The organism is Spongiibacter marinus, assembly GCF_016906995.1.
In the GTDB taxonomy this organism is placed as follows: domain Bacteria; phylum Pseudomonadota; class Gammaproteobacteria; order Pseudomonadales; family Spongiibacteraceae; genus Spongiibacter; species Spongiibacter marinus.
Window position 1 is genome coordinate 1 of the sequence record NZ_JAFBBD010000010.1, and the last position, 112,159, is coordinate 112,159.

Sequence of the window (112,159 nt, forward strand, 5' to 3'; positions counted from 1 at the left end):
CGGTGACTTACGAGAACGTCGTTGTGAGGAAGGCTAAGGAGGAATAAATGAGAGGTGGAGCTAAATGGATACCCCTTATGTATATACAGTATATCCCGTTAAGTCCTTCTTGCCAGTGAAATGGCCCTGTTATTGGTCGCGACCAAACCAGGGTTCAAAATACTCTATAAAAACAATGCATTAATAAAGGGTAGAAAAAGAGCCGGCGTGATAGATGGCCGCCCGATAATATTTATTATGTGGCCGCAGGCCACATAAACAGGCTGTTATGGATTTTCGAATGTTACATGGAGAAATGTATGAACAAAAACGTCGTAAAAATATTTTTTAAATATTTTTCTATTGGGGTGGTTCTGCCGGGATGTCAGTCAGCTACCCAACTTGAAAGTTCGTTTGATGCGAACTATTTGAAAGATAGCGCAGACTTAGTTTTCTATTCGCCAAATTTTTCCGCACAAAACATGCCACCTATAATGGTCGGCTATGCTTATGTGGAAACTTATGAAAAAAGCAATTTTTGCGGTAATGATAAAAAATATATAGGTAAAACCGTTATCACTCGCTCTCAAAAAATGCAAAATTCCAAGATTCCATCAGGTGAAGTGGTGGCTAATGTTGGCTACTATGCTGTAGGAGCTGGAGGTTTAACCGGAAATTTATATTATTCATTCACTGTAACCCCTGGGGCTAATTACAAAATAACTTTGACAGAGGCGCGCCCTTTGGTTACTAGTTTTTCAGTTTCTGTCGAAGAAATAAATCAAATTTCGAACAACTCTAGTAGGCTGAAAGTTGTAACTGGAAAGAAAAATATATGCGAATAAATATCCATAACAAGGGCGCGCAGTTGGCCGCTGAAAAGCGCGGCAGGACAGCCAAAACTCCGCACCTTTTTGTGCAAACGCTCCGCTTATTTTCGCACAAAAAGCCGCTCCATTTTGGCTGCCTCTGGCGCCGGCGTTGGGCGGCACTGGCAGCGAGTTCGGCCAGTTTCGTGTCGGGCAACATTCTCTTCACTGCAGGAGTACGAGCATTGTTACTCTACAATTGCGCCAGAGGATAATTGACGGAAAGCCATGTCGGCACATTTAATTTTAAGTCTTGTAAGTTTGATAGTTTTGGGCGACGGGTGGTCTACCATTGCTGACGGCAAAGTGGCCAACCAAGACATATTGTTTTGGGCGAAGTTTCTGGGTGCCCATCTCGTTTTCATCGGATGCATTTGGTACCAAGCCAACCACACTCGAGAGTGGTGGCGAAACCGGAAAATTTTGCGACCCGGTTCCGCCCCACGCGCGGCGGCGACCATAGACGATGAAATCGCGGCAGCTCCAACTCCGCGAGATGCTAGCGAACACCTGGCCCCAACGAACGGGGACGCGTTGGAGGGTGGAAATGTGCGTGTTTCCAGTTCTGAATGGATCACAGATTCTGAAGATTTGTCATTGACAAAGGAAATTCGATTGCACGACGGAGCGCGTTCGGTCGGCTATCAGTTTCGCTACTCAATAAAGCCGCCATTAGGTTTGGCTTCCGCCGCCCTTGGCCCCGACGCACCGTTGGGGGCGCTAATAACTCACCATTTGGGGATGGTGATCTCGCCACCACTTCCGTTTAGTGAGGGGTACTTAGCCTACAAGTTGACATCTCAAGAAATCGCTGAAAGTGAGTCCGGCACCGTGTCGGTGTCGGAAGCGGCTGATGGATCAACCGTTCTTTGGTGGGAAGATCAAGAGTTGGTGTGGAAGTTCGGAAGTTTCCTAAGTCGATGCGATAACGCTGAGTTCCAAGCTTTCGGGGAAAGTGGTTCAATATTCCACATCCCAATCCTTCGAAATGAGCACTTTGAGGCGTCGCTGGCTCACATCAAGTCGAAGGCCAAAAGCATCGGCCAAGGGGCATAGGAGGGGTGCCGCCCAACAAAGTGTTGCAGCGGACATTTGACCCGCTGCCCACTTTTGCTGTCGCAAAAGCTGGCATCGCCTCAAATGCCGCTGAACACAGGCGTTATGTGCTTTCTCAGTGCGTACAAACAAGCTTGATGATGGAGTAGTCTAAAGAATGCCCCCTAGAATTCTCTATGAAGAAACATTTGACGAAGACAAGGTTCGGTATGCTGAATATACGACGACCGAGAAAGAGGTCATTTGTGAAATATTGCTTCCCAATTCGACGCGTAAGGAGCAGCTTATAGAACTGCTTAAGCAACGCAAAATCTCAAGCCTCATAGTTAAATGGGGAGTGTGCTGGGCCGAGTATATTAGTATTGATGGCTATAATACTCACGACCTCTTGAGTTATGACGATTTTGATGAGAGTTTCTCATACGAAATCGAAGAAGTCGAAAACATGATGGGCAAACTAGTTCCCACGATGTATGGAGGAAACAGACTCCAAAGGCTGAAATTTGACATCAAAAGGGGATTCATTACCGATTTCGAGATCAAGTTTGGTCCAAAACTCCCCAAAGACTATTACGGGAACTATGATTACAGCATGTATCCGGGTGGCTATGGTCCTAGCCAGGCTTTTTATGGGGATGACTAACGGCCGCTGCCGACCGAAAATTCTCTGAAAAGTGCGAAGTTCCCATGTAGAGTCCCTTCGAACCTACTACTTCGGAGATCACATGCCAATTACGTTCAAAATCCTTAGGTCAGCCAATGCAACAAGTGACGAATTTCACCAAGCCTTCCACTGTGCAGTCACTTCTATTGAAAGCATCCTTTTCGACTACGATTTCAATGTGACTGCATATTTACCAGAAATACGCATAAGTCCTGTTTTAGCAGCTGGGCAATCTGTGTCACCAACTGAATTGGCTCGTCTGATCAAAGGTGCCTTTGTCGATGCTGAAGGCATGCTTTACCCTGAGTTTGCCCAGGTTCGAAAAGGCACATAACAAGTAAAGGCACAGGACGTCAAAACCGCCGCTTCGCTCAGGTTTTGCCGCCCGTGCTTTAGGCGTTAAGAGCCAATGGGCTGATGGATATTAAAAGCAAAAACAAAGAAGAAATTTATAGGCATCTAAAAGAAGGCAGGATACTTACAATCCCAATTTCTGAAGACCCGAACCTATCCAATGTTTTAGATTATTACTTGAGCAGTATGGAGTTAAAGTACACGTACAATACTTTTGGCAATATGTTGACGAACCAGTCGGATAGAGAGTGGCTGGCCATCGTAAATCTACCTAATATTTTTCGCCTGTACTTTAAATACCGACATCTTTTGAAAATCGGATACGCATGGCGACAACTTCGATGGATCAAAGTAGAAATTAATGAAGGTGAGTATAGGCTCAGTGCGGTAAAGAGTAAAAACGAGCTTCCGAGGAGCATATGGGGCTCTTAACAAGTAAGTGGTGCGGGACTCCGGTGCTGACGCACCTCCGCCCCACACTTAGGCGTTATGTTTATTGCTTTTCGCTAGGATGGCTATGAGACGACTGAATGAGAGAGAGGAAGTTGCTGTTCCATTGGGTATGCTTTTTGTGCCAATTATCCTAATGCGCACAAGTAATTATCAGGTGGCGGTTTTTGGTGTAGTCCTTTTTTTCGCGATTTATATTTTTTATTCAAAGTACTTTTTCCCAGATACGCGATCTAAGATTGTTGCTCTCTTGGGCGCCGTTACAGTTGGAATTTATGGGCTTGATTCGTGCCGGAATGGAAAGTGTAACGATTACTCTCACGATATATTTGAAGGTATAGTTTGGTCGGATAGTGTTTACATAGCATACCTAGTTACGGTCTCCTTCCTAATCTTTAAAAACTATAGAAAGAATTATCGATAACATGATGATCTTGATAGGTGGAACTAGAAAACATAACAATCACGCGCAGTCAGCCGCTGAAAAGCGCGACGGGACAGCCAAAGCTCCGCACCTTTTTGTGCAATCGCTGCGCTCATTGTTGCACAAAAACCTGCTCCGCTTTGGCTGCCTCTGGCGTGGGCGTTATATGGGAATCGAATGATTGATGCACGCTACAACTGCAAGAGGTATGTTGCTGAATTCTCAGAGCTGTCCGAAGAGCTGCTGGCCAAGTATGATCTTTCATCATTTGATCTTGCCAGTTTTCAAAGTGAATTTGGCGAAAGTGACGCCAGTAATCCAATGTTTGATTGTTATCAGATTAACGTAAGCGCTCAATAAACCCCATCTAAATTTTCTGCTGCGACTTGGCTACGCTCCGGATTTTCCTGACCTGGAGCATCCTATGAGCACTGAACCTACCTCATCCAAAGAGCAATTCTGGCAAACGCACTTCATCGCCTGGGAAGCCAGCGGCCTGTCTCAGATCGAGTATTGCAAACAGCATGACCTCAAGCCGTCGAACTTCGCTTACTGGCGCACACGGGCTAATAAAAAACGCCGGAAGTTCATGCCACTGTCGCCCCCGGTGACAAGCGATCGCTTGGTGCTCGGTTTACCCCATGGCATACGCCTCGAGTTGCCCGCTCACGCGCTGGCCGAGGTGCTGCCAACCGTGCTCCGGGCCTTGCGGGAGTCAGCGTGATGCTTCGCCCATCGCCGAGCGTTCACGTCTATTTGTACCTGGAGCCCGTAGACATGCGCAAGTCCATTGATGGGCTGGCCCTGCTCGTTGAGAGTGAACTGGCGCTCTCCCCGATGTCAGAAGCGCTGTTCGTCTTCTGCAATCGGGGACGAGACAAGATCAAAATGCTGTACTGGGAGCGCAATGGCTTTGTGCTCTGGTACAAGCGCCTTGAGAAGCAGCGTTTCCGCTGGCCACGGGAATCAGCCTTCTTGTATGAGCAGCGTGATGGCCGCGACTTGAATTATCTGCTCGACGGCTTTGATATCTGGGCCCAGCGGCCCCATCAAACCCTGCATTTCGACTCGGTATCCTGAGCTCCCTCCAGTATAATAGGGCGCTATGACAGCGCCTTCTCCACAGTCCCTGCCTGACGATATCGATGCATTGAAGACTCTGCTTCTGAAGAAGGAGCAGCGCATCCACCTGCTTGAAGAACAGATTCGCTTGTTCAAGCAAAAGCGCTTTGGGTCGAGCAGTGAGAAGAGCGACCAGCAGGCTGAGTTATTTAACGAGGCCGAGTTGATCGACATGATGGAGTCGGCGTCGGAAGCCGAAGCGCTTGAGTCGGCAGCGCCAGCTCAGCGAGAAGCGGCTCCCCGTAAAGCCAAGCCCGGCCGCAAGCCGCTTCCGGCAGACCTGCCCCGCATTCGCATTGAACATGACCTGCCCGACGCCGACAAAGTCTGCACCTGTGGTTGTGTGCGTGACTGTATTGGCGAAGACACCAGCGAACAGCTGGACATCATTCCGGCCAAGGTTCAGGTACTGGTGAACGTTCGTAAAAAGTATGCCTGCAAACAGTGCGAAGGCAACGTCAGTACTGCACCACTGCCGCCGCAGCCGATTCCCAAGAGCAAGGCCAGCCCGGGCTTGCTGGCCCACATCGCTGTTGCCAAATACCAGGATGCACTGCCGCTGTACCGGCAGGAGGGTATTCTCGGGCGCAGCGATATCGATCTCCCCCGCCATACCTTAGCGCTGTGGATGGTCAAGGCGGGCCAGTTGGCACAGCCGCTGATCAATCTGTTGCAGGATCACTTGTTAAGCTATCCGGTACTGCGGTGCGATGAAACCACCGTGCAGGTGTTGAAGGAGCCGGGTAAGGAGGCCCAGAGCCACTCCTATATGTGGGTGCGGGTCGGCGGGCCACCCACGCAGCCCATCCGGCTTTACCATTATGCTGACAGTCGCCGGGGAGAGGTGGCCCAGCAGCTGTTGATGGGCTACCAGGGCTATGTGCAGACCGATGACTATGCGGGGTACAACGGGGCCTGCGCCCAAGCGGGTATTACCCAGCTGGGCTGTTGGGCACATGCCCGCCGCAAGTTTGTGGAAGCGCAGAAGGCCGTCGGCAAGCAGAAGAAGGCAGGTAAGGTCGATATGGCGGTGAGCATGATCGCCAAGCTCTACGCGATCGAGAAGCGGGCAGAGACCCTGTCGCCGGAAGCGCGCTACACCCTGCGTCAGCAGGAGAGCGTTCCCCAGCTCCAAGCCATCCGCGTCTGGCTGGACAAAACCCTGCATACTACTCTGCCCAAAGGATTACTGGGCAAGGCTCTGAGCTATCTGGAGAAGAACTGGAGCAAACTGACCGTCTACACGCAGGACGGTCGGCTCGGCATAGACAATAATCCGGCAGAGAACGCGATCCGCCCCTTCGTGGTGGGGCGCAAGAACTGGCTGTTCAGCGCCTCGACCTCGGGCGCCACCGCCAGTGCGAACCTGTACAGTCTGATTGAAACGGCCAAGGCGAATGGCCTGGAACCCTTTGCTTACCTGAAGCGGGTGTTTACTGAATTGCCCCGAGCACAAGGCCTTGAAGACATCGAAGCGTTACTGCCATGGCAGATGCCCACAATGGCTCCCGAGGTAGTGAAGGTGGCCTCATGAAACGGGTGATGAAAATCGACATCGATCATCTCGATATCGACGAACTGATGGCGTTAAACCAGCGTATTGTTGAGCGCCTGAAGATGCTGGAATCGATGCACGCACACCAGTCGATGATGCAGTTCCACCCCGGCGCTCGGGTCAGCTTCAGCTCCCCGCAGGGCGACCGGGTCCTCGCGACCATTATGAAATTCAATCGCAAGACGGTCACCGTGGTGACAGACAGCGGGCAGCGCTGGAATGTCTCACCGCACCTGCTCTCGGCGGTCAAGGATGCCGCGCCGTCGTCCGTGATCGATGGGCGATTAGAAAACGACTGAACGCAACGGTGGGGTTTGTTGAGCGCTTACAGATTAACAAGGAAAACGTTGCCTTTATAAAACGCTATCTAAAGGAAGAGCCAGATTGGGATTTCATCAACAAATCTTACTTCGTCGAAGCAAGTTCCATATAACAAGCGGCTTTTGTGTGCCGCACAAAATGCGTGCGGCAGGGACGGCTACGCTGTCGCTTCGCCGCCTCAAAGCCGGGCGTTATGTGTGGATCGCGCAAAGGAGTAGAGGTGTCAAGGAATAACCTTCGCGTTGTAGTCGCAAGCGATATCAACCCTCGGGACGGTATTGGTGTAGAGATTTACATCGATGAAGACTTGGTACTCGAGATTTTCAGGGACGAGTACCGCATAAGCGATGACCGAAGTGATGTGCAACTTGATAAGGTTGAAGTACTTCTAAGGTCATCATATTGGGCTAAAGAAAGGCCGCGAGAGACCATGGTGGTCTCAATAGAGAATAGCATTTGTTTTTCGCTGCTTCACAAAAATGAACAGGTTGGATTTGCGAGAGTTGTTACTGATTTCGCTTCTGTCGCTTATATCGCTGATTTAATAATTCATCCGGATCATCGTGGTAGGGGCCTTGGGAAATGGATGTTTGGCAAGATCAGCAACGATCCGCGTTGGAACGCGAAGTTTCAATTTCTTGCAACCGATGATGCTCATGGGCTGTATGAGCAGTTTGGGTTTTCTGGCAGTAGCAAGTTAATGAGCACAAAAATATAACAGGCGGTAGTCGTCGCGGCTGTGGTTTCTGAGGGTTGAAGCCCCGCTGTTTGATGGTGTAGGTGGATTCGCATAACATCATCGGCATCGATTTGGGCGCTTGCTCGTTCTACACACTCTATACAGACTTTGGTCCGCTAATCTCATGAAAAGAATTCATCGCTGCGTTGGTACGCCATGCCGCTGACCAGACGCCGTATTCTCGGTCTTGTGCCTGCCGTTGCAGGTGTATCGCTACTGAGCGCATGTGGTGGTGATGCCGGGCACGGCGGATCGTTTATGGTGGATGATGAAACGCTGTTGCCGCCGCTGGGGGCGGGCGATGCGGCGTCGGTATTTCCCTCGTCGGTGGCGAGCGGTGATCCTACGCCCTCGGGCGTTATTCTCTGGACGCGCCTTGAGCAATCGGCAATCGAGCCTGATCAGGATGTGTTTTGGGAAGTGGCCGAGGATGAACGCTTCTTGCGTCGGGTCGCGGCTGGGCGCGTTCCGGTGTCGGTATTATCACCGGAGAGTGATTACGCTCTGAGGTTGGACGTAGATGGGTTATTGCCCGCCAACCGATTCCTTTATTACCGCTTCGCCCACGCTGGCGTGTCCAGTCGCGCGGGGCGGCTGCGAACATTACCCGAATCGGACGATGAGGTTGCGAGCCTTCGTTTGCTTGTGGCGTCTTGTCAGGACTATACCCTCGCGTATTTCCATGCCTTTGGCGAAATGGCGCAGCGAGAGGCTGATTATGTCCTTCACATGGGCGATTTTATTTACGAAAGCGCCATCGTGCCGCTACGGCCCATAAACCTGCCCTCGGGTGGGCAATATGCGAGCTCGCGGGAAGACTTGCTGACGATTTATCGCACGCATCGTAGCGACGCGAATCTGCAAGCGCTGCTGGAAGCGCACACGCTGATCTGCACCTTTGATGACCACGAGTTTGCCAATGATCTGTACTTCGATGGCGAGCGCCCGCGCGGTCCCGATCATCCGCTGGACGGTGATCCGGAGGCCTATGAATGTCATCGTCAACATGACGAAAACCAGGGCCACCATTTAGCCTGTTAGGCCTTTGGCCCACTGTGCAGTAAGTTTATTATTTTTATCCATATCGCTTTTGGCTGTGTAAAAGTATGCCGCTGCGTGAGCCTGCTGCGGATATCAGAGCGATCCGCCTAGCGTTCGGCGTTGTGGCACTTTCTTGAGCGTGGTATACAAAGCGGCAAATTGATGGGGGGACATATGCGCATAGCTTCTTGGAACGTGAACGGTATTCGCGCGGTAATGAAGAAAGAGTTTCTGGAGTCGGTGGCGACGCTGGATGCCGATGTTTTATGCCTGCAGGAAACCAAGGCGCAGGACGACCAAGTGGCCGCGGCGCTGGAAACCCTTGAGGGTTACCACATTTACAGCAACTCGGCGGAGCGCAAGGGCTATTCGGGCGTGGCTATTCTGAGCCGCAAAGCGCCGCTGCGAGTGTTCGCGGATATTGGCATTGATGAGCACGACAAGGAAGGGCGCGTGCTCACTGCTGAGTTTGACGACTTTTACCTGCTTACCGTTTACACCCCCAACTCCGGCAGTGAGCTGGTGCGCTTGCCGTATCGCGAGCGCTGGGATCGTGATTTTCTGGCCTATGTGAACAAGCTCTGTGAAGACAAGCCGGTACTTATGTGTGGCGACTTCAACGTCGCCCACACTGAAATGGATATCGCGCGCCCCAAGCCCAATTACAATAAAAGCGCGGGTTACACCCAAAAGGAGATCGACGGGCTGGACCATATTCTGGCGGCCGATTTTGTTGATACCTATCGCGCCCTGCATCCGGAAACGGTGAAATACAGCTGGTGGAGCTACCGTGCCGGTGCCCGTGGTAAAAATATTGGCTGGCGGATCGACTACTTCCTCGGCAATCGCGACTTTGTCGAGCAGCGAGTGACAGCGGCGGAGATCTGGAATGATATTCACGGCTCTGATCACTGCCCGGTCAGTGTGGATTTGAGCTAGGCGAGGCAAAAGCAGGGCCAGTGATGATACGAGGGCGACAGGGCAATGGCATCTGAGGCGGAAAAAGGCCGTGTGGAAGTCAGCATTTTCTGCCGCTTTGCCGAGGCCGCAGGCCTGGATTACCGCGACGTTGAAAAACAATTGCCGGAGGGCGGCAAGCCGGATATTCGCTGTCGGCTCAATGAACACGTTACCTATTTTGAATTGACCGAGGCCTGCTCGGAAGACCTGGCCAAGGCGGTCGCCGGGGCAGGGCGCGTTGACAGCGAGGCCCTCGCCCGCGTTACCGACTACACCTCTGCGACCTACCTGAAGAAAATTGCCAAGCGCTACCAAGTGAGCGAGCCCGTTGAGCTACTGATCTACAACATTGGCCGCACGCTGCTGCCCGATAAGGTGATTATCGACAATCTGCGCAAGCTCGCGCAGCGTGATAAAGGCCAGTTTCGCCGTGTGTGGTATTTCGGCGACAGTGTTGTTCAGCTCTAGCGTGGTGATGTGAAGGGGGGAGTTGTCATGGAAAAGGCCGGGGCGGCTTGGCGTTGAGGCGACGTAGATGATCTATCCGCTGTCGGGAATATTGCTCGGGCCGGTCTTATTAGCTCAGGGTCGCTATGTGCGCGGCACTACGCCGCGTCTGCCCGAGGCCGCGGGGCCGCGCTCGGGGCAAATGGGCGACAGCGGGCAAGCACTGCGCTTGTTGTTGGTGGGCGACTCTGCGGCGGCGGGGGTTGGCGTTGCCCGCCAGGAAGAGGCCTTGCTGGGCCAGTTGGTCGCCGGTCTCGCGCCGTTGCGGCCGCTACATTGGCGCCTGCTGGCGCGCTCCGGCGATACCTCCGCACAGTTATTGGCACGTTTAGCCCGCGAGCACGCTGACTCCGCCGACGCCGTGGTGATGTCTATTGGGGTGAATGACGTGCTTGCCGCCACTGGGCGGGGCCGGTGGCGTAACAACATTAGCGAGATTATCCGCCTGCTGCGCGAGCGCTTTGCCGCCAAGCATATTTATTTTTCCGCGCTCCCTCCCATGCACGCCTTTCCTGCATTGCCGCAACCTCTGCGTTGGTGGTTGGGCCTGCGCGCCCGGCAATTAAATACCGAGCTGAGACAGCTTGTTGAGCCGCTGGCAGACTGCAGCTACGTTCAGGTGCCATACGCCCTACACCCAGCGGCTATCGCCGAAGACGGTTTTCACCCGGGCGAAGCGGCCTATCGGGAGTGGGCGCGCTATCTTGTTGACGAGGTGGGGTTGGGCCGCGGTCACTGACGCTGAGCTATACCATTACCGAATCATGAGTTGACGCGCTGCCTTGAGTGTTCGTTGGATTGTCTCGTTATTCCTTGAGTTGTAAATGAGTGCCGGCCGCTATTTTCGCGGCTTACGCCCCCCGTTTTCCGCGGCTCTACTATGCTGAATTCAGTCTTTGCATTTGACACTGCACGCTAAGTCTATAAAGTGACATAGCGGTTTGCGCGGCTAGGCGGTTGCGTCAGTCGGAGCGTGGAGGAGGACACCCGTGAATAATAAGATAATGTTAGTCGTTTTTACCCTACTGCTTGCCGCGTGCGGCGGCGGTAGTTCAAGTAGCAGTAACTCGGGTGGCAACCCAGACCCCGGCAATGGCGGTAACCCCGGTGGCCCCGGTACGGTCGATGACCGCGTAAGTCTGCAAGTGCTGTCGAACCGACCTGACCTAGTCTCTGCTGGCGATGTGTTGGTAGAGGTGGTTGCGGAAGATGCAGCCGCCGTCGACGAGCTGGTACTGCTGCGTAACAACACCGATGTGACTCGGCTGCTGCAAGCTGACCCGGACAATCCGCTGCGCTTGTTGGCCCTGGTTGATGGCCTGAGCGTCGGCGAGAACACCCTAAGCACCAATATTGGCAACAGCCTGACGGTGGTAAACCACCCCTCTGGCGGCCCCGTGTTTACCGGCCCGCATATTCAGCCCTGGAAGTGTCAGGACAGCGCTGTGGACGAAAACTGTAACCAGCCTGTTGAGTACCGCTGGTTGTACAAGTCCAGTAACTCCCTGCAGGGCGGCTTGCAGCCTTATGACCTGGACAATCCGCCCGATGATGTGGCGATGACCACCACGGATAACGGTGAAACGGTGCCGTTTATTGTGCGCCAGGAAATTGGTTATCAGGCCCGCGATCAATACACGATATTTACGCTGCAAAAAGTCGGTGAAGACTGGACGCCAATGCAGCCGCAGTCGCAGTGGAACCGCCGCCTGTTGGTGACCCACGGCGGTAACTGTCGCGGCGACCACGACACCAGCTCAGCGCGCACAGACGATTACGCTGGCACCATTCCCGGCAACCCGCTGATCGAGCAGTCTTATATTACTGCGCTGGGGCTGGGTTGGTCGGTGCTGTCCACTGCTCAGCTGAACCTGGGCCACAACTGTAACTTGAGCTATCAGGCCGAGTCGCTGCTGATGGCCAAAGAGCGCTTTATCGAGCAGTACGGCGAGCTGCGCTACACCGTTGGCACAGGCTGTTCAGGCGGCGCGATTACCCAAAACATGATCGCCAATGCCTACCCCGGCCTGTATCAGGGCTTGCTGACCACCTGTACCTACCCGGATGTGATGAGCACCGCGACCCAGTTTGCGGACTACCACATTTTGTTGAAGTACTTCGACTTTAACCTCGATACCACCGAGCCCAGTACGCCGGAAGACCTGATCGCTCATGTGGAAAACATCGTCGGCGCGCAAGTTGCCCGCGATGGCACGCCGTTTACGGTGCTGCAGCAGAATGCCATTTACGGCCACCTTAATGGCATCGTGAATGCCTCGCTAGCCGACTCAGCGCTGTTTGCCGAAGCGGTCGACCCCGCGTCTAACTGCGGGGGAGTGAGTGCCGAGGAGCGCTTTGACCAGGACACCAACCCCGGCGGTGTGCGCTGCGATGTACTAACCTTTATGCAAAATATGATCGGTGAGCGCGAGCGCTTTCCCGCCGAGGACCCCCGCGACCGCTGGAGCCAGATTGAAAAAGACCTGGGTTATGCGTTCTCGGGTTTTCCGCTGGGTAATGAAGGGGTGCAGTACGGCCTAACGGCCTTGCAACAGGGTATTATTTCGCCGGCGCAATTCCTGGCGCTCAACACCAATATTGGCGGTGTTGACCCCAGCCTGAATGTAACCCAGGAGCGTTTAAAGCCGGACTACCCGGCGCTGCCCAATGCTTACCGCACCGGCATTATGAACACCATTGTGAATATGGATACGGTGCCCATCATTAATATGACCGGCCCAGATCCCGGTGCGGCCCACGACAGCGTGCATGGTTACTGGGTGCGCTGGCGTCTGGAGCGGGAGTTCGGCCACCGCGACAACTTTGTGCACTGGGGCGGTCTGACACCGCTGGTTGGCGACCTGAATTATATGAATCAGTCGCTGGTCGCGATGGCCTCCTGGCTGGACGCCATTGAAGCCGACACCAGCGATACGCCACTGGCACAAAAAATTATCGCCAATAAGCCCGACGATGTGCAGGACCAGTGCAATGGCATTCTCGGTGAGATGTGCCCGGAAGAGTTGATGCTGGTATTCGGTACGCCGCGCACGGTGGCCGGCGCCGATAAATATGGCGACCAGGTGCAGTGTGAACTCCGGCCTTTCAGTCGCAACGACGACTACGGTCTGGGGAACGTAATGTGGCAGGAAAGCGATTGGCAGGCGCTTGAGCAAACCTTTGCGACCGGCGTTTGCGACTGGACCAAGCGCCCGCTGGAATGGCAGCGCACGATCACTTGGCTGAAATACCAGGATGCTCAGGGCGATGTGATTACCGGTGGCGAGCAAATGACGCCCGCTGCCTTCCCGGCCGGTTGGGCGAGCCCGGCGTTTGCCAAGACCTGGGAGCCAGGCTGGCAGCAGTAAGCCGACAGTCGTAACAAGGCGGCCTCAGGACGGGCGGGATAGTGAATCATCCCGCCCGTTTCTGTATGGTGTGCGCTCTTTTTGTGACTGCGACTCGCCTCATGCCCGATCACCACTATTCTGAATTGCGCCTCATCAGTGCCGATGGCACGCCACTATTTGCCCGTGAATGGCGTCCGGCAGGGCCTGCCAAGGCCTGGGTAACCCTGAGCCACGGCACCAGCGAACACTCCGGTCGCTACGCCCATGTAGCGAAGGCATTTAACGATGCGGGCCTTGGCCTGGTGATGGCCGACCTGCGCGGCAGTGGCCAGAGCCCCGGAAAACGCGGCCATATCGAGCGGTTCTCGCAGTATTGTGACGATGTTAAGGCCGCGATCCGGCACACCCAGAGTCATCAGCCTGCCGTGCATTTTCTGGGTGGGCACAGCCTGGGCGGCTTGATCGCAGCCTGTATAGCGACTGAAAACCCCGAGGGTATCGATGGCGTATTTTTAAGCTGCGCCGCTTTTCAGTTGGGTTTTGCACCCGCGCCCTGGAAGCTGGCGCTGAGCCGCGTACTTGCCACACTGTGGCCCAGCCTGCCTATTAGTAACGAGATTGATGTCGCCCAGTTGAGCCGCGATGCCAGCGTGGGGGAGAGCCAGCAGCGCGATCCTTATAACCACGGCAAAGTGACCCCCAGTATGTTTTTGGCGTTCATTCATGCCCAGCAGCAGGTGATGCAGAATGCGCCGAACATTGAGTTGCCGATGCTGGTGATGCATGGCGGCGCTGATGCCATCAGTGCCTGCGAGGGCAGCGAGCGGTTCTTCGCCAAATTGCGCAGTGACAATAAGGTGCTAAAGATCTACGACGGCATGTACCACGAGATTTTTAATGAACTGGGCAAAGAGCAAGTGTTTAGCGATGTGCTGGATTGGATGGCCAAAGTCGGCGAGCAATAAGCGCTATCTTGTCCGTGCTTCGCATCCACCGAATGGGAATAACGCGCTATAGTGCTAGCCGTTTTTGCTCAACAGTAAGGAAGAGATATGTTCAGTCATGTAATGGTTGGTGCGAATGATGTTGCTGCATCAAAGCGTTTTTACGATGCGATTCTCGGCGCCCTGGGCTATGAGCCGGGAATGATGGACGAGCGCGGCCGCTGTTTTTATTTCACCGCCAGCGGTGTATTCGCCATTACGCCACCAATTAACGGTGAGCCTGCCTGTCATGGCAATGGCAGCACCATTGGTTTTGCCGCGAGCAGCCCGGAACAAGCCGATGCCTGGCATGCTGCCGGCGTGGCCAATGGCGGAACATCTTGTGAAGATGCGCCGGGTGTGCGCGAGGGGGCAATTGGTAAATTGTACCTCGCTTATCTGCGTGACCCTTCTGGCAATAAGGTGTGTGCGCTACACCGCGTGGAAAGCTAGGTCTGTTAGTCGGCGCTAGGCCAGCCCGAGGCTGGCCAAACTGGCGCTGACCATATTGCGCTTGCTCATATGCATGAGTGAGAGCAGGGCGTTGGCGTCTTCGCGCCCGAGCAGTTTGCGCGTTATCTGGCGCTCGCTAAGGCCAGAGCGGTGCAGGGCTGCCACCTCATCGCGAAAGCCGCGAATATGGTCCAGTTTTTCCTGCAGCACGGCTTTGCCATTGCTCACCACTGCGCGGTGAGAGCAGAGCAGCGTGTCGAAGTCGAGTGATAGCACTTTCTCCAGGCTGTCGATCCACTCGCCCACATTGTCTTCAACGGTCATGTATTTCAGCCGGCTGGAAACATATAAATCGCCTGAAAATAGCCAGCCTTCATTGGGCTCTAGGTAGCACACCAGGTCGGAGGTATGGCCGGGGGTGTGAATGGGAATCAGCCTGTGGCCACTGCTGGTGTCGATATGCGTAGGCAGGGTTGCGGGCTGGCAAGCGGGAACATTCCCAAAGGTCATTCGACGGATCGCCGACAGGCGCATGCCCGCTTTTAGCCTGTCGTGATTATTCGGGTGGCTGTAAAGCGCGGCGCCGTGTTCGCGCTGAAAATAGTCGGCATTGCCGCTGTGGTCTTCGTGGTGGTGGGTCAGCACCACCTGGCGAACGGCAATGTCGGCAAAGTGCCCGCTCAATGCCTCGCGCTCGCGCGACGGCCCGGTATCGATGACGGTGTCGCCCAAACGGTAGACGATGCAACTGGCGGTAAGGTGGTAGCCGCCGCGTCGGTTAACACGGCCCAGGCGTATGCCCTCGATGCCGTTGTGAGAAATGCTGTGTATCAGTGCCATAGGTCTTATCCATTATTTGCGCCTAGCCTATCACTGCATGAGCCATGGGTTAACTTAACGGCTCGTAATGATGTGCGGAGCCGAGCCGGATAAGGGTGAACCCCGGCTTATTTTGCCAGTGCATTCTGGGCTACTATGTCGTCGCCAATAACAATAGAGAAGTTCCTTGAAGGTTTTAATTGTTGATGACCATTTGATGTTTGCCGAGGCCCTAGCGCTGACCCTGCAGGCGAAACTGCCCGGCTGTGAGGTGGGGCAATACGGTTGTGCGCAGGGGCTATTGGGCGATGAGGCGGCGTTGGCCGCTGCCGATTTGTTGATCGTCGATGTGGCCATGCCGGATCTGGATGGACTGTCGCTGTTACGGATTTTGGCGAGTTCGCGGCACACGCTGCGGGTCTTGTTATGCTCTGGCGCCATCGACGAGGACGTGGTGGAAAAATCCCAGCGCCTGTCGGTGGATGGTTTTGTAGACAAGTCTGAGGCCGCTGCCGAATTGGTGACGGCGGTGACGAAGGTTATGGCTGGCGAAGGCTATTTTTCGGAATCCTACCGGCTGTTGGCCAGCCAAACCGCCGCGCCCAGTATTAAGCTCAGCCGCCAACAGGGGGCCATATTGGCCCTGCTTAAGCAGGGGCAAAGTAATAAGGAAATTGCGCGCAGTCTGTCGGTGAGTTTGAACACCGTGAAAACCCATCTGCGGCTGCTGTTTGATAAATTGGATGTGCCCAACCGTACCGCCTGCCTGGAAAAAGCCCGCTCCCTTAAGCTCTTGTAAGCGTATCTGGCGCGCACAGCGAGGCGATACGCTGCAACAGCTTGGGCAGGGCAACGGGTTTGAGTAGCAGGGCATCGGCGTTGAATGTTTGTTCATGCTGCCCGCGGCTATTGCCACTGAGCACGACTTTGGGCACAGGCTGTGGCCATCTCGAAGTTAGTGCAGCAAATACATCGTTGGCGGTGTCGCCATTGGCGAGCTGACCGTCGCTAATCATGACATCAGGGTTCATCTCGTCGGCGCCAGGCAGGTCGGCGAGCGCATCTGCCAGTCTGTTAAAGGCGTAGACATCGGCGCCCCATTCCACCAGCGCCATCGACAATGCGTCGGTGATACGTGGGTCGTCGTCCACAACAATAATGCGCAGCTGGCGCCCAGGCGGTAGAGGAGCCACTTCACTGACCGGCACCGCACTGGGTTTTTCCGCTAGTGGCAGTGCGACGGTGAAGCGGCTGCCTTGGCCGGGAGTGGAGTCCACGCGCAATGTGAGCCCGCACAGTTCGCAGACGCGGCGGACAATGCTCAGGCCCAAGCCCAGCCCATCTTCGGCGTCATTGGATCGACTGGCTAGCTGGGTAAATTCCTTAAAAATACTGTCGTGGCGCATCGGGTCAATGCCGATGCCGGTGTCACTAACGGTGAGTTCGAGCTGTTTTTCTGTGTGGTGGCTACTAAGCCGAACGGTGCCGCGCTCGGTGTATTTAACGGCGTTGCCAAGCAGGTTGCGCAATAGCTGGTCAAATAACAGCGGGTCGGTATTAAGCCAGTATTGGCGCTGCACATCATTGTGTATTGCCAGGCCTTTTTGTTGGGCCTGAGGTAAGCACTCATTGATGAGCTTGGCGAGGTGCTCATCAAGACAGAAGGGCTGGGGTTTGGCAGAGAAGTGCCGGCTTTGCAGGCGGGATAACAGCAGTAACTGCTCCAACAACTCCCCGCCGGAGGCGATGGCAGTGAGGATTTTTTCGCTGAGCTCACGGCTTGGTGTATCGCCCTGCTCGTTAATCAGCGAGGCGTAAAGCGACGCGGCTTGCAGTGGCTGGCGCAGATCGTGACTGACCGCCGCCATAAATTGATTCTTACTGCGATTGGCGCGCTCGGCGTCGCGCCGGGCGATATCGGCCTCGATGCGCAAACGAATATTGTTGAGCTGGGCTTTGTGTATGAACAGGCTGAACGCGGTCAGTGAGCACAAGGTGAGTAAGGGGATGCCTTTGATGAACCAGCTTTGTTCTGCGTGAAAGCGGATTAGATAGAGCGACAGAGAGATAAACAGCGGCGTAATAAAACTAATAAAGATATCGGGGTACACGCCCATGGACACCGAGGGCGTGGAGCTGATCAGGGTAATAACAAGCAGGAAGACTAAAATTTTCTCGGTGCTGGCGCCGTCAAAAAATAGATAGGGCGCAACGCACCAGAGTCCGCTCCACATGAGCGCCATGCCAATATTGATGGCGTGCCACTTCTTGATTTTGCCACTTTCACTGTCGCGGTGGCGTTTGTAGAAGCTGACGACCAGCAGTGAGACGGCGCTGGTTGTTAGCACCAGCGTCGTCCACAACAGCGCATCAGCCCGGCTCATGGCGCCGTTAAACGGCAGCAGCAAGGCCAGGGCTATGGCTGCGGAAACCACAATACGAGACCCCACTTCCGCCATAAACAAATTGTGCCGTTCGCGGGTGATCTGACTTTCCAGCGGGAGGTCGGGTAAGTAGTCGTTAGCAGGTGCTTTCATTGGGGCATCGTTCAGACAGGGTCAGATCATAGTGTCGCAGCCTGTCATTCTGTTGGCTTCGCCCATCAGAGTGAAGTTTTATTTTTATGGCTTTGCTTAAATTTCATCCGACGACAAGTGTTCCTGTTAGGTGACTGAGAGATTTAAGCACGATGAAGAGACCCGTTTTTTTCCAAGCAGCCCTGGCGGGCGCTATGTTCACCCTTGCTGCCTGTGGCGGTGGAAGTGGTGGTGGCAGTACCACCAGTGTGCCGGAGGGCACGCCGGGAAGTGTTGAGCGCCTGCTCTTTCCTGTGAACAGCACGTCAATTCCCAAACAGTTCGACATGTACGCCACTGACGGCAGCGCTGAGGGCACGGGCTTGCTGAAGGACTTCAATGAAGGACAGCCGGCGATACAACAATTTAACGGCCGAAACCCGATACTTTTTGATGATGGAAAGTTCTATTTTAGTGCCCAATCCCCCAACGAGGGGCGTGAGCTGCGGGTCAGTGACGGCACCGAGGCCGGCACATCAGTGCTGGTGGATATCGAAGGCAGTAGCGGTCCGCTGGATTTGCAGTGGATGGATGGCAAGCTGGCGTTCAGCGCGGGTACAACGGGCTTCGCTCGGGAGTTGTTTGTTTACGATCTCGACGCGGAAACGCTGACAGAGATTGATGTGGGTGGCGTGGCCTCAAAAAACATTCAAGGCATGCAAACGGTCGGCAACTCAATCTTTATCCTTGGCCGAGGGGTAACATCAGATAGCCGTAATGTTCCTGCGCTGTATGTGAGCGATGGCAGCCAGGAAGGTACGCAGCTGGTGTTTGTTGAAGGTGAGCCGGTTGGTGGTAGTGTGGCCGTAAAGCAGCCGACCGAATCGCTGGCGGTTCAGCGCGCTGAAGCGCCAGCAAATACGCCCTATGTGCTGGCAGACGGCGATGACTACCCCACGAATATTCAGCCGCATAGCCTGACCAGCTTTGCCGGGCGGCTGTTCTTTTTGGCCAACAATGACCCCAACAACCAAAGCTCGTTGCTACTGTACAGCGTGGCGGAAGACGGCAGTGATGTGCGCCGCGAGCTGGGTGAGGATGTGACCTTCGTTCAGAATTTAACGGTGGTGGGCGATACGCTGTACTTCTATGCTGACCGCAGGATCAATGCCGCTAACTTCACCCGCCATGTCTATGCCTATGACGGCACCACACTGCAGGAGAGTGGTGATTTCCCCGAGGGGCTGTTTGCCTCGAGGTTTTACGCCACCTCGCTGGGCCTGTTCGTTGTGACCACCAACAACGTGTATCGCACTGCGCTTGAAGAAGGGGAGTTTACCTTTACCCCCATGCACCCCGGCGACACTATGACCACCTACACGGGCGTGAAATCACGGACGCAGTTCGGTGAGCTGTTCACCGAAGTTGAGGGCACCATTTACTTCGTGGCTGACACCGTTATTGACGGCACGGAGGTTGGTGAAGAGCTGTGGAAAACCGACGGTAGCGCTGAAGGCACCTCGCTGGTGCTGGAAACTAACGACCTGACCACTGGCGATAATCTGTCTTCAGCGCCACGGCCGCTGTTGGCTCGCTATGCAAACGCGCCCTTAGTAAGCGGCGAGGTGGCCGGCAAGTTGTTTTTCTCAGCCTATGACAACTCGGCGACACCCACCCTGCATGCCTACATGACAGACGGCACAGCCGAGGGCACGGTTAAGCTGCTTGAGCTACCCAACCAAAGTCGCCGGGACCTGTAGCGTAAATTTCGAGTGGCCAGATAGGGATGCGCCACTGGCAGGGACTGCTCTAGGCACGGATGTCGGCAGGGAAGCACATTCACCCAAACACCGCAGGTGGCTCTCCGCCTGCGGTGTTTTTGTTTTATAAAATATTGAGAAGGCCCGTGAGTTTGTCAAAGGGCTTGTAGGGATCGCGTCGCGGCAGCACCCGCAATGGCTATAATAACGCGCAGGCACAATTGATGAATGGAGGCCTTATGAGGCGAGTTCAGCGGGCGCAGTCGCCGTGGTGGCTGTGCGGGCTCTTGTCACTCGGGATGAGCCTGATGTTGGTCTCCCTGATTAAGCCCGTGGCGCTGCGGTGGTGGGCCTGGCTGCTGATGTTTGTTGTGGTGGTGGCAGTGCTGCGGCGCGGTTATGTCACGCGCAGCGAGCTGGAATGGCGGCAAGGCGAGGGCGAACCTGTGCTTGCGGGGCTGCGAATTTTTGACCGCTATAGCGTCGTGCCGCTATCGATTGCGACGGACCAGATTAATGCGGTCTACCTCGTCCACTACGCGTCGCTTTGGCAGTGCCCGCGCGCTCGCGCCGAGGACGAAGCCAACCCCTACCATCGACCGTATCGGCAGATGGGCTATATCGGCCCGGGTTTGGTATTGCAGTACCGCTTGCCTGCAATGGCGGGCGACCCCTCGACGCTGCGCAGTGTGCAATTGCCGATGCCGGAAGCGGCTGATGTTGAGCGGGCGATAAGTCGCGCGCTTAGCCAGCAATAATTGGCTGACCAGCGAGGCCGGTGATAAGTTCGGTGAACAGCAGGCGAGGTGATTCGTCGCTCTGGCCTTTTTGCGCGGCATCCAGGCGGCCGGCGAGTTGCAGCAGGCGAGAAAGTGAGCTGACGCTGTGTTGGCCTAAGCAGCGCTTGTAGAGATTTTTACGCTTGTCCCACACCCGCGCACCGTCGAGTACGCGGTCGATACCATTGCCTTGTTCAATGGCGGCAGCGCAGTTGTAGAGGCTGCGCAGCTCGCGGCTGATGGCGCCGAGCATGGGAATCTCTTCGCTGCCTTCGGCTACAAGGCCGTTGTACATGTTCAGCGCATAGGCGGCGTTACCGGCGAGGGCGGCGTCGATCAATTTGAATACATCGTAGCGGGCGCTGCTTGCCACAGCGGCGGCGACAGTCTCAACACTGACGGCCTGCTCGCCGAGTAAAATTTTTAGCTTTTGAATCTCTTGGTCTGCGGCGAGCAGATTCCCTTCCACTCGGTCGGCGAGCAGCTCGGCGGCCTCGCGGTCAGCACTCATACCATTGTCTTTGAGGCGCTGCTGTATCCAGCCGCCGAGTTGGCGGCGGTCTACCGGCCAAATTTGCATGACGGCGCCAGCTTGGTCGATTGCCTTTACCCATTTGGCATTGAGGCTGCGGCTGTCGAGACGGCCACAGGTGATAAGCAGAATATTGCTGCCGTCGGCGTGTTCTAAGTACTGTTGCAGGGCAGCGGAGCTTTTCTGATCCATGCGCGCGCCGCCGAGACGCAGCTCTATCAGTTTGCGGTCGGCAAATAGCGATAGGGATTGGCCCGCTTCCAGCAAGGCGTTCCAGTCAAAGCCGCGCTCTGCCTCCAGAACGTCGCGTTCGGCGATGCCTTGTTGACGGCAGTGCTGACGGATGGCGTCGGCACATTCCTGCTGAATCAGTAGCTCATCGCCGCTCAGTAGATATACGGGCAGAAGCTGCTTAGTTAACTGGCTGGCAAGTTGCTCAGGGCGCAGTCGCATTGGCGGGGTCCGCTGGTAGCTGTCGCGACCAGTACTCAAGTTGCTGGGCGAGACGGATGCTGAGTTGTTCACGCATTTCGGCGCGTACAATGCTGGATTCCGTTTCCTCACCGACGGGGTTGTTGGCATCGTTTACGACGAGCCGGCGCTGTTCCAATACAACGGGGCCTTTGATCAGCTGGCCCTTGGGGCTGAACAGGCTGAGGCGGGCGCGTTCGAACAGGGCGTATTCGGCATCGCGGGCCTCGCGGTCCAGAGCGATACTGCGCTTGTCGTAGCGCAACAATTGAACTTCGGCGATAAGCTGAGCTTGGCCGCGTTTGCGCGTGGTGCCCACCTGGTTGATTTGCAGTTGCCGGCGCAGGGCCTGCTGTAACTCTTGGCTGTCGCGACTACCACCGACATAAATCGGTTGCAGCGTGCTGGCAATGCCGGTGCTGCCGCGCAGGGCAAAACCGCAAGCGCTTAGCAGCAACGTGGCAGCAATGAGTACGAGCGCATTAATTCGCAACGATATTCACCAGTTTTTTGGGTACGACAATTTCCTTGCGGATCGTCAGGCCGTCGATAAATTTCTGCACATTTTCCTGGGCCTTGGCCATCGCTTTAATGGTCTCAGCATCGGCGTCGGCAGGTACTTCCATTTTAGCGCGCACTTTACCGTTTACCTGAATCACCATTTCGATACTACTGCGAACCAGGGCCGATTCGTCAACGGTTGGCCAGGAGGCGTCAATCACGGCTTCGCTGTGCCCCAGTTGCTGCCACAATTCGTGGCTGATATGCGGCACGATTGGCGACAGCAGGGCAACGGCAGCTTCCAGGGCTTCGCGTTCAACGGCGAGGCACTGATCGGTGTTGCGCTCAAAGCGTGACAGTTCGTTGACCAGCTCCATGACGGCGGCAATGGCGGTATTGAACGTTTGGCGCCGGCCGAAGTCGTCGCTGACTTTGGCAATGGTTTCGTGCGTTTTGCGACGCAGGGCCTGCTGGTCTGCTGTCAGGCTGCCAGTGTCGAGCTTCGGTGCGGCGCCAGCATCCAGATGGTTGGCAACCAGTTTCCACAGGCGACGCAGGAAGCGGTTGGCACCTTCAACTGCGCTGTCAGACCATTCCAGACTTTGCTCTGGGGGGGCGGCAAACATGATAAACAGGCGCACGGTGTCGGCGCCGTATTTTTCGATGAGTGCTTGCGGGTCGACGGTGTTGCCCTTGGACTTGGACATTTTTGCGCCGTCTTTCAACACCATGCCTTGGCAAAGCAGTTGTGTGAACGGCTCGTCGGAGTGCACCAGCCCTTCGTCGCGCATCAGCTTGTGGAAGAAGCGTGCGTACAACAGGTGGAGAATCGCGTGCTCAATACCGCCGATGTACTGGTCGACGGGCAGCCAGTAATTGGCGCGAACGGGGTCGAGCATGCCGTCTTCATAGTCGGGGCAAGTGAAGCGAGCGTAGTACCAGCTGGACTCCATAAAGGTGTCGAAGGTGTCGGTTTCGCGCTCGACGGCCTGGCCGTTCAGCTCATCTTTGCGCCACTCGGGGTCGGCTTTGATGGGCGATTGCACGCCGTCCATTTCCACATCTTCGGGCAGCAGGATGGGGAGTTTGTCCGCGGGCACGGCGATCTCGCCGCCGTCCGGCAGATTGAACACCGGAATGGGGGCGCCCCAGTAGCGCTGACGGGAAACGCCCCAGTCGCGCAGGCGGTAGTTCGTGGTGACGCGACCTTTGCCGAGTGCGGTGAGTTTGTCGGCGATGGCGCTAAAGGCCTCGTCGAAATTCAAGCCGTCAAACTCACCGGAGTTGATGAGCGGGCCTTTCTCAGTGGCCGCTGCTTGGCTGAGGTCGATATCGTCCGCCGCAATCACTTGCTGAATAGGCAGTTGGTATTTCTGCGCAAATTCAAAGTCGCGCTGGTCGTGCGCGGGCACCGCCATGACGGCGCCAGTGCCGTAGTCCATCAACACGTAGTTGGCGATCCACACCGGTACCGGCTCGCCGGTGATGGGGTGGAGAGCGTGGATGCCAGTGGCCATGCCTTTTTTGTCCATGGTGGCCATGTCGGCTTCAGCAACTGAGCTGTGGCGGCATTCGTCGATAAAGGCCGCCAGTTCGGCGTTGTTCTCGGCCAGCGCCAGGCTAATGGGATGCTCGGCAGCCAGGCTGACATAGCTTACGCCCATAAGGGTGTCGGGACGGGTGGTGTAGACCTCAAAGTGGTCGTGGCCGGCGACGGCTTCGCCCAGGTCAAAGCGCATTTGTACGCCCTGAGAGCGGCCAATCCAGTTGCGCTGCATGGTGCGCACCTGCTCTGGCCAGCCGTCCAGCTGGTCGAGGTCGTTCAACAATTGCTCGGCGTATTCGGTGATTTTAATAAACCACTGAGGAATTTCTTTGCGCTCCACCGGGGTGTCACAGCGCCAGCAACCGCCATCGATAACCTGCTCATTGGCCAGTACGGTTTCGTCGTTCGGGCACCAGTTCACCGCGGAGGTTTTTTTGTAGACCATGCCTTTTTCGTAAAGGCGGGTGAAGAACCACTGCTCCCAGCGGTAGTAGTCGGATTTGCAGGTGGCGAATTCGCGCTTCCAGTCGTAGCCGAAGCCCAGCTGCTGCAGTTGGCCGCGCATATAGTCGATATTTTCGACGGTCCATTTTGCCGGCGCGGTGTTGTTTTTCACCGCGGCGTTTTCTGCCGGCAGGCCGAAGGCATCCCAGCCCATTGGCTGCAGAACATTTTTACCCAACATGCGCTGGTAGCGCGAAATAACATCGCCAATGCTGTAGTTGCGAACATGGCCCATATGCAGCTTGCCGCTGGGGTAGGGGAACATGGCCAGGCAGTAGTATTTTTCGCGGCTGTCATCTTCCACGGCAGTGAAGCTACCGTGTTCCTGCCAGTACTGCTGTACGCGAGCTTCAATGTCGCGGGGGGTGTAATGTTGGTCCATTGGCGATGTCGGTCTCTGGGGTTGGCAAGCGCGGGGCTCGGCGATACAAAGCCCAGCATTTTAACAGCTTGTCGCGGCGTCGCCCATGCGAATTCGCAAGCATTTAGCTGCCTTGCTGTGGGCGGCGGCGCAGCGCGGTAAGCGCCAGTGCAAAGCACAGGGCGATAATGGGTGTGGACTGGGCGTAATTAAACGGTGTGCGGCCGCTGCGGGCGTTTACCTCGCCGGTCATCGTGGTGTGAGTGAAAGACGGAATGCGCGTGGTGATATGCCCGCGGTGGTCGACGATGGCGGTGATACCTGTGCTGGTAACGCGGATGAGTTCTCGGCCATTTTCCAGTGCCCGCATCTGCGCCATTTGCATGTGTTGGGCGGGGCCAATCGAGTCGCCAAACCAGGCGTCGTTGCTGATGGTGAATAAGACGTCTGCGTCTCTTGCGCCACGCGCCACGAGGTTGGGATACACGATCTCGTAGCAGATCGATGGCGCAAATTGCCAACCCTTGGCGGAGAGGGGGCGCTGGTCGGCGTCGCCACGACTAAAGCTGGACATGGGCAGGTCAAAAAAGCCGATCAGACCGCGCAGCAGGCTACCGAGCGGAACGTATTCGCCGAAGGGGACCAAACGCTGTTTGTGGTACAGGCCTTCGCCGCCATTGATGACCATTGCCGAGTTGTAGATGTCGTCGCCCTGTTTAGTGGGAACGCCGGTGATCAGCGCGGTGTTCGAGGCGGCAGCGCGCTCGCGAATGTAGTCAAAGAAGGTTTCGGCGTTGCGATACAGGGCGGGAATGGCAGCCTCTGGCCAAATCACCACATCCACCTGGGGCCACAGTTGTTCTGAGGTGACATCGTAGAGTTCGAGGGTGTCCCAGTAATGGCTATAGGCCCACTTCTTTTCTTGAGTGATATTGGACTGCACGGCGCCAATGCGGAGGGGGGGCTGCTGGGTGGCTTGTGTCCATTCAATCGTTTTCAGGGACGCGCCGAGGCCGAACAATGCGATGCAGCCAGCTATTGGCAGCCAGCGACTGGTTCTGTGTTTGGTGGTGAGTAGATGGCTTACCGCTGCGCCGCTGAGGGCCACCACAAAGCTTAAACCGTACACCCCAACAACGGGTGCCCAGCCGGATAGCGGGGTTTCCAACTGGCTGTAGCCAAGGTAGAGCCAGGGAAACCCGGTGAGAAACCAGCCGCGAAACCACTCAAAAATCACCCAGGCGGCGGCAAAGCCCAGCAGCCGGCCGCCCTTGCCGTCGCGCAGCCAGCGGTTGTACACATAGGCGAACAGCCCGGTGACGAGCCCCAAGCCCAGGCAAAACAGGATGGTCATAAGCGCTGAGAGCAGGGCGGAGGTATTGCCGTAGACATACATAGCGACATAGATCCACGACACCCCGGCGAGAAAGCTGGCGCTGCCAAACAGCCAGCCGCGCAAAAAACCTTCCTTTGCTGTGCAGTCATCCAGACACCAGGCCAGTGCCGCCATCGCCACTATGGCGAGTGGCCAGTAATGAAAAGGGGCGAGAGACAGGGTGATAAGTGCGCCGGCTAGCGGCGCAATAATCCGTTTCATGGGCGGTGGGGGCTCCGGGGCGCGATCGGTCGCTGGGTCAGGGGGTAAGTGCCTTGTCGGCGGTACTGGCGATCAGGTATTCGGGGCGCGGCGTTTTGTCCGGGTAGCGCAGGCTCAGTGGCTCGGGAACGCCGCGTTCGTCTATTAGATACACGTGTTTGCGCTGCAGTGAGCGGGCTTCGCGAACGCCGCAGGAGTGGGCGATAACCCCCACTTCATGCATTAGGTTTTTGGCGTAATTGGCCACCCGGGCAGCTTTGTCGGCGGGCACAAGGCCACGCTGTAGCTCCGGGTCATGTGTGGTGATGCCGGTTGGGCAGGTGTTCTTGTTGCACTGCAATGCCTGGATGCAACCCAGGGCAAACATAAAGCCGCGGGCACTGACGATAAAGTCTGCGCCAACGCAAATCGCCCAGGCTGCCTCGGCGGGGTTGATCATTTTGCCCGAGGCGATCACTTTTACCCGCTCGCGCAAGCGGTACTCGTTGAGCTTGTCGACCACCAGCGGCAAGCTGCGGCGCAGAGGGAGGCCGACATAGTCGATCAAACTCTGCGGGGCCGCGCCCGTGCCGCCGTCGGCGCTGTCGACGGTGATGAAGTCGGGGGCAAATTCCAGCCCGCGGCGGTGAATGGCTTCGCCCAGCTCGTCCAGCCACTCGCTGAAGCCCAGCACCATTTTGAAACCCACCGGCTTGCCGGTAACGCGGCGGATGCGCGCCAGGGTGTCGAGCAGGTCGTCGATACTGCGAATATCCGGGTGGCCATTGGGGCTGATGGAATCCTGGCCAACGGGGATGCCCCGAATGGTGGCGACCTCTTCGGTGACTTTGCCGCCGGGCAGAATGCCCCCTTTGCCGGGCTTGGCGCCCTGACTGAGTTTCAGCTCGAACATGCGTACTTGCGGGTGGCTGGCAAGATCGGCAAGGCGTTGGTCGCTGAGTCTGCCCTCGGCATCGCGCACGCCGTATTTAGCGGTGCCTATTTGGCAGACGATGTCGCAGCCCGCTTCCAGGTGATAGGGGGTGAGGCCGCCTTCGCCGGTGTTCATCCAGATTCCGGCTTCGCGCGCGCCGGCGGCCAGGGCCTGCACCGCCGGTTTGGAAATGGCGCCATAGCTCATGCCGGAAATATTGAATATGGCGGCACTGCTAAAAGGTTCGCGGCAATAGCCTTCGCCAATGGTTACGCTGTGGGTGGGTGCGGCGTCTTCACTTAACGTGGGGAACAGGCAGTTCATAAACAGCACTTCGTTGCTGTGGTTCAGTGGTCGCGTAGAACCGAAGGCGACAGTGTTGTCGATATTTTTTGCGGCGCGGTATACCCAGGAGCGTTGGGAGCGATTAAAGGGCAGCTCTTCGCGGTCCATGGCAAAGAAATACTGGCGAAAGAATTCGCCGAGGTGTTCGAAGAAATAGCGAAAGCGACCGATCAGCGGGTAGTTTCGACGAATGGCGTGCTGAGTTTGGGTGACGTCGCGGTAGTAGAGCACGGCGAGGTAGATAAGCCCGGCCCCGATTAAACCCACGATTACCAATGCGCTGTAGCTAATAATGCTGTGGGCAATGGCATTAAGTGACGCAAGTGTGCTGCTGTCTGGCATAAAACTCCCCTCTTGGGCGGCGCTGCCCGGCTATTGTAGACCGTAAGCGCGAGGGGAGTTCAAGTTTTTACGCGTCGTCCTTGGCCAGCTCGCGCATGCGCAGCAAATGAATCTGGCGGTGGTCGGCATTGACCACCTTGAATTCGAAATGCTCCAGCTGGGCCACTTCATTGCGGCTGGGCAGGTGGCCAAAGGACTGCAGTAGCAAGCCACCGATGGTGTCGAATTCGTCGTCGCTTAAATTTGCATTGAAGTAGGTGTTGAACTCTTCAATGGGCGTGAGCGCTTTTACCACGAAGTCGTTATCGGCGATCTTGCGGATCGGCAGGTCGTCTTCTTCGTCGTATTCGTCTTCAATGTCGCCAACGATCTGCTCGAGGATGTCCTCGATCGTAATTAGTCCTGCGGCGCCACCGTATTCGTCGATGACAACGGCCATGTGGTTGCGCTTTTCGCGGAAATCACGCAGCAGCACATTCAGGCGTTTGCTCTCTGGTACCAGGGTGGCGGGACGCAGCACGGTGCGCAGGTCGATGTCGTCGGTGTTGCCGGTTTTCCACAGCAGGGGCAATAGATCCTTGGACAGCAATATGCCCAAGACCTCGTCCAGTGTGTCGCCGATAACGGGGTAGCGGGAGTGGCCGGTTTCCATGATGATCGGCAGCAGTTCGCTGAGGGGTTGCTCGATCTTCAGCACCACCATTTGCGGCCGGGGAATCATGATTTCCCGCGCCTGCATTTCGCTGATATGCATGGCGCCTTCGACGATGCTGGTGGCGTCGTCGTCAATCACTTCATTCTGACGAGCAACGGCTAATACATCGAGCAGGTCTTCGCGGGTTTTGGGTTCAGAGGAAAATGCATGGGCAATTTTTTCGATCCAGGATTTGTCACCCGGATCGCTGCTAGATCGGTCTTCGCTCATGATTTTGTGTGCTGTCCTCGCTGTGGCCTAGTCGCCCGGCGCTTACTGCGCCTCGTAGGGGTTATTGATATTGAGCTGCTTTAACAGCGCAGTCTCAAGAGATTCCATTTCCTCGGCTTCATCATCGTCAATGTGGTCAAAACCGAGTAGGTGGAGTGTACCGTGAATTACCATATGCGCCCAGTGATCGCTTACCGCCTTGCCCTGCTCATGCGCTTCGCGTTCAACCACTTGCCGACAGATAACCAGGTCGCCGAGTAATGGCAGCTCAAGCTCGGGGGGCAGGTCGATGGGAAACGACAACACATTGGTCGGGGCATCTTTGCCGCGGTAGTCGCGATTGAGGGCCTGGCTTTCCTGCTCGTCGACCAGGCGAATGGTCAGCTCCGCCTGATCGCGGCGATTGGTGAGTGCGGCGCTGGCCCAGTCGCGCAGTTGCTGCTCACTGGGCAGTCCCGGCTGCGGGTCGCAGGCCACTTGCAGGTCCACCTCCAGTTCAAGCGGGTTGCTGTCAGCCATTGCTAGCGAGCGGTCTCGTCGTCAAACGCGGCGTAAGCTTCGACAATTTTCTGCACCAGCGGGTGGCGAACCACATCCTTGGCCTGAAAATAGGTGAGGCTGATCCCTTCGACATCGTCGAGAACCTTCATTACATGGGTGAGGCCGCTGGGTGTGCCGCGCGGCAAGTCGATCTGCGTGGCATCGCCAGTGATGACGGCTGTAGAGCCAAAGCCAATACGGGTGAGGAACATTTTCATTTGTTCGCGGGTGGTATTTTGCGCCTCATCCAAAATAATGAAGGAGTCGTTCAGCGTACGGCCGCGCATATAGGCTAAGGGCGCGATCTCAATCACATTGCGCTCGATCAGCTTGGTGACGGTGTCGTTGCCGAGCATCTCGTAGAGTGCATCGTACAGCGGGCGCAAATAGGGATCGATTTTCTGCGCTAGGTCACCGGGCAGGAAGCCGAGCTTTTCGCCGGCCTCTACCGCAGGCCTGACCAGCAGGATGCGTTGTACCTGATGGGATATTAACGCCTCAACCGCGCAGGCAACGGCGAGATAGGTTTTACCGGTACCGGCCGGACCAATGCCGAAATTGACATCGTTGCTCTGAATCGCGCGCACATAGCCCTGCTGATTACCGCCGCGGGGTTTGATACTGCCCTTCTTGGTGCGAATAACGACGGGCTCATTATCTGAGCGGGGCAGCTCTTCCAGGTGTGACTGTTGCATACGAAGGTGAATGGCCTCGGGGTTGAGTGTTGTGCCGGAGACGCTCTCGCGATAAAGGTGTTTGAGCAGTTGCACTGTTTCGTCGACGGCGCGCTCTTCGCCGCTAATCTGAAAGGTATTGGCGCGCGCAGCGATGTGCACCTGAAGGCGTTCTTCGATCAATTTGAGGTGTTCGTCTAAGCGTCCGCACAGTGCCGAAAGGTGCTGGCTGTCGCTGGGTTCGAGAGTGAGAACGCGCTGTGTCGCTTGTGCTGTCAATGGTGCTCCGCGTGTCGCATTGGCGATCAAGTAGTAATGGCTTAACAATACGCCGATTCTTCGCTGACGAGAATCGGCAAAAACCGATGCCTAGTTCAGCAATTCGGCGCGCAGTGAATTCGGCAGTGCCTCGGTGATCACTACGTCGACAAAATCGCCGATCAGGGCGTGATTGGTCGCCGAAAAGTTAACGACGCGATTGTTCTCGGTACGCCCCTGTAACTGGCCTGGATCCTTTTTGGAGACGCCGGTCACCAGAATGCGCTGCCGTGTGCCGACCATCTGCCGGCTGATCTGGTTAGCCTGCTGCAGAATACGGTGCTGCAGACGTTGTAGGCGCTCTTTCTTCACTGCCTCGGGAGTGTCGTCATCCAGTTGGGCGGCAGGTGTGCCGGGGCGGGCGCTGTATATGAAGCTGAAGCTGTGGTCGAAGCCGATGTCGGCGATGAGCTTCATGGTGTCGTTAAAGTCGTCTTCAGTCTCGCCGGGAAAGCCGATAATAAAGTCGGAAGACAGGCTGATATTCGGTCTGATTGCCCGCAGTTTGGCGATTTTGTCGCGGTATTCCTGCTGAACGTGGCCGCGTTTCATGGCCGCGAGAATACGGTCGCTGCCGCTTTGCACGGGCAGGTGGAGGTGGTCCACCAACTCGGGGATGTCGCGGTAGGCCTCAATTAAGGCGTCGCTAAACTCAACCGGGTGCGAGGTGGTATAGCGTATGCGGTCAATGCCGGGCACCTGGGCGACAAAGCCGAGCAACTCCGCGAAATCGACGATCTCGCCTTCGTGGTTTTCGCCGCGGTAGGCGTTGACGTTTTGCCCCAACAAGTTCACTTCGCGCACGCCTTTGGCGGCCAGCTGGGCCACTTCGGCAATCACGTCGTCAAAGGGCCGGCTGACTTCTTCGCCCCGGGTGTAGGGAACGACGCAGAAGGTGCAGTACTTGGAGCAACCTTCCATGATGGAGACAAAGGCACTGGGGCCGTCGACGCTGGGCTCGGGAAGGCTGTCGAATTTTTCGATCTCGGGGAAGGTGACATCCACCACCACTGGGCCGTCGGGTTTGCGCTGGTCGATCATCTCCGGCACCCGGTGCAGGGTTTGCGGCCCAAAAATAACGTCAACGTAGGGCGCGCGCTGGCCAATATCGCCGCCTTCCTGGCTGGCGACGCAGCCGCCAACACCAATCAGCAGGTCGGGGTTTTTGTCTTTCAGTTTTTTCCAGCGGCCAAGTTGGTGGAACACTTTTTCCTGCGCTTTCTCGCGAATGGAGCAGGTATTCAGCAACAAGACGTCGGCTTCTTCGGGATTGTCGGTAGGCTCCAGGTTGTGACTGACGCCCAGCAGATCCTGAATACGCGCGGAGTCGTACTCGTTCATCTGACAGCCGTGGGTTTTGATATACAGTTTTTTGGTTTTCTCAGTCATGGTGTGGCGACAAGCCGATAGAAAATGGGCCGACATTATAGCGGTGTCAACGGCTAAAGCCCAATGAGTTCGGTGCTTTGAGATGACATGTGGTATGATCCGCCGCCGCGCGAGCGGTCGCTTTTGCGCTTGCGAGATCGTTACTGTTTGCTAGAGAACTGTGTGCTTTATGGCTAAGTCCCCAATCTATAAGGTGATTTTTCACAACAACAACCAGGTGTATGAGCTGTATGCCCGCGCGATATACCAGAGCGAGCTGTACGGTTTTATTGAGGTTGAAGAGTTTGTTTTCGGTGATCCAGGGCAAATTGTCGTCAATCCGGGTGAAGAAAAACTGAAAAATGAGTTCAGTGGTGTGACTCGCAGTTACCTGCCGATGCACTCGATTATTCGTGTGGATGAAGTGGAAAAAGAGGGGCCGGGCAAGATTCTGGATGCCGAGGGTGGCAGCAATGTGCGGCATTTCCCCATGGGCGGTCAGCCGATACCTAAGGGGCCCTCGGGCGAGTAGGGCGCACAATTGAAAAAGGGGCCAATCGGCCCCTTTTTTATTGCGCCGATAACGGCCCTAGTTGGCGAGGCGCTGTCTGACCGAGGCCAGTTTTACGCAGTTGACGAACACCTGCATCGCGCGGTCAATTTCCTCCAGCGAGGGTACGCTGGGTGCAATGCGGATATTGCGATCTTCTGGATCCTGGCCATAGGGGAAGGTTGCGCCAGCCGGGGTGAGTTTTACACCGGCGTCGGCTGCCATCGCCACAACTTGTTTTGCCAGGCCCGGCAGGGTATCCACAGAAATAAAATAGCCACCCTGGGGCGCTGTCCAGCTGAGCAGGCCGCTGTCGCCAATGCCTTCGTTCAGGTGCTTGAGTACGCTGTCGAAGCGCGGTTTTAGCACGGCGGCGTGTTGGCGCATGTGGTCAGCCAGGCCGTCGCTGTCTTTAAGCAGGCGGGCATGGCGCAACTGGTTGACTTTATCCGGGCCAATTTGGGTCATGCCTAAGTGGGCTTTAAAGGCTTTGAGGTTGGCGGCAGACATACCGACAAAGGCGACACCTGCGCCAGCGTAGGTGATCTTAGAGGTCGAGCCAAACAAGTACACGCTGTCTTCAGTACCCGCTTTGCGGGCCGCAGCCATCAGGCTGGCCAGTTTGGGCGCGTTGTCGCTCAAACTGTGTACCGCGTAGGCGTTGTCCCAGAAAACGCGGAAATTGTCGCCGGCGAGTGTTGCCAGCTTGGCAATGCGCGCTACCACGTCATCGCTGTAAACAATGCCGGTGGGATTGCTGAAGCGGGGAACGCACCAGATGCCTTTGATGCTGGAATCGGCCTTCACCAAGCTCTCTACTTGGTCCATGTCTGGGCCGTTGTCGTTCATCGCCACCGGGATCATGTCGATGCCCAGGTGTTCGCATACGGAGAAATGACGGTCGTAACCGGGAACCGGGCAAAGAAATTTGACGGTATCGCCGCCTGCTTTCCAGCCTTTGCCGAGGTCGCCAAAGCCCATTTGTGATGCAAACAGTACCGCGAAATACATCAGCGTAAGGCTGCTGTTGCCGCCGATGAGAATCTCGTCTTCGTTGACGTCTAATACCGGCGCGAAGAGGCGCTTACACTCTGCTATGCCATCCAGGCCGCCGTAATTGCGCAGGTCGATGCCGCCGTCGTTGCTCAGGTCATTGCCGAGCACGCCGAGAATAGCGTCGGACAGGCTAAGTTGGTCGCTGCTGGGTTTTCCCCGTGTCAGGTCGAGGCTAAGCCCTGCGGCTTTATGCTGTTCGTACTCTGCGCTGAGAGCGCTTTCCCATTCGCGTAATTGTTCCGTAGATGCTTGGTCGAGTTGCAAGATCGTCACCTTAAAATGCACTAAGCGTTGGCTGGATAGTCGCGCGACACACTGGGTGTATCGAGGCCGCTTAGTATAACTGCTTTAACTAGCCGCAGTAAGGCACAGATCAAGGTCGATCGCTTTGGCCGCTGATTCCCGACATGCCGGAGGCAATGAGTCTGAGTTGGTGGAGCTCGTCAACCAGGGAGCGGGCGCTGTCGTCGTCGAGGTTGATGCGTTTGAGCCCGTCGAGTAGGCGCTGCTCTATATCACCGCCCATGTCTTTGGCTTTACGCAACAGTGCCCAGTCGCGGTGGGGCTTGATGTACCACAAGATGTCATCGACCAGGCCGAGGTTGCGGCGCAGGGCGTCGCTGTTACTGCCGTGGCGGAGCCAGTGGTAAAGCAAAATACTGGTCATCGGGCCGTACAGCAAATTGTCGACACTGGCGGGGAGCGTGGTGCCGTGGGTTTTCTGGTCAATGAGGGCGTGCACCTTGCGGCGCAGCCGAGTAATTCTGCGTTTACCCGCTTCGGCGTGCAGCTTTCGTCGGTCGTTGAGTTTCGCGCTTTGCACTAACTGCTGGCAGCATTGATCCACGGATTCCTGCAGCGCGTTGAAGTCTGCGCTAGACGGCGTTTGCCCGCTGAGTTGTTTGACGATATCGCGGGTGGCGCGTTCGAAATTCTGTTGCAAACTCGGGTCAGCGTGCTGCCATCGTTCGCTGCTTGCGACCAACTGGTGACTGATTTGGCGCGCAGGATGTAGTGGGTTGAGAAATAACTGACGGTCGCGCAGTGCAACACTGCTAACAATGGTTTGCAGGGTGTTCAGCGAAGCCAGGATGCTCGCGGATAGCTGCCGACGATTCACATGGCTGCGCCCGAATATCGCGGCGGCTTCGCGAATAAGCTGTTGGTCGCTGAGGGTGCTGCTGTCACCCTGTGGGCGGCTGCGGCCCCGCAGGCGCTGTAAGCGCAGCTCGTTGAGTGCGCGTTGTTGGGCGCTGAGATTTTGCTGTTTTAGCTGCTGCTCGATATGGGCGATCCAGCCTTCTATGCCTTTGCTTGTTTCTGCGTTGCCGCCATTTAGTTCTGCCAGCAGCTGCTGGTAGAGCAAGGGGGCTTCGCGCAAAATCAGAACATTAAACAGCGACAGGCATTGGCTGAGGTGGGCGGGATCAATCCGCAGTGGCTTGGCCAGGTGTTGGAAGCTGGCCAGCAATGCCATGGGGGAGATGGCGCGGCACAGTCTTGCGCAGGCGTTCTCCAGTTCGTCGTTACCCAGCTGTTGGCTGCGGGCGAGCAGTTGGTCCAGCTTGCTATGCCCGCCCATGGTGTAAGGGCGGGCGGCACGAATATTGTGCTGCAGGTGTCGCGAGAACAGTCGGTAGGCTTCGTCTTGACCGCTGCGGATATGCCGTTGCTGCGTCAGTAGGGCCTGCTGCTCGTCAGGGTGCTTGCTCGTTAATGCGCGGCGGTGAAAATTGTCTTGGAGGCGCTCCAAATAGCGGTACAGATGGTCGTCAAACCACCGGCTGGTCAGCGAGCTCATTGTCGCTATCACTGTATCCGCTTGTTTTGCGTCCATGGGATGGGGCGCGTCCTTTATTGTCAGCGAGCACTGGTATGAGTGCGGCTTTCACATTACTGCAATGTACCATAGATTGAAAAATGGCCACTTGTCACCACGGCTATTTTTTCTCAAAGCATGAACAATGTCTAATAACACTGTGTCGCAGTGCGAGATTTTCGTGTAGGCACGCGGCTGGCTGGGGCTTACGGTTTTTCGGCAAGAAGGACGGCCCGCTTGGGCGCAGGGTGGCCCTCGGCGGTTAGCTGAGGGTTGTCGGGGTCCAAAAATTCCGCCAGGGAGTGAAAGCGCATCCACTCTGTGCGTCGCTGCTCGCCCGTGGTGGTCTGCGCAACATCGACTACCCGGATATTTTTGAACCCGGCTTTACTGAGCCAGCTTTCTAGCGTGGCCGTGCTGGGCAGGAACCAGACGTTGCCCATCTTGCTGTAGCGGCCTTCGGGAACCAGGCATTCGCCGAGCTGGCCGTCGATGATCAGGGTTTCCAGCACGAGCTCTCCACCGCTGACCAGTGCTTCTCGCAATTGTATTAGGTGGTCGAAGGGGGAACGACGATGATACAAAATCCCCATTGAGAATACGGTGTCGAAGGCCGCCAGTTTTTCCGGCAGGGCCTCAATGCCCATCGGCAGCACCGCGACTGATGGGTCTTGCAAATAGTGTTGCAGGGCAAAGTATTGCACGACAAACAGGGGCGTGGGGTCGATGCCGACGACCAGCTCTGCACCGGCGCCGCGCATTCGCCAGCAGTGGTAGCCGCTGCCGCAGCCCACGTCTAAAACGGTTCGTCCGGCGAGGGGGGCAATATGGTCTTTGAGGCGCTCCCACTTCCAGTCGCTGCGCCACTCTGTATCGATATGCACGCCAAAAAGCTCAAAGGGCCCTTTTCGCCAGGGGTGCAAGCCCATCAGGGCCTCGCGCAACTGCTCGCTTTGTTGCGGGGTGATGTCGCCGCGCGCGCCCACGCGCGAGGTGTTCATATCAATGGTGCGTGAGGTGAGCTCGGGGAGTGCGCTCAGTGCTTGCTGCCAGCGGGGCAGGTCACCGTAGCGTTTGGGGTTGAGGCCCGCGTCAATCTGGTCTGGCAGTTGGTTTGCCCAGGCGGCGAGGTTTTCGTTGCCCGCAAGTTTACTGAGGAAGGCCTGGTAGTTCATCCGCGGGTGGCTCATTTTACGGCAACCATCGAGGCAAAATTAAAACACTGGAACCAGACGTCCACACTGGTGAAGCCACAGTTTTTTAGGCGGCTTTGGTGTTGGCTCAGCGTCTCGGGAATAAGAACGTTCTCCAGTGCGCTGCGCTTTTGTGCGACTTCCATTTCGCTATAACCGTTGGCGCGCTTGAAGGCGTGGTGAAGGTCGGTGTTTAGCTCCTGCAGGTGGGGGTCGGCAAAGCGGATCTTCTCTGACAGGATCAATACGCCGCCGGGGCGCATGGCGTCGCTGATGCGCTGACACAAGGCATTGCGCTCAGCCTCAGGGACAAACTGCAGCGTAAAATTGAGTACGACAACCGACGCATTGCGTATCTCTGTTTCCTGAATGGATTCGCAGCGCAGGTGGATGTCGGTATTGGACTGCTGACAGTATTCACGGCAGCGCTCGATCATTGCAGCCGAGTTATCAACACCGATCAGCTGGATATTGCGCCCCTGAGTTTCCCGCGCCATGGCGAGCGAGCTGGCGCCGAGTGAACAGCCGAGATCGTAGCAGTTGCTCTCTGGTTGAGCATAGCGACCGGCCATTACGCCGGTCATGGCAATTATCGTCGCGTAGCCCGGGACCGATCGTTGAATCATATCCGGGAAGACCTCGACAACTTGCTCGTCGAAGGCGAAGCGCTGCAAGGCTTTGTGAGGCCTTGCGTAAATGGTGTCTGATTTGCTCATGGGCGGGCGCTGAATAAAGATGGCGATTTTAGCACAGTGCCGGTGAATTGCTCAGCGCTGCCACGCCTGTTAGTAGCTCCAGCGTGCGCCAAATTCGTAGGAGCTTAGATCAAGCTTGTCGTAGTCCCTTACGCGGAAGGAGAAACCGATATCCGGACGAGGGTGGTACAGCGTTTCGAAGATAAAGGTGGTGTCGTCATCAACCACAACATTGTGTTCCCCGGCTTCCAACGTAAGGCGCCAGCGTGCATTGATATCGTGGCGTACACCCACTTTATATTCCCAGCCGCGTTGATTGGGTCGGCGGCTCTGAGAGTCCATCTCGTGGCGGTCGGCACCGATCAGCACTGAGGTGCTGTTGTTAAGATAGTAGTGAGCGCCAATGCCGTAGGTCCACCAGCCATCTTGAATAACGCCCCGCGGCATATAGGTATCACCATCGTTGTAGCGGGCGTGTACGTGGAAATAGTCAAACGCCTCGGCGCTGGCGAGGAAGGTGAAGTTCTCCTCTTCTTCGTAAGGCCCCCAATCGGTGCTTTGGTAAGCGAAGGCGGCTTCAAGGTAGGAGTAATGGCGGGGCTCAGCCTGAGCAGCCGACGAAAGTAATACAATTGAGCACAGCAGGGTGTACAGGATATGCGGTCGTAGCATGGGGTGTTCCCAGAAGGTCCAATGGATATTGGCTGGGAAGTGTACCAGCTTGCCGAGGCATTGTTAGCCCCGGCAAGTGGTTTTAGCTGTCGTCTGGAAACCGCTTATGGTGGTGTGACGGTCTGATTCACACTGGCAAATGCGCGGGAGATGACGCCTTTAGGCGTGGTGACTTCCACGCTGAACGTTCCTTGCCCGGCTTTGCTGCCCTGTTTAATGCGAAACGCGAATACCGCGGGCCCCTGAGCGTTCGTGGACAACATGGTCTCCTGCGCTGGGCCGCTAATCGTGCCTTGGTCGGTTTCTACCTTGATGGTGGTGCCAGCCGGAGGCACTTGGCCATTGATGTCGGCAATGCTTACCACCACGGTTGCCGTACCGCCGTCTAAGTTAACGCTGGCTGGGCTGAGGTTAACGTTGAAACTTGAGCCGGAGAGAACGATAACAATGCTTTCGCGCAGGGTTACCCGTTCCGAGTTTGTATCGCAGTTGCTGGGGCCTTTGCACAGCAGGCCATTGTACTTGCCATTGGCACCGTCATAGTCGCCTTCGTTGTCCTGGTCGACATAGGGCTCGGTGTTGGCGTCAAACACTCCGTCTTCGTCTTCATCCAAAAAGGCTTCAGGTAAGTCAGTAAAGGTTTCAGCGTCGTCGTATTGGCCGTTGGACGGGTTGGCGTCGACAAAGCTTTCCTCGCCAACCGCGGTTGCCAAAATAGTAACGCGGCCATCAGCGGGGCGTGGCTGCTGAGATGTGAGCTCCACTGAGCAGGCGCCGCCGGTAGTGGTGCAGCTGGGCTGAACAGAAGCACCTTCAGCGCGGAAGGTGATTGCCGTGTCGTCGGGCACGGGGTTGTTAAAGCGGTCAGCGGCGCGGATGGTTAGCGTAGTTGTTGTGCCATCGTAGGCCAGGCCTTCGATATTCAGAATGGAGGCGCTTAGCGAAAAGCTGTTTTGATCCGGGATGCCCGTGGTAACAGCCAGTGCTGATGACTGCGCGGTGCTCTCAATGCTGCCTTGAGTTGCCTTGGCGCTAACGCTAACGGTGGTGGCAATGGTGCCCGCCGTTACCGTTGTAGAGGCAATACCGTTGGCGTCGGTAATATCCTGAGTCGTGCTCAAGCCAATGCCGCCGGTAGTATTGTTTAGGGTGAAGTCGACAGTTTGATTTTGTACCGGCCCGCCACTGGAGTTGGTGACCTTGAATGACACCACCGACTGCTCGGGAATGGCGCCTGAGCCCTTAATGCCGATAATCTGGGGCGAGGCAGAGACGAAGCCGATAGAACCCAGCGGTGCGGGGGTTGCGGTAAGTTGTACCGACGCGGTGTAGGAATTTCCGCCAATACTGGTCTGCGCAGTAATCACGTCGTTGCCGTCACAGCCTCGGCTGGTGTAAGTGGTGGTAATGGTGCCGGTGGTATTGGCGATATTGTTATCGCTGAGCTCTGATAAGCTCGATGCAATACAGGGAGAGCTAAACAGAACGCTCGCTGCCTCTGTCACCAAGTTCCCATTTTGGTCGATAATCGACACGCTAAGCGCCGCGCTTTGGCCCGCTTCCAGGCTGCTGCGGTTAGTGGAGATTGTTCCTGCGCTGAAGCTTCCACCTGATAATGCACCGAAACGGTACTCAGTGGTGCCAGTGGTTTGGCCCGAACCGCCTGTTCCTGATGAGCCGCCACCGGGGGTCAGGCTGGGGCCGCCATCACTGCCGCCTCCGCAAGCTGCTAAGATCGCCGCCGTCGATGCCAGCAGGCTGGCGCGGAACAAGAACTTCATAACCTCTTCCTCTGTTCTTTATTATCGAGTGCTGTTTATAGGTGAAGTATCACTGCTGCACTGCTTAGGTAACTGTATGTCGTTGATTAGCTTATCGCAGTAAGTCCACAACAATAAAAGCATATTAGCTTATTTCCTAGCACGTATGGGAAAGTTGTGAACAGCATAGAGTTTTTGCCATCCCGACCCTATATGGGCTTATACGGTATCAGTGGTGAGCGCGAAATAGAGGGGCTACCCGTATCGGAAGTTGGCGGCTCAGCTTTTAACAAGGTAACAAGCTGGATACACGAAAATAGGCTAAGGCCTGTTTTGCCCCTTCGGGCGGCGTTGCCGTCTGAAATGCCGCGCATTGATTTAATGCAACGCATTTCATCGAACCGGGGCGGCGTTTCTCACCCACCCGGCAGCTTGGGCGCATTTATTGAAGGCGAAAAAAAACCACCGCTTGGGTGGTTTTTTAGAATAATGGTAGCAAGGGGCGGATTCGAACCGCCGACCCCAACATTATGAGTGTTGTGCTCTAACCAACTGAGCTACCTTGCCACTGTTCTCTGTCGAGAAGGCGCGCATTTTCCTGACTTATGCGGGCCTTGTCAAGCGTGAGTGAGGGGGCTTAGACGTTAAACCGGAAATGCACGACGTCGCCGTCCTTGACGATGTAGTCTTTGCCTTCCAGGCGCCACTTGCCAGCGTCTTTGCTGCCCTGTTCGCCTTTGTAGTTGGTGTAGTCGTCGTAGGCGATGACTTCGGCTCGAATAAAGCCTTTTTCGAAGTCGGTGTGAATCTTGCCGGCTGCCTGTGGCGCCGTGGCGCCTACCGGGATGGTCCAGGCGCGGACTTCTTTTACGCCAGCGGTAAAGTAGGTTTGCAGGCCTAGCAGCTCATAGCCAGCGCGGATCACGCGGTCGAGGCCAGCTTCGTCCATGCCGAGCTCTTCGAGGAATTCGCCTTTCTCATCGTCGTCCAGTTCGGCAATTTCTGATTCCAGTTTATTGCAGATGGGAACGACGATAGCGCCTTCTTCTTCAGCAATACGCCGCACGGTGTCGAGGTGGGGGTTGTTTTCAAAGCCGTCCTCGTTGACGTTGGCGATATACATTGTTGGTTTGGTGGTAAGCAGGTGCAGACTGCCCATGCGGGCGCGCTCGGTGTCGCCCAGCTCAAGTGAGCGAAGCGGTTTGCCTTCGTCCAGGTGGCTCTGGAGTTTTTCCAGCAGGTTCTTGGCGGCAATCGCGTCTTTATCGCCACTTTTGGCTGGGCGAACGACTTTCTGTAGTTGCTTCTCAACGGCATCGAGGTCGGCCAGCGCGAGCTCGGTGTTAATCACGTCGATGTCTGCAGCGGGGTCGACCTTGTTGGCCACGTGGATAACATTGTCGTTGTCGAAGCAGCGAACCACGTGGGCAATGGCATCGGTCTCGCGGATATTGGCGAGGAATTTATTGCCCAGGCCCTCACCCTTTGAGGCGCCGGCAACCAGCCCGGCGATATCGACAAATTCCATCGTCGCGGGAAGCACGCGCTCTGGCGAAACAATCTCTGCCAAAACGTTTAGGCGTGGATCGGGAACGCCGACAATGCCGGAGTTGGGCTCAATGGTGCAGAACGGAAAGTTCTCTGCGTCGATGCCAGCTTTGGTCAGGGCGTTGAACAGTGTTGATTTGCCCACATTAGGCAAGCCGACGATACCGCAATTGAAACCCATGATGTTATCCCTGTTTGTAGCTGTGGAGTTGATTCATCGCTTTTGCCCAGTCGCCTTGAATGGCGGGGGCTAAACTGCGTAATGCCTCATCTATGCAGTGATCGATAGCGATTCGCTCATCGGATGAGGGTTTGCCCAGTACGTAGCCGGTCACTTTGTCGGCGCTGCCGGGGTGGCCAATGCCGATACGCAGGCGGTGGAAATTCTTGTTGTTGCCGAGTTTGCTAATCGTGTCACGCAGGCCGTTGTGGCCGCCGTGACCGCCGCCCGATTTAAAGCGTGCGCTGCCAGGAGGCAGGTCGAGTTCATCGTGAGCGATGAGAATTTCTTCGGGGGTGATTTTGAAGAACCCGGCCATGGTGGCGATAGCCTGACCGCTGCGGTTCATAAAGGTGCTGGGGATGAGCAGGCGAATGTCCTGTCCATCGATAAAACAACGGCCGGTGTCGCCAAAAAAGCGAGCTTCGGCCGCAAGTGAGCAGCCCTGTTGTCGGGCCAGTTCAGTAACGAACCAGGCGCCCGCATTGTGACGAGTTGGCTGATATTGCTGGCCGGGGTTGGCCAGCCCAACAATCAGTTTGATCCGGGTCACGTGGGCGCCTGCTCAGAGCGAGATTAAGACTCTTCGCTGCTTTCGTCTTCAGCGCCTTCTGCAGCGTCTTCATCGTCAGAAGCGCCACCGCGAGGAGCCTGCACAACGGCAACAGCTGAGTCGTGATCTTCACCCAGTGCCAGAGCGGTGCTTTCAACACCCGCAGGCAGGGTCAGGTCAGAAATGTGAACGGTCTCGCCCACTTCTTTGTCTTTCATGTCGACTTCGATGAATTCAGGCAGGTCTTTAGGCAGACACTGAACTTCAATTTCAGTCATTGCATGAGTGATCGAGCCACCCTGCATTTTCACGCCGTGGCAGGCTTCTTCGTTGATGAAGTGCAGTGGTACTTGCAGCGTGATTTTGGTGTCCGCGCTTACGCGCAGAAAATCGGCGTGCAGAATCTGCGCCTTGGCAGGGTGACGGTGCAGGTCTTTAATAACCACAGACTCTTTGTTGCCGTCGATGTCCATGGTCAGAACCGAGCTGAAAAATGCCTCGTCTTCCAGGAACCAGAGCAGGTCTTTGTGGGCGATGCTGATCATTTGCGGGGCTTTGTCGCCACCGTAGATGATTGCAGGAACTTCGGCGGCCAAACGACGTAGGCGGCGGCTCGCACCTTTCCCTACATCAGTACGCGCCTTGGCGTTTACAGTAAATTCGCTGGACATAAATGTCTCCTCATAAAAAGCGAAAACCGCCGAACTTGCGACCAGTTCGGCGGTGAAAGTCAGAAAGCGTTATGTTGCGCGGTTTAGCGGAACAGGGCGCTGATTGACTCCTCGTTGCTGACCCGTCGGATTGACTCGGCCAGTAAGTTTGCCAGGGTTAGCTGGCGAATTTTTGGGCAGTTGGCAGCGGCATCTGACAATGGAATTGTGTCAGTAACCACAAGCTCATCTAGCTCAGAGCCGCTGATGTTATCAACGGCGGGCCCGGATAATACAGGATGTGTGCAGTATGCGACAACTTTTGCTGCGCCTTGGGCCTTCAGGGCCGCCGCGGCTTTGCACAGTGTGCCAGCGGTATCGACCATGTCGTCGACCAGTAGGCAGGTTTTGCCTTCCACCTCGCCGATCAGGTGCATTACCTGGGCAACACCGGCTTTGGGGCGGCGCTTGTCAATGATGGCAAGGTCGGCGTCGTTCAGTTGCTTGGCAACCGCGCGTGCGCGCACTACACCGCCGATATCCGGGGAAACGACGATTTGATCGGGATAGTTTTGGCGATTGATATCGTCAAGCAGGATTGGCGAGCCATAGACGTTGTCGACGGGAACGTCGAAGAAGCCCTGAATCTGTTCGGCGTGAAGGTCGACGGTTAGTACGCGATTAATACCAACGCCGCTGAGGATGTCCGCAACGACTTTCGCTGAAATGGGTACGCGCTGTGAGCGTACGCGGCGATCCTGACGGGCATACCCGAAATAGGGCACTACCGCTGTGATGCGTCCGGCTGAGGCGCGACGCATGGCATCTGCCATCACAACCAACTCCATTAGGTTGTCGTTGGTCGGCGCACAAGTCGGCTGCAGGAGGAATACATCTGCACCGCGAACATTTTCATTAATTTCGACAAAGACTTCGCCGTCGCTGAATTTGCTTACCGTCGCATCGCCCAGGGGCAGTCGGAGGTGTTCGGCAACTTTGCGAGCCAAGTCTGGGTTGGCGTTGCCAGTGAAGACCATCATGTTGTGCACGGTCAATGTCCTGTGAGGCTGAAGGTTGATTCGCGGTGTGACGGTTCGAGCTAAAAGTGCAGCGCTTCATATTGCTCACAACTGAAACAGTGCGCCGAAACCGTAAACCATAAACAAGATTCCCGCCATTAAGGCGGGAATCTATAAAATGGCTGGGGTGGTAGGATTGGCTGCGGCCTTATCGGCCTTAGGCTTTCAGCCATCGCGTTGCGATGCCTAAGTGCAAGCACTTATCGAACCTTGGTTCGAACCTACCGGATCAGGCGATGTACGGCCTGTTCCCCTTCAGAGGGCCGACTACTTTCGGCGCTCTAGTAATATGGCTGGGGTGGTAGGATTCGAACCTACGAATGCTGAGATCAAAACCCAGTGCCTTGCCGCTTGGCGACACCCCAGTAAATCGTTACACCGTGGACAACGTTTTGTGCAGTGGCGAAAGATTAACACCCTTCGCAACAAAGCCCGATGTTGATGCAGGCTTTTGTGCCAAAACTGCTTCCGCAGCGCTCTTGCTGTCGAAGCTAGCGAACACACAGGAACCGGTGCCGGTTAACTTCGCTGGAGCAAATTGATCTAGCCAATTCAAGGCTTTATCAACATCCGGATACAGTTTTCGCACCAAATTTTGGCAGCTGTTTCCGGTGGCCCCCTCAAGAAAGGCCGCTATTTTGATGGGAGAGGCATTGCGTGTCAATTGTTCGTGGCAAAAAATTTCTGCAGTGCTCACTTCGCAGTCAGGTCGCAGCACTAAATACCAGTATCCAGGGGTGTCCAACGGGCGTAATTTTTCACCGATGCCCTCAGCCCAGGCGGTGTATCCGTGGATGAATACCGGAACGTCGGCGCCGAGGCTCAGGCCTAACTCAGCCAGCTCGTCCAGGCCCAGGCCCAACTGCCAGATGTGATTGAGCCCCAGTAGGGTGGATGCGGCATCAGAGCTGCCGCCACCAATGCCGCCGCCCATCGGGAGGCGCTTGTCTAAACCGATATTGGCGCCGAGTGGGCGCTGCACATGCTCTCGCAACAGGCGCGCTGCGCGAAGGATCAGGTTGTTGTCGTCACTCACGCCGGCCAGTGGGGTAAGAAAGCGCAGTTCGTCATCGGCGCGCCCTTGCAGGTGAAGGGTGTCGCCGTAGTCCAGAAGTTGGAACAGCGTTTGTAATTCATGATAGCCGTCGTCGCGCTGGCCGGTAATGTGCAGAAATAGATTGATTTTGGCCGGGCAAGGCAGGCTGAGAGTGTTCATTGTGCGCATTCCTGTTTGCCATTGCGCCATGACTTAACGATCAGTTTTAGCCGGGTATCGCCGCGTTGCGCTTCAATCAATTGGGGCAGGGCGTCGGTGTTGTCGTGTTGATAGCGGGCAAATTGAATCTGCCAGTCAAATTGCTCCAGCGAGCTGAGCTGCCCGGTTGCCGAAAGTTGCGCCGCCATTGGCGCGTTGGGCGCGGCGCGCCCACGCAGCCAGTGGCGCAAAGCAGAAACGGGAACGGGCCAGCCGATATCGGCGGCAAGCGCTTCGGCGCTGGCGGCTCGGCGAACGTCGCCTTTATAAGTGAGCTGGGCGCCTGAGGGGTCGCTGATGATTTCGGCGCCGCCGACACCTACCGGGCCGGTCAGGCGTATTTTGGCGTAATGGTCGCCGCATTGTAGCCAGGTGATTTGGCTGCTCTCTTGCTGGCTGCCTTGCCACAGGCCGATTCGGCCTTGCATATGCCAGTGCTGCTCTCCGGGGGTGGCCGGGGGCAGGTTGCTACAGGCTGTGAGCACGGCCGCAGCGACAATACTGATCAGGCGAATGTGTCTATTCATCGAGGAGTTTCAGTCGCTGTAAAGTGTCGTAGATAATGGGGCTGTTCGGTGTGTCTTGCAGGCCTTTCTGCCAAGCCGCGCGGGCGGCATCCTCTCTGCCGAGTAACCAGTAGGCTTCACCGAGGTGGGCGGCAATTTCGTGATCCTGACTTTGGGCAAAGGCGCGCTCAAGGTAGCTGAGTGCGGCCTCGGTCTTACCTTTAAGGAGCAGCACCCAGCCGTAGCTATCTAATATGGCAGGGTCGTCGGGCGATAGCTTGAGCGCGCGTTCGATTAAGCGCTGGGCCTCATCCAGTCGTGCGCTGCGGTTGGCCAGCGTGTAGCCCAGCGCATTGAGGGCCGCGCTATTGTTTGGGTCGCGGTCGATAATGTAGCGCAGGTCCTTTTCCACGGCGGGCAGGTTTCCCAAACGCTCAGAAAATAGTGACCGCGCATAGCGCAATTCGGTGCTGTCCGGCAATGTTTGTAAGCCCTGAGTCAGCAGTGAGAAGCCACGCTCGTCTAAATCGGCTTTGCGCAGAATTTCGGCTTCCAGCAAATAAATAAATTCAGCGTGTTCCGGTAGTGATTCGCGCCAGTCGGCCAGGCGCGACAGGGCCTGCTCGCGGCCTTCTGTCGATAGGCTGATACTGGCTACCCGCCGGCTGGCCTCATTGAATTCGGGTAGGCGGGTCGCCTGCTGGTAGTGCTGCAGGGCGTCGCTCCAGTCGCGCTCTTCTTCGGCGAGGCGGCCAAGTACATAGTGCGCCCGACTGCGTTGCTGCGGATTGGCGCTAAGGCTTTCCAGTTGTTGCTCGGCTTCTTCAGTATTGCTGAGCTCGCGGTTTATCAGCATCAACTCCAGCAAGATATCGTGATCCTGTGGGTATTGCCGGGCCAGTACTTCATAGTGCGCCTTGGCTTGATAGACATCGACTTTAACCAGCTTGCGGCACAGGTCATGGCGCAGGCGCTTATGTCTCGGGTTTTGGTCTACGGCGTATTTGAGTCGTTCTATCGCTTCGTCGTCGCGCCCTAGCTGGCTCAAGGTGCGCGTTTCTATGAGAAGGGCGTGCGGATTGGTCGGCTCCTCATCCAATGCTAGGCGCACAAGTTCTAATGCGTCTTCCTCGCGCTGGCGGTATTGCAGCATAAGTGCCAGGGCAATACGCAGGCTGTTGTCGCTGGGGTGTTGGCCCTGAACAGTTTGCAGGGCCTCAAAAAAGGCATTTTTTTCAGCATCGGGGCGGCCAAGTGCCGTGGCTGCCATTGCTGCGAAATTGGTTTCATCGCCGAGTTCGAGCACGCGGATCATATGGGGGAGGCCGCTGAGCGGGTCGCCCAGGCGGGACAGCGCGCCGGCCAGTATATAGTGGGCCTCGCTGGCGTCGGCGTCGCGTTTTAGCCAGCGCTGCGCGTAAACTGCGGCGACGTTGTGTTGCTCCATATAGTCGGCTAGCCGCGCCGTGCTGGCAATCAGCTCAAGGTCGCCGGTGCGATCCGCCTGTCGGCGATAGTTGCCCAGGGCGGTGTTGAGGTCGTGGTTGCGCAGCGACAATTCGGCGAGCAGCAGGTCGTAAACGCTGTCTTCCGGCAGGGCTCTGAGGGGCGCGCTCTTGTCTTCGGCAGCGACGGCTTTCTCCGGCTGGTGGTCTGCCGGTGTCAGGGCGCAGCCAGAGGCCAAGAGGAATAGGCCAATGAGGGTGTAGTGTAAGCGTTGTGACATTGTTGTCCTGTTGCGATGGCGCCGCGCTGTCGTCGCGGTGTAATGGCTGGAATAATCCTACCTTATTTCTATCGCCAGTTGGGCGACGCGTGCCGTCTATGACCGCTGCGAGCAGGAATGATCACCGGCTGGCAGAGAAATCCCGGCTTGTTTTGGTAATAAAATCCACATTTGAACGCCAACTTGATAGAATCCGCGTCAGTTTTGCGCTCCTGACTCGGCTTCCCAACTGAATGAAATTGCTCCTTGTTGGCATCAATCATAATTCCGCCCCGCTTTCGGTAAGAGAGCGCGTGGCGTTCGTGCCTGAGCAAATTCACTTGGCACTGCAGGACGCCCTGGCCTGTGGCCTGGGTGAGGAGCTTGCCATTCTGTCTACCTGCAATCGCACTGAAATATACGCGTTGGGCGGTCAAGGCGATGCGGTTGACGACGCAAAGATGCTCGACTGGCTGTCGCGTTTTCACCATGTCGAACGCAGCCATTTGGATGACTGCTGCTATATCAGTCGCGATAGTCAGGCGCTTCAACACATGATGGAAGTCGCCGCCGGCCTGGACTCTATGGTCCTGGGCGAGCCGCAAATTCTGGGGCAGATGAAGTCAGCCTATGCGCTGGCAGCAGAGGCCGGTACCGCAGCCTCGGGCATGCATCAGTTGTTTTCACAGGTGTTTGGCGTTGCCAAGCAAGTGCGCACCGACACTGCCATTGGCGAGAACCCGGTGTCGGTAGCCTATGCCGCGGTGTCACTCACTCAGCATGTTTTCAGTAAATTATCCAAGTGTACGGCTTTGCTGATTGGCGCAGGCGAGACGATCGAGCTGGTGGCTCGTCACCTTCGGGAAAAGGGGGTGAAGCGCATCATCATTGCCAACCGCACCCTGGAGCGCGCGCGACAGCTGGGCGAGGAGTTCCAGGCAGAGGCGGTAATGCTGTCTGACATTCCGGCGTACTTGCGCGATGCCGATATCCTCGTGGCATCCACTGCCAGCCAGTTGCCGATTCTTGGTAAAGGCGCCGTTGAGGTGGCTCTGAAGAAGCGCAAACACCGGCCAATGGTGATGGTGGATATTGCGGTTCCCCGGGATATTGAGCCCCAGGTTGCCGAACTTGATGATGTGTATTTGTATACCGTCGACGACCTTCGTGAGATCGTTGACGAAAACAAGCGCGCGCGCGAGTCTGAGGCGCGCAAGGCGGATCAGTTAATTGTTGCGGCCATTGAAGAGTGGCAGGCACGTCTGCGGTCGCGCGGTGCCGTCGCTACCGTCAAAGACTTCCGCGCCAAGGCCGAGGGGCTGCGCGATGCCGAGCTGGAACGCGCGCGCCGGCAGTTGGCCAAGGGTGAGGATGCTGCCGTGGTGCTTGAACAGCTGGCGCGGGGGCTGACGAATAAACTGATTCACAGCCCCACCACGCAGATAAAAGAAGCCGGCGCCAAGGGGCGCAACGATCTGGTCGACTGGGCCCGCGAGCTGCTCCAGCTGCGCGACCAGGACCGTGAAAACTAGCGCGGCACCCTCCGCGACTTTTGCATCACCACGTTTACTTTTCTATATGTAGCCAAGCGAGATTTTATGAAGGCGTCTATTCGCAGCAAACTGGAAAACCTGCTTGATCGGTACGAGGAGATCGGCGCGCTGCTTAGCGATGCCGATATTATCGCCGACCAAAATCGGTTTCGTGGCCTCTCGCAGGAATATGCAGAAATTGAGCCGGTAGTGGCCAGCTATGCGCGGTATCGCCAAGTGTGTGATGACTTGGACGAAGCGCGATTGATGCTAGATGAAGACGATGCCGACATGCGGGCAATGGCCGAGGAAGAAATTGCCGACGGCGAGCAGCAGCTTGAAACGCTCGAAACGGAGCTGCAGACCCTACTGTTGCCGCGCGACCCCAATGACTCCCACAACGTATTTTTAGAGATCCGCGCCGGTACCGGCGGTGACGAGGCGGCGATTTTTGCCGGCGATTTGTTCCGAATGTATTCGCGATTCGCCGAGTCCAAGGGCTGGAAGATTGAAGTGCTCAATGAGCGCCCCGGCGAGCATGGCGGCTACAAGGAAATTATTAGCCGTGTTGCGGGGCAGGATGTCTATGGCCATTTAAAGTTTGAGTCCGGGGCTCACCGGGTTCAACGCGTGCCAGAAACTGAGTCACAGGGCCGTATTCATACCTCGGCCTGTACCGTTGCCGTGATGCCCGAGCCGGAAGCGGCCGAAGAAGTAGAGATCAATAAAGGCGATTTGCGCATCGATACCTTCCGCGCCAGTGGTGCGGGTGGTCAGCACGTCAACAAGACCGATTCCGCCGTGCGTATTACGCATATCCCCAGCGGCATTGTGGTTGAGTGTCAGGATGAGCGCTCCCAGCATAAAAACCGGGCGCGGGCGATGTCGCTGTTGGCGGCCCGTATCAACGATGTGCGCAACAGTGAGCACCAACAAGCGCAGGCGGATCAGCGGCGTAATCTCGTCGGCAGCGGTGATCGCTCGGAGCGTATCCGCACTTACAACTTCCCTCAGGGAAGGGTGACCGACCACCGCATTAACTTAACGCTGTATAAGCTTGATGAATTTATTCAGGGCGACGTCGATCAAATCGTGGGTCCTCTGCGCCAAGAGCATCAGGCAGACTTGCTCGCGGCAATGGCTGAGTAAGGCAATGGTGGCGCCGGGTGCAATGAGTATTGCCAATGCGTTGGCGTGCCAGCACCAGCTTGAGTCAGTGAGTGATACGGCGGGGCTCGATGTCTCGCTGCTCCTTTGCCATGTGCTCGACCGGCCCCGCAGTTACCTCTATACCTGGCCCGAGCGGCTATTAGCGCCAGCGCAGCAGGCGCAGTTTTGCGCGCTTCTTCGGCGCCGCCGTATGGGGGAGCCGGTAGCGCATATCCTGGGGTATCGGGAATTTTGGTCTCTCCCTTTGCAGGTCAATGCGCATACATTGATTCCGCGCCCGGATACGGAGTGTTTGGTCGAGCTGGCGCTGAGTCTTTGCCAGAATAATGAGGCGGGTCGCCTGCTCGACCTTGGAACCGGTACGGGGGCATTGGCCTTGGCGCTGGCCAGTGAGTGGCCTCGCTGGCAGTGTTGGGCGCTGGATCGCTCCCCCGAGGCGGCGGCGCTCGCTGAACAAAACCGCCATGCACTGGGGTTGGATAATGTTCGTGTCGCGGTGTCGGATTGGTTTACGGCATTGGACGCGAACGAGCCGTTTCATCTGATTATTAGCAACCCCCCATATATCGATGCTCAAGATCCTCACCTGGACCAGGGCGATGTGCGATTTGAACCCGCCTCCGCGCTGGTATCGCCCGAGAGTGGCTTGGCTGATCTGCGACACATTGTTGGCTCGTCGATGCCCTATCTGGCTGACAACGGCTATTTGCTGGTGGAGCACGGTTATCAGCAAGCATCAGCGGTGCGGACATTGTTTGTTTCGGCGGGCTTTGTCAGTGTGGAAACGCACCGCGATTACGGCGGCAACGAGCGTATGACCGTGGGGCAAAAGGTGGTGCAGGCCAAGTTATGAAAGAGTTAAGCGATCAGCAATTATTGCGCTATAGCCGGCATATCCTATTGCCAGAAATCGATGTGGCGGGGCAGCAAGCACTTCTCTCCAGCCGCGTATTGCTTGTTGGCGTGGGTGGTCTGGGCTCTCCCGTGGCGATGTACCTGGCCGCTGCAGGTGTGGGCGAGCTGCACCTTGCCGACGGCGATACCGTTGAGCTCAGTAATTTGCAGCGTCAGATTGCGCATACCACCGCTGATGTCGGTCGTCACAAAGTGGCCTCGGCGGCGCAGCGCGTTGCCGAGCTGAACCCGGATGTCTCGGTGCACGAATATGCACAGCGACTCGAGGGTGAAGCGCTCGACGCGGCGGTGAGTTCTGTCGATATTGTTGTGGATGCTTGCGACAATTTGGCGACACGGTTTGCGGTGAACCAGGCCTGCTATCGCGCCGGTGTGCCGCTTGTTTCCGGCGCGGCCATTCGCGCTGAAGGGCAGCTTAGCGTTTATGATTTTCGTCAGGCCGATAGCCCCTGCTATCGCTGCCTGTATCACGAAGGCGGCGATGATTTGCGCTGCGCCGACAGTGGCGTGTTGTCTCCCCTGGTCGGTATGGTGGGCAGCATGCAGGCGATTGAAACAATTAAGTGCCTGCTTGCCTTGCCGGGCACACTTTGCGGCCGCTTGATGATTATCGACGCACTTACCATGGATATTCGCCAGTTGCGGCTTGGGCGTGACCCCGGCTGCCCGGTTTGCAGCGCTGGTCGATAATGGCATAGTGCGTCCATAAACCGGCACGACAACATTAATAACAAAGAGGGATTGCCGATGGTGCACGTATTGCGAGCCTATTATTTTTTTCACGACGGCGTGGTGGCGCTGCTCAAGCGCTTGGCGTTTATCTCACCGCTGATGATGCGTTTGTATCTGGCACCGGTGATGATCGCTGCCGGGCTCAGCAAGGTCTATCATTTGGATGCAACGTCGCAGTGGTTTGAGCACAGCCTGGGGTTGCCTGAGCCAATTCTGATGGCGCAACTGGCGGCATATACCGAGCTGATTGGCGGCTTTTGCCTGCTTTTTGGTTTTGCTTTGCGCTGGGCGTGTATTCCGCTGTTAATTACCATGGCCGTGGCTGCGGTCACCGTGCATTGGCCAAATGGCTGGTTTGCGATCGCGCCCAGTGATCCTTTGAATAGCGCCGCCAAGCCGCTAGCCGATATTGGGCTGCCAGCCGCGCGTGAGAGTTTGGAAAACAGTGTTGAGGTGGGGCGCCGACTCGAGCGTGCGAGCGCCATTCTTCAGGAGCATGGCAACTACCCCTGGCTTACCGCGAAGGGAAATTTTGTCGTCCTGAACAATGGTATCGAATTTGCCGCGACCTACTTCATTATGCTGCTGGCGCTATTGTTTAGCGGCGCTGGGCGCTGGCTGAGTCTGGACTTTTATCTTGACCGGCAGTGTCGGGCGGCGATTGCTCGCTATCACCTGCAGCGAGCGTCACAAAATTTGCAACCCGAACCCGAACCCGAACCCGAACCCGAACCCGAACCCGAACCAGAGCCAGAGCCAGAGCCGAGCGTCTCGACAAAAAATCCATCGCCGGTCGCTGAGGAGTCAATGCCCGACCCGAAGACCCGGGCCCCCGATGCTGACGTCGGTGATCAAGCGGTTCAGGACGTCAGCTCGGACGACCCCAAGCCCTCGCGCTAAGCTGACTTTATTAACCTTAGTGCGGGTGTTTGGTGCTAGAATGGTCGAATATTGCACAGAGTCACAGTAAAAGAAGAGATCATTTTGTTAAGAAAGTTATTTTCATCCTCGCCCGCACCCCAGGCTGCAGAAACCGATAAGCAGGAAAAAGCGGGTTCAGACAGCAAGCCCGGCAATAAAGCGACCGGGCGCTCGCAGCATAAACCACGGCAAAAACGCCCTAAAAAGCCCCAGCCAGAATGGCGTATTGAGCAGTTTGCTGTACCCGAAGCAGAGGGCAAAACGCGCTTTCATGACCTGGGGCTGGATGTTCGCCTCATGCACGGTATTGCCGATGCCGGGTTTCAGTACTGCTCCCCAATCCAAGCCGCTTCGCTGCCACACACGTTGCGCGGCAACGATGTTATCGGTAAGGCGCAAACCGGAACCGGTAAAACCGCGGCGTTTTTGATCACTATTTTTAACGATCTGCTCAACAACCCCGTGGAAGAAGAGCGTTTTGCCGGTGAGCCCCGCGCGCTGGTTATTGCCCCTACCCGCGAATTGGTTGTGCAAATTGGTGAAGATGCCCGCCAGCTGGGTGCCCATTGCGGTTTGAATGTGGTGACGCTGATCGGCGGCATGGACTACCAAAAGCAGCTTGAGCGGCTCAATAGTGATCTCGTCGATATCGTGGTCGCAACGCCGGGCCGGCTGTTGGACTTCTCGGGTCGTCGCGATTTGTATCTGGATCAGGTGGAAGTGCTGGTTATTGATGAAGCCGACCGCATGCTGGATATGGGCTTTATCCCCCAGGTGAAGCGCATTGTGCGTCTGACCCCGAAAAAGACCCACCGACAAACCCTGCTGTTCAGCGCCACATTTACTGAGGATATTATTCGCCTCACTGAGCAGTGGACGGAAGATCCGGTAAAAATTGAAATAGAGCCGGAGTCGGTGGCGACAGATACCGTCGACCAAAAAGTGTATCTCGTTGAGTCACACGACAAGTTCAAATTGCTGCTGAATATTGTTAGGCAAGATGACGTGAACAGCGTCATTATCTTTGCAAATAGGCGTGATGAAACACGTCGCTTACACGAGCGACTGCGCAAAGCGGGGATTCGCTGCGGTATTCTTTCCGGTGAAATCCCTCAGAACAAGCGCTCCAGAACACTGCAACAATTCAAAGACGGTGAGATTAACTGCCTGGTGGCCACCGATGTTGCGGGGCGGGGTATTCACGTGAAGGGTATTAGCCACGTGGTGAATTACACCCTGCCTGAAGAGCCCGACGATTATGTGCACCGTATCGGTCGCACTGGTCGCGCAGGCGCGACGGGAACGTCGATCAGCTTTGCCTGTGAAGACGACGCCTTCCTGCTGCCCGATATCGAAGCAGAGCTTGCCATGAAACTGCCCTGTGAGCAGCCGCCAGCAGAGCTGCTGAAATAAGCGCGCTAGGCGCGCTTATTTCCCCCTTCCTTCAGCCTTTCCACCCACATCAGCGTGCCCCCGCATACCGCGGCGGGCATAATGATTAAGTTTACGATGGGGATCATTGTGCCCAGCATAACCAACGCGCCGAAGCTAAAGCTGGTGCCGCGTTGGCTGGCTACCCGACGACGGGCTTCTGAAAAGCTGAGCCGGTGGTTGTCCATTGGATAGTCGCAATATTCAATGGCCATCATCCAGGCATTCATTGCGAACCAAAGCAGCGGGGCCAGGGGCGAAATAATAAAACTGGCTATTAGGGTGAGGATGGCGAAGCCCGCATAGTAGAGAAGTTTGCGGCATTCACGACCGATACTGCGCGGAAAGCTCGCTAGCGCTTGGGCAATGGTTTCACGGCCTGCCACCTCTTCCCCGCAGAGGTGTTCTTCGAGTTTTTCAGCCAATAGCCCGTTAAAAGGGGCGGCAATAAGATTGGCGATGGTGCTGAAAAAATACATCACAATGGCCAGCAGAAGAATCACGGCGAGGGGCCACAGCAACCACTCCAAAAAGCCCAGCCAGTCGGGTAGCCAGCCAATTAACTGGCCGATCCACTGAGAGAAGCGGGACATGGTTAAATAGCTAAGTGCAGCGAAAATCGCGACGTTGATGAGCAGCGGCAGTAATACAAACAGGCGAATGCCGGGCAGGCGCAACAGCTGAAAACCGCGATGGAGATACTGTGGGCCGCTGAGTAATGCAGGGGGCATAGTGCAAATCCTTGCAATGAAAAAGGCTATGGTAAGCCCGATATCCGAGCTTGCAAAGCATTGCGCCGAGTCGGCACAGTTGCTTATTGCGCTGGGCGCAGACTCCCCGTTAAATGGCAGGGAAGAATAATCAACGGCTGTCAGGAGGAAATTATGAAAGTTTGGGTAATGGTGCTGCTGATGGCACTGCTTGGCGTGGCGCATGCGGCGCAGCCGATCAAGGTAAAAATGCTGGCCAGTTTGTCACCGGGCGATGAAATTGTGGTGAGTAGCACCGCGAATACCTACCGAAAAGGTGATGCGCTGAGTTTAGTCGATGTGATTCCCGGGCCGGAGGTGGTCCACGCGCGCGTTGTTGAGCGTATTGGGACCAGTAAACTCAAAGTGCGTGTTGTGGCGGAGGAAAGCTAATGCGTAAAACAATAGCGATCCTGGCCTTGGCGGTTGCGTGCGGCGCGAATGTCCACGCCGATGAACTCAGTGATGCGGCCATGGCAATGTGTGAAAAAGCCCGCCAGTGCGCGCGTCAGAGCATGGCCGGTGTGGAGCTTAGTGCAGATATGCGCGCGTTGGTCGATCAGCAGTTGATGCAGATGTGCGATAGCATGAAAGAGCCATTTACAGACGCGGCGGCGCGCAGTCACCCTCTGCACGGGCCTGCCGTCGCCTGCTTGCGCTCTATGGCCAAGCAGAGTTGTGAGGCCTTAGATGGCGGCGAAGAAACGGCGGCTTGTAAACGCTATGAGGCGTTGCAGGCAGACTATTAGCCAGCATCACCCTGGGCGTGTTTGATTGTCCCGCAGGCAGCGCATATGCAGCGGCGCTCACCGGGTAGTGCTGCCGCACGTTGCAGTGCGCCTGGGTCAAGTGTTGCCGACATGCACCAGCATTGCTGGGGCGCTTCCCCCTTTGCGATGGCGCATTGATTTTCTCCCTCGCACAGAGGGCATGCCCCGGCGTTTGCGGTATCGGTAGTCATCCCGGGATAATACCTCAGTTCGCTGCGAAGAGGCATGAGGGTGAGGTTGAATAATGAGCGACGACGACAAGCTATTTGCTGAAGAAATGGCGGGGGTAAAACCCCTGCAGAAGCCAGCGCGGGTGGCGCTCAAAAAAGCGGCCGTCGATGCCCCGTCGTTTGCTGCCCGCCGTGAGGCGGCGCAAGCCAAGCCGGGCGTGAAGAATTTTTTGGCCGACAACGATGTGCCGCTGCTAGACCCCTATTATATGGTGGACTTCCGGCGCGAGGGTGTGCAGCACGGTGTCTATCGCAAGCTCAAGCAGGCACGCTATGAGGCGGAAGCACGCCTGGATTTACATAAAATGTCGGTAGCGCGTGCGCGCCAGCAGGTCTTTGAGTTCATTCGCGATGCGATGTCGATGGATTTGCGCAGTTTAATTATCGTGCATGGCCGGGGGAATCACAGCGGTGTCGCTCTGTTGAAGTCACACGTTGCCCATTGGTTGCCGCAAATCGACGATGTACAGGCTTTTTGTAGTGCACAGCCACAGCATGGCGGAGCAGGGGCGGTTTATGTGTTGCTGCGTAAAAGCGAGAGGAAAAAACAGGAAAACCGCGACCGGCTAACGCGCGGTCGCAGTGTTTGATGGCGTTGCGCTGCCGTTACAGGCTGGCGCCGTGCTTCTCCAGCGCCGCAATGTAGTCATCGCTGTTGCGGTGTTCTTTGGCATAGCTTAGTACGCTGCGCTGCGCGCTATCTACCGCGTTGATATTGCCGCCGGCTTCCAAAAACATACCGATGAATAATTCAAAGTCGTCCGCGCGCATGCTCTGGTAGGCTTTGAGTAGGCGGTGAAAGTCTGCATCCACGCCAGCTTTGGCTTCAACGTTGAGAAACTCGCGCACGCGGTCCTCAGTCCACACTTCATCTAATACTTTTTCTTTGTCTTTCTTCATTGTTTATCCCGTTGTGCCTTGCGGCGGTGTTAATCGCTAAGTTTTTTGTTCAAAAGTTGATTGACCATTCCCGGGTTCGCTTGCCCCTTGGAGGCCTTCATTATTTGCCCGACAAAGAAGCCGATAAGCTTTTTGCGCTTGCCGTCGTCGGCGGCGCGGTATTGCTCGACTTGAGCGGGGTTAGCGGCAATAACCTCATCTACCATTGCCTCTAGTGCGCCGGTATCAGACACCTGCTTCAAGCCCTTGGCTTCTATCACCTCGTCGGCACTCTGGCCGTCGCCGTTCCACAGCGCCTCGAATACTTGCTTGGCGATTTTGCCAGAGATGCTGTTGTCGCGTATGCGCACTATCAGGCCGCCGAGCTGCTCTGCGCTGACCGGGCTGTCTTTTAGCGCCTTGCCTTCGCGATTCAGGGCAGCGGACAGTTCACCGTTGACCCAGTTGGCGGCGAGTTTGGCGTCGCCTGCGACCTTGCTGCATGCTTCGAAGAAGTCGGCAATGCTTCGCTCGGCGGTTAGCAGGCTGGCGTCGTAGGTCGACAGACCGTACTCCGTTTCAAAACGCTGGCGTTTGGCGTCTGGCAGCTCCGGCATTTGTTTTTGCAGGCTATCGATCAAGGATTGCTCGATATGAACCGGCAGCAGGTCGGGGCAGGGGAAGTAGCGGTAGTCGTTGGCTTCTTCCTTGCTGCGCATGGAGCGGGTTTCGTTTTTGTCGCTGTCGTAGAGGCGGGTTTCCTGCACGACTTTGCCACCGTCCTCAATCAAGTCGATTTGGCGCTGCGCTTCTACTTTGATGGCGCGCTCGACAAAGCGGAAGGAGTTGATGTTCTTGATCTCTGCGCGGGTGCCATATTCTTCCTCGCCTTTTAGGCGCACTGAAACATTGGCGTCGCAGCGCATTGAGCCCTGCGACATATCGCCGTCGGAGATACCCAGATAAGTAACGATGGAGTGAATCTTGCGCAGGTAAGCAACCGCTTCCTCGGCGCTGCGTAGGTCGGGCTCAGAGACGATTTCTATCAGCGGTGTGCCGGCGCGGTTGAGATCGATGCCAGACATGCCGTGGAAGTCTTCGTGCAGAGATTTTCCTGCATCCTCTTCGAGGTGGGCGTGGTGAACACGGATATTGCGTGTGCTGCCATCTTCCAGGCGAATTTCCACCACCCCGTGGCCGACAATCGGCTTGTCCATCTGGCTGGTTTGATAGCCTTTGGGCAGGTCGGGATAAAAGTAGTTTTTGCGCTCAAATACCGAATCGCGGCAAATATCGGCATCGATGGCTAAACCGAACAAAATCGCGTCGTTAACGGCCTGTTCATTGAGAACGGGCAGGGTGCCGGGCAGGGCCAGATCGACCGCGCAGGCTTGGCTGTTGGGTGTCGCGCCAAAGGCAGTGCTGGCACCGGAAAAAATCTTTGATTTGGTGGTGAGCTGGACGTGAACCTCCAGCCCGATAACAACTTCCCATTGCATCTGGGCTTCTCCTTACGCGCAGTCTGGGGCGGTACGCAGGTGCCAGTCACTGCGCTGTTGATACTGGTGAGCGGCGGCCAGCAGGCGGCCCTCGTCGAAGTCTCGGCCGATCAGCTGCATGCCGGCAGGCAACTCGCCGGCAAAGCCCACGGGCATGGAGAGGGCAGGTAGCCCCGCCAGATTGACGGCAATGGTGTAGATGTCTTCCAGGTACATCGTCACGGGGTCGCTTACTTTTTCACCGATGCCAAAGGCCGGATTCGGTGTTGTCGGGCCGGCGATAATGTCTACCTGCTTAAAGGCGTCGGTGAAATCCTGCTTAATCAGGCGGCGAATCTGCTGTGCCTTGCGATAGTAGGCATCGTAAAAGCCCGCCGACAGGGCGTAGGTGCCCACCAATATGCGCCGTTTTACTTCCTCGCCAAAGCCCTCTTCGCGGCTGCGGGTGTAGAGGTCGTCGAGGTCGGCGGGGTTTTCGCAGCGGTAGCCATAGCGCACACCGTCAAAGCGTGACAAGTTTGTTGACGCTTCGGCCGGTGCAATGACGTAGTAGCACGGTACCGCCAGCTCGGTGTGGGGCAGGCTGATTTCAACCGTCTCCGCCCCCATTTTGCGGTACTCTTCCAGTGCGGCATGCACCGCGTCGCCAATTGCGGGGTCTAGACCAGCGCTGAAATACTCTTTGGGCAGGCCGATCTTCAGGCCGCGCAAATCCTGATCCAAGGCGCCGGCGTAGTCGTCCACGCGAACATCCATGCTGGTGCTGTCGCGCTCGTCGAAGCCCGCCATACTCTGCAGTAGCAGGGCGCAATCCTCGGCGCTGCGCGCCATCGGGCCCGCTTGGTCAAGACTGGAGGCGAAGGCGATCATGCCGTAACGCGACACTCGTCCGTAGGTGGGTTTTAGGCCAGTAAGGCCGCACAGCGCCGCTGGCTGGCGGATGGAACCGCCGGTGTCGGTGCCCGTGGCCGCAGGAGCAAGGCCCGCCGCAATGGCCGCCGCACTGCCGCCCGAGGAGCCGCCGGGGACGCGATCGGTGTTCCAGGGGTTGCGCACAGTGCCGTAATAGCTGGTTTCGTTTGACGAGCCCATGGCGAACTCATCCAGGTTTGTTTTGCCGAGCATAACGGCACCGGCGCTGGCCATGTTGTTTACCACGGTGGCGCTGTAGGGCGCGATGAAATTGTCGAGCATTTTCGACGCGCAGCTGGTGCGCACGCCCTCGGTGCAGAATATGTCCTTGTGGGCGATGGGCAATCCACACAAGGCTCCGGCATTGCCGCGTTGCCTGGCGTTGTCGGCAGCGCGCGCCTGTTCGAGGGCCTGTTCGCGGGTGACGGTAATAAAGCTGTTGATTTGGCCGTCGCGGTCGGCAATGGCGTCGAGGTATTGTTGGGTGATTTCTTCGCTGGAAAAGTCGCCGGCGGCGAGGCCTCGAAGAAGATCGGCAACGGTATGACTGGGCATGGTGTCGAGTACTCTTAAATTAGGGGCTGCGGCTAGGGGCTAGTCAATAACCTTGGGAACAAGGTAGAGGCCGTCTTCGGTGGCGGGAGCGATGCGCTGAAAGTCATCCCGTTGGTCAACTTCGGTGACCACGTCTGCGCGCAGGCGCTGTGTTGCATCGTGGGGGTTGGCCATCGGATCTACGGCGTCAGTATTGACGGCTTGCATGGTGTCGATCATGCCGAGAATGTCGCTGATTCGCTGGCGCAGCTCTTCGCTGCTTTCTTCGCTAATGCGAATTCGAGCCAGCCTTGCCAGTTTGGCGATATCGCCCTGTTCTAAACTCATGGTTCACCCTGTTGGCTTCGTGGCGCGCGTTGCGCTGATAACGCGCGCTTCGCAAGCCGAGTGCGGATGCGGAGCGCGGTTGGGAAAAGCCCGTAAACTTATCATACTTGCGCCTTGCCCTGAATCCCCGGCGTTGATAGAGTGGCAAAGTTTTTAATCTAGGGGTCAGTGCTGCCTTTTGCGCCGCGTTTTCGGCCCTACCAGCCCGATTCTCGGTCTTCGCAGAATCGTATAAGGTGATAATCGCAAATGTTAAAACGTATCCGCGGGATGTTTTCCAATGATCTGTCGATCGATTTGGGAACGGCCAATACTCTCATCTATGTTCGCGGCCAGGGCATCGTGCTTGACGAGCCATCTGTTGTGGCGATCCGTGTGCACAATGGTCAGAAAACGGTCGAGGCTGTCGGGATTGAAGCCAAGCGCATGCTGGGTAGAACACCGGGTAATATCACCGCTATTCGCCCTCTGAAAGACGGTGTTATCGCCGACTTTCAGGTGACGGAAAAGATGCTGCAGCACTTTATTAAACTGGTCCATCAAAACAGCTTTATTCGCCCCAGCCCCCGCGTATTGGTAAGTATTCCCTGTAAGAGTACGCAGGTAGAGCGCCGGGCGATTCGCGAATCGGTACTCAGTGCGGGTGCCCGCGAAGTGCGGTTGATTGAGGAGCCAATGGCCGCCGCGATTGGTGCTGGTTTGCGAGTCGAAGAAGCGTCAGGCTCGATGGTGGTTGATATTGGTGGTGGTACCACTGAAATTGCGATTATCTCTCTGAATGGCGTTGTGTATTCCGACTCGGTGCGTGTTGGTGGTGACCGCTTCGACGAAGCCATTGTCACGCATGTGCGACGCACCTACGGTAGCCTGATCGGCGAAGCGACCGCCGAGCGCATTAAGCAAGAAATTGGTTGTGCCTACCCCGGCAGCGAACTGCGGGAAATTGACGTGCGCGGCCGCAACCTGGCCGAGGGGATTCCCCGTCGCTTCACCCTGAATAGCGATGAAATTCTCGAAGCGTTGCAAGAGCCTCTTCAGGTAATTACCCAGGGCGTGAAGCGCGCTTTGGAGCAATCTCCGCCAGAACTGGCTGCCGATATCGCGGAAACCGGCATCGTACTGACGGGCGGTGGCGCCTTGCTGACGGGTATCGATCAGCTGATTGCCGATGAAAGTGCGTTGCCGGTAATTATCGCTGAGGACCCATTGTCGTGTGTTGCGCGTGGCGGTGGTAAGGCACTGGAAATGGTTGATCGTCACCACCTGGATATATTGTCTGCTGAATAAGCATGCTCTTGTGGCGTTGCGCCACAGGCGTGCTCGTGTAACCGTGCGTTCAGCAGAGGGAGGGCGCGGCAATTAAACCGGTATTCTCCAAGCCGCCCTCATCGGGCGGTCGACTTGTCTTTTTGGGCGGCCTCGCGCTTGCCCTGATCCTTCTGGGTGCCCGCCTGGAGTCTATGGCCCCCCTTCGCACCCAGCTTTCTGTTGTTGCCGCGCCGTTTTACTGGCTGGCCGACGTGCCCTCTCGCTTGAGTGCTCAGTTTAGCGGCGTGTTTAGTAGCCGCAGCGACCTGCTTGAAGAAAACCGTGCCCTGCGTGCCGAATCGCTGATTCTTAACGCCAAACTGCAGAAATATATTGAACTCAGTACGGAAAACGTCCGCTTGCGCGAGCTGATGAACTCGGCAGAGCGCGTCAAAGATACGGTGGTCGTTGCCGAAGTTGTTGGTGTGGCCTCTGACCCTAATCGGCATATGCTGGTGGTGGATAAGGGCAGCCGCGACAATGCCTTTGTCGGTCAGCCGGTGATCGATGCCAAGGGCCTGCTGGGGCAGATTGTCGACGTGGGCGTCTACCACAGTCGGGTGTTACTGATTACGGACAGCGCCCACGCTATTCCCGTGCGAATCAGCCGCAATGGTCTGCGCGCTGTGGCCGAGGGTAGTGGTCGTATCGACGAGCTAAGTGTTGCCCATGTTGCCGCGACAACAGATATCCAGGTGGGGGACTTGCTGGTGAGCTCGGGCCTCGGTGACCGCTTCCCCTCAGGCTACCCTGTGGGCGAAGTCACCAGAGTTGCCATCGACCCGGGTAAACCCTTTGCTGAAATTAATGCCCGCCCCTTGGCAGAGCTCGACCGCAGTCGCAATGTGTTGCTGGTATTTAGCGACAAAATTGCGGTGGAGTAAGCCATGGACTCTCACGCTCAGGGGCTGATTTTTGTCGCGGTGAGTTTGCTGGTGGCACTGGTACTTACCATTGCGCCGCTCTCGGCTGGCCTGGCTTGGCTGCGGCCGGACTGGTTGATGCTGGTGTTGATATACTGGCTGCTCGCAATGCCCGAAAACGTTGGCATTGCCCTGTGCTGGTTGGGCGGCATAATCCAGGATATTCTGCTTGGCACGGTGTTGGGGCAGAATGCGTTTTCGCTGGCCGTCGTCGCCTATATTATTCAAATATCCTACCAACAGCTGCGGATGTTCAGTTTGCGAAAGCAGGCGGCGCTGATTGCCCTGCTGGAGTTGTTCCGCATTCTTGTCGATCAGTGGGCGCAAAATTTAAACGGCGTTTCTCAGACGCATTGGTTGGTTTTTCTGCCGGTATTCTCCACCGCCTTACTTTGGTTTTTCCTGCGCCCGATGATGTCGTGGTTGCAGCGTGTGTTTGTGGCCTACTGATATGACCTTGATCCTCGCTTCTGCGTCACCGCGGCGCGCTGACCTGCTGGAGCAGTTGGGGTTGTCGGCAAAGATTTGCCCTGCCGACATCGATGAGAGCGTTCGCCTCGGAGAGCTCCCCGATGACTACGTGCTGCGAATGGCGCAAGAAAAGGCCGACGTGATTGCGCAGCGATACCCCGCGGCAGTGGTATTGGCTGCCGATACTGCCATTGACCTCGACGGACGTATTCTCGGCAAACCTGGCAACCGCGCGGAGGCCGCGAAGATGTTGCGCGCCTTAAGTGATCGCGGTCACCGAGTGCTCAGCGCAATAGCGGTGTCGCAAGGTGGTGTGCAGCACGCTGAGTTAGTGGCAACAGAGGTATTTTTTGGCCCCTTGAGCAATCGCGATATCAATGATTATCTCGCCAGCGGAGAGGCCGATGACAAAGCGGGCAGCTATGCTATACAGGGGCGTGCCGCACAGTTTGTTCAGCGTATCAATGGCAGTTACAGTGGGGTGGTAGGGCTACCGCTATACGAGACCCGTAAAGCGCTGCGCGAGGTGGGTATAGAACCCCCGACAGCATTGGCAGAGTGAAACCATGAGCGAAGAAATACTGATTAACGTAACGCCGGTTGAAACGCGGGTTGCGGTCGTTGAAAACGGGGTGTTGCAGGAAGTCTATATCGAACGTACCCGCTCTAAAGGCATTGTTGGAAATATCTACCAAGGCAAGGTCGTAAGAGTGCTACCCGGCATGCAGGCGGCGTTTGTTGAAGTGGGCCTGGAGCGAACCAGTTTTATTCACGCCTCAGATATTGTCGCCCTTGAGCAAGAGGGCGGTGAGCACGCGGATATTCGCAGCAAAATCCGCGAGGGTCAGCAGCTCACCGTTCAAGTCACCAAGGACCCTATGGGAACCAAAGGGGCACGTTTGAGTACCCGCTTGTCGGTGTCGTCGCGGTACTTGGTTTATATGCCAGGGGCGTCCCACCTCGGTGTGTCTCACCGCATTGACGATGAAGACGAGCGGCAGCGCCTGCGAGATTTGATGGAGAACATCCTGCGGGACGGCGATGACGATGAGCCTTTAGTACTGACGGATGGCTACATTCTGCGCACCGCTGCCGAAGGGGCGGGCGAGGATGAGCTGCGCGCGGATGTCGCGTTTTTGCGTCGGCTATGGCTGGCGGTAGAGCGTCGTATGAAGCGTGATACGGCACCCTCAGTAATCTATGAAGACCTGCCGCTGTTTATGCGGACAATGCGTGATTTGGTGCATCCCGGGTTGGAAAAAATCCGCATCGATTCCCGGGAGAGTTTCCAGCGTGTCGATGAATTTGCCAAAGACTATCTGCCAGAGATTCGCTCTAAGCTGGAGTACTACCCCGGTGAACGCCCGATTTTCGACCTGTACAGCGTTGAAGACGAGATTCAGCGCGCCCTTGGCCGCAAGGTTGAATTGAAGTCCGGGGGCTACCTGATTATCGACCAGACCGAGGCGATGACCACCATCGACATTAATACCGGGGCATTTGTCGGTCATCGCAACCTGGAAGAAACCATATTTAAAACGAACCTCGAAGCGGCGGCAGCGCTGGCTCGTCAGCTTCGCCTGCGCAATTTGGGCGGCATTATTATTATCGACTTTATCGATATGAAAGATGCTGAGCACCGTCGGCAGGTATTGCGTGCGCTAGAACGGGCGATGGAGAAGGATTACGCGAAGACCAGTATTACCGGGGTCTCTGAGCTGGGCCTGGTTGAGATGACGCGAAAGCGTACTCGCGAGAGCCTGGAACACGTGCTGTGTGAAACCTGCCATTACTGTCACGGCCGCGGTTCATTGAAGTCGCCAGAGACGGTGTGTTACGAGGTGTTCCGAGAAATACTGCGCGAAGCCCGAGCCTACGAAAGCAACAGCCTATTAGTGCTGGCCTCGCAGGAGGTGGTCGACCGCTTGTTAGATGAGGAGTCGGCCAGCGTTGCCGATTTAGAAGAATTTATCGGTGCCAGTATTCGCTTTCAGGTTGAGGCGATGTACACCCAGGAACAGTTCGATGTCGTTCTGCTGTAAATCCGCTGTTTTAGCGCGAGTGGCTTGATCGCGATGCTACAGGGATTGTTGCGACGAGCCTACGCTCTGGTCTGGAGCTTAGCACTGCTGCTACTCGTGCTGCTGGCGCTCTACGCCAGTTTGGGGCGTCAATACATCGGCTTGGTGTCGCGCTACCAAGCGGAAATTTTTAACGAACTTGAGGCGGCGCTTGGTATTGAACTTCAGGCGGAGGCGCTGACGGGAAGTTGGTCGGGGCTGTCGCCGGTATTGCGCGTGGAAAGCCTGGATATTGGCGGCGGTGCCATCAAGCTGGACCGAGCCAAGGTGGTGCTCGATCCAATTGGCAGTTTGCTCGGTGTTGGTCCACGGCTTAAGCAACTGCGTGTGGGTCACATTGAGCTCGACTTACTTCAAGATGAGGCCGGGCGCTGGTCGATCCCCGGCATGTCCGGTGGCGGTGGCGGGACAAATCTAGACACCCTACTCGATGTTGTACTCGCGGTGCGTCGGGCGAGTATGCAAAGCCTGGATGTTAGCTTAACGTTTGCTGATGGCAGCAAAACCTCGGTGCGCAGTCGCGACTTCAGTTGGTCGAGCGATGGGCATTTTCGGCGTAGCTATGCCAGCCTGAGTGCGGATCAAACCGGCGAGATCCGCCTAATTGCCGAAGCCTATGGTGACCCGCGCGATCGCGATTTCCGGGCGTCGGCATTTGTATCGCTTGATGACAGTCGCTTCTCAGCCCTCGCTCCTCTGTTTCGCAATCAGCAGATTATTCACAACCCGGTGGACGGTCGCCTTTGGCTGACTTGGCAAGCGGGGCGCCGCATGGTGGCAAAGGGGGCGATTCGGGCAGATACCCTGGCGGCGGGTGCTCTGTGGGGGTCGACAGAACAATTTCACGATGTCTCAATGGAGTTTGTCGGCCATCACCGCGGTGACTTCTGGCAGATAGGCTTTAGCGATTTCTCGGCCAAGTGGCGCGACCAGCAGTTGGATTTGGCGGGCCTGTCGCTCACCCATCAGGGCGCCGTGTCGTGGACATTTTCTCTGCCCGCGCTGGATTTGGCTGCAAGTACGGCGCTGCTGAGCGACAGCGGTGTGCTGAAGCGTGACCTGCAGGACACCCTCGATACCTTGCAACCATCGGGGCGGCTTAACAACCTCCATTTGAATATTAAGCGCGGCGAAGCATCCAGCTTCTCGCTGCGAAGTGAGCTTTCCAATGTCGCGCTAGCGCCCTGGCAAGGGGCGCCGGGTGCAGAGGGGGTAAATGGCTACCTGGAGCTCGATGAAAATACCGGAACCGCGGTGATCGATACCGACACGCTTAGCCTGGCGTTTCCCAATTTATACCCCCAGGCCTTCACGCTCGACAATATGAGCGGCGAGGTACATTGGCAGTTGAACAATGATCGGCTGGTACTGCGAAGCTCGCCGCTGCAGGCGCGAGACGGAGACGCACCGCTAACAGCCCTGCTGCGTTTAGATCTGCCACTGTCAGAAGAGGCCCCAGAGCCACCGCTAATGACCCTGGCAATAGCGGCGCAGCAATTACCGCTGGCGTCGGCGAAGGCCTATGTTCCCGAGGTGCTGGATGCCGGCTTGCGGAGCTGGTTGGATCAAAGTATTCGCGCGGGCCGCGCAGCCACGGCTGAATTTATATACCGGGGGTCGCTACGCAGTGGCGACCACGATGGGCGCACGGTGCAGTTGAAGCTTGATACGCGGGCGTTGGCGTTGGTCTTTCACGATGAGTGGCCCGAGGTTGCCTCTGAGCAGGCGCAGGTCTACCTCGATGACGGGCAGGTGTGGGCCACGGCGTATGCGGGAAATTTCGTGGGCATGCAGCTGCCACGGGTTGATGTGCGCCTGGATGATCATGATGGCCCGGTACTAACAGTGAATACCGCAGCTAGTGTGCAAGCGACGGCTGTTCAGGACCTGTTTAAGCGCAGCCCCCTCGGGGCAATGACGGGGGGAGTGTTAAATGACTGGCGCATGGAAGGTGTGGTGGACAGCAGCTTCGCGCTGACAATGCCGTTAGTCGGTGAGCCGCGTGCAGAGGTGGCGGTGCACGCGGATTTAGCACTGTCAGAGCTTACCTTGCCGGATGTTAATTTGTCCTTGAATAACGTCCGTGGCCCCCTTCAGTATCGCAGTGATAGCGGTTTGAATAGTTCAGGCTTGCGGGCGTCGGTGTTGGGGGAGCCTATTCAAGGACGCATAGAGCAGCGCGATGACGTCGTCCATGTGAAGGCGTCCGGGAAAATGGACATGGCCGCCGTGCGCGCATGGTTACAGCAGCCTGCGCTCGGTTTTTTGCAGGGGCGCACAGATGTGAGTGTGCATGTGCAAGCGGGTGGCAAGCGCCCTGGGATTGAAATCGAGTCGGCGATGCGCGGAGTGGAAGTGCGATTGCCACAGCCGCTATACAAGGCCGCCGATGAGCCTCGGCCATTGAAAATTTATCAGTCCTTTACCGGTTCAGGGGCACCGCTCAGCGTCGAGCTTTCTGAGTTGTTTCGTTTGCAGTACCGCCAGCGTGATGGCGCTATTTCCGTGACACTGGGCGATGGCAACCGAGCGCCGTTGCGCGAGGGCGCGTTGAGTATTGGTGGGGGGCTGGCGTTTGCTGCCATGGATCAGTGGCAGCTGGCCCTCGACAATTATTTAGAATGGCAGTCTCTGCAACCTGTTGCCACGACGGGAGGGGGAATCCCGGTGTTTGTCGATCGCTTGAAGGTCGATGAACTGGAAGTCCTTGGGCGAATCCTCCATTCCGCAAATATCAGTGCCCGGTCTGAAGGCGGGGATTGGACGCTGCGTGTCGACAGTGACGAGGTAGCAGGGAACATTGCCCTGCCATCGCAGCTGGGTGACCCCTATGTGTTGATGCTGGAGCGTCTCGCACTGCCAAGCCTTGCCAGCAGTGGCTCCGCTGCCGAACATCTGGGCGATATTGATCCGAGGTCGTTTCCGGCCTTGGATGTCGATATTGAATCACTCAGTATTGGCGAGAAAAACTATGGCCGTGTCGGTTTTGACCTTCGCACAGACCTGTTTGGCGCGCATTTCTTAGCCCTGCGTGGGCAAGTGTTGGGCATCGACCTGGGCGACGCCAGCAGGCAAAACGCTTTGCATTGGTGGTATCAGGAAAATGGTCGCCGAGGCTCTCAGCTCAAGGGCAAATTTGCGGTTCGCGATATGGGCAAAGTGCTCAGCTCGCTCGGTTATGAGCGCTCTCTAGAGACGCGCTCCGGCGGCTTTGATATCAATGTTAGCTGGCCAGGCTCACCGGACCAATGGGCGATGAGCGCGAGTCAGGGAAGAGTGAAATTTGCCTTAAAGAATGGTCGGTTTTTAAAGACCTCAGATGCGGCCAGTGGCGCATTGCGCGTGTTGGGTATTTTTAATATGACCAATATCGTGCGCCGCTTGAAATTTGATTTTCGAGATGTCTTCCGCAAAGGCGTACATTTTGACGACATGCGCGGTGAACTGGGCTTTGGTCAGCAACGATTGGTGCTAACCCAGCCACTGGAAGTCAGCGGGCCGTCGAGCCGTTTTCAGATGAGCGGTAATATTGACCTCGTGTCGGAGGCCTTAGATATGCGACTCGTTGCCACCTTGCCTGTTGGCAGTAACCTGCCCTGGGTCGCGGCGCTGGTTGGCGGCTTGCCGGCGGCTGCGGGAGCGTATGTGGTAACCAAAGTGTTCGAAGAGCAAGTCGATAGCTTCTCCAGTGCGGTGTATGACATTCGGGGCACTGTTCAACAGCCTGAACTCTCCTTCAAAAAGATTTTTGACGTCTCACCCACTGAGTTGAAGGGGCAAGAGACGCCATCGCAGGTTGCGCCATGAGTCTTCGTGTCTCAGCGGTGCAAATGGTGTCCGGCGCAGCGGTGAGCGTCAACCTGAATGACGCGTTGGAGCATCTGGAGAATGCCTCTCGTCAGGGAGTGCAGCTGGCGGTGCTGCCAGAAAATTTTGCCTGTTTTGACAGTGGTTCAGCGCTGGCCGAATTGGCTTGCCGGGAGCAGCACGCAGAGATACGGGGGCGGCTGGCCGAGCAGGCTAAACGTTTGGGGATGTGGATTGTCGCGGGAACGCTGCCACTGCCTGCGGCGGATGGTCGTTGTTATGCCGCCTCGCTGGTCTTCAATGACCGCGGTGAGTGTGTCGCCGATTATCGCAAGTTACATTTGTTTGATGCCGACGTTGGCGATGCACAGCAACGCTACCGGGAGTCGGAACGCTACGCTCCCGGCGAGCGCCCCTGCGTTATTGATACCCCCTGGGGGCGGCTTGGCGTAGCGGTCTGTTACGACCTGCGCTTTCCCGAGTTGTTTCGCCTGATGCTCGATGACGGGATGGAATTGTTGGCGCTACCGGCGGCGTTTACGCGGCGCACGGGGCTGGCGCATTGGTTGCCACTGCTGCGGGCGCGTGCAATTGAAAATCAGGTAGCGGTTATTGCCGCAAATCAGGGGGGTATTCACAGCGCGCGCCGAGAGACATCCGGAGGTTCCTGCGTGATTGACAGCTGGGGGCGCGTACTCGCCGAACTCGGCTTTGGCGCCGGTATTGCGACAGCTGACATCGACATGGCGGCGCAGCGAGCGCTGCGTCAAGAAATGCCAGTGTCGCAACACCGGCGATTCTAGTTTTACGCCTGGCTTTCTTCTTCGTTGGCAATTTGCTGAAGTTCGCGCAGGTAGCGAAAGAGCTTGCGCGCTGCTGCGGGCGGCTTATTCGCCGTTTTTTCTTTGCCAGCTTGCATGAGTAATTGGCGAAGTCGCTGTCGATCGGCATTGGGGAAACGTTGCAGTGCGGCGTCGACGCCCTTCACGCCAGCGGCCAGCATATCGTCTCGCAAGTCCTCTAGCTCGTGAAAGCGTCGCGCCAATGCTTTTTGCCCTTGCTCCTGTTCAAGCAGGGCGGCTTCAATGCCGCTGGCATCAATGCGGCGCATCAGTTTGCCGATGTACTGCATTTGCCGGCGAAGCCCCTCGCGGCTCTTAATCCGCCGCGCGGTGGCGATGGCTTCCTCAAGGTCGGGGTCGTCGATGGGAACCCGGGCCAGGTCGGCATTGCTTAAGCCCACGAGGCGACTGCCCAGTTTTTGCAGGGCTTCCATTTCGCGCTTCAGTGCGGTTTTACTCGGGCGTTCTTGATCGTCTATATCGGTCACAATAACGGTTGCTCTATCGGCTTGGCTTGAGTGGAACTCAAGCGTAAAAATACGTGGCTAATCCAAGGAAGGACATAAAGCCGACAACATCGGTAACCGTGGTTAACACTACGCCGCCAGCTAACGCGGGGTCGATGTTCAGCGCCTTCATTACCAGCGGCAAAATGGCGCCGGCCAGTGATGCGGTGATCAGGTTAATTACCATGGCGGCGGCGATAATAGCGCCGATTAAGGGGTCGTTAAACCAGTAACTGGCGGCCAGCGCGACAATGAGTGCCCACAGCAGCCCGTTCATGAGTCCTACCAGAACCTCTCGATTGATCAGCCAGCGACTGTTATTGCGGCTGATATGGCCAAGGGCCATCCCGCGAATCACCACGGTTAAGGTTTGTGTGCCGGCGACACCGCCCATGCTCGCGACAATGGGCATGAGTACGGCCAGTGCGACGACTTTTTCAATGGTGCCTTCGAAAAGGTTGATAACACCGGAGGCAATAAAGGCCGTCAACAAATTGATGCCGAGCCAAATGGCGCGGCGCGGCGCGGTGGTCATGACCGATGCAAAGGTGTCTTCGTCTTCATCCAGACCGGCCATACTCATCAGTGAGTGGTCGGACTCTTCGCGGATAACATCGACGACGTCATCGATGGTGATTCGGCCAAGCAGCAATTGATTATCGTCGACCACGGGGGCACTGACCCAGTCCCGCCGCTCGAAGAGGTTGGCAACATCGCGCGCAGGCATGGAGGCCACAATGGGCTCCACCTCGGTGTCCATGATTTCACGAACGGTAACGCTGGGGTCCGAGACCAGCAGTTTCCGCAGCGACAGTGAGCCAATGAACTGGTCATTACGGTTAACGACCAGCAGGCTATCGGTCATTGCGGGAAGCTCTTCGTGCCGCCGCAGGTAACGCAGCGCGACATCCAGGGTGATGTTCGGCCTCACAGTGATGGTGTCGGTGTTCATCAGACCACCGGCACTGTCCTCGTCGTAGGACAGTATGTGCTCAACGCGCACACGGTCTTGATGGTCCATCGACTCCAGCACTTCGCGAATCACGCGGTCCGGAAGTTGCTGGAGTATGTCGGCGATATCGTCGGTTTCGAGGCCCTCGGTGATCGCGGCGACTTCCTCGGCATCCATGTGCCGCAGGAACTGACTCTGCACCTCGTCGCTCAGGTGCTGGAGAATGTCACCCTCATTTTCGGTATCGACAAGTTGCCACAGCACGCCCCGTACTTTTTGCGGTGTCGACTCAATAAGGTGGGCGGCATCGACGGGCGGCAGGCCGTTGAGCATACGCCGAATTTGCAGAAACGCGCCGGAGCCCAGAGCTTCATTCAGTAGCTCTAGGCGGCTTTCAGCTTGGGGCTTTTCTGCGGTTTGGGCCATATAGCTCTCTGCGTTGCGTTCGGCTTTCTGCTGGATAGCAGTCACACAGTGTGGCGAGAATTATCCTTTAATCTTCGCTGGGCAACAATTGCAGACGGGCGAAATCGCGCTGAAATGCGCAGTATTTGATTTATTCGCCTTCGTCAAAGCGGCGTTCGATCAAGTCGACGAGAGCGTCCAGGGCTGCTTGTTCGTCTTCCCCTTCGCAGCGAATGTGCAGTGTCATGCCTTTGCTGGCGGCGAGCATCATTACCGACATGATGCTTTTTCCGTCGACCCATTGCTGCCCCGCCGACACCTGAATGCGAGAGGCAAATGCGGTGCTGGTGGTCACGAATTTGGACGCAGCACGGGCGTGAAGGCCGAGTTTATTGATGATAGGAATTTGGATTTCTTGCATCGCCTTGTCCAGCCCAGGTTAGTGCTGAAGTTCGCGGTGGCGAACTTGCAGGCCAGGACAGGTGTCGCGAAGCGCCTTAGCCAGCTTTTCGGCCATGTATACTGAGCGATGTTGTCCACCCGTGCAACCGATCGCGATGGTGAAGTAGCTGCGACCGGCAGATTCTATCTCAGGCAGCCAGCGCAGCAGGTAAGTGAGTATGTCGCTATACATCTGTTGGACTTGCGGCTGGGCATCGAGGAAGTGCTGAACGGCGTCGTCGCGGCCGCTGAGGCTGCGCAGCGCCTCGTCCCAGTGAGGGTTGGGGAGCATGCGCAGATCGTAGACCTGGTCGGCATCAATGGGTAGGCCGCGCTTAAAGCCGAAGGACTTTAGTTGTAATGCCATGCGGCTAGCGTCGACGCCGAGAACGCGGTCACGTATGGTGGCGCGCAATTGATGCACAGTCATGTCGCTGCTATCGATGGTCAGCGATGCCTCGGCGACAATGGGCTCCAACAGCGCAGACTCTTGCTTTATCGCGTCGCTAAGCGGCTGGGAGTCGGTGCTCAGTGGATGCCGTCGGCGGGTCTCGCTGAAACGCTTAATGAGCTTGTCGTCGCTGGCATCCAAAAAAAGAATACGCAAGCTGGCCAGGCTTCGAACTTGTTTGCACAGTTCTTGGAAGCGGGCGAGCTCCGTTTGTGAGTTTCTCGCATCGATACAGACAGCAACCTGCTGATGAACTTTCAGTGTGCTTTGAGAGAGTTCGGTAACGAGTGCGGGCAGCAGTGACACCGGCAGGTTGTCGATGGCGTAAAAGCCTTCGTCTTCGAGCTGGTGCAGCGCCGTGCTTTTGCCCGAACCTGAGCGGCCGCTGAGAATAATAAGCTTCACGCCTAGCTCGCTACCGCACGTTCATAAAGACTGCTGTCGCTGTCTGCGCTGCGAAGCTGCTGGCGGAAAGCGTCATCGTTGAAGGCGTTGGCCAAGCTTGCCAACACTTTAATGTGTTCGTCGTGTGCTTCGGCAGGAACGATCAACGCAAACACTAAGTCCACGGGTTGGTCGTCTATCGCTTCGAAGTCGATAGGCTCGGCAAGTTTAAGCAGCATGCCGGTAATTTCGGTGCACTGCTGGCTGCGACAGTGGGGAATCGCAACCCCGTGCCCGATACCGGTGCTTCCGAGTCGCTCGCGGGCGAGCAGTTCGTTGAACAGTTCGTCGGCGTTGAATTGCGCATTATCCTCACTGACAAAAATAGAAATTTGTTCCAGTAGGCGTTTCTTGCTGCCCACAGACGTACCGCAGTGGGTACGTCCGGGGCTGAGTATTGAATCAAGGGTCATGTTTACGTTTCCGGAACATCCCCGGGCCTTTAGTGGCCCAGGTTTTTCTCCTTGTGTTTAATAAGCTGGCGATCGAGCTTGTCGGTGAGGCTGTCGATGGCCGCGTACATATCCTCTGATTCACAGGTGGCGAACAGATCGGCGCCAGCCACATGTACGGTGGCTTCAGCTTTTTGAACCAGCTTTTCTACTGACAAGGTAACGTCGGTATTGGTGATATTGTCGAAGTGCCGTTGCAGCTTGGCGAGTTTGTTGTTGACGTAATCGCGAAGTGCCGGGGTAACTTCAACATGGTGACCACTGACGGTTATTTGCATATCTTGCTCCTTCATCGCTGAGAACATCCGGCGCCTCCCGGCGCGTTGTTTGGGCCTTTTGGGGCCTTATTAGACCAGTCTTTTCCGTTCGTTAGAGGGCGGAATGACTAGTGATTCCCTATACTTTGCAATGGTTCGCCGGGCAACTTTGATGCCTTGCTCGGCCAACAGTTGGGTGATTTTGCTGTCGCTTAGCGGTTTCTTGGGATTTTCTGCGGCAATTAATTTTTTGATTAGTGCACGAATAGCCGTGGAGGAGCATTCTCCTCCGGTATCGGTCGAGACGTGGCTGGAGAAAAAATATTTAAGTTCGTAGATGCCTCTCGGGGTATGCATATATTTTTGCGTGGTAACCCGTGAGATCGTCGATTCATGCATGCTCACTGCATCGGCGATATCGTGGAGCACTAGCGGTTTCATCGCTTCGTCGCCGTACTCCAAGAATCCGCGCTGATACTCAACAATCTTGGTGGCGACTTTCATCAGTGTTTCGTTGCGGCTCTGCAGGCTTTTAATGAACCAGCGCGCTTCCTGGAGGTTGTCGCGAATATAGTCTTTGTCGCTGCTGGTGCCGCTGTCTTTGGCGAGCGATGCGTAGTGGCTGTTAATTTGTATTTTCGGGGCAATGTCCGGGTTTAACTCAACCAGCCAGCGGCCTTCTTTTTTGCTGACGAATACGTCTGGTACCACATACTCTGTTTCGTCGTTGCCCACGCAGTCACCAGGAGTGGGGTTCAGCGTTTGAATGAGTGCCAGGGTGTCGCGCAGTTGGTCTTCTTTTAGCCGGCAGCGACGCATGATTTGGTTGTAATCACGGTTGCCGAGCTGCGGCATATGCTGCTCGACAATCTGCAGCGCTTCAGCCAGGTATGGGGTGTCTGGGGAGAGCTGCCGAAGTTGAATTAACAAGCATTCTTGAAGGTCCTGGCCGCCAACACCGGGGGGGTCAAACTGCTGGATGAGGTGAAGGACTGCATTCACTTCTTCTATTTCGATATTGTCGTCGTCGAAGGCGTCCACCAGCTCTTCGGGGCTGACGGTGAGCCGCCCCTTTTCATCGATCGCGTCGATGATGGCATCAGCGACGATGCGGTCAAGTTCGGAGAGCCGGCTGAGGTTGAGTTGCCAGCGCAGGTGGTCCTGGAGCGACTCTGAGCTGCCGTGGCGATAGTCATTGTTGTAATCGTCGTCGGCGCTACCGGCCGCGGAGGAGCTTGGTGCGGAGCTTTGGTAGACGTCTTCCCACTGGCTGTCTACCGGCAAATCTTCGGGGATGTCGCTGCGCTCGGCCCATTCACTGTCGGCGTCGTTGCTGGGTGCCTCCTCAGCAGAGGTCGTTTTGCTGTCAGCCTCATTGGCGTTACTTTCGCTCTGGCTGTTGCTGCTCTGGGGTTCCGGGCTGTCGCTGTCTTCCTCTACTTCCAGCAGGGGGTTGGAGTCCAGTGCCGACTGAATTTCCTGTTGAAGGTCGAGGGTGGAGAGCTGTAATAAACGAATCGCCTGTTGCAGCTGGGGCGTCATGGTCAGCTGCTGACCGACTTTTAGCTGGAGCGATTGTTTCATAGGCAATGACTTCTACTACAACCATACCTGAGGGATTAAATGCCGTTATGTAGCCATAAACGACTATGCTTCAGGGTCAGTGTAGTCCCGCAGCCGCACCGCTGCAATAGGCGTTTAAAGCAATTGCTGTGCCGATTTTTTGATCAAAGGGTAAATGTGTCGCCGAGGTAGATGTCCCGCACGATTTGGTTGTTGAGCACGGCCTCGGCATTGCCCTCAGCAACGATGCGACCTTCGCCAACTATGTAGGCTTTTTCGCAGATATCGAGGGTTTCTCGCACGTTGTGGTCGGTAATTAGGACGCCGATGCCGCGCGCCTGCAGGTGGCGAATAATCTGCTGAATATCGTTCACCGATATGGGGTCTACCCCGGCAAAGGGCTCGTCGAGCAGAATAAAACTGGGCTCGGTGGCCAGTGCTCGTGCAATTTCTACTCTGCGCCGTTCCCCGCCCGAGAGCGCCATACCCGGCGATTGGCGAATATGGGCAATGTGAAATTCTTGTAGCAGTGCATCGAGCTTTTCTTTGCGTTGCTTGCGATTCAGGTCGCTGCGGGTCTCCAATATCGCCATGATGTTGTCAGCGACGCTCAGCTTCCGAAATATGGATGCTTCCTGAGGGAGGTAGCCAACGCCGTGTTTGGCCCGACCTTGGATGGAAAGCGGTGTCAGGTCTTTGTCGTCGAGCTGAATGCGGCCGCGGTCGGCGTTGACGATGCCGACGATCATGTAAAAACAGGTTGTTTTTCCCGCCCCGTTGGGACCCAACAAGCCGACTATTTCACCGCTGTTAATACTCAGGGAGACGTCTTTGATTACCTCTCTGCCTTTGTAGGCTTTAGCGAGGTTGCTGGCTTTCAATACGGGCATGTTAGCGGGGAGTCTCCGGGGTGTCGGGGGTGGTGCTTGGCGCGGGGCTATCGGTATCACTCACGCCCTGCTGAGGCTGTAGGGTCATTTGTACCCTGCCATCGAGTTTGTGGCTGCCGCCATCGGCAATGACCATTTGCTTGCGCCCGCTGTATACAATGCGATCGCCACTGATCTTGGAGCCTTGATGTCGGATGGTGGCATCTTTTTGCAGCAGGATTTCCTCGGCATTTAGGCTGTATTCTATGAGTCGGGCACTGGCGACCACGACGCCTTCCCCGGCGCGGGGTTGTTGCTCAAAATGGGCGGGGCTGCCATGGGCAATAACCTTGGTTACTTTTCTGTCAGCCTCGACAATAATCAGCTTGTCTGCGCGGATAATCAGGCTGCCCTGCGACATATTGACGTTGCCCGTATAAATGCCGCGATTGTTTTCATAGGTGGCTTTATCTGAGCTGAGGTTGATGGCCTGGCGGCGGTCATCAGGCAAACCGTGCACGCTGCTGGCGAGGCAGAGCAGGGCGCTAATAGCGAAGGTGCGTAGATTATTGCGGTTCATAGTGTCCTTTTACCTTCGCGAGCAGCTCGACTTTCTCGTTAACGAGGTCGGCCGTCATGCCCTCCGACTGGGTTTCGCCATTGGGTAGTTGCAGTCGCAGTGGCTGATCCGTCGCAACCAGGCTTTGCTCTAGGTCAATGCTGAGTTGCTCTGTGTGGATTTGCGCTTCGCGAATTAAGTCTTCAACAACAACACTGCCACGCAACTGCAGTTGTTGGCCATTTTGTGACAGTGTGCCGGTAATGGCTTGCGCCGTCCACGGCCGCTGCTCGCCGATATTGCCGATGTAGAAGGGCTGATTGAGCTGAATGCTGCCCGAGGAAATCATGCGTTCGGCACTGTCGGCGCGCCAGCGGTATGCCACATTGCCGTCTTGGCGATATTTCAAGCCTTCGATGCCCTGGAGGTGGGAGTCAACATCGGGGATGGCTTCGAAGCTGTCAGTCAGGCTCAATTTCCCGCTCTCACTAAATTGCGTGAGGTAGATCACGGTGCCCGCGATAGCGGCCAGTACCGATAGGACCGATGCAGCGTTGATATTGAATGACGGCGCAGCCATTTACAGGAACTGCTCAAGTGCGTCGTTGAGCTTGCCTTGAGACATCAAAATAAGCTCGGCGATCTCTCTCACAGCGCCACTGCCCCCCGCGGCACGCGTTTGCCAATCGGCGTGGCGTGCGACGAAGTGGTGACCATTGGCGACGGTAATGCCCAGGCCCGCTGCTCGAATCGCGGCTAAGTCGGGTAAATCGTCACCCACGTAGGCGATTTGATCGTAGCTTAGTTTGAGGTCTTGGCGCAGTTCTTCGAGTGCCGTGCCTTTGTCTTCCCTGCCTTGGTAGATTAACTCGATGCTCAGTTCTCGCGCGCGTCGCAGCAGCAGTTCAGAGGTTCTGCCGGTGATAATTGCGGGGCGGATGCCGGCGTCGCGCAGCAGTTTAATACCGAGCCCGTCAAGGATGCTGAACGCTTTCATTTCCTCGCCGCTATTGCCGAAGTACAGGCTGCCATTGGTCAGTACGCCGTCGACATCCATTGCCAGCAGGGTGACCGTTTTTGCTTTTTCGAGAATGGTTTGCATGGTGTTCCCTGTTTTAGGCGACGCCGGCTTTAAGCAGGTCGTGGGTGTGGATCACGCCGACGGGTTTTGCGTGATCGTCCAGAGCGACCAAGACGGTGATTTTATTATCTTCCATAATGCGCAGTGCTTCTGCGGCCAGTGTGCCGGGCTTGATGCTGCGGCAGTTGGCGGTCATCACGTCGTCTATTTTCGCTTGGTGAATGTCAATACCGCGGTCGATCGCGCGCCGCAAGTCGCCGTCTGTGAAAATACCCGCCAGGCTGCCGTCTTCATTGAGTACCGTGGTCATACCCAGCGCTTTACTGCTCATTTCCAGCAGGGCATCGCTGAGCTTGGAGCCAGTATTGATGTGCGGTATGGCTTCCCCGGTGTGCATAATATTGTCGATCTTCAGCAGCAGGCGTCGACCCAGCGCGCCGCCGGGGTGAGAGAAGGCAAAATCATCGGCGGTGAAACCGCGGGCCTCCAGTAACGCGATGGCGAGCGCATCGCCCATTACAAGTGTTACGGTCGTGCTGGATGTCGGGGCAAGATTCAGTGGGCAGGCCTCTTGTTCTACGCCGACGTCGAGATGGACATCCGCGCTGCTGGCGAGCTCCGAGTTGGGCTTTCCCGTCATGGCGATCACGGGTACGGCCAGTAGCTTAAGCAGCGGGATCAGGGTGACCAGTTCTGCAGTTGATCCCGAGTTTGACAGGGCTATCACCACGTCGCCGGCGGTAATCATCCCCATATCGCCGTGGCTGGCCTCCCCGGGGTGTACAAAAAATGCGGGGGTGCCTGTACTGGCCAGGGTCGCCGCCAGTTTGTTGCCGATGTGGCCCGATTTACCCATGCCGGTGACAACGACTCTGCCCTTGCAGTTTAGAAGAAGTTCGCAGGCGCGATTAAAGCTGTCGTCGATACGCTCGCCGAGCGCGTCGACGGCGTCTCCTTCCATGCGAATAACGCGTTTAGCAGTGTCGAGATAAGAAGATGCCATCGTTGGGAGGAAACCTCGTTATTGCAATAATGCCGTTAAGCGGCGGCTAATTTTCGCTATGATAATTTCCAATGTGAAAAATTAACAGGTTTACCTCGTCGTCGTGCGGGGAGCCAATTCCGTAAACTGCTGTCTTAGCAAGGGTGTAGAGCAGGCTATTCGCGGTAATGCAGGTCGTGGCTTAACTATCGGAGATAAAAAAATGTTCAAACAAATGCTTTTGGCGCTGGGTTTGGTGGTATTTGCGGGCGCCGTGTCGGCGGCTGACGCACAGCGCGGGCCTCATGAAGTGGTGGCGGGTACCACTCAGGAATTGATGAAAGTGATTGAAGAGGCGCGCGAGTACGTTGCTGAAGATCCGCAACGCTTTAACGACGAAGTGCGTCGAATTATGGATGAGGTTGTGGATTTCCAGAGCTTTGCTCGCGGGGTAATGGGCAAATACGGTAGTCGTGCGTATTACCAGAGCTTGCGCACCAAAGAGGAGCGGGAGCAATTTCGCGACAATGTGATTCGCTTTACCAAGAACTTCAAAGACGGTTTGATCAACACCTACGCAAAGGGTCTGCTTGGTTTCAATGGTAACAAAATAGAAGTACTTCCGCTGCCTGCGGATGCGGATTTATCGGGTAGCGTCGGCGTGCGCCAGCACATCTACGGCGAGCGTGCTGAGCCCTATGAAGTTGTTTATACCCTTCGTCGTGGACGCGACGGTAACTGGATGCTGCGCAACGTGATCATAGAGGGGCTGAATTTGGGGTTGATCTACCAAAACCAGTTCACTACCGCAGTGGCGACCTATGATGGCGACATTGATAAAGTGATCGACAACTGGACGGTTGCTCCGAGAGAGGTGATGGAGCAGGCCGCCAAGTGAAGACCTGCGGCGGTCTTCTCGCCAAGACCGCCGCAATTGCGTACAATTCGTCGCCTAATTTTTGTATTTACGGAATACCTTAGGCATGCAAGCAGAACAGATCCTGGCGCGACTCCGCGAACACTTCGCAGATGGTGTTTTTGAAGTGAGTGGGGAAGGTAATCATTACGATGTGCAAGTGATCAGCGATGCCTTTGCCGGTCTTCGCCCGGTGAAGCGTCAGCAGCTGGTATATGCCGCCGTGAACGACTGGATTAAAGACGGTTCTCTCCACGCTATTAATATTAAGGCGCTGACCCCTGCCGAAGCCTGATGGGCAAATAGGTAGTTGGCGGCGCAGGAGCTCTCATGGATAAATTGTTAATCCGCGGCGGTGGTCCGCTCAGCGGAGAGATACGCGTTTCAGGTTCAAAAAATGCGGCCCTGCCGATACTGGCGGCGACTCTGCTATCCAGTGAGCCGATAAGAGTCAGTAACCTGCCCCATCTTCACGATATTACTACCATGATCGCCCTGCTGCGTAGCATGGGTACTGAGTTGTTGGTCGACGAGAAACTCTGTGTTGAAATCAACGGTGCCACAACGAAGCAGACCACCGCGCCCTACGAATTGGTGAAAACCATGCGGGCGTCGATCCTAGTGCTTGGTCCGCTTTTGGCCCATTTTGGGCGCGCCAGAGTGTCTTTCCCCGGCGGCTGTGCGATCGGCAGCCGTCCTGTTGATCAGCATTTGCGTGGCCTGGAGGCCATGGGCGCGCAGATCGAAGTCGATGAAGGCTACATCACCGCAACCTGTCCCAACGGGCGGTTGAAAGGCGCCCATATTTTGTTTGATATGGTCACCGTCGGCGGCACCGAGAATGTTCTTATGGCGGCGTGTTTGGCCGAGGGGCGAACAGTTCTGGAAAATGCGGCGCGAGAGCCAGAGATTATTGACTTGGCGAATTGCTTAATCGCGATGGGAGCCAAGATTTCCGGCCATGGTAGTGCAACCATCACCATTGATGGTGTAGAAAAGTTAGGTGGCTGCAGTTATTCGGTGATGCCAGACCGCATAGAGGCGGGAACCTACTTAGTTGCCGCTGCAGCAACGCGCGGCAATATTAAACTGCGGGATATCGATCCCAACACGCTAGATGCTGTGTTGGTTAAGCTTGAAGAAGCCGGCGCGAAAATTGAGCATGGCGAAGACTGGATTAGCCTGGATATGGAAGGCCGACGTCCCAAGGCCGTGAGTTTCAAGACGGTGCCATACCCGGGATTCCCCACAGATATGCAAGCGCAGTTCACGGCGATGAATGCGGTGGCTGAGGGCGTTGCCAAAGTGAGCGAAACCATCTTTGAAAACCGCTTGATTCAAACCCACGAAATGAATCGTATGGGTGCGAACATTAGCGTCGATGGCAATACCGCGTTGATTACCGGAACTGAACGCCTGAAAGGTGCGCCGGTAATGGCCAGCGACTTGCGCGCGTCGGCGAGTCTGGTGATTGCTGGTTTAGTGGCTGACGGTGAGACACTCGTGGACCGCATCTACCATATTGACCGCGGCTACGAGTGTATTGAAGAAAAGTTTTTGTCGCTCGGCGCCGACATTCGCCGGGTCAGCAGTTAAAAAATATTAGTCTGGCCATTGCCGCAAGTATTGGCGGTAAAGCCTAATTCGGGAGTTGTAAGCGTGGATCAGCCAATTACCATAGCGCTAACGAAGGGGCGTATTCTCAAAGAGACGCTGCCTCTTTTGGCGGAGGCGGGTATAGAACCGCTGGAGGATATTTCCAGTAGCAGAAAGTTGATCTTCGCGACAAATCATCCCCATATTCAATTGATCGTGATCCGAGGTACGGACGTACCCACATACGTAAAGCTTGGCTCGGCTGATATCGGCATTGCCGGTAAAGATATGCTGCTCGAGTTAGGGGCTGAGGACATGTATGAGCCTCTGGATCTGAACATCGCGCGGTGCAAGCTAATGACCGCTGGGCGGGTGGGCGAGCCGCTGCCTCAAGGGCGCGTGCGCGTTGCGACAAAGTTTGTAAACGTTGCCCGCCGCCACTTTGCCGAGCGCGGTATTCAAGTGGAATTGATCAAGCTTTACGGTGCCATGGAGCTGGCGCCGCTGATGGATCTTGCCGATCTAATCGTCGATATCGTTGATACCGGTAATACCTTGCGAGCGAACGGTATGGAGCCCCTGGAACTGATCTCCCCAGTGAGTTCGCGGTTAGTGGTGAACCGGGCGGCAATGAAGCGCAAGCACGCGGTCATTCAGGGCATTATCAATGATTTGGAAAAGGCAGTTAGCGCACGAGCCGCGGAGGCCTGAAAATGAGCAAGGCAGTGATCAACAGAATGAGCCGTAGCGCGCCGGACTTTGATGCCCGGCTCGATGCTTTGCTCGCCTGGGACTCTGTGTCGGATGCGGGCGTGGTGAGTACGGTCGCCGGTGTGCTGGGCGATATACGTGAGCACGGCGACTCGGCGCTGCTAGACTACACGCGCCGTTTCGATAACGTGGAAGCGGCGTCAGTTGCCGAGCTGGAGTTCAGCCAGCAACAGTTGCACGCGGCATTGCAGCGTATTGATGCGCAGCAGCGGCAGGCTCTGGAGCGGGCGGCGGAGCGAATTCGTTTGTACCATGAGCATCAGCGTCAGGAGTCGTGGCAATATCAAGAGGCTGATGGAACGGTGCTTGGCCAGCAAGTGCGGCCTATGGATCGCGTGGGTTTGTATGTGCCGGGTGGCAAGGCAACCTATCCTTCGTCAGTATTAATGAATGCAATTCCAGCCAAAGTGGCTGGGGTGGCTGAGTTGGTTGCCGTGTCCCCCACGCCGAGTGGTCAGGTGAATGATATGGTCTTGGCCGCTGCCGCCATTGCTGGGGTGGATCGGTTGTTTGCGATAGGTGGCGCGCAGGCGATTGCGGCACTTGCCTATGGTACCGAAACCATTCCCAAGGTGGATAAGATCGTCGGGCCTGGCAATATCTATGTCGCCACGGCAAAGCGGCAAGTTTTTGGTAGCGTGGGCTTGGACATGATCGCGGGCCCCTCCGAGATTCTGGTCGTTTGTGATGGCAAAACCGATCCCGATTGGATCGCTATGGATTTGTTCTCGCAGGCCGAACACGACGAAGACGCGCAATCATTATTGATATCGCCCAGCACGGAATATCTGGATCAAGTGGCGGCAAGCATCGACCGACTTTTACCGACAATGGAGCGCGAGGATATGATCCGGCGTTCGCTGAGTGAGCGCGGCGCGCTGATCGCTGTGGCGGATATGTCGGAAGCTATCGAGCTGGTGAATCGCATTGCGCCGGAGCACTTAGAGCTATCCGTTGACGAGCCCGAGCAATATTTGCCGCAGATCCGTCATGCAGGAGCGATCTTTCTCGGCAGGCACACCCCGGAAGCCTTGGGGGATTACTGCGCAGGACCGAATCACGTGCTGCCGACGTCAGGCACAGCGCGTTTTTCATCGCCGCTTGGCGTGTATGACTTCCAAAAACGCTCCTCGGTGATTAACTGCTCTCCCGCCGGCGCTGCTGTGCTCGCTGAAACCGCGTCGGTGTTGGCGCGTGGTGAATCACTGACGGCACACGCGCGAAGTGCCGAGTATCGACTCCGGGATGGGGGTGGCGATGAGTAGGTTTTGGAGCCCTCGCGTCAAAGAGCTTGAGCCATACGTGCCGGGCGAGCAGCCCAAGTTGAGCAAGTTGACGAAGCTCAATACCAACGAGAATCCCTTCCCACCGTCGCCTAAGGCTATCGAGGCAATGCAAGCGGCACTGGGTGATGATTTGCGGTTGTACCCGGACCCAAATGCGGACAGCTTGCGGGCGGCGATTGCTGATTATTATGGCGTTGAAGCCAAGCAGGTGTTCGTGGGGAATGGCTCCGACGAGGTGCTGGCTCATATTTTTAATGGTCTATTCCAACACGGCCGCCCGCTGCTCTTTCCCGATATCAGCTATAGCTTTTACCCCGTGTATTGCCAGCTGTATAACATTCCTTTTGAGCGCATCCCGTTAACGGACGATTTTGCGATAGATGTCAGTGACTACACCGGCATCAATGGTGGCATTATTTTCCCTAACCCCAATGCCCCCACTGGACGCTTGCTGCCCTTGGATGAAATTCGTCGTTTGCTGGCGGTGAACAACGAAACCGTTGTGGTTGTTGATGAGGCGTATATCGACTTTGGTGGCGAGTCGGCGGTCGGCTTGGTGAATGAATATCCCAATTTGCTGGTAACGCAAACCTTCTCCAAGTCGCGCTCCTTGGCGGGCCTGCGAGTAGGTTTGGCGATTGGTTCAGCAGAGCTGATTGACGCTTTGGATAGGATAAAAAACAGCTTCAATTCCTACCCATTGGACCGTTTGGCATTAGCGGGGGCGGAAGCGGCGATTAACGATCGCGAGTACTTTGCGCAGTGCTGTGATGCGGTGATTGCCGAACGTGAGCGCTTGCGCGCTGAGCTCAGCCAGCGGGGGTTTGAGTCGCTGCCCTCTGCGGCAAATTTTTTGTTTACGCGTCACAGGACGCTGGCAGCCGCGGATATTGCCGCGGCCCTGCGAGAGGATGGGGTGATTGTGCGGCACTTCAAGCAGCCGCGTATCGATAATTATCTGCGTATTACCGTGGGCACTGCCGAGCAGCATGCTCAGTTGTTGGCGTCTTTCGACGCTCGCTTTCCCCGCTAGCCGCCCTGTTGCTCAGGGCGCATCGTAACTTTAGTGGTTACCGAGAATGGTTTGTTGCTGCGCAGCAGGCCTAGTCGAACGGTTTCGCCAGGGCGGGTGTCGGTGATGAGTCTCATCCCGGCGTGGCCGTCGCCAACTTTCTCGCCGTTGATCTCCGTTAAAATATCACCCAGTTGAAGACCCGCGGTGGCCGCTGGACCATTCCTGGCCAGGCCTGTGATAACCACGCCATTGGTGCCTGTGCCCAGAGGCTGAACTTCAATCCCCAGCCAGCCGCGTACCGGCCGTCCGTAGCGGATGAGGTCGTTCATCGTGCGCAGCGCAAGGTCGGTGGGTATCGCAAGGCCAATACCTGTGGAGCCGCCACTCTGGGTATAAATCGCCGTGTTAATGCCCAGGAGCTTGCCGTCGCGGTCGATCAATGCACCGCCGGAGTTGCCGGGGTTGATCGCGGCGTCGGTTTGAATAAAATTTTCGAACTGGCTCAAACCCAGTCCATAGCGTCCCGTTGCGCTGATGATCCCCTGGGTTACGGTTTGGCCAAAGCCGTAGGGGTTGCCAATGGCCAGCACAATATTGCCAACCCGCGCCTGCTCTGGCTGCCCGGCTTGGATCGCGGTTAGGTTTTCCAGGTCGATCTTGAGTACCGCCAGATCGGTGTCGGAATCACTGCCGATCACGCTGGCCAGCGCTTGGCGGCCGTCTTGCAGCATCACCAAAATTTCGTCGGCATCTTTAATAACGTGAAAGTTAGTGAGCAGATAGCCGCGCTTGTCGACGATAACCGCCGAGCCAAGGCTGCGCTCCAAGTGTTGCCGTGCCCTGCCACTGCGATTAAAGAAGTGCTTGAACAAGGGGTCGTTGGCGAGAGGGTGGCGCTGCTGTACCACTTTGGTGGTGTAGATGTTAACGACCGCAGGTGCTGCCTTCTCCACGGCTGCTGAGAAATCGCCCGGTGCTGCGCCGCCTGGCTGGTAAGAGAGGATGAAGAGCCCGAGCAGCAATCCGCAGATACTCGGCCAGAAAAGCGTTTTCAGAAAGTGCAGTTTCACCGCAGCGCCTCAATTTTCAGCAGCATAATCGTTAGCCGGGAGCAGGCTGTGGTTCTGGCGTCCGGCGGGGCGTGATAGCCTATCACGAATGTGAACGATTCCGAATTAACAAGGGGGAAATGTGGCGACGAGTTTGCAGGAAACGAGTTTGCAAGAGTTGGTGGCGGAGGCGAACGCTATCATGGAACCTGAGGCATTTGCGGACTACTGCCCGAACGGCCTGCAAGTAGAAGGGCGGGCTGAGGTGCGGCGTATCGTTAGTGGCGTGACGGCTAGCCAGGCGATGATTGATGCTGCTGTAAACGCAGGCGCTGATGTCCTGCTGGTTCACCACGGTTTTTTTTGGCGCGGAGAGGACCTCTGCGTGAAAGGTATGAAGCGCCGGCGCCTCCAGCGGCTGTTAGAGAGCGGCATTAGCCTTGTTGCCTACCACCTGCCCTTAGATGCCCACCCGGTGCTGGGTAATAACGCTCAGTTGGCAAAAGAGCTGGGGTTTGTGGTGGAGTCGGGGTTGGATGGTTCGGCCAGGCCGGTCGGCAATGTGGGGCGTTTGAGTGAGCCGATGACCGCGCGTGACTTTGCTGCCAAAGTGGCCAGCGTTTTGGGGAGAGAGCCACTGTTGGAGGAGGTGGGGGAGCACCCCATTCACCGAATTGCCTGGTGTACCGGCGCGGCGCAATCGTATATCGATCGTGCGGCAGAGTTGGGGGTAGATGCCTACCTGAGTGGCGAGGTATCGGAGCCGACCATTCACAGCGCAAGGGAGCAGGGGCTGCACTACATTGCGGCGGGCCACCACGCCACCGAGCGCTACGGCGTGCGCGCGCTTGGCGCCAAGCTAGCGGAGACGCTGGGAATCGAGCATCAGTTTATCGATGTTGATAACCCAGTGTAAGCGGGGTTAGGCGTGGGGCGCCACCGGCGGTTTAGGTTCCTGTTCGGATTCTGAGTCCTTGTCCAGGCCAAACTCTTCATGGAGGGCGCCCTTGCTGCCCGGTTGGCGCGGCGCATAGTCCAGTGGCTGCTGAGAAGGTTTGCCGGCAGCGGGGTTGCCCTCGAGTACGGGGCGGCCCTCGGGAAGGGTTTGCAGGGGACTGATGCCCGTGCTGTGCAGGTCGCGTGCGCCACTGGCGATGTGGTTGTGAACATTGCGGTAGCTTTCAGCAAGGTCGTTGAGTAGCTCTGCAGTGCGGTCAAAGTGGCCGCTGACTTCTTGCTGGTAGTCCTGTTGCTGCTTTTGCATGTCATTAAACTGCTTTTCCAAGGCAGCGCGACTCTGCTGTTCTGGCCTGATGCGGCTGAGCATAAAGTAGCCTGCGGCACTGCCTATCAGCAGGCAGATAATGGCTACGGCGATCAGGGTGCTCAATTCGTACACAGTGTTTCCTCCTTGCTCACGACATGTTGCCGTGTTTCGCCACAGTATAACTGGCTCGGATGATTGGGGCAGCCAGCTGAAGCGAAAAATTGCCAATTGGCATTGCGCTGGGTAAAGTTGCCGCCGTCAAAACTAGGGAGAGCAGTATGTCTTCACCTCTACAGCGCTATCAGAGAGATATTGAGTCGGGCGGGTTTTCCCATGACCAAGCTCAGGCGCATGCTGTTGCGTGTTTGCAGCGTTTGTACGAGGAGCTGATTGCTGCACCGCCGACAACTCAGGGGCGCGGTTTGGCAGGAGTATTTGCCAGGCTTCGCAAAGCGCCGCCGGTTGCCTCCATTAAAGGGCTCTATTTTTGGGGTGGAGTGGGGCGCGGCAAAACGTATTTAATGGACACGTTTTACGACACTCTGCCGTTTGACGATAAGCTGCGTGCGCACTTTCATCGATTTATGCAGCGCGTTCATCGCGAGCTAAAGGACCTTGCCGGGGAGAAAAACCCCCTGGTTATGGTGGCAGACCGCATAGCGGATGAGGCGAGGGTTATCTGCTTTGACGAGTTTTTTGTCTCCGATATCACCGATGCCATGATTCTCGCAGGCTTGTTCGAACGCTTGTTTGAACGCGGCGTGGTGCTGGTTGCCACCTCAAATATTGTTCCCGACCAATTGTACAAAGATGGCTTGCAACGGGCGCGCTTTCTGCCGGCTATCGCCTTGATTCAAGAAAATGTTGAGGTCGTGAATGTCGATGGTGGGGTGGACTACCGTCTGCGGGCCCTCGAGCAGGCAGAGTTGTACCACAGCCCCCTGGACGACCAGGCGGAGGCCAGCTTGCAGCGCAGCTTCACCAGTTTGGCGCCCGAGGCACCCGAGGCGAATGTTGCGCTGGATATAGAGGGGCGAAATATTGTCGCCAAGCAAGTGGCTGACGACGTGGCGTGGTTTGAATTCGATGAGCTGTGTGATGGCCCCAGAAGTCAGTACGACTATATCGAGCTGGCGAGAATCTTCCACGCCGTGGTGATTGGCAATGTGCCAATACTGGGCGCCGGAAGAGATGACCAGGCGCGACGTTTTATAAATTTGGTCGATGAGTTTTACGACCGCAATGTAAAACTGGTATTGTCTGCAGCCGCACCGCTGGCGTCGTTGTATGCTGGCGGACGATTAGATTTTGAATTTGAGCGTACCCAGAGCCGTTTGCTCGAAATGCAGTCCAAGGAATATCTGGCGCGAGAGCACCGCCCATAGTGGCGGCTTGCTCTCGCGGTGTTTGTTTAAGAAAGCTGTGTTTTTAGCTTGAAAATCATTTGGCGCTTATGTAGTATTCGCGCTCTTTGTTCGGTACGGTCCCCATAGGCGAGATTCATGAAAACCTTTAGTGCAAAACCCAACGATGTCACTCGCGACTGGTTCGTGGTTGACGCCGCCGACAAAACATTGGGTCGTCTGGCCAGTGAGATTGCGCATCGCTTGCGCGGTAAGCATAAGCCTGAGTACACGCCTCATGTCGATACCGGCGACTACATTGTTGTTGTCAACGCGGAGAAAGTTCGCGTAACTGGCAAGAAAACGACAGACAAGATTTACCATCATCACACTGGCTACCCCGGTGGTTTGAAGTCAATCAGCTTCGAAAAGCTGATCGATAAAGCCCCCGAGCGAGTTATTCAGGGTGCGGTTAAAGGCATGCTGCCTAAAAACCCCCTGGGTCGAGCTATGTTCAAGAAACTGAAAGTTTATGCTGGCGCTGAGCATCCTCACACTGCCCAACAGCCCATCGAACTGAATATTTAACGGAAGCGTACTATGTCAGCCACTCAATATTACGGCACTGGTCGCCGTAAAACTTCTTCAGCTCGCGTCTTTCTGAAGGCGGGAAGCGGTAAAATTTCGATCAATGATCGTGAGCTAGATCAATACTTTGGTCGTGAAGTTGCTCGTATGATCGTTCGTCAGCCTCTGGAGCTGGTCGATATGGTTGAGAAGTTTGATATCAAAGTAAACGTCAGCGGTGGCGGCAGCTTTGGTCAGGCCGGTGCGATTCGTCACGGTATTACACGTGCGCTGATGCAGTATGACGAAGCCTTGCGTGGTGACCTGCGTAAAGCCGGTTACGTGACTCGTGATGCTCGTGAAGTTGAGCGTAAGAAGGTTGGTCTGCGTAAAGCGCGTAGAAAGCCACAGTTCTCCAAGCGTTAACCACTGCGGCCGAATGGCCGGAAGGCGCTTTGGCGGCTATCGGAAAACGCCCAACAGAAAAACTGTGGGCGTTTTTTTTTGCCCGTTTGAGAGGCGGGATAATGCTGGCGAGCAGGGAATTGATTGTCAGTCCGGGCCAAGTTCATTAGTATTTGGCCCACTTGAAATTAGCTGTCGCTCCCTTATTGGGGCGGTTTAGTCTGATTATTCGTATGTTATGGGGGAAACGTCATGAGTAATGACGGCGTAAACACGGGGCGTCGGCGCTTTCTGACCGCAGCTACCTCGGTGGTCGGTGCCGCAGGCGTAGTTGGGGTGGCAACGCCATTCGTGGGCTCTTGGAATCCCAGTGCCAAAGCTAAAGCGGCAGGTGCACCGGTAAAGGCAGATATCAGTAAATTAGAGCCGGGCCAAATGGTCGTAGTAGAGTGGCGCGGTAAGCCAGTTTATGTACTGCGCCGCACAGAAAAGCAGATCGAAGAGCTTTCTACTATCGAAACACATTTGAAAGACCCCGCATCTGAAGGCGCGCAGCAGCCGGAGTACATTGAAGGCATTGCTCGCTCTATTCGTTCTGAGTATCTCGTTTTGATCGGCTTGTGCACCCACTTGGGTTGTGCGCCTAAGCACCGTCCAGAAGTCGGTGTTCCCGACTTGGGTGGCGATGCCTGGGTAGGCGGCTTCTTCTGCCCTTGCCACGGTTCACGCTTCGATCTGTCTGGTCGCGTCTACGCGGGCTCACCTGCGTCGCGTAACTTGGATATTCCGCCATATTCATACGAAGGTGACAATGTACTCGTCATCGGTGTCGATCAGGGGGCTGCGTAATGAAGATGTTAATTGGTCTGCGCGACTGGGTTGATGCCCGCCTACCAATTATGCGTGCATGGGATACCCATATGGGTAAGTACTATGCACCTAAGAACTTTAACTTCTGGTATTTCTTCGGTGTGTTGTCGTTGCTGGTGTTGGTAAACCAGCTGCTGACCGGTGTATGGCTGACAATGAGCTTCACGCCGAGTGCTGAGGAGGCGTTCCGCTCCGTTGAATACATCATGCGTGATGTCGAATACGGTTGGATCATACGCTATATGCACTCAACCGGAGCATCGGCGTTTTTCGTTGTTGTTTACTTGCACATGTTCCGTGCCCTGCTTTACGGCTCGTATAAGAAGCCCCGTGAGCTGATTTGGGTATTCGGTATGTTCATCTTCCTGGCGCTGATGGCAGAGGCCTTCGTAGGTTATGTATTGCCATGGGGTCAAATGTCATACTGGGGTGCGCAGGTAATTATCTCGCTGTTTGGCGCCATTCCGGTTGTCGGTGAAGATATTGTGCAGTGGATCCGCGGTGACTACCTGATTTCTGGTATTACCTTGAACCGCTTCTTTGCTCTGCACGTTGTTGCGCTGCCGATCATTCTTCTGGCCTTGGTTGTTCTGCACATCCTTGCGCTCCACGAAGTGGGCTCCAATAACCCTGACGGCGTTGAGATCAAGAAGAACAAAGACGAGAACGGCATCCCCCTGGATGGCGTGGCGTTCCACCCGTACTACACCGTGCACGATTTGACGGCGGTGGCGGTGTTCTTGTTTGTCTTCTGTAGCATCATCTTCTTCATGCCTGAAATGGGCGGTTATTTCATCGAGTTTGCGAACTTTGAAATCGCCAATGGCTTGAAGACGCCTGAGCACATTGCTCCAGTTTGGTACTTCACACCGTTTTACTCGGTGCTGCGTGCCGTTCCCGATAAGCTGTGGGGCTTCGTTGCATTCGGCGCGTCTGTAGCGATTCTGTTCCTGTTGCCTTGGCTTGATCGCAGCCCAGTGAAGTCCATTCGCTATAAAGGGCGTATCAGTAAGATTGCTATCGTACTGTTTGCGGCAGCCTTCCTGATCTTGGGTGTGCTGGGTGTTAAAGCGCCGACCGAAGGTCGTACTTTGCTGGCTAGAATTTGCTCAGTGATTTACTTTGCCTTCTTCCTGCTAATGCCTTTCTGGACCAAGTGGGAGGCGACTAAAGCTGAGCCTGCTCGGGTGACCGATGGCGGCATGGGCTTCTGGAAGAGCATGGGCGTTCTGCTGGTCGTTGCGCTGTTGACCATCGTTCCGCTGAAGGCGGTCGGTGCGGAGTCAGCGCATAACTGCGGCACTATGGATTGCGATGAAATTCAGACGGACGTTACCAACCTGCCGTCCTTGCAGCGTGGCGCCCAAACCTACATGAACTATTGTATGGGGTGTCACTCTTTGCAGTACGGGCGTTATCAGCGTACTGCCAACGACCTGAATATCCCCGAAGACTTGTTTGAGCAGTACCTTAAGTTCGATCAGTCGGCCAAAATCGGTGCATTGATGACCAATGCCATGGACGAGGCCGAAGCAAAGAAATGGTTTGGCGCTGCGCCACCGGATCTGACGCTGGTTGCGCGTGCGCGTAACCCCGACTGGCTTTACACCTACCTGCGCACTTTTCACGCTGACCCTTCACGTCCATACGGCGTAAATAACCGCGTGTTTAAAGATGTTGGTATGCCTCACGTTCTCGCTGAGCTGCAGGGTATGCCTGAGTGTGCGCCGGGCCCGGTGCAGGCGGCCAATGGTGGTATACTGCGCGACCCGTTAACGGGTGAAGATGTGCTTTTCGATGAAAACGGCAATGCCCTGAACCCATGCGGCAGTTTCACCTACGCTACCGAAGGGTCGTTGACTCCGGAAGAGTATGATGCCGTTATCTACGACCTGGTGAACTTCCTTGAGTACATGGGAGAGCCTGTACAAGCGAAGCGTAAGCGCATTGGCGTCTATGTGCTGGCGTTTATTGCGCTGTTCTTCGTTTTTGCTTACCTGCTTAACCGCGAGTACTGGAAAGACGTGCACTGATGTAAACCTGCGAACAGCTGGGTTTTATAGACGGGCGGCTTCATTTTGAGGTCTGCCCGTTTCTTGTCATATAGATTGATAGTTTGAGGTGAGTTCAATGGGCGTTGTTGCCAAGCGTTCTACAATGACATTTTTTTCTGATGCAGCCAGCCACTATAGCCATCGTGTGCGGATTGTATTGGCAGAAAAGGGTGTAACCGTCGATATTGTTGACGTTGATCCAAGCAACCTTCCCGAGGAAGTCGCTGAGCTCAACCCCTATGGTAGTTTGCCGACCCTGGTGGATCGCGATTTGGCTTTGTATGAGTCAAAAGTGATGATGGAATACCTCGATGAGCGCTTTCCTCATCCGCCATTGCTGCCGGTATATCCAGTAGCGCGTGGTGAGAGCCGTCAGTACATTTATCGCATCGAGCGCGACTGGTGTCGTCTGGTCGATGAAATTCAGAACGGAAGTCAAAAAGCACAGGATAAAGCGCGCAAAGAGCTGCGTGACAGCCTGCTGACGATCGCACCGATTTTCGCGGAAAAGCCATTCTTTATGAATGAAGAGTTCACATTGGTGGACTGCTGTTTAGCTCCGATTCTATGGCGATTGGAGCTGCTGGGCGTGGAAATTCCTCAGACTCGTCAGTCCAAGCCGCTGCTGGAATACATGGTTCGCCTGTTTGAGCGCCCCTCATTCCAAGAGAGCTTGACCCAGAAAGAGCGGGAAATGCGCGGCGAAAACAGCGCGGCCTAATCACTATGGCAATGAACTCCAGCCGCCCTTACATGATCCGAGCGATCTATGAATGGGTCGTCGATAATGACTGCACTCCCTACATTCTGGTGAATGCCATGATGGAGGGAGTGGAAGTGCCCCAGCAGTTTGTGCAAGACGGTCAAATTGTTCTTAATATCTCTCCGTCTGCTGTTGTTGGTCTTGATGTCGGCAACGACGAGCTGGGTTTTCGGGGGCGGTTTGGCGGTGTTGCGCAAGATATCCGTGTGCCCGTTGCGGCTGTGCTCGGAATTTACGCCAGAGAAAATGGCCAGGGCATGCTGTTTGATGCCGACGAACCGCCGACAACACCGCCGGATGGGGCGGGCTCCGACACGACGTCGAGTGCTAAGCCGCAGCCGGGGCGGCCAAGCCTGAAAGTAGTCAAGTAACAGTAGTAGCTCGAATCCTCGGGCTACTTACCTCCCTAGTAGTATTCAAATACCCTTACCACTTTTTGCACGCCTTTTGTTTCGCTGGTCACGCGCGCCGCGATATCTGATTCACTCTTTGATACTAAACCCATCAAATAGACGACACCCTTTTCTGTAACGACCTTGATGCGCGATGCATCCAGCTGTTCGTTAAGGGATAGGCGGCTTTTGACCTTTGTACTCAGCCAGCTGTCATTGCTGCGTGTGAGCATGCTGCTGGCTTCGCCAATGCTGAGTTCGTTGTGCACCTTTCGCACTTTTTTGAGCTTGTCAGCAACGGCGGCGGCTTGCTGTTTTAGCTCGGCGTTAGCCACTTGTCCTGTGAGCAACACAATGCCGTTGTGACTGGTGACGTTAATGTGTGCGTCCTCGAGCTCCGGGCGGGTTTTGCGGATATTGACGGTGGCTTTGGTTTCAATAATTTGGTCGTCAATATAGCTGCCAAGGCTGCGACTACCGGGGTCTTCCTGTATCGGTGCGTCGTTAGTAGCAGTGAGTATCTGCGTGCAGGAAGCTAGACTCAGGGACAAGGCTAGCGCCTGCAAGGTGCGAAGGTAAGTATTCATATCAATAACTTCCAAATAGTTGGCTGTCGATGAGCTCGCATATTGCGTGAACAGCAACAAGCTGCATTTCTGTTAGGCGGGCGGCATTGTCCACGGGAAAGACCAGCTCAATATCATCGGCTTGCAGCAGCGCGCTAGCGTCACCGGCATCTGGGCCCGAGAGGCCGATTACGCGCATTTCGCGTTCGTGTGCAGCCTGAATGCAGCGCAGCGTATTCGCACTGCCGCCCTGATAGCAGATGAAGAGGCAGTCACCGCGATGACCTAATGCCCGGATCTGATTGGCAAATATATCGTTGTAACCTGACTGGGATGCGATTGCCGTGGCAGTCGCTGAATCCGTCGTTAGCGCCATCGCCGGAAGCGCTGGGCGCTCATGCTGAAAATGGTTGAGCAGGTTGGTAACAAGATGTTGGGCGATTAAGCCCTGAGTGCCCTCGCCACAACAGATAACTTTGTTCTCGCTGAGCATGGACTCGACGATACCGTCACTGGCTTTCGCAATACCTTCACCAAGTGCTTCCATGGTGTACATGCAGCTCTCTATGTGGCGGTGAAACAGGTCTACCACGTGTTCTGATTGATCCACAGTGCGGAATCCTTATAGCTGAAAGGCGTTAGTTAGCCAGTGTAGTTGGAATTTGCCTTGCTGCTCCGATGCTTCAATGACATCGAAACGGCAGGGAAGTTCGCACTGGCTGTGGGTTGCTAGGTAGAGTGAGGCCGTTTGGATAATGCGCTGTTGCTTGTGTCGGTCGACCGATTCCGCACCTCCGCCGAAGCGACGGTTATTACGCAAACGGACCTCCACAAACACCAGTGTTTCTCCGTCCTTAGCAATAATGTCGATCTCTCCGAAGCGGCTACGAAAATTTTGCTGGACGATGATAAGGCCTTGTTTGCGCAGAAAGTCGCAGGCTGAACGCTCGGCGTTATCGCCTTTTTGCTTGCGGTTAAACAAGTTTATTCCTGGCTTGATGCATCGATGACCGCGACACCCCCGCGAATTTCCGCCAGTGTGAGTTCGCGCTCTATTTGGCCCAAGGCATTCAAGGTGAGTGTGCCTGTTTCGCCGAATACTTGCCCACTGCCTGTGCGTAATTGATTAATACGCATATGCAAACGGAAGCTGTCTACGCCCAGGGCATACATCCGCTGAAAGGCATCGCTGCGAGCAAAGTGCGCATTAATGGCTTGGCGTATGGCGGAGTCACTGTTGAACACCCAGGGGATATCGACAAAGTGAATACCGTTGATGTCCTGATCCCGGGAGCGGTCAGTATTGCCGCGGTAGATATGTGATGTCGCGTAGACCGGTAGGTCGCCCGCATAGTGGTAGGCCAGAAGCGGCTTCACGGCGCGGCCTTCGTTCGGGCGAGCCACCAAGAAAATCATGTCAGCATCGCTGCGGCGATAGGGTTCGAAGTAAGGCGTCATGCCAATAATTTGTTGCAGTCGACGTCGACGCTGTTCACTTTGATCGATATGAAGCAGTTGTTTTATGCGCTTGGAATAGTCGTTGGATTTAGCGTTAAAGTTGGTACTGTCGCTAATGTAGCCGCCGGCTTGTTGCCAGCGCTGGGCGAAGGCCTGTGCCACCTTGCTGCCCCAGTTGCCCTCCGGGGTGATGATCATCGCTCGTTGTAGGCCTTTATTGCGCGCAATATCCGCAATCTGCTCCGCTTCGTCTTGCGGGTTAAGGCCGAATTGATAGAGGCCGCTGGGGAATTGATCCCCCTCGATACGGTTGAGCGCCAGGGTGGGGATCGGCATCATTTTGGGGTGCTGGCTAATCAGCTCGTCGAGCTTTTCCTTGCGCAGAGGGCCGATAGCCAATTCGCAGCCATCACTAATGGCTTGATCGAGCAGCCGATTGATGTCGCCGCTCCCGCTATCGTAGAGAATAATTTCCGGGGTCCTGGCCTGGTTTTCCTGCGCCTGCATGTAGGCGGCGATAAAGCCGTCGCGTATGGCCTTGCCATAACTGGCAAAGCGCCCGGTGAATGGCAGGATGAGCGCGAGTTTCGTGGGCTGGTCAACAATTAGGCTGTCGAGTTGATCCAGGCCGCCGGGTAGTGGGTGGCGACCGGGGTGGTTGGGCCAGCGTGCCAGCCATGTATCGCGCTGGCGAATCTGCGCTTCAATATCGCCCTGATTGTCTTTGGCAACCGAGGCAAGCTCGAGCCAGCCAAGATAGTCGCGGTTGCTGGCGCTGTCGAGTTTGTCGAGCAGTACGGACGTTGGAATCTGCATCAGCGATTGCCAAATAGCATCGCGGTTTTGCTCCTGCTGACTGCGGGTGAGCAGCGGATCGATAAATATCCATTCCCGTACGGCGGCAAGGTGGTCGCCCTCAATGGCAAACAGCGACGCCCTAAGCTGGCTGAATTGCAGTTGGCGCCGAAGGGGGGCTTCCAGCATTGCCTGCTCAATTAGTGGGTCTGACAGCTGGATCAGCGCCTCGCTAAACTCCGCGTGCGCGCGGTGAATTCGCGCTCTGACAAGGGCCAGGCGAAGTGCCTGATTCGGGGTTAATTCCGGTGCGACCAAATCTCGTACGGTGTCGTCCGCGCGCCCCATCTCTCCGTCTCTAAGAAGCACTTCGGCCGCGCGCAGTTGAAGCTCCTGGGCGGCTTCTGGGTCCAGACTCATGGCTTGTTGCAGCCACAATTCAACATCTTCGGATTTCGCCGTGGCAGGGTTAAACTCGAGTGCTTGCCGGTTTATCGGGGTGCTGGGGCGCTGGCGAATCTCATCGTAGCTTGTCAGGGGTTCCTGCTGCGTAGCGGTTGGCGAACTCGGTGCGCTGGAACAGGCAGCGAGTGCTGCGCCAATGATCGCGAGCGCGAAAAATCTTGTCTTCATCATTATGCCGTTGTTAGTCTTCGCCAGCTGGTTCATTAGAGGATAGTCCTTTTGGAGTCGACTCCCACGCTTTTCGTCGTTGCCACACCTCTCGGGAATCTCGCCGATATGGTACCCCGAGGGCTGGAAGTCCTACAATCGGTAGATCGGATTGCGGCGGAGGATACGCGCCGCAGCGCCCCTTTATTGGCGCATTTCGGTATTACTACCCCTATGATCGCCTACCATGACCACAGCGGCAGCAAGGATACTGAGCGCTTGCTCGATATTCTGCGCTGCGGCGGTAGTATCGCGCTCATTTCTGATGCCGGTACGCCGCTGATCTCAGACCCCGGTTATCGCCTTGTCGATGCAGTGTTGGCAGAGGGGTTTCGGGTATCGCCCATTCCCGGAGCAAGCGCTCTGATAGCGGCTCTGTCGGTCGCAGGTTTGCCGTCAGACCGTTTTACATTTGAAGGGTTTATGCCCGCCAAAGAGCAGGCCCGCTGCAAGCAGCTGGACGCCCTCAAAGCAGAGCCTCGCACCATGATTTTTTATGAGGCTCCCCATCGGTTGCTGGATTGTGTGCGGGATATAGCTCGGTGTTTTGGCGGTGATCGTGTGGTGGTGTTGGCGAGGGAGCTCACTAAATTATATGAGACGGTGGCAAGGCTGCCGGCTGATGAATTGGCTGCGTGGGTGGCTGACGATCGCAATCAGCAGCGGGGTGAGTGTGTGCTGTTGGTGGCTGGGTATCAGGCGAAGGAGGGCGACCTTAGTCCGGAGGTGGTGCGCTGCTTCGATATACTTCGCAGCGAACTGCCGATGAAGCAGGCTGCTTCGATAGCGGCGAAGCTTACCGGCGTTAAGAAAAACCGTCTTTATCAATACGGGTTAGAGCAACCCCTAAAAAAATAGCCGCTCGGGCTTGTGTCTTTTTAAAGTACTGGTTATTCTTACAGTTGAGTCGGCTGGGCGGCCGCTCTGCGCGCAAGCGCGGGGAGGAAAGTCCGGGCTCCATAGGGTAAAGCGCCAGGTAACGCCTGGGGGGCGAGAGCCTACGGAAAGTGCAGCAGAAAATATACCGCCTACGTAGCTTCGGCTGCCGGTAAGGTTGAAATGGTGCGGTAAGAGCGCACCGCGCGACTGGCAACAGTTCGTGGCATGGTAAACCCCGCTTGGAGCAAGGCCAAATAGGAATCCTACGCTGCGACCCGCAGTGGATTCGGGTAGGCTGCTTGAGGTTTGCGGTGACGCAGGCCCCAGATGAATGGTCGTCCACGACAGAACCCGGCTTATAGGCCGACTCATTTTTCTTCTCTTTCTGATTATTTCTCCGATAACGAGCTATCTACTTAAGGATTTACTTTAAGTAGTGTTTTTATGTGCTTGTTTTCTATGTCTTAGTTTTCTTTGTTTTTGCAAGTTCCGCGATTTTGCCTGCCATTTCACAACATATTTGCGAAAAATCCCTGCGTTTTGCGGTGCGTCTTCCTTGACATAAATGCTGCACAGTTCATATAGTGTCGCGTAGTGGTGAAAAGTGGCATTTTGTGGGTTCAGGTGGTGCGAAAGTGGATTTTGAAGGGATAAAGGTGGGCTAGCGTGTTTATCGGCAGCTACGCAATCACAATGGATGCAAAGGGGCGCATGGCGATTCCAGCCAAAGTGCGCGATGCCCTGTCGTCCGTGTGTGAGGGGCGTTTGGTTGTCACTGCTCATACAGAAGAGCGCTGCCTGTTGGTCTACCCCGAGCCCCAATGGCTGGATTTACAGCCAAAAATTGAGGCCTTGCCCAATATCCATCGCAAGGCCAGACGTATGCAGCGCTTGTTGCTTGGTTATGCCACGCCGCTTGAGCTTGATGGCAATGGTCGCGTGTTATTGCCACAGACCCTGCGTGACTACGCAAATTTAGAAAAGAAATTGATGCTTATCGGGCAGGGGAAAAAATTAGAGCTTTGGAGTGAGTCGGGCTGGAACCAGGAGCTCGATACCGGCGATGACGATGAGTCGATGCCGGAAGAAATGCTGTCGCTGTCACTTTAAGGGGGCGCTTTGGAACAGCATCTGACGGTACTGCGCAACGAGGCGGTTTCGGCACTCATGGGGCCAAATGATGGCTGCTATGTGGACGGAACGTTTGGGCGTGGCGGCCACAGCCGGTTAATCCTGGAAAGCTTGGGCGAAGCGGGACTGCTAATGGGGATCGATAAAGATCCTCGTGCCTGTGAGTTTGGCGCTGCCTTAATGGCTGAAGATCAGCGTTTCCAGATGCGCAAAGGTTCATTTGCCGAGCTCGACGAATTGCTGGAGTGTGCCGGTTGGCGCGAGGGTGTCGACGGCGTGCTGCTTGATCTTGGTGTCTCGTCGCCGCAGCTGGATGAAGCCGAACGCGGCTTTAGTTTTCTGCGCGATGGCGACCTTGATATGCGCATGGATACCGAGTCAGGCCAGAGTGCAGCGCAGTGGTTGGCTGAGGCGGAAGAGAGCGATATTGCGCGGGTGCTCAAAGTCTATGGCGAAGAGCGCTTTGCCAAGCGTATCGCGCGAGCGATTGTTGAGGCTAGAGCGGAACAGCCAATAACAAGAACGCTGCAGTTGGCAAAAATTGTGGCGGAGGCGAACCCCTCTTGGGAGAAACACAAGCACCCAGCAACGCGAGCGTTTCAGGCGATACGCATATACATCAATAACGAATTGGGCGACCTAGAGCGCCTGCTAGAAAAAGTTGTTGAGCGCCTGCGGCCCGGCGGTCGGTTGGTTGTTATCAGTTTCCACTCGCTGGAGGACCGCATCGTAAAGCGTTTTATGCGTCGACAAGCCCAGGGCGAGTCGGTGCCGGCGTATTTGCCTGTTACCGATGATCAGGTTGGGCGGACGATGCGACTGGTCGGTAAAGCAGTGAAGCCGAGTGAGCAAGAGGTGACAGCGAACCCCAGAGCGCGCAGCGCGGTGATGCGAGTTGCTGAAAAACTGGGGGAGCGCTAGGTGGCGGCCGCTGGCAAGCCGAAAAAAAAGCAGCGTGAGAATGCTGAGGTTGCGCCTTTTGGCGGGTTTTGGGTGCCGCTGCTGTTTGTTCTGGTTTTGGTGTCAGCGTTGGCGCTGATTCAAAGCTCGCACAAATCGCGCAAGTTATTTAGTGAACTACAAGATTTGCGACGCGACGCTATGCAGTTAGATGAAGAGTGGGGGCGTCTGTTGTTGGAGCAGAGCACATGGGCGTCGCCCGATAGAGTGCAGAGTCTGGCTGAAGATAAATTAAAAATGAAAGCGCCTGATATGCGTGAGGTAGAAATGGTTAGGGGTTATGGCAAAGCAGGTTAAAGCACCGATATCGCCTTGGCGGTTTCGCGTTGTTGTGGCCGGCCTGCTGGTGCTGGCTGCCATGCTGCTTGCGCGCACCCTGACCTTGCAGGTGCTTGATGTTGATCGCGGCTATGAGTTCCTGCAGGGGCAGGGTAATGCCAGGACGATTCGCAGTGAAGTCATTCCCGCGCACCGTGGCATGATCTCGGACCGCAATGGCGAACCGCTGGCGGTTAGCACACCGGTAGCATCAATTTGGGCAAACCCCAGAGAGCTGGGCAAACAGAAAGACGCCTGGCCGAAGCTGGCGCGTGCACTGTCGATGTCGGTTGCAGAATTGTCCAGAAAAATGGAGCGTTACAGCAATAGCCAGTTTATGTACCTCCGCCGCCATCTCGCACCGCAAGACGCGAAAGCTATCCTCGCATTAAAAGTGCCGGGGGTTTACCTGCAGCGCGAATACCGGCGGTTTTATCCCGCGGGTGAGGTCACGGCACATTTACTGGGTTTTACGAATATCGATGACCGAGGTCAGGAAGGCTTAGAGTTGGCCTATGACGAATGGCTCAACGGCGAGCCCGGCCGCAAGCGAGTATTAAAAGATCTGTACGGCAATATTATTAGGGAGATCGATGCCGGGAAGGAGGCGAGCCCCGGAAAGAGCCTTCAGCTCAGCATAGATTTACGCTTGCAGTACTTGGCCTACCGAGAATTAAAAGCAGCACTTAAACGAACCGGCGCTAAAGCCGGTTCGGTCGTTATTCTCGATAGTAAGAGCGGTGAAGTGTTAGCGATGGTGAATCAACCCTCGTACAACCCGAATAACCGCAGTCAACTTAATCCGAGCGCGCTGCGCAATCGCGCTGTTATCGACATGTTTGAACCGGGTTCAACGGTGAAGCCGATGACATTGGTCGCTGCCCTCGAGAGTGGCCGCTATCAGCCGGATACCGAAATAAACACCCACCCCGGTTATATCAAGGTGGGGCCTAAACTACTTGAAGATCATCGCAACTACGGCGTGCTGACCGTAGCGGAAGTATTGAAAAAATCCAGCCAGGTCGGCACTACCAAAATTGCACTGTCGCTGGACGAGCAAGAAGTGTGGCGTGTTTTTCAGCGATTCGGCTTTGGCCGTGATACCGGCTCCGGGTTTCCCGGGGAGAGCAGCGGAGTACTGCCTAACCGTCCGAATTGGCGAGCGATCGAACGGGCGACGTTATCCTTTGGTTATGGCATGACGGTTACCAACCTCCAGCTCGCTCAAGCTTATTCCGTATTTGCGAACCACGGCGTGTTTCAGCCGGTGAGTATGCTGAAGCGTCAGGAGCCCGCCGAGCACCGGCAGGTGATTGCTCCGAAAGTCGCCCGCCAGGTGGTTGATATGCTGGAGCTGGTTACTCAGCCTGGCGGCACAGCCACGCGAGCCCGCGTAGCGGCATACCGCGTTGGAGGAAAGACTGGAACATCGCACAAAGCCGTTGCTGGTGGCTATGCGGAAGACCGCTATTTTTCGCTGTTTGCCGGCGTGGCGCCGGCCAGTGACCCGCGCATTGTTGCAGTCGTGACGATTGATGAGCCGGAAGGTGATTATTTTGGCGGGCTAGTGGCTGCGCCGGTATTTTCCAGTGTCGTTGCCGACGCGCTGCGCTTGATGAATATTGCGCCGGATGATGTTGAGCCTGAAGCTGAAGGCGAAGACCGGGGGGATGCCGCCGCATGACCTCTGTAGCCCGCTATAGCAAGCCGAGTGAGCGCAGTCTGGGTGATTTACTGCCTGGTGTCAGTGCCGATGTGGCGGCAATTCCCGTGGCTGGCCTGTGCCTGGATAGCCGAAAAATTAAGCCGGACCAGGTTTTTCTGGCATTAAAAGGCCATGCTCACGATGGTCGTGACCATATCAATGCGGCCGTTGCGGCAGGTGCTGTTGCGGTTATTGCCGATGCGCCGTGTGACACTTCGGCATGGTCGTTGCCGGTGTTGCCCGTTGACCAGCTGGCTGAGCGCGTTAGTGAAATTGCCGGTAATTACTTTGCTCACCCTTCACAGGCTATGCGCCTGATAGGTATAACGGGCACCAATGGCAAAACCAGCTGCAGTTGGATGTTGGCGCAACTGCTTGAGGCCATGGGTGAGCCCTGCGGGATCGTCGGTACCTTGGGCAATGGTCGTCTGGGCGACTTGAAACCAGCCGGAAATACCACGCCCGACGCGGTATCCATACAGGCGCTGCTAGCCAGTTGGTGTGAGGGCGGCGCGCGCTGGGCCTCTATGGAAGTGTCCTCTCACGGCTTGGCGCAACACCGCGTTGAAGCGCTGCATTTCGACGCGGCGATATTTACCAATTTAAGCCAAGATCATCTCGATTATCACGGCAGCATGGCGGCGTACGCTGCGGCGAAGGCCCGTTTGTTTAATTGGCCAAATCTGGGGCTGGCGGTCATCAATCGCGACGACGAATTTGGTCGTCAATTGATAGCCAGTGCAGCGGCGTCGCAGATAATTGATTACAGCCTGAGTGATGCCGCTGCGCAGATCTATGTTGAGCGGCTGGCAAGCGATATTTCCGGCAGCCGAGCCGTGCTGCACAGCCCCTGGGGGCGGATCGATATTGATACGCCATTGTTGGGCGACTTCAATTTGGCCAACCTGGCAGCCGCATGCGGTGTGTTGCTCGCCCGGGGCATTGCTCCACAGCAGATTGCCAATGTATTGGAGGCTCTGCAGCCAGTGCCGGGCCGAATGCAGTGCTTGCGCAGTGAAGACGGGGTGCTGGTTGTGATCGACTACGCCCATACCGAAGATGCCTTGACGAAAGTGCTCGATAGCTTGCGCCCGGTATGCAGTGGCCAGCTGTTTTGTGTGTTTGGTTGCGGTGGCGAGCGAGACCGTGGCAAGCGCCCGTTGATGGGGCGCGCAGCCGCCGCTGGGGCTGATCGTCTTTTTGTTACTAGCGACAACCCTCGCAGCGAGGCACCACAAGACATTATCGATGATATCTGCGCTGGTATTTCTGACCTTAGTGGCGTTGAGGCAGAGGTTGATCGCGAGCGTGCCATATTGGCGGCGATTACCGGTGCTCAGCCGGGTGATGTGGTGCTTATAGCCGGGAAAGGCCACGAGCAAAGCCAGGATATCGGTGGCCAACAGCTTCCTTTTAGCGACCTAGCGGTGGCCCATCGGGCTATCGGTCGCAGGGAGGCAATATGATTCAGCCAATGTCGCTGTCGACAATCGCTGCACTTTGTCAGGGGCGCGTTTACGGCGAGGATGTAGCGGTGTCTTCGGTGGAGATCGATAGTCGCCGTAGTCGTGGCCAAAGTCTTTTTGTCGCGTTGCCGGGTAAGCACGTTGATGGTCACAACTTCATTGACGCAGCGGCGGAAAATGGCGCTGCTGCAGCGCTTGTGAATACAGTGAGTGAACGCCTGCCCTGCGTTCAAGTTGAAGACAGCTATGCCGCTATTGGCGCTATGGCCCGGGAGAATCGCCGACAATACCGCGGCGCGTTGGTCGCGTTGACTGGCAGCAGCGGCAAGACATCAACCAAAGAAATATTGGCGGCGCTGTTGAGCGTGCGTGGCAATGTGTTGGCAACGGCGGGCAATTACAACAATGAACTGGGTGTTCCCCTTACGTTGTTGCGACTGAGCGCTGAGCACGATTTTGCGGTGATTGAAATGGGTGCCGCCAAGGCTGGCGACATTCGCTACCTGTGCGACTTTGCTAGCCCTAGTGTCGCGATTTTGACCAACGCACAGCCGGCACATATTGAGGGCTTTGGCTCGCTGGATGGTGTGGCAAACACCAAGGGCGAAATATTTGAAGCCCTTCCGGCTGATGGCCTGGCGGTAATCAACGCCGACGATCAGTACTGCTCGCGCTGGCAAGAAAGGGCCGCGCATTGCCGACGGGTCACGTTTAGCGTCGAGTCTGCGTCGGCAGATATTTACGCCAGCGATATTCAGTTGCAGGCAGGGAAGTCGCTATTCACCTTGCACTGCCCGGAGGGCAGCGTAGCGGTCGAGTTGCCCCTGCCGGGTCGCCACATGGTTGCCAATGCCCTGGCCGCGGCGGCGGCCGCGTTAGCGCTGGGCGTTGAACTTGGGCAATTGCCTGAGGGATTCCGGCTGGTACGAAATGCCAAAGGCCGGCTGTCGCGGGAAACAATTGCAGGTGTGACGCTTATCGACGACAGCTACAACGCCAACCCAGGCTCCGTGCGAGCGGCGATTGATGTTCTGGCCAATGAGCCAGGGCAGCGGGCACTGGTGCTTGGCACCATGGCTGAGCTGGGCGAGAACGCCGCTGACCAGCACCTGCGAATTGCCGAGTACGCCGCGAAAGCGGGTATCGAGCGTTTCATTGTCGTTGGCGAATATGCCAATGCGATGGCGGCGCGCTTTGGCGAGGGCGCGCGCGCTTATGGCGATAATTCAGCGCTGCTATCGCAGCTGGCTGATGACACACAGGGCATTGATGCCGTGCTAATTAAAGGATCCCGCAGCGCCGCAATGGAGGCCGTGGTGCAGGTATTACAACAACAATTGTCCAAGGGGGACAGCTGACATGCTGTTACTGTTATCAGAATACCTGAGCCAGCATATTAGCGGATTTGCGGTTTTCCAATATCTTAGTTTTCGCGGCATTCTCGGGGTGTTAACCGCTTTGGCTATTTCGTTGTTAGTCGGGCCGGCGATGATCCGCAAGTTGAACTTCTATCAAATTGGTCAGGCCATTCGCGATGATGGTCCGAAGTCCCACCTGAGTAAATCCGGGACTCCGACCATGGGCGGCGCCCTAATTCTGGTCGCGATATTTACCAGTACCTTGCTGTGGGCCGACCTGCGCAACCCCTTCGTGTGGACAGTATTGATCGTCACCTTTATTTTCGGCGCGGTGGGCTGGGTTGATGACTATCGCAAGGTTATCGAGCGCAACCCCCGCGGACTGCCCGCGCGGTGGAAATACTTCTGGCAAAGTGTTGCGGGTATCGGTGCTTCCGTATTCTTGTATATCACCGCAGACAGCCCCGTCGACACTACGCTGTACTTCCCGTTCTTTAAAAACCTTAGCTGGCAAATGGGGCCGCTGTTTATGGTGCTGTGTTACTTCGTGATCGTTGGCGCCAGCAACGCGGTGAACCTGACTGATGGTCTAGATGGCTTGGCGATTCTGCCCACGGTATTGGTGGGCGCAGCGCTGGGCTTGATCGCCTACCTTACCGGGCACGTGAAGTTTGCCGAATACCTGCATATTCCTTACGTCGCGGGCGCAGGGGAGCTCATTGTGATATGCGGCGCCCTGGCTGGCGCCGGGCTCGGTTTCTTATGGTTTAACACCTATCCCGCGCAAGTTTTTATGGGTGATGTTGGCGCCCTGGCTCTGGGGGCAACCCTGGGTTGTATTGCGGTGATTACCCGCCATGAGATCGTGTTTTTCATCATGGGCGGCATTTTTGTATTGGAAACGGTGTCGGTCATTTTGCAGGTTGCATCGTTCAAGCTGACGGGACGGCGCATTTTCCGTATGGCGCCTATCCATCATCACTTTGAATTAAAGGGGTGGCCTGAACCGCGGGTAATTGTACGTTTTTGGATCATTACTGTGATGCTGGTGCTGTTTGGCCTGGCAACATTGAAACTACGGTAATAAGAGAGTCAAGGTGAGCGTAATAGCGTCGGACAATAAACGCGTCATTGTGGGGGTCGGAGCCACCGGGCTTTCTGTTGCCCGCTATTTGAGTGCGCGTGGCTTGCCCTTCACTGTTGCCGACAGTCGAGGGCAACCGGCAGGGCTCGATGCCTTTCGCCAGGCGTTCCCCGATGTTGAGCTGCAGCTCGGCCCCTTCTCTGAAGACCAGTTTATCGGCGCCAGCGAACTGCTGGTGAACCCGGGTATCCCGTTGAGCGAGCCGGCGATTGCCGCGGCCTCGGCGGCGGGCGTTCGCGTCAGCGGTGACATTGATTTATTTCACCAAGCGGCGAGTGCGCCGATTGTGGCAATCACCGGATCTAATGGGAAAAGTACGGTCACCACGCTGGTGGGCTTAATGGCTGAGCGGGCCGGCATTCGCGTTGCGGTCGGCGGGAACCTGGGTACGCCAGCGCTGGAGTTGTTGGACGACGATGTCCAGCTGTATGTATTGGAGCTCTCATCCTTCCAGCTAGAGCGCTGTGCAATGCTTGGTGCAGAGGTGGCGACAGTGCTGAATATCAGTGCTGATCATTTAGACCACCACGGCAGCATGCTCAACTATCACCAAGCGAAACACCGAATTTTTCAAGGCTGCAAAAAAGCCGTTGTCAATGCTGACCAGTCACTCACGCAGCCCCTGGTGCCCGACGATGTCGAGGTATGGAGCTTTTCGCTGGGCCACTCAGATTTTCGGCGCTTTGGCGTTTTGGAGCAGCCGGGCGGACGCTACTTGGCGCTGGCGCGCGAACCGCTAATGGCGGCAAGTGAATTGCGCATAGCGGGGCGCCATAACCTGAGCAATGCTCTGGCGGCACTGGCCATAGGCGCCGCAGCAGGGGTTGATACACCGGTAATGCTTGACGCCTTGCGAGAATTTTCGGGTCTGCCGCACCGCTGTGAGTTTGTGGCAGAGATCGATGGCGTGCGTTTTTACAATGACTCGAAAGGCACCAATGTCGGGGCATCGGTCTCGGCAATAGAAGGCTTAGCTGAGAGTGGAAAAATCGTATTGATTGCCGGTGGTTTGGCCAAGGGCGGGGAGTTTTCGCCGCTGGCTGAAGCCATGCGCAGAAGCGGCCGAGCGGCAGTGGTGATTGGCGAGGCGGCCGCCGCGATCGAAGCCTGTCTCGCAGAGCACGTACCTTGTCGACGCGAGCAGAGTATGGCGGCTGCTGTGCAAGGCGCGTTTGCCTTTGCTCAAGCTGGAGATGTTGTACTTCTCTCTCCGGCCTGTGCAAGTTTCGACATGTTCCGCAGCTACAGCGATCGCGGCGAACAGTTTAGTGCCGCTGTGCGGGAGCTTGCCCATGGTTAAGCCCCTGATGATTTGGCAGGAAGTTCAGCAAATAGATCGGCACTTGCAGCTGCTGTTATTGGCATTGCTGGCCGTGGGCTTTGTCGCGATGACCTCCGCATCGGTGGAACATGCCGCTAGTCGCTATGGCGACACGTTCTTCTTCGCTAAGCGCTACGGCATGCATTTTACGTTGGCGCTGGCATTGAGCGCGGTGATGTATCTCACCCCTATCGATTTTTGGGAGAAAACCGGTTGGTTGTGGTTGCTGATTGGCTTCTTGTTGTTGGCGCTGGTGCTGGTACCGGGCGTAGGGCGTGAAGTAAACGGCAGTCGCCGCTGGCTGGCGGTGGGGCCGTTGACGCTACAGGCCTCGGAATTTGTGAAGCTCTTTGTCATCTTTTATTTGGCGGGCTATCTGGTCCGTCGCGGCGATGAAGTGAAGGAGCGTTGGTCTGGGTTTATCAAGCCGATGGCCGTGCTATTTGCGCTGACGCTGTTACTGATGTTGGAGCCGGATTTTGGTGCCACAGTGGTAACTGCTGGCACTGCCTTTGTCATGATTTTCTTGGGCGGCGTGAAACTTGGTCAGTTTTTACTGGTCATTCTTGGCTGCGTTGCGGGCGCCGTTGCGCTGGTGATTTTTGAGCCCTATCGGATGAAACGCTTAACAGCATTTACCGATCCTTGGGCGGACCAATTCAATAGTGGCTATCAGCTCACTCAGTCATTGATTGCTTTCGGTCGTGGCGAGCTGACGGGCGTTGGTTTTGGCAACAGCGTGCAGAAGCTGTTTTACCTTCCCGAGGCGCACACGGATTTTGTGTTCGCAATTTTTGCCGAGGAGTTCGGGTTTATCGGCACCTTGGTCATTCTGGGGCTCTTTGTTGGGTTGGTGGGACGTATCTTGGTGATTGGGCGGCATGCGGAGCTTACCAGTAGGCGTTTTCATGCCTTTGTTGCCTACGGAGTAGCGATGATGATCAGCGCCCAGGCATTTATCAATATGGGAGTGAATACCGGCTTGTTACCGACCAAGGGCCTGACCCTGCCCTTCTTTAGTTACGGCGGTAGCAGCTTGATGGTGTGTATGGCCATGGTGGCATTAGTTGCGCGAATAGAACGTGAATGCAGGGGGGAACATGGCCGATAAACCCTGTGTACTTGTTATGGCGGGCGGCACCGGCGGGCATGTTTTTCCGGCGTTATCGGTGGCCGGGGTATTGTCCGAGCGCGGTGTTGATGTGCATTGGCTGGGTACTGCTGCCGGTATTGAGGCGCGCCTGGTCCCCGCTGCGAATATTCCTTTGCATTGTTTAAATATGGCGGGCGTGCGCGGTAAGAACCCGATTTTTCGCATTGCTGCCTTGTTTAAGGCGGGGACTGCGGTGCTGCAAAGCATGAGGCTGCTGCGCAAGATCAAGCCGTTTTGCGTTATTGGCTTGGGGGGCTATGCCTCGGGGCCTGGCGGATTGGCCGCAAAATTTCTGGGTATTCCGGTATTGATACACGAGCAAAACGCCGTCGCCGGCACCACTAACCGGGTGTTGGCGAAGCTAGCGCGGCGCTGCCTGACCGGTTACCCAATTGCACTTGGCGGTGCGAAAAGCTGCTATATCGGTAACCCCGTGCGCGCCGAAATCGCCAATATTGCTGCACCGGAGCAGCGTTTATCCGGCCGTGACCAAGGCTTACGGGTGCTTGTACTGGGAGGCAGCTTGGGCGCGAAGGCCATCAATGATTGCATGGTCAATGTGTGGCCATTGCTGTCAGGGCTCACCGGGGTGCAACTGTGGCATCAGACTGGTCGCGCTCACGAGGGTGTGGTCCGGGAGGCCTACCAAGCCATCGGCGCCGAGGTGCGCGCTGACGCCTTTATTGATGATATGGCAGAGGCTTACAGCTGGGCTGATGTAGTGATATGCCGGGCGGGGGCGCTGACGGTAGCCGAGCTTGCCGCGGCAGGTTTGCCAGCCATTCTTATTCCCTTGCCGCATGCCATTGATGATCATCAGCGGGCCAATGCCCAGTGGTTTGTCGACGGTGGGGCAGGTGAAATCCTCGACCAAAAAGATCTGACTCCCGAGGCCTTGGCGGCACGCTTAACTGACCTTGCGGCGCAGCCAGCCTTGCGTCTGAGCCAAGCTCAATCGGCGCGGGCCCTGGCCAAAACTGATGCTGCCGAGGTGGCTGCGGACTACTGTATGGAGTATGCCCATGGTCACTAAGCATCCTTTCATTGTTCCAGAGATGCGCCGCGTGAAGCGCATTCACTTCGTGGGTATTGGCGGCGCAGGAATGTGCGGTATCGCCGAGGTATTGCTGAATCTGGGTTACGTTGTTTCTGGCTCGGACTTGAAGGCATCGCCCAGCACGGCGCGGCTGCAGCGCCTCGGCGCCAGTATTGCTTTCGGTCATGAGGGTGAGCGCATTGCCGGTTGCGATGTTGTGGTTGTCTCGAGTGCAGTGAACAGCGACAACCCCGAAGTTATTGCCGCGCGCGAATTGCGTATTCCCGTTGTGCCGCGCGCGGAAATGTTGGCCGAGCTGATGCGTTATCGGCACGGCATTGCAGTTGCGGGTACCCATGGGAAAACGACGACAACCAGCCTGATTACCTCCATTTTCGCCGAAGCGGGCCTGGACCCGACATTTGTTATCGGTGGGTTGGTAAACAGTGCGGGTACCAACGCGGCGCTGGGCGAAAGCCGCTACCTGGTAGCCGAGGCCGATGAGAGTGATGCCTCGTTTTTGCATCTGCAGCCCATGGTGTCGGTGGTGACCAATATTGAAGCCGACCACATGGATACCTACGACGGCGATTTTGGTCGCTTGAAGAAAACCTTTATCGAGTTTTTGCATAACCTGCCGTTTTACGGTGTGGCTGTGGTGTGCGTGGACGACCCGGTGATTCGTGAGTTGCTCCCCGAGATTGGTCGCCAAACGCTGACCTATGGCTTTTCGGAGGACGCGGATTTTCGTATTCAAGACGTCAAGCAGGACGGACTGAAGAGCCATTTCACCGTTGCGCGGCGCAGTGGCGAGGCCTTATCGCTGTGTATTGGGCAGCCCGGTATTCACAATGTACTCAACGCCACAGCGGCGGTGGCGGTGGCGAGTGACGAGCGTTTGGCTGACGAGGCCATCTGTAGAGGTATTGCAAACTTTCAAGGTGTGGGGCGGCGCTTCCAGCGTTATGGCGAACAAGCACTTGCCGACGGCAGCTTTATGTTGGTCGATGACTACGGCCATCACCCCACCGAGGTTGCCGCCACTCTGGCCGCTGCGCGTCAGGCGTGGCCGGATCGGCGACTAGTGATGCTGTATCAGCCTCACCGCTACACCCGTACTCGCGATCTTTACGAGGATTTCGTCAAGGTGCTGGGCAGCGCCGATGCGCTGGCGCTGTTGGATGTTTATGCCGCCGGTGAGAACCCGATCCCCGGTGCTGACAGTCGCAGTCTATGCCGCAGCATCCGCTTGCAGGGGGCGCTTGAACCGCTGTTTATCGATGGGCCGGAGCACGTTTTTGAACAGCTCAAGCCTCACTTGCGCCCCGGCGATGTGCTGTTGACGCAAGGTGCCGGCAATATCGGCGCCGTTGCGCAGCAACTGGCCAACCAGGATTGGACATAAGTAATGACGAAAGTAGTGCTCAACGACATTGTGCAGGCGACAGACGGCAGAGTCGCTGTGCTGCTGGGTGGCAACAGCGCGGAGCGTGAAGTCTCGCTGCGCAGTGGCGCGGCCGTTGCTGACGCGCTAGCCGCACAAGGTTTGGCGGTCACTAAGATTGATACCGCTGGCGATGGTTGGATGAGTGAGCTTGCGGCGTTCTCTCACTGTTTTTTGGCGCTACATGGCCCCGGTGGCGAGGATGGCACCGTTCAGGGCGCACTGGAGTGCCTGGGTGTGCGTTACACGGGCAGCGGCGTCATGGCCTCTGCGCTGGCAATGGACAAGTTGCGCTGCAAATTATTGTGGCTGGGCTGCGGGCTTAGCACGCCGAAGTTTGTGGAATTGGACGAGCGCAGCAATTGGTCGGCGATCGCCAACGAGTTGGGTGAGGCCATTGTAAAGCCCGCCTGTGAAGGCTCGAGTATTGGCATGTCGAAGGCGTGTAACGCCAGTGAATTAGAGCAGGCGTGGCTTGCCGCAAAACCCTATGGGCGGGTGTTCGCTGAGCAGTGGGTAAGCGGTGGTGAATATACCGTGGCGATACTCGATGGCGAGGCCTTGCCTGCGATTCGTTTGGAAACTGATGCGGCGTTTTACGACTTCAATGCCAAGTATTTGTCGGATAGCACCCGCTATCACTGCCCAGCGGGACTGAACGATCACGATGAGGCGGAGTTACGTGACCTCGCGTTAAAGGCCTTCAACGCGGTTGGCTGTCGAGGTTGGGGGCGCGTTGATGTAATGCGTGGTGCCGACGGCCGTTTTTACTTGTTGGAAGTCAACACCGTACCGGGGATGACGGATCACAGTTTGGTGCCAATGGCCGCTAAACAAGCAGGCATGAATTTCGAGCAGTTGGTACTGCGGGTGCTGCACAGCAGCCTCGCCGGTGAGGCAGACGCGAATGGCCGCTAAGCAAAACCGCTTTAAGAGCTCGCGCAAAGAGGCAGAGCGCAGCAAGCGCGGCAATCGCCGTGAGTGGGGCCGAATAGCCAACCGACTGCTGTTGTTAGTTGCTGTGCTTGGCTTTGTTTACGGAGTGGAGCGGCTGTCCGCCAAGTTGGATGCCATACCAGTGGAGCGGGTGGTGTTTGCCGGTGACTTGCAGCGTGTGGATCGCGATGTGTTGGTTGAACGGGTTACTGGTCAGTTAGCGGTGGGATATATCGGCTTGGACCTCGAGGCTATTCAGGCCGAACTTGAACAGGAGCCATGGGTATATCGCGCAGTGGTGGAGCGGCTTTGGCCGCGGGAATTGAAGATCACCATTGTTGAAGAAACCCCGATAGCCGTGTGGGGACGGGGCGGCTTGCTTAACCATCGAGGGCGGATTTTCGTTCCTCAGGATGGCAGCGATTACGGTGCAGACTTGCCGCGCTTAGATGGCCCGAAGGGCAGTGCGATAGAAATAATGCGGCAGTACCGGTTGATGAGTCAGTTGCTGGGTGATGAACAGCTCACCTTACAACACTTGGAAATGGATGCGCGAGGCAGCTGGACCGCCCGCATCGATGAGAATGTGGAGCTGGTGTTAGGGCGTCAGGAGCCACTGGAAAAATTACGGCGATTTCTGTGGGTTTACCGCAAGTATTTAGCGGCAGATTTCGCCACCGTTGCGCGGGTTGATATGCGCTACATAAATGGTCTCGCGGTTGCGCGGACTCAACACAGTGATAAGGGATAACCATGCACAGTGCGTTAGGAAAAATAGTTAGCGGCAATGCACGCTCACACTATGCGCCGTGCAGAGCTTGGGGGAAGTGCAGCTATGTCTAGTTCAAATGCCGGAAGAATGGTTGTCGGTCTCGATATTGGCACGTCGAAAGTCGTGGCGATTGTCGGCGCCATTAACGACGAAGACAAACTGGAGATCGTTGGCATCGGCTCTCACCCATCGCGCGGCTTAAAGAAGGGCGTGGTGGTGAATATCGAGTCCACCGTGCAATCCATCCAGCGGGCCATCGAAGAGGCTGAGCTGATGGCGGGTTGCGAGATCCACAGTGTGTATGTCGGGATTGCTGGCAACCATATTCGCAGCCTGAATTCCCACGGCATTGTCGCCATCCGCGATCGTGAAGTGTTCCAGCTGGATCTGGATCGCGTTATCGATGCCGCGCAGGCGGTAGCGATCCCGGCTGATCAAAAGGTGCTGCATATCCTGCCGCAGGAATTCGTTATCGATGAGCAGGAAGGCATCAAAGAACCGCTCGGGATGTCGGGGGTTCGGCTAGAGGCAAAGGTGCACTTAGTTACCTGTGCGGTGAATGCCATCCAAAACATTGAGAAGTGTATTCGCCGCTGTGGGCTGGAGGTTGAAGACGTCATTCTGGAGCAGCTGGCATCGAGCTATTCCGTGCTGACTGACGACGAAAAAGAGCTGGGGGTTTGTCTGGTCGATATTGGCGGTGGCACCAGCGATATCGCCATCTTCACCGACGGTGCGATTCGCCATACCGGTGTGATTCCCATTGCTGGCGACCAGGTGACCAATGACATTGCGATGGCGTTGCGCACACCGACCCAGTACGCCGAAGAGATCAA

At 56.2% G+C, this 112,159-nt stretch carries 114 protein-coding genes, 2 tRNA genes and 1 other RNA gene (1 of these 117 cut by a window edge); 67 read left to right on the forward strand and 50 right to left on the reverse strand.

Annotated elements, in window-relative coordinates; all coding sequences use genetic code 11:
* The first annotated feature begins 299 nt into the window (after positions 1-299).
* The 17 genes from HNR64_RS14800 (at position 300) to HNR64_RS14880 (ending at position 14,827) form a co-directional block, all read left to right on the forward strand.
* Entirely contained in the window at positions 300-824 is a 525-nt protein-coding gene (locus HNR64_RS14800; RefSeq protein WP_204997210.1) for a hypothetical protein, read from the forward strand.
* Positions 825-1,076: 252 nt separating this feature from the next.
* Positions 1,077-1,904, forward strand: coding sequence for a hypothetical protein (locus HNR64_RS14805; protein ID WP_204997211.1), 828 nt, complete (start codon positions 1,077-1,079; stop codon positions 1,902-1,904).
* Positions 1,905-2,061: 157 nt separating this feature from the next.
* Positions 2,062-2,547 (forward strand): hypothetical protein, encoded by a 486-nt coding sequence (locus HNR64_RS14810; RefSeq protein ID WP_204997212.1) that lies wholly within the window; start codon positions 2,062-2,064, stop codon positions 2,545-2,547.
* 82 nt (positions 2,548-2,629) lie between these two features.
* On the forward strand, positions 2,630-2,902 hold the full coding sequence (locus tag HNR64_RS14815) for a hypothetical protein (protein ID WP_204997213.1): 273 nt from the start codon (positions 2,630-2,632) through the stop codon (positions 2,900-2,902).
* A 1,071-nt stretch (positions 2,903-3,973) separates the two neighbouring features.
* The gene (locus tag HNR64_RS14820) at positions 3,974-4,156 is read left to right on the forward strand and encodes a DUF7683 domain-containing protein (protein WP_204997214.1); all 183 of its coding nucleotides are present in this window, start codon (positions 3,974-3,976) and stop codon (positions 4,154-4,156) included.
* A 64-nt stretch (positions 4,157-4,220) separates the two neighbouring features.
* Positions 4,221-4,520: an IS66 family insertion sequence element accessory protein TnpA gene (gene tnpA, locus HNR64_RS14825; RefSeq protein ID WP_204997215.1), complete on the forward strand. Its 300-nt coding sequence runs from the start codon at positions 4,221-4,223 to the stop codon at positions 4,518-4,520.
* On the forward strand, positions 4,520-4,876 hold the full coding sequence (tnpB, locus tag HNR64_RS14830) for an IS66 family insertion sequence element accessory protein TnpB (protein WP_239547903.1): 357 nt from the start codon (positions 4,520-4,522) through the stop codon (positions 4,874-4,876). The genes tnpA and tnpB overlap by 1 nt, the downstream gene beginning before the upstream one ends.
* A gap of 25 nt (positions 4,877-4,901) precedes the next feature.
* Complete coding sequence (gene tnpC, locus HNR64_RS14835) at positions 4,902-6,452, forward strand: IS66 family transposase (RefSeq protein WP_204997217.1); 1,551 nt, start codon at positions 4,902-4,904, stop codon at positions 6,450-6,452.
* A complete protein-coding gene (locus HNR64_RS14840) occupies positions 6,449-6,772 on the forward strand; it encodes a hypothetical protein (RefSeq protein ID WP_239547898.1) in 324 nt (107 codons plus the stop codon). The genes tnpC and HNR64_RS14840 overlap by 4 nt, the downstream gene beginning before the upstream one ends.
* A 242-nt stretch (positions 6,773-7,014) precedes the next feature.
* Entirely contained in the window at positions 7,015-7,512 is a 498-nt protein-coding gene (locus tag HNR64_RS17420) for a GNAT family N-acetyltransferase (RefSeq protein WP_204997218.1), read from the forward strand.
* 177 nt (positions 7,513-7,689) lie between these two features.
* Positions 7,690-8,574, forward strand: a complete 885-nt coding sequence (locus tag HNR64_RS14850) for an alkaline phosphatase D family protein (RefSeq protein WP_204997219.1) — start codon at positions 7,690-7,692, stop codon at positions 8,572-8,574.
* 174 nt (positions 8,575-8,748) lie between these two features.
* Positions 8,749-9,513 (forward strand): exodeoxyribonuclease III, encoded by a 765-nt coding sequence (locus HNR64_RS14855; RefSeq protein WP_204997220.1) that lies wholly within the window; start codon positions 8,749-8,751, stop codon positions 9,511-9,513.
* A gap of 45 nt (positions 9,514-9,558) precedes the next feature.
* The gene (locus HNR64_RS14860) at positions 9,559-10,002 is read left to right on the forward strand and encodes a hypothetical protein (protein ID WP_204997221.1); all 444 of its coding nucleotides are present in this window, start codon (positions 9,559-9,561) and stop codon (positions 10,000-10,002) included.
* A 67-nt stretch (positions 10,003-10,069) separates the two neighbouring features.
* The gene (locus HNR64_RS14865) at positions 10,070-10,780 is read left to right on the forward strand and encodes an SGNH/GDSL hydrolase family protein (RefSeq protein WP_204997222.1); all 711 of its coding nucleotides are present in this window, start codon (positions 10,070-10,072) and stop codon (positions 10,778-10,780) included.
* Positions 10,781-11,030: 250 nt separating this feature from the next.
* On the forward strand, positions 11,031-13,409 hold the full coding sequence (locus HNR64_RS14870) for a DUF6351 family protein (RefSeq protein ID WP_204997223.1): 2,379 nt from the start codon (positions 11,031-11,033) through the stop codon (positions 13,407-13,409).
* A gap of 83 nt (positions 13,410-13,492) precedes the next feature.
* A complete protein-coding gene (locus tag HNR64_RS14875; RefSeq protein ID WP_204997224.1) occupies positions 13,493-14,356 on the forward strand; it encodes an alpha/beta fold hydrolase in 864 nt (287 codons plus the stop codon).
* Between the two features lie 87 nt (positions 14,357-14,443).
* Positions 14,444-14,827 carry a VOC family protein gene (locus HNR64_RS14880; protein ID WP_204997225.1) on the forward strand — a complete coding sequence of 128 codons (384 nt, stop codon included), beginning with the start codon at positions 14,444-14,446 and terminating at the stop codon, positions 14,825-14,827.
* A gap of 15 nt (positions 14,828-14,842) precedes the next feature.
* Here HNR64_RS14880 and HNR64_RS14885 read toward each other — a convergent pair whose 3' ends face one another.
* Positions 14,843-15,667 (reverse strand): MBL fold metallo-hydrolase, encoded by an 825-nt coding sequence (locus tag HNR64_RS14885; RefSeq protein ID WP_204997226.1) that lies wholly within the window; start codon positions 15,665-15,667, stop codon positions 14,843-14,845.
* A 166-nt stretch (positions 15,668-15,833) separates the two neighbouring features.
* On the opposite strand from HNR64_RS14885, the gene HNR64_RS14890 reads away from it, so the two are divergent.
* Complete coding sequence (locus tag HNR64_RS14890) at positions 15,834-16,445, forward strand: response regulator transcription factor (protein WP_204997227.1); 612 nt, start codon at positions 15,834-15,836, stop codon at positions 16,443-16,445.
* Here the strand turns inward: HNR64_RS14890 and HNR64_RS14895 are convergent.
* Positions 16,432-18,183 (reverse strand): ATP-binding response regulator, encoded by a 1,752-nt coding sequence (locus HNR64_RS14895; RefSeq protein WP_204997228.1) that lies wholly within the window; start codon positions 18,181-18,183, stop codon positions 16,432-16,434. The genes HNR64_RS14890 and HNR64_RS14895 overlap by 14 nt on opposite strands.
* A gap of 152 nt (positions 18,184-18,335) precedes the next feature.
* Here HNR64_RS14895 and HNR64_RS14900 point away from each other — a divergent pair, with 152 nt between their 5' ends.
* Both HNR64_RS14900 and HNR64_RS14905 read left to right on the forward strand, forming a co-directional pair.
* Positions 18,336-19,922 carry a hypothetical protein gene (locus tag HNR64_RS14900; RefSeq protein WP_204997229.1) on the forward strand — a complete coding sequence of 529 codons (1,587 nt, stop codon included), beginning with the start codon at positions 18,336-18,338 and terminating at the stop codon, positions 19,920-19,922.
* Positions 19,923-20,161: 239 nt separating this feature from the next.
* Positions 20,162-20,680, forward strand: a complete 519-nt coding sequence (locus HNR64_RS14905) for a hypothetical protein (protein WP_204997230.1) — start codon at positions 20,162-20,164, stop codon at positions 20,678-20,680.
* On the opposite strand, the gene holA is transcribed toward HNR64_RS14905, so the two are convergent.
* The 9 genes from holA to miaB form a co-directional block, all read right to left on the reverse strand.
* A complete protein-coding gene (gene holA, locus HNR64_RS14910; protein WP_204997231.1) occupies positions 20,667-21,686 on the reverse strand; it encodes a DNA polymerase III subunit delta in 1,020 nt (339 codons plus the stop codon). The genes HNR64_RS14905 and holA overlap by 14 nt on opposite strands.
* Complete coding sequence (locus tag HNR64_RS14915) at positions 21,670-22,197, reverse strand: LPS-assembly lipoprotein LptE (protein ID WP_204997232.1); 528 nt, start codon at positions 22,195-22,197, stop codon at positions 21,670-21,672. The genes holA and HNR64_RS14915 overlap by 17 nt, the downstream gene beginning before the upstream one ends.
* Positions 22,187-24,637, reverse strand: coding sequence for a leucine--tRNA ligase (gene leuS, locus HNR64_RS14920; RefSeq protein ID WP_204997233.1), 2,451 nt, complete (start codon positions 24,635-24,637; stop codon positions 22,187-22,189). Before leuS ends, HNR64_RS14915 begins: the two co-directional genes overlap by 11 nt.
* Before the next feature lie 103 nt (positions 24,638-24,740).
* Positions 24,741-26,213 carry an apolipoprotein N-acyltransferase gene (gene lnt, locus HNR64_RS14925; RefSeq protein ID WP_204997234.1) on the reverse strand — a complete coding sequence of 491 codons (1,473 nt, stop codon included), beginning with the start codon at positions 26,211-26,213 and terminating at the stop codon, positions 24,741-24,743.
* Positions 26,214-26,250: 37 nt separating this feature from the next.
* On the reverse strand, positions 26,251-27,813 hold the full coding sequence (locus tag HNR64_RS14930; RefSeq protein WP_204997235.1) for an FMN-binding glutamate synthase family protein: 1,563 nt from the start codon (positions 27,811-27,813) through the stop codon (positions 26,251-26,253).
* Between the two features lie 67 nt (positions 27,814-27,880).
* On the reverse strand, positions 27,881-28,738 hold the full coding sequence (locus HNR64_RS14935) for a CorC family transporter (RefSeq protein WP_204997236.1): 858 nt from the start codon (positions 28,736-28,738) through the stop codon (positions 27,881-27,883).
* A gap of 42 nt (positions 28,739-28,780) precedes the next feature.
* A complete protein-coding gene (gene ybeY / locus HNR64_RS14940) occupies positions 28,781-29,257 on the reverse strand; it encodes an rRNA maturation RNase YbeY (protein ID WP_204997237.1) in 477 nt (158 codons plus the stop codon).
* A gap of 2 nt (positions 29,258-29,259) precedes the next feature.
* Positions 29,260-30,231: a PhoH family protein gene (locus HNR64_RS14945; protein ID WP_204997238.1), complete on the reverse strand. Its 972-nt coding sequence runs from the start codon at positions 30,229-30,231 to the stop codon at positions 29,260-29,262.
* Positions 30,232-30,321: 90 nt separating this feature from the next.
* Complete coding sequence (gene miaB, locus HNR64_RS14950; protein WP_204997239.1) at positions 30,322-31,659, reverse strand: tRNA (N6-isopentenyl adenosine(37)-C2)-methylthiotransferase MiaB; 1,338 nt, start codon at positions 31,657-31,659, stop codon at positions 30,322-30,324.
* Between the two features lie 169 nt (positions 31,660-31,828).
* Between miaB and HNR64_RS14955 the strand changes: the two genes are divergently transcribed.
* The gene (locus HNR64_RS14955) at positions 31,829-32,170 is read left to right on the forward strand and encodes a DUF1820 family protein (protein ID WP_027874607.1); all 342 of its coding nucleotides are present in this window, start codon (positions 31,829-31,831) and stop codon (positions 32,168-32,170) included.
* Between the two features lie 57 nt (positions 32,171-32,227).
* On the opposite strand, the gene HNR64_RS14960 is transcribed toward HNR64_RS14955, so the two are convergent.
* The 15 genes from HNR64_RS14960 to HNR64_RS15030 form a co-directional block, all read right to left on the reverse strand.
* Entirely contained in the window at positions 32,228-33,508 is a 1,281-nt protein-coding gene (locus HNR64_RS14960; protein ID WP_204997240.1) for an aspartate aminotransferase type Ic, read from the reverse strand.
* Positions 33,509-33,617: 109 nt separating this feature from the next.
* Positions 33,618-35,081 carry a DUF1631 family protein gene (locus tag HNR64_RS14965; RefSeq protein WP_204997241.1) on the reverse strand — a complete coding sequence of 488 codons (1,464 nt, stop codon included), beginning with the start codon at positions 35,079-35,081 and terminating at the stop codon, positions 33,618-33,620.
* 188 nt (positions 35,082-35,269) lie between these two features.
* Positions 35,270-36,253, reverse strand: coding sequence for a tRNA 5-methoxyuridine(34)/uridine 5-oxyacetic acid(34) synthase CmoB (gene cmoB / locus HNR64_RS14970; RefSeq protein ID WP_204997242.1), 984 nt, complete (start codon positions 36,251-36,253; stop codon positions 35,270-35,272).
* Positions 36,250-36,972 (reverse strand): carboxy-S-adenosyl-L-methionine synthase CmoA, encoded by a 723-nt coding sequence (gene cmoA / locus HNR64_RS14975; protein WP_204997243.1) that lies wholly within the window; start codon positions 36,970-36,972, stop codon positions 36,250-36,252. Before cmoA ends, cmoB begins: the two co-directional genes overlap by 4 nt.
* A 69-nt stretch (positions 36,973-37,041) precedes the next feature.
* Positions 37,042-37,623, reverse strand: coding sequence for a porin family protein (locus tag HNR64_RS14980; RefSeq protein WP_204997244.1), 582 nt, complete (start codon positions 37,621-37,623; stop codon positions 37,042-37,044).
* A 104-nt stretch (positions 37,624-37,727) separates the two neighbouring features.
* Positions 37,728-39,404, reverse strand: a complete 1,677-nt coding sequence (locus tag HNR64_RS14985; protein ID WP_204997245.1) for an Ig-like domain-containing protein — start codon at positions 39,402-39,404, stop codon at positions 37,728-37,730.
* A gap of 469 nt (positions 39,405-39,873) precedes the next feature.
* Positions 39,874-39,950 (reverse strand) — tRNA-Met (locus tag HNR64_RS14990).
* A gap of 70 nt (positions 39,951-40,020) precedes the next feature.
* A complete protein-coding gene (gene ychF / locus HNR64_RS14995; RefSeq protein ID WP_204997246.1) occupies positions 40,021-41,112 on the reverse strand; it encodes a redox-regulated ATPase YchF in 1,092 nt (363 codons plus the stop codon).
* Positions 41,113-41,116: 4 nt separating this feature from the next.
* Positions 41,117-41,704, reverse strand: a complete 588-nt coding sequence (gene pth, locus HNR64_RS15000) for an aminoacyl-tRNA hydrolase (RefSeq protein ID WP_204997247.1) — start codon at positions 41,702-41,704, stop codon at positions 41,117-41,119.
* Between the two features lie 23 nt (positions 41,705-41,727).
* Entirely contained in the window at positions 41,728-42,375 is a 648-nt protein-coding gene (locus tag HNR64_RS15005) for a 50S ribosomal protein L25/general stress protein Ctc (RefSeq protein ID WP_204997248.1), read from the reverse strand.
* A gap of 83 nt (positions 42,376-42,458) precedes the next feature.
* Entirely contained in the window at positions 42,459-43,391 is a 933-nt protein-coding gene (locus HNR64_RS15010) for a ribose-phosphate pyrophosphokinase (protein WP_239547908.1), read from the reverse strand.
* A 332-nt stretch (positions 43,392-43,723) separates the two neighbouring features.
* Positions 43,724-43,798 (reverse strand) — tRNA-Gln (locus HNR64_RS15015).
* An 8-nt stretch (positions 43,799-43,806) separates the two neighbouring features.
* On the reverse strand, positions 43,807-44,649 hold the full coding sequence (gene ispE / locus HNR64_RS15020) for a 4-(cytidine 5'-diphospho)-2-C-methyl-D-erythritol kinase (RefSeq protein WP_204997250.1): 843 nt from the start codon (positions 44,647-44,649) through the stop codon (positions 43,807-43,809).
* Positions 44,646-45,215, reverse strand: a complete 570-nt coding sequence (gene lolB, locus HNR64_RS15025; protein ID WP_204997251.1) for a lipoprotein insertase outer membrane protein LolB — start codon at positions 45,213-45,215, stop codon at positions 44,646-44,648. Before lolB ends, ispE begins: the two co-directional genes overlap by 4 nt.
* Positions 45,208-46,920, reverse strand: a complete 1,713-nt coding sequence (locus tag HNR64_RS15030) for a tetratricopeptide repeat protein (protein ID WP_204997252.1) — start codon at positions 46,918-46,920, stop codon at positions 45,208-45,210. Before HNR64_RS15030 ends, lolB begins: the two co-directional genes overlap by 8 nt.
* Before the next feature lie 233 nt (positions 46,921-47,153).
* On the opposite strand from HNR64_RS15030, the gene hemA reads away from it, so the two are divergent.
* The 6 genes from hemA to rhlB all read left to right on the forward strand — a co-directional run bounded on the left by hemA (position 47,154) and on the right by rhlB (position 53,582).
* Positions 47,154-48,431: a glutamyl-tRNA reductase gene (gene hemA / locus HNR64_RS15035; protein WP_204997253.1), complete on the forward strand. Its 1,278-nt coding sequence runs from the start codon at positions 47,154-47,156 to the stop codon at positions 48,429-48,431.
* Positions 48,432-48,497: 66 nt separating this feature from the next.
* Positions 48,498-49,580 carry a peptide chain release factor 1 gene (gene prfA, locus HNR64_RS15040; protein WP_204997254.1) on the forward strand — a complete coding sequence of 361 codons (1,083 nt, stop codon included), beginning with the start codon at positions 48,498-48,500 and terminating at the stop codon, positions 49,578-49,580.
* A gap of 22 nt (positions 49,581-49,602) precedes the next feature.
* Positions 49,603-50,454, forward strand: a complete 852-nt coding sequence (gene prmC / locus HNR64_RS15045; RefSeq protein WP_204997255.1) for a peptide chain release factor N(5)-glutamine methyltransferase — start codon at positions 49,603-49,605, stop codon at positions 50,452-50,454.
* Positions 50,451-51,206 (forward strand): HesA/MoeB/ThiF family protein, encoded by a 756-nt coding sequence (locus tag HNR64_RS15050; protein WP_204997256.1) that lies wholly within the window; start codon positions 50,451-50,453, stop codon positions 51,204-51,206. The genes prmC and HNR64_RS15050 overlap by 4 nt, the downstream gene beginning before the upstream one ends.
* A gap of 69 nt (positions 51,207-51,275) precedes the next feature.
* Positions 51,276-52,148 carry an HvfX family Cu-binding RiPP maturation protein gene (locus tag HNR64_RS15055; protein WP_239547899.1) on the forward strand — a complete coding sequence of 291 codons (873 nt, stop codon included), beginning with the start codon at positions 51,276-51,278 and terminating at the stop codon, positions 52,146-52,148.
* An 84-nt stretch (positions 52,149-52,232) separates the two neighbouring features.
* Positions 52,233-53,582, forward strand: coding sequence for an ATP-dependent RNA helicase RhlB (gene rhlB / locus HNR64_RS15060; protein ID WP_204997258.1), 1,350 nt, complete (start codon positions 52,233-52,235; stop codon positions 53,580-53,582).
* Between the two features lie 5 nt (positions 53,583-53,587).
* On the opposite strand, the gene cysZ is transcribed toward rhlB, so the two are convergent.
* On the reverse strand, positions 53,588-54,331 hold the full coding sequence (gene cysZ / locus HNR64_RS15065; protein ID WP_204997259.1) for a sulfate transporter CysZ: 744 nt from the start codon (positions 54,329-54,331) through the stop codon (positions 53,588-53,590).
* Positions 54,332-54,484: 153 nt separating this feature from the next.
* Between cysZ and HNR64_RS15070 the strand changes: the two genes are divergently transcribed.
* Together HNR64_RS15070 and HNR64_RS15075 are read left to right on the forward strand one after the other, a co-directional pair.
* The gene (locus tag HNR64_RS15070) at positions 54,485-54,742 is read left to right on the forward strand and encodes a hypothetical protein (RefSeq protein WP_204997260.1); all 258 of its coding nucleotides are present in this window, start codon (positions 54,485-54,487) and stop codon (positions 54,740-54,742) included.
* Positions 54,742-55,098 carry a hypothetical protein gene (locus HNR64_RS15075; RefSeq protein WP_204997261.1) on the forward strand — a complete coding sequence of 119 codons (357 nt, stop codon included), beginning with the start codon at positions 54,742-54,744 and terminating at the stop codon, positions 55,096-55,098. Before HNR64_RS15070 ends, HNR64_RS15075 begins: the two co-directional genes overlap by 1 nt.
* On the opposite strand, the gene HNR64_RS17555 is transcribed toward HNR64_RS15075, so the two are convergent.
* Positions 55,095-55,346, reverse strand: coding sequence for a cysteine-rich CWC family protein (locus HNR64_RS17555; RefSeq protein ID WP_420853754.1), 252 nt, complete (start codon positions 55,344-55,346; stop codon positions 55,095-55,097). The two genes, HNR64_RS15075 and HNR64_RS17555, sit on opposite strands and share 4 nt — an antisense overlap.
* A 17-nt stretch (positions 55,347-55,363) precedes the next feature.
* Here HNR64_RS17555 and smrA point away from each other — a divergent pair, with 17 nt between their 5' ends.
* On the forward strand, positions 55,364-55,939 hold the full coding sequence (smrA, locus tag HNR64_RS15085) for a DNA endonuclease SmrA (RefSeq protein ID WP_204997263.1): 576 nt from the start codon (positions 55,364-55,366) through the stop codon (positions 55,937-55,939).
* A gap of 16 nt (positions 55,940-55,955) precedes the next feature.
* Here smrA and HNR64_RS15090 read toward each other — a convergent pair whose 3' ends face one another.
* From HNR64_RS15090 to gatC, 4 genes are read right to left on the reverse strand one after another with little or no spacing between them, the layout of a single operon-like run.
* A complete protein-coding gene (locus HNR64_RS15090) occupies positions 55,956-56,249 on the reverse strand; it encodes a PA4642 family protein (protein WP_204997264.1) in 294 nt (97 codons plus the stop codon).
* Between the two features lie 29 nt (positions 56,250-56,278).
* Entirely contained in the window at positions 56,279-57,727 is a 1,449-nt protein-coding gene (gene gatB / locus HNR64_RS15095) for an Asp-tRNA(Asn)/Glu-tRNA(Gln) amidotransferase subunit GatB (protein ID WP_204997265.1), read from the reverse strand.
* Positions 57,728-57,739: 12 nt separating this feature from the next.
* Positions 57,740-59,194 (reverse strand): Asp-tRNA(Asn)/Glu-tRNA(Gln) amidotransferase subunit GatA, encoded by a 1,455-nt coding sequence (gene gatA, locus HNR64_RS15100; protein ID WP_204997266.1) that lies wholly within the window; start codon positions 59,192-59,194, stop codon positions 57,740-57,742.
* A 39-nt stretch (positions 59,195-59,233) separates the two neighbouring features.
* Complete coding sequence (gene gatC, locus HNR64_RS15105; RefSeq protein WP_204997267.1) at positions 59,234-59,521, reverse strand: Asp-tRNA(Asn)/Glu-tRNA(Gln) amidotransferase subunit GatC; 288 nt, start codon at positions 59,519-59,521, stop codon at positions 59,234-59,236.
* A 249-nt stretch (positions 59,522-59,770) separates the two neighbouring features.
* Between gatC and HNR64_RS15110 the strand changes: the two genes are divergently transcribed.
* The 7 genes from HNR64_RS15110 to HNR64_RS15140 all read left to right on the forward strand — a co-directional run bounded on the left by HNR64_RS15110 (position 59,771) and on the right by HNR64_RS15140 (position 68,914).
* Positions 59,771-60,808 carry a rod shape-determining protein gene (locus HNR64_RS15110; RefSeq protein ID WP_027874581.1) on the forward strand — a complete coding sequence of 346 codons (1,038 nt, stop codon included), beginning with the start codon at positions 59,771-59,773 and terminating at the stop codon, positions 60,806-60,808.
* A gap of 71 nt (positions 60,809-60,879) precedes the next feature.
* Positions 60,880-61,713, forward strand: a complete 834-nt coding sequence (gene mreC, locus HNR64_RS15115) for a rod shape-determining protein MreC (RefSeq protein ID WP_204997318.1) — start codon at positions 60,880-60,882, stop codon at positions 61,711-61,713.
* Positions 61,714-61,716: 3 nt separating this feature from the next.
* The gene (mreD, locus tag HNR64_RS15120) at positions 61,717-62,202 is read left to right on the forward strand and encodes a rod shape-determining protein MreD (protein ID WP_204997268.1); all 486 of its coding nucleotides are present in this window, start codon (positions 61,717-61,719) and stop codon (positions 62,200-62,202) included.
* A gap of 1 nt (position 62,203) precedes the next feature.
* Positions 62,204-62,785, forward strand: coding sequence for a Maf family protein (locus HNR64_RS15125; RefSeq protein WP_204997269.1), 582 nt, complete (start codon positions 62,204-62,206; stop codon positions 62,783-62,785).
* A 4-nt stretch (positions 62,786-62,789) separates the two neighbouring features.
* A complete protein-coding gene (rng, locus tag HNR64_RS15130; RefSeq protein WP_204997270.1) occupies positions 62,790-64,265 on the forward strand; it encodes a ribonuclease G in 1,476 nt (491 codons plus the stop codon).
* A gap of 33 nt (positions 64,266-64,298) precedes the next feature.
* Entirely contained in the window at positions 64,299-68,111 is a 3,813-nt protein-coding gene (locus HNR64_RS15135) for a YhdP family protein (protein ID WP_204997271.1), read from the forward strand.
* Complete coding sequence (locus HNR64_RS15140) at positions 68,108-68,914, forward strand: carbon-nitrogen hydrolase family protein (RefSeq protein ID WP_204997272.1); 807 nt, start codon at positions 68,108-68,110, stop codon at positions 68,912-68,914. Before HNR64_RS15135 ends, HNR64_RS15140 begins: the two co-directional genes overlap by 4 nt.
* A gap of 2 nt (positions 68,915-68,916) precedes the next feature.
* Here HNR64_RS15140 and yjgA read toward each other — a convergent pair whose 3' ends face one another.
* From yjgA to HNR64_RS15200, 12 genes are all read right to left on the reverse strand, one after another.
* The gene (gene yjgA, locus HNR64_RS15145) at positions 68,917-69,441 is read right to left on the reverse strand and encodes a ribosome biogenesis factor YjgA (RefSeq protein WP_338061863.1); all 525 of its coding nucleotides are present in this window, start codon (positions 69,439-69,441) and stop codon (positions 68,917-68,919) included.
* Positions 69,442-69,478: 37 nt separating this feature from the next.
* A complete protein-coding gene (gene mgtE / locus HNR64_RS15150; RefSeq protein ID WP_027874574.1) occupies positions 69,479-70,837 on the reverse strand; it encodes a magnesium transporter in 1,359 nt (452 codons plus the stop codon).
* Positions 70,838-70,967: 130 nt separating this feature from the next.
* On the reverse strand, positions 70,968-71,237 hold the full coding sequence (locus HNR64_RS15155) for an HPr family phosphocarrier protein (RefSeq protein WP_027874573.1): 270 nt from the start codon (positions 71,235-71,237) through the stop codon (positions 70,968-70,970).
* 18 nt (positions 71,238-71,255) lie between these two features.
* Positions 71,256-72,113, reverse strand: a complete 858-nt coding sequence (rapZ, locus tag HNR64_RS15160; protein ID WP_204997273.1) for an RNase adapter RapZ — start codon at positions 72,111-72,113, stop codon at positions 71,256-71,258.
* A 2-nt stretch (positions 72,114-72,115) separates the two neighbouring features.
* On the reverse strand, positions 72,116-72,565 hold the full coding sequence (ptsN, locus tag HNR64_RS15165) for a PTS IIA-like nitrogen regulatory protein PtsN (RefSeq protein ID WP_204997274.1): 450 nt from the start codon (positions 72,563-72,565) through the stop codon (positions 72,116-72,118).
* 29 nt (positions 72,566-72,594) lie between these two features.
* Positions 72,595-72,882: a ribosome hibernation-promoting factor, HPF/YfiA family gene (gene hpf, locus HNR64_RS15170; RefSeq protein WP_204997275.1), complete on the reverse strand. Its 288-nt coding sequence runs from the start codon at positions 72,880-72,882 to the stop codon at positions 72,595-72,597.
* A 69-nt stretch (positions 72,883-72,951) separates the two neighbouring features.
* A complete protein-coding gene (locus HNR64_RS15175; protein ID WP_204997276.1) occupies positions 72,952-74,445 on the reverse strand; it encodes an RNA polymerase factor sigma-54 in 1,494 nt (497 codons plus the stop codon).
* Positions 74,446-74,588: 143 nt separating this feature from the next.
* Complete coding sequence (gene lptB / locus HNR64_RS15180; protein ID WP_204997277.1) at positions 74,589-75,314, reverse strand: LPS export ABC transporter ATP-binding protein; 726 nt, start codon at positions 75,312-75,314, stop codon at positions 74,589-74,591.
* 1 nt (position 75,315) lies between these two features.
* Entirely contained in the window at positions 75,316-75,873 is a 558-nt protein-coding gene (gene lptA / locus HNR64_RS15185) for a lipopolysaccharide transport periplasmic protein LptA (protein ID WP_204997278.1), read from the reverse strand.
* Positions 75,860-76,432, reverse strand: coding sequence for an LPS export ABC transporter periplasmic protein LptC (gene lptC / locus HNR64_RS15190; protein ID WP_204997279.1), 573 nt, complete (start codon positions 76,430-76,432; stop codon positions 75,860-75,862). Before lptC ends, lptA begins: the two co-directional genes overlap by 14 nt.
* On the reverse strand, positions 76,433-76,954 hold the full coding sequence (locus HNR64_RS15195) for a KdsC family phosphatase (protein ID WP_204997280.1): 522 nt from the start codon (positions 76,952-76,954) through the stop codon (positions 76,433-76,435).
* Positions 76,955-76,967: 13 nt separating this feature from the next.
* Positions 76,968-77,936 (reverse strand): KpsF/GutQ family sugar-phosphate isomerase, encoded by a 969-nt coding sequence (locus HNR64_RS15200; protein WP_204997281.1) that lies wholly within the window; start codon positions 77,934-77,936, stop codon positions 76,968-76,970.
* Between the two features lie 202 nt (positions 77,937-78,138).
* Here HNR64_RS15200 and HNR64_RS15205 point away from each other — a divergent pair, with 202 nt between their 5' ends.
* The 6 genes from HNR64_RS15205 (at position 78,139) to hisC (ending at position 83,517) form a co-directional block, all read left to right on the forward strand.
* Positions 78,139-78,813 (forward strand): MlaC/ttg2D family ABC transporter substrate-binding protein, encoded by a 675-nt coding sequence (locus tag HNR64_RS15205; protein WP_204997282.1) that lies wholly within the window; start codon positions 78,139-78,141, stop codon positions 78,811-78,813.
* An 85-nt stretch (positions 78,814-78,898) separates the two neighbouring features.
* Positions 78,899-79,126 carry a BolA family protein gene (locus HNR64_RS15210; RefSeq protein WP_027874562.1) on the forward strand — a complete coding sequence of 76 codons (228 nt, stop codon included), beginning with the start codon at positions 78,899-78,901 and terminating at the stop codon, positions 79,124-79,126.
* 35 nt (positions 79,127-79,161) lie between these two features.
* Positions 79,162-80,427, forward strand: coding sequence for a UDP-N-acetylglucosamine 1-carboxyvinyltransferase (gene murA, locus HNR64_RS15215; protein ID WP_204997283.1), 1,266 nt, complete (start codon positions 79,162-79,164; stop codon positions 80,425-80,427).
* A gap of 63 nt (positions 80,428-80,490) precedes the next feature.
* Complete coding sequence (hisG, locus tag HNR64_RS15220) at positions 80,491-81,138, forward strand: ATP phosphoribosyltransferase (RefSeq protein ID WP_027874560.1); 648 nt, start codon at positions 80,491-80,493, stop codon at positions 81,136-81,138.
* Positions 81,139-81,140: 2 nt separating this feature from the next.
* Entirely contained in the window at positions 81,141-82,463 is a 1,323-nt protein-coding gene (hisD, locus tag HNR64_RS15225; RefSeq protein WP_204997284.1) for a histidinol dehydrogenase, read from the forward strand.
* Positions 82,456-83,517, forward strand: coding sequence for a histidinol-phosphate transaminase (gene hisC, locus HNR64_RS15230; protein ID WP_204997285.1), 1,062 nt, complete (start codon positions 82,456-82,458; stop codon positions 83,515-83,517). The genes hisD and hisC overlap by 8 nt, the downstream gene beginning before the upstream one ends.
* Here the strand turns inward: hisC and HNR64_RS15235 are convergent.
* On the reverse strand, positions 83,514-84,569 hold the full coding sequence (locus tag HNR64_RS15235) for a trypsin-like peptidase domain-containing protein (protein WP_286693855.1): 1,056 nt from the start codon (positions 84,567-84,569) through the stop codon (positions 83,514-83,516). The genes hisC and HNR64_RS15235 overlap by 4 nt on opposite strands.
* A gap of 121 nt (positions 84,570-84,690) precedes the next feature.
* On the opposite strand from HNR64_RS15235, the gene HNR64_RS15240 reads away from it, so the two are divergent.
* Complete coding sequence (locus HNR64_RS15240) at positions 84,691-85,464, forward strand: Nif3-like dinuclear metal center hexameric protein (protein ID WP_420853755.1); 774 nt, start codon at positions 84,691-84,693, stop codon at positions 85,462-85,464.
* Positions 85,465-85,470: 6 nt separating this feature from the next.
* Here the strand turns inward: HNR64_RS15240 and HNR64_RS15245 are convergent, their stop codons facing one another.
* Positions 85,471-85,947, reverse strand: coding sequence for a Z-ring associated ZapG family protein (locus HNR64_RS15245; RefSeq protein WP_204997286.1), 477 nt, complete (start codon positions 85,945-85,947; stop codon positions 85,471-85,473).
* Positions 85,948-86,093: 146 nt separating this feature from the next.
* Here HNR64_RS15245 and zapE point away from each other — a divergent pair, with 146 nt between their 5' ends.
* From zapE to HNR64_RS15280, 7 genes are all read left to right on the forward strand, one after another.
* Positions 86,094-87,200: a cell division protein ZapE gene (gene zapE, locus HNR64_RS15250; protein WP_204997287.1), complete on the forward strand. Its 1,107-nt coding sequence runs from the start codon at positions 86,094-86,096 to the stop codon at positions 87,198-87,200.
* A 117-nt stretch (positions 87,201-87,317) separates the two neighbouring features.
* Positions 87,318-87,746, forward strand: coding sequence for a 50S ribosomal protein L13 (gene rplM / locus HNR64_RS15255; protein ID WP_204997288.1), 429 nt, complete (start codon positions 87,318-87,320; stop codon positions 87,744-87,746).
* Positions 87,747-87,758: 12 nt separating this feature from the next.
* The gene (gene rpsI, locus HNR64_RS15260; protein ID WP_204997289.1) at positions 87,759-88,151 is read left to right on the forward strand and encodes a 30S ribosomal protein S9; all 393 of its coding nucleotides are present in this window, start codon (positions 87,759-87,761) and stop codon (positions 88,149-88,151) included.
* Between the two features lie 231 nt (positions 88,152-88,382).
* Positions 88,383-88,979 carry a ubiquinol-cytochrome c reductase iron-sulfur subunit gene (gene petA / locus HNR64_RS15265; protein WP_204997290.1) on the forward strand — a complete coding sequence of 199 codons (597 nt, stop codon included), beginning with the start codon at positions 88,383-88,385 and terminating at the stop codon, positions 88,977-88,979.
* Positions 88,979-91,033: a ubiquinol-cytochrome c reductase gene (locus HNR64_RS15270; protein ID WP_204997291.1), complete on the forward strand. Its 2,055-nt coding sequence runs from the start codon at positions 88,979-88,981 to the stop codon at positions 91,031-91,033. The genes petA and HNR64_RS15270 overlap by 1 nt, the downstream gene beginning before the upstream one ends.
* A 97-nt stretch (positions 91,034-91,130) precedes the next feature.
* Positions 91,131-91,775 (forward strand): stringent starvation protein SspA, encoded by a 645-nt coding sequence (sspA, locus tag HNR64_RS15275; RefSeq protein ID WP_204997292.1) that lies wholly within the window; start codon positions 91,131-91,133, stop codon positions 91,773-91,775.
* Between the two features lie 5 nt (positions 91,776-91,780).
* The gene (locus HNR64_RS15280; protein ID WP_204997293.1) at positions 91,781-92,188 is read left to right on the forward strand and encodes a ClpXP protease specificity-enhancing factor; all 408 of its coding nucleotides are present in this window, start codon (positions 91,781-91,783) and stop codon (positions 92,186-92,188) included.
* A gap of 35 nt (positions 92,189-92,223) precedes the next feature.
* On the opposite strand, the gene HNR64_RS15285 is transcribed toward HNR64_RS15280, so the two are convergent.
* Genes HNR64_RS15285 through HNR64_RS15300 form a run of 4 tightly spaced genes read right to left on the reverse strand, consistent with a single transcriptional unit; the run spans position 92,224 to position 95,697 of the window.
* Positions 92,224-92,796 carry a BON domain-containing protein gene (locus HNR64_RS15285; RefSeq protein ID WP_027874549.1) on the reverse strand — a complete coding sequence of 191 codons (573 nt, stop codon included), beginning with the start codon at positions 92,794-92,796 and terminating at the stop codon, positions 92,224-92,226.
* Between the two features lies 1 nt (position 92,797).
* Entirely contained in the window at positions 92,798-93,385 is a 588-nt protein-coding gene (locus HNR64_RS15290; protein ID WP_204997294.1) for an SIS domain-containing protein, read from the reverse strand.
* A 12-nt stretch (positions 93,386-93,397) separates the two neighbouring features.
* Entirely contained in the window at positions 93,398-93,757 is a 360-nt protein-coding gene (locus tag HNR64_RS15295) for a YraN family protein (RefSeq protein ID WP_204997295.1), read from the reverse strand.
* A 2-nt stretch (positions 93,758-93,759) separates the two neighbouring features.
* The gene (locus HNR64_RS15300; protein ID WP_204997296.1) at positions 93,760-95,697 is read right to left on the reverse strand and encodes a penicillin-binding protein activator; all 1,938 of its coding nucleotides are present in this window, start codon (positions 95,695-95,697) and stop codon (positions 93,760-93,762) included.
* A gap of 15 nt (positions 95,698-95,712) precedes the next feature.
* Between HNR64_RS15300 and rsmI the strand changes: the two genes are divergently transcribed.
* The 16 genes from rsmI to ftsA form a co-directional block, all read left to right on the forward strand.
* On the forward strand, positions 95,713-96,558 hold the full coding sequence (rsmI, locus tag HNR64_RS15305; protein WP_204997297.1) for a 16S rRNA (cytidine(1402)-2'-O)-methyltransferase: 846 nt from the start codon (positions 95,713-95,715) through the stop codon (positions 96,556-96,558).
* 45 nt (positions 96,559-96,603) lie between these two features.
* An RNA gene (gene rnpB / locus HNR64_RS15310) (RNase P RNA component class A) lies at positions 96,604-96,954 on the forward strand.
* A gap of 291 nt (positions 96,955-97,245) precedes the next feature.
* A complete protein-coding gene (gene mraZ, locus HNR64_RS15315) occupies positions 97,246-97,689 on the forward strand; it encodes a division/cell wall cluster transcriptional repressor MraZ (protein WP_027874545.1) in 444 nt (147 codons plus the stop codon).
* 9 nt (positions 97,690-97,698) lie between these two features.
* The gene (gene rsmH / locus HNR64_RS15320) at positions 97,699-98,631 is read left to right on the forward strand and encodes a 16S rRNA (cytosine(1402)-N(4))-methyltransferase RsmH (RefSeq protein ID WP_204997298.1); all 933 of its coding nucleotides are present in this window, start codon (positions 97,699-97,701) and stop codon (positions 98,629-98,631) included.
* Positions 98,632-98,967: a cell division protein FtsL gene (gene ftsL, locus HNR64_RS15325; RefSeq protein ID WP_204997299.1), complete on the forward strand. Its 336-nt coding sequence runs from the start codon at positions 98,632-98,634 to the stop codon at positions 98,965-98,967.
* A complete protein-coding gene (locus HNR64_RS15330; protein ID WP_204997300.1) occupies positions 98,951-100,672 on the forward strand; it encodes a peptidoglycan D,D-transpeptidase FtsI family protein in 1,722 nt (573 codons plus the stop codon). The genes ftsL and HNR64_RS15330 overlap by 17 nt, the downstream gene beginning before the upstream one ends.
* Positions 100,669-102,159, forward strand: a complete 1,491-nt coding sequence (locus HNR64_RS15335; RefSeq protein WP_204997301.1) for a UDP-N-acetylmuramoyl-L-alanyl-D-glutamate--2,6-diaminopimelate ligase — start codon at positions 100,669-100,671, stop codon at positions 102,157-102,159. The genes HNR64_RS15330 and HNR64_RS15335 overlap by 4 nt, the downstream gene beginning before the upstream one ends.
* Entirely contained in the window at positions 102,156-103,517 is a 1,362-nt protein-coding gene (locus tag HNR64_RS15340) for a UDP-N-acetylmuramoyl-tripeptide--D-alanyl-D-alanine ligase (protein WP_204997302.1), read from the forward strand. Before HNR64_RS15335 ends, HNR64_RS15340 begins: the two co-directional genes overlap by 4 nt.
* A 1-nt stretch (position 103,518) precedes the next feature.
* Entirely contained in the window at positions 103,519-104,601 is a 1,083-nt protein-coding gene (mraY, locus tag HNR64_RS15345; RefSeq protein WP_027874539.1) for a phospho-N-acetylmuramoyl-pentapeptide-transferase, read from the forward strand.
* A 13-nt stretch (positions 104,602-104,614) separates the two neighbouring features.
* The gene (gene murD, locus HNR64_RS15350; RefSeq protein ID WP_204997303.1) at positions 104,615-105,961 is read left to right on the forward strand and encodes a UDP-N-acetylmuramoyl-L-alanine--D-glutamate ligase; all 1,347 of its coding nucleotides are present in this window, start codon (positions 104,615-104,617) and stop codon (positions 105,959-105,961) included.
* Entirely contained in the window at positions 105,954-107,093 is a 1,140-nt protein-coding gene (ftsW, locus tag HNR64_RS15355; protein WP_204997304.1) for a putative lipid II flippase FtsW, read from the forward strand. Before murD ends, ftsW begins: the two co-directional genes overlap by 8 nt.
* Positions 107,083-108,168 (forward strand): undecaprenyldiphospho-muramoylpentapeptide beta-N-acetylglucosaminyltransferase, encoded by a 1,086-nt coding sequence (murG, locus tag HNR64_RS15360; protein WP_204997305.1) that lies wholly within the window; start codon positions 107,083-107,085, stop codon positions 108,166-108,168. The genes ftsW and murG overlap by 11 nt, the downstream gene beginning before the upstream one ends.
* Positions 108,158-109,576 (forward strand): UDP-N-acetylmuramate--L-alanine ligase, encoded by a 1,419-nt coding sequence (gene murC, locus HNR64_RS15365; RefSeq protein ID WP_204997306.1) that lies wholly within the window; start codon positions 108,158-108,160, stop codon positions 109,574-109,576. The genes murG and murC overlap by 11 nt, the downstream gene beginning before the upstream one ends.
* A gap of 3 nt (positions 109,577-109,579) precedes the next feature.
* A complete protein-coding gene (locus HNR64_RS15370; protein ID WP_204997307.1) occupies positions 109,580-110,533 on the forward strand; it encodes a D-alanine--D-alanine ligase in 954 nt (317 codons plus the stop codon).
* Complete coding sequence (locus HNR64_RS15375; RefSeq protein WP_204997308.1) at positions 110,523-111,302, forward strand: cell division protein FtsQ/DivIB; 780 nt, start codon at positions 110,523-110,525, stop codon at positions 111,300-111,302. Before HNR64_RS15370 ends, HNR64_RS15375 begins: the two co-directional genes overlap by 11 nt.
* Positions 111,303-111,386: 84 nt before the next feature.
* Positions 111,387-112,159, forward strand: the 5' portion of a protein-coding gene (ftsA, locus tag HNR64_RS15380; protein ID WP_204997309.1) for a cell division protein FtsA. It continues 457 nt past the right edge of the window; the window shows 773 of its 1,230 coding nt (coding positions 1-773); its start codon is at positions 111,387-111,389; its stop codon lies off the right edge, out of view.

What these genes read in the sequence shown, in the direction of transcription:
- HNR64_RS14800 (WP_204997210.1), top strand. Translation starts at nt 300, where the DNA reads ATGAACAAAAACGTCGTAAAAATATTTTTTAAATATTTTTCTATTGGG.
- HNR64_RS14805 (WP_204997211.1), top strand. Translation starts at nt 1,077, where the DNA reads ATGTCGGCACATTTAATTTTAAGTCTTGTAAGTTTGATAGTTTTGGGC.
- HNR64_RS14810 (WP_204997212.1), top strand. Translation starts at nt 2,062, where the DNA reads ATGCCCCCTAGAATTCTCTATGAAGAAACATTTGACGAAGACAAGGTT.
- HNR64_RS14815 (WP_204997213.1), top strand. Translation starts at nt 2,630, where the DNA reads ATGCCAATTACGTTCAAAATCCTTAGGTCAGCCAATGCAACAAGTGAC.
- HNR64_RS14820 (WP_204997214.1), top strand. Translation starts at nt 3,974, where the DNA reads ATGATTGATGCACGCTACAACTGCAAGAGGTATGTTGCTGAATTCTCA.
- tnpA (WP_204997215.1), top strand. Translation starts at nt 4,221, where the DNA reads ATGAGCACTGAACCTACCTCATCCAAAGAGCAATTCTGGCAAACGCAC.
- tnpB (WP_239547903.1), top strand. Translation starts at nt 4,520, where the DNA reads ATGCTTCGCCCATCGCCGAGCGTTCACGTCTATTTGTACCTGGAGCCC.
- tnpC (WP_204997217.1), top strand. Translation starts at nt 4,902, where the DNA reads ATGACAGCGCCTTCTCCACAGTCCCTGCCTGACGATATCGATGCATTG.
- HNR64_RS14840 (WP_239547898.1), top strand. Translation starts at nt 6,449, where the DNA reads ATGAAACGGGTGATGAAAATCGACATCGATCATCTCGATATCGACGAA.
- HNR64_RS14850 (WP_204997219.1), top strand. Translation starts at nt 7,690, where the DNA reads ATGCCGCTGACCAGACGCCGTATTCTCGGTCTTGTGCCTGCCGTTGCA.
- HNR64_RS14855 (WP_204997220.1), top strand. Translation starts at nt 8,749, where the DNA reads ATGCGCATAGCTTCTTGGAACGTGAACGGTATTCGCGCGGTAATGAAG.
- HNR64_RS14860 (WP_204997221.1), top strand. Translation starts at nt 9,559, where the DNA reads ATGGCATCTGAGGCGGAAAAAGGCCGTGTGGAAGTCAGCATTTTCTGC.
- HNR64_RS14865 (WP_204997222.1), top strand. Translation starts at nt 10,070, where the DNA reads ATGATCTATCCGCTGTCGGGAATATTGCTCGGGCCGGTCTTATTAGCT.
- HNR64_RS14880 (WP_204997225.1), top strand. Translation starts at nt 14,444, where the DNA reads ATGTTCAGTCATGTAATGGTTGGTGCGAATGATGTTGCTGCATCAAAG.
- HNR64_RS14885 (WP_204997226.1), bottom strand. Translation starts at nt 15,667, where the DNA reads ATGGCACTGATACACAGCATTTCTCACAACGGCATCGAGGGCATACGC.
- HNR64_RS14895 (WP_204997228.1), bottom strand. Translation starts at nt 18,183, where the DNA reads ATGAAAGCACCTGCTAACGACTACTTACCCGACCTCCCGCTGGAAAGT.
- HNR64_RS14900 (WP_204997229.1), top strand. Translation starts at nt 18,336, where the DNA reads ATGAAGAGACCCGTTTTTTTCCAAGCAGCCCTGGCGGGCGCTATGTTC.
- HNR64_RS14905 (WP_204997230.1), top strand. Translation starts at nt 20,162, where the DNA reads ATGAGGCGAGTTCAGCGGGCGCAGTCGCCGTGGTGGCTGTGCGGGCTC.
- holA (WP_204997231.1), bottom strand. Translation starts at nt 21,686, where the DNA reads ATGCGACTGCGCCCTGAGCAACTTGCCAGCCAGTTAACTAAGCAGCTT.
- leuS (WP_204997233.1), bottom strand. Translation starts at nt 24,637, where the DNA reads ATGGACCAACATTACACCCCCCGCGACATTGAAGCTCGCGTACAGCAG.
- lnt (WP_204997234.1), bottom strand. Translation starts at nt 26,213, where the DNA reads ATGAAACGGATTATTGCGCCGCTAGCCGGCGCACTTATCACCCTGTCT.
- HNR64_RS14930 (WP_204997235.1), bottom strand. Translation starts at nt 27,813, where the DNA reads ATGCCAGACAGCAGCACACTTGCGTCACTTAATGCCATTGCCCACAGC.
- HNR64_RS14935 (WP_204997236.1), bottom strand. Translation starts at nt 28,738, where the DNA reads ATGAGCGAAGACCGATCTAGCAGCGATCCGGGTGACAAATCCTGGATC.
- ybeY (WP_204997237.1), bottom strand. Translation starts at nt 29,257, where the DNA reads ATGGCTGACAGCAACCCGCTTGAACTGGAGGTGGACCTGCAAGTGGCC.
- miaB (WP_204997239.1), bottom strand. Translation starts at nt 31,659, where the DNA reads ATGACTGAGAAAACCAAAAAACTGTATATCAAAACCCACGGCTGTCAG.
- HNR64_RS14955 (WP_027874607.1), top strand. Translation starts at nt 31,829, where the DNA reads ATGGCTAAGTCCCCAATCTATAAGGTGATTTTTCACAACAACAACCAG.
- HNR64_RS14965 (WP_204997241.1), bottom strand. Translation starts at nt 35,081, where the DNA reads ATGGACGCAAAACAAGCGGATACAGTGATAGCGACAATGAGCTCGCTG.
- cmoB (WP_204997242.1), bottom strand. Translation starts at nt 36,253, where the DNA reads ATGAGCCACCCGCGGATGAACTACCAGGCCTTCCTCAGTAAACTTGCG.
- cmoA (WP_204997243.1), bottom strand. Translation starts at nt 36,972, where the DNA reads ATGAGCAAATCAGACACCATTTACGCAAGGCCTCACAAAGCCTTGCAG.
- HNR64_RS14980 (WP_204997244.1), bottom strand. Translation starts at nt 37,623, where the DNA reads ATGCTACGACCGCATATCCTGTACACCCTGCTGTGCTCAATTGTATTA.
- HNR64_RS14985 (WP_204997245.1), bottom strand. Translation starts at nt 39,404, where the DNA reads ATGAAGTTCTTGTTCCGCGCCAGCCTGCTGGCATCGACGGCGGCGATC.
- ychF (WP_204997246.1), bottom strand. Translation starts at nt 41,112, where the DNA reads ATGGGTTTCAATTGCGGTATCGTCGGCTTGCCTAATGTGGGCAAATCA.
- HNR64_RS15005 (WP_204997248.1), bottom strand. Translation starts at nt 42,375, where the DNA reads ATGTCCAGCGAATTTACTGTAAACGCCAAGGCGCGTACTGATGTAGGG.
- HNR64_RS15010 (WP_239547908.1), bottom strand. Translation starts at nt 43,391, where the DNA reads ATGGTCTTCACTGGCAACGCCAACCCAGACTTGGCTCGCAAAGTTGCC.
- ispE (WP_204997250.1), bottom strand. Translation starts at nt 44,649, where the DNA reads ATGAACACTCTCAGCCTGCCTTGCCCGGCCAAAATCAATCTATTTCTG.
- lolB (WP_204997251.1), bottom strand. Translation starts at nt 45,215, where the DNA reads ATGAATAGACACATTCGCCTGATCAGTATTGTCGCTGCGGCCGTGCTC.
- HNR64_RS15030 (WP_204997252.1), bottom strand. Translation starts at nt 46,920, where the DNA reads ATGTCACAACGCTTACACTACACCCTCATTGGCCTATTCCTCTTGGCC.
- hemA (WP_204997253.1), top strand. Translation starts at nt 47,154, where the DNA reads ATGAAATTGCTCCTTGTTGGCATCAATCATAATTCCGCCCCGCTTTCG.
- prfA (WP_204997254.1), top strand. Translation starts at nt 48,498, where the DNA reads ATGAAGGCGTCTATTCGCAGCAAACTGGAAAACCTGCTTGATCGGTAC.
- prmC (WP_204997255.1), top strand. Translation starts at nt 49,603, where the DNA reads ATGAGTATTGCCAATGCGTTGGCGTGCCAGCACCAGCTTGAGTCAGTG.
- HNR64_RS15050 (WP_204997256.1), top strand. Translation starts at nt 50,451, where the DNA reads ATGAAAGAGTTAAGCGATCAGCAATTATTGCGCTATAGCCGGCATATC.
- cysZ (WP_204997259.1), bottom strand. Translation starts at nt 54,331, where the DNA reads ATGCCCCCTGCATTACTCAGCGGCCCACAGTATCTCCATCGCGGTTTT.
- HNR64_RS15070 (WP_204997260.1), top strand. Translation starts at nt 54,485, where the DNA reads ATGAAAGTTTGGGTAATGGTGCTGCTGATGGCACTGCTTGGCGTGGCG.
- HNR64_RS15075 (WP_204997261.1), top strand. Translation starts at nt 54,742, where the DNA reads ATGCGTAAAACAATAGCGATCCTGGCCTTGGCGGTTGCGTGCGGCGCG.
- HNR64_RS17555 (WP_420853754.1), bottom strand. Translation starts at nt 55,346, where the DNA reads ATGCCTCTTCGCAGCGAACTGAGGTATTATCCCGGGATGACTACCGAT.
- smrA (WP_204997263.1), top strand. Translation starts at nt 55,364, where the DNA reads ATGAGCGACGACGACAAGCTATTTGCTGAAGAAATGGCGGGGGTAAAA.
- HNR64_RS15090 (WP_204997264.1), bottom strand. Translation starts at nt 56,249, where the DNA reads ATGAAGAAAGACAAAGAAAAAGTATTAGATGAAGTGTGGACTGAGGAC.
- gatB (WP_204997265.1), bottom strand. Translation starts at nt 57,727, where the DNA reads ATGCAATGGGAAGTTGTTATCGGGCTGGAGGTTCACGTCCAGCTCACC.
- gatA (WP_204997266.1), bottom strand. Translation starts at nt 59,194, where the DNA reads ATGCCCAGTCATACCGTTGCCGATCTTCTTCGAGGCCTCGCCGCCGGC.
- gatC (WP_204997267.1), bottom strand. Translation starts at nt 59,521, where the DNA reads ATGAGTTTAGAACAGGGCGATATCGCCAAACTGGCAAGGCTGGCTCGA.
- HNR64_RS15110 (WP_027874581.1), top strand. Translation starts at nt 59,771, where the DNA reads ATGTTAAAACGTATCCGCGGGATGTTTTCCAATGATCTGTCGATCGAT.
- mreD (WP_204997268.1), top strand. Translation starts at nt 61,717, where the DNA reads ATGGACTCTCACGCTCAGGGGCTGATTTTTGTCGCGGTGAGTTTGCTG.
- HNR64_RS15125 (WP_204997269.1), top strand. Translation starts at nt 62,204, where the DNA reads ATGACCTTGATCCTCGCTTCTGCGTCACCGCGGCGCGCTGACCTGCTG.
- rng (WP_204997270.1), top strand. Translation starts at nt 62,790, where the DNA reads ATGAGCGAAGAAATACTGATTAACGTAACGCCGGTTGAAACGCGGGTT.
- HNR64_RS15135 (WP_204997271.1), top strand. Translation starts at nt 64,299, where the DNA reads ATGCTACAGGGATTGTTGCGACGAGCCTACGCTCTGGTCTGGAGCTTA.
- HNR64_RS15140 (WP_204997272.1), top strand. Translation starts at nt 68,108, where the DNA reads ATGAGTCTTCGTGTCTCAGCGGTGCAAATGGTGTCCGGCGCAGCGGTG.
- mgtE (WP_027874574.1), bottom strand. Translation starts at nt 70,837, where the DNA reads ATGGCCCAAACCGCAGAAAAGCCCCAAGCTGAAAGCCGCCTAGAGCTA.
- HNR64_RS15155 (WP_027874573.1), bottom strand. Translation starts at nt 71,237, where the DNA reads ATGCAAGAAATCCAAATTCCTATCATCAATAAACTCGGCCTTCACGCC.
- ptsN (WP_204997274.1), bottom strand. Translation starts at nt 72,565, where the DNA reads ATGACCCTTGATTCAATACTCAGCCCCGGACGTACCCACTGCGGTACG.
- hpf (WP_204997275.1), bottom strand. Translation starts at nt 72,882, where the DNA reads ATGCAAATAACCGTCAGTGGTCACCATGTTGAAGTTACCCCGGCACTT.
- HNR64_RS15175 (WP_204997276.1), bottom strand. Translation starts at nt 74,445, where the DNA reads ATGAAACAATCGCTCCAGCTAAAAGTCGGTCAGCAGCTGACCATGACG.
- lptB (WP_204997277.1), bottom strand. Translation starts at nt 75,314, where the DNA reads ATGCCCGTATTGAAAGCCAGCAACCTCGCTAAAGCCTACAAAGGCAGA.
- lptA (WP_204997278.1), bottom strand. Translation starts at nt 75,873, where the DNA reads ATGAACCGCAATAATCTACGCACCTTCGCTATTAGCGCCCTGCTCTGC.
- lptC (WP_204997279.1), bottom strand. Translation starts at nt 76,432, where the DNA reads ATGGCTGCGCCGTCATTCAATATCAACGCTGCATCGGTCCTATCGGTA.
- HNR64_RS15195 (WP_204997280.1), bottom strand. Translation starts at nt 76,954, where the DNA reads ATGCAAACCATTCTCGAAAAAGCAAAAACGGTCACCCTGCTGGCAATG.
- HNR64_RS15200 (WP_204997281.1), bottom strand. Translation starts at nt 77,936, where the DNA reads ATGGCATCTTCTTATCTCGACACTGCTAAACGCGTTATTCGCATGGAA.
- HNR64_RS15205 (WP_204997282.1), top strand. Translation starts at nt 78,139, where the DNA reads ATGTTCAAACAAATGCTTTTGGCGCTGGGTTTGGTGGTATTTGCGGGC.
- HNR64_RS15210 (WP_027874562.1), top strand. Translation starts at nt 78,899, where the DNA reads ATGCAAGCAGAACAGATCCTGGCGCGACTCCGCGAACACTTCGCAGAT.
- murA (WP_204997283.1), top strand. Translation starts at nt 79,162, where the DNA reads ATGGATAAATTGTTAATCCGCGGCGGTGGTCCGCTCAGCGGAGAGATA.
- hisD (WP_204997284.1), top strand. Translation starts at nt 81,141, where the DNA reads ATGAGCAAGGCAGTGATCAACAGAATGAGCCGTAGCGCGCCGGACTTT.
- hisC (WP_204997285.1), top strand. Translation starts at nt 82,456, where the DNA reads ATGAGTAGGTTTTGGAGCCCTCGCGTCAAAGAGCTTGAGCCATACGTG.
- zapE (WP_204997287.1), top strand. Translation starts at nt 86,094, where the DNA reads ATGTCTTCACCTCTACAGCGCTATCAGAGAGATATTGAGTCGGGCGGG.
- rplM (WP_204997288.1), top strand. Translation starts at nt 87,318, where the DNA reads ATGAAAACCTTTAGTGCAAAACCCAACGATGTCACTCGCGACTGGTTC.
- rpsI (WP_204997289.1), top strand. Translation starts at nt 87,759, where the DNA reads ATGTCAGCCACTCAATATTACGGCACTGGTCGCCGTAAAACTTCTTCA.
- petA (WP_204997290.1), top strand. Translation starts at nt 88,383, where the DNA reads ATGAGTAATGACGGCGTAAACACGGGGCGTCGGCGCTTTCTGACCGCA.
- HNR64_RS15270 (WP_204997291.1), top strand. Translation starts at nt 88,979, where the DNA reads ATGAAGATGTTAATTGGTCTGCGCGACTGGGTTGATGCCCGCCTACCA.
- sspA (WP_204997292.1), top strand. Translation starts at nt 91,131, where the DNA reads ATGGGCGTTGTTGCCAAGCGTTCTACAATGACATTTTTTTCTGATGCA.
- HNR64_RS15280 (WP_204997293.1), top strand. Translation starts at nt 91,781, where the DNA reads ATGGCAATGAACTCCAGCCGCCCTTACATGATCCGAGCGATCTATGAA.
- HNR64_RS15285 (WP_027874549.1), bottom strand. Translation starts at nt 92,796, where the DNA reads ATGAATACTTACCTTCGCACCTTGCAGGCGCTAGCCTTGTCCCTGAGT.
- HNR64_RS15300 (WP_204997296.1), bottom strand. Translation starts at nt 95,697, where the DNA reads ATGAACCAGCTGGCGAAGACTAACAACGGCATAATGATGAAGACAAGA.
- HNR64_RS15330 (WP_204997300.1), top strand. Translation starts at nt 98,951, where the DNA reads ATGGCAAAGCAGGTTAAAGCACCGATATCGCCTTGGCGGTTTCGCGTT.
- HNR64_RS15335 (WP_204997301.1), top strand. Translation starts at nt 100,669, where the DNA reads ATGACCTCTGTAGCCCGCTATAGCAAGCCGAGTGAGCGCAGTCTGGGT.
- HNR64_RS15340 (WP_204997302.1), top strand. Translation starts at nt 102,156, where the DNA reads ATGATTCAGCCAATGTCGCTGTCGACAATCGCTGCACTTTGTCAGGGG.
- mraY (WP_027874539.1), top strand. Translation starts at nt 103,519, where the DNA reads ATGCTGTTACTGTTATCAGAATACCTGAGCCAGCATATTAGCGGATTT.
- ftsW (WP_204997304.1), top strand. Translation starts at nt 105,954, where the DNA reads ATGGTTAAGCCCCTGATGATTTGGCAGGAAGTTCAGCAAATAGATCGG.
- murG (WP_204997305.1), top strand. Translation starts at nt 107,083, where the DNA reads ATGGCCGATAAACCCTGTGTACTTGTTATGGCGGGCGGCACCGGCGGG.
- murC (WP_204997306.1), top strand. Translation starts at nt 108,158, where the DNA reads ATGGTCACTAAGCATCCTTTCATTGTTCCAGAGATGCGCCGCGTGAAG.
- HNR64_RS15370 (WP_204997307.1), top strand. Translation starts at nt 109,580, where the DNA reads ATGACGAAAGTAGTGCTCAACGACATTGTGCAGGCGACAGACGGCAGA.
- HNR64_RS15375 (WP_204997308.1), top strand. Translation starts at nt 110,523, where the DNA reads ATGGCCGCTAAGCAAAACCGCTTTAAGAGCTCGCGCAAAGAGGCAGAG.